A 115,343-nucleotide genomic window follows, 5' to 3' on the forward strand; every position below is an offset into this window, starting at 1 on the left:
TAAAACAAAGCCCAGCGTCGGCATTCAGTGTGCAATTCAGTTTCGCTGTAAGAGACGGCGGGCACTTTCCCCCACACCGGTGCTGGCCAGGCCGCATCCGTGGTGAAACGGCCGATATGATGGAGGTGTAACTGCGGAACCATATTGCCAAGCGCAGCAATATTCAACTTATCCGGGGCATAACATTGTTGCAATAACCGGCTGAGCTTTTGGCTTTCCCGCCACAATAACTGTTGGTCATCATCAGTTAAATCAATGATTTCACGCACATCAGACCTTCTTGGCACCAGAATAAACCAAGGGTAATTTTTATCGTTAATCAGCCGTAACTGACACAAAGGCCAGTCACTGATCCATACCGAATCTTTCGCCAGCTGCGGATGTAGCTCAAATTCGCGGCTTACCGAAGCTGCTGCAGATGTTACCGTCATGCCATCCCCTTATCTGTGATCTGCGACACTGGTTGCCTGCTGCTCAGATGCTGCTGCATCCGGCCTAAAATCAGCTGACATGCCATCAAATCGGTACTTCGGGCCGACATCTCAAGTTCAGCAGCCAGCTGAGTGATCTCCGGAAAGCCCATACTACCGGCACAACCTTTCAGGCTATGCGCTTCATATTGTAGTTTGGCGAGATCTGCAACTTGCTGATAATGTTGCAGTTCACTAATCAATGACGGCAATTTTTCGGCAAAGTCGCGTTTTAACGCAATAATGGTCGGATCTTGTTCTAATCGCAGGGCCAACTCTTCTTCCATCGAGCGTTCCTTGTGAGTGTACTGTTTGATCATGGCGTAAAAGTCCTTTTGCACTATGGGTTTCGCCAGCAAGTCCTGACAACCGGCTAACAAATATCGTTGATGATCTTCACGCATCACATTGGCAGTTAAGGCAATTATAGGCACATCAATACCTGCGTGCCGGATTAATAAGGTCGCTTCTTCCCCCCCCATTTCCGGCATCTGCATATCCATAAACACCAAATCAAATTCAGTGACCAGCAGTTGCTCAACCGCCTGATGACCATTGGCGACCATCACATAATCGACATTCATTTTATTCAGCAATACCGACACCAACAGCTGATTATCGGTGTTGTCCTCTGCCACCAGAATTTTTAATTTACTGGTCTGGAAATTATCCGGCGCAGGCTGCACAGTCGCGGCCTGATGTTCATAAGAATCCACCAGACTTACATGTTGGTTTTCACAATTCATCATAATCTCAAAACAACTACCAATGCCTTTTACACTTTCAACCCGGATATCGCCCTGCATTTGTTGCATCAGCTTTTTCGAAATGACCAATCCAAGCCCGGTTCCGCCAAAATTACGGGTCACCGTAGCATCGGCCTGCACAAAGGGCTGGAACAACTTATTCAGCTCGTCAACGGACATGCCAATGCCGGTATCTTTAATTTTGATGATCAGCTGCTCGTCGCCGGTCAGGTAACTGACATGGATCACCACTTTGCCGCGCTGAGTAAACTTCAAGGCATTGCTGGTCAAATTTAACAACACCTGCCGAAACCGCAGTTCATCGGTCTGTAAAAATTGGGGCAGCGGATAATTCAGTTCCAGCACGCAATTCAGATGCTTCGCTTGCGCCTGACTGCTGGTTTGCTGGTAGATATCGTCAATCATCTGCAGGAAATTAAACGACTGGCTGGATAGCTCCAGTTTTTCGGCTTCAATTTTTGACAGATCTAGAATGTCGTTGATTAAATTCAGTAAATGATCGCCACTACGCAGTACCCGTTGTAAATAATCCGCCAGTTTTTCACGTTCGGTTTCAATCAGCGCTTGTTCGCTAAAGCCAATAATTGCAGTCAGCGGTGTGCGGATTTCATGGCTCATATTCGCCAGAAACACACTTTTCAGCCGGTTTGCCTGCTCGGCGGTTTCCCGTGCCTGAATTAACTCCTGGTTCGCTGCCGCCAGATTGCTGTTGGCTTGTGCCAGATCCTGCGTTCGCTGCAATACCTTGTCTTCCAGTAATTGTTTATAAGCACGCTCCCGATCCCGGTACACCCGCAACTGGCGCACCATCACATTAAAAGCGGCAAACATATCGCCCAGTTCATCCTGCTTTTTGACCACCAGTAACGAGCTTAAATCACCACGGCCAACGGCGGTCTTTGCTTCGGTCAGTACTTTAATCGGCTCAAAAATATAACGAACCAGCACCCAATAGCACAGCAGAGGCAAACCAAGCGCAAAGATTAAACTGCTGCCAAACAAGAATAACGGCAACAAATCCATGCCTTCAAGTAACTCGGATTCATCGACGGCGCTCACCAGCATAAAATCACCGGGTAGTGCCGCAGCCAGCACCAGCATTGGTTTTCCTAGCAGCACCACAGATTTCAACCGTTCGGCGGCCACCGTTTGCTGAATTTGCCGGAAATTGGTGGGTGCAAAGGCACTCCCTACCAAATTGGCTTTGTCAGCGTAAGCAATATTGCCGCTGCCGCTCACCACCAAGGTTTCATGGTGTTCCAGTAGCTTGTCCTGCACCACGGAGTCAAGCTCCCGCATATCGACAGTGGCGACCAGGTAACCCCATAACCGGTTGATATCGGAACTATTTTTAGCCGGTTGATAAACCTTTTGTGCGACGATGACTTTCAGGTCATTTAAATCAGTTTCCCTGGAAATAAAAATTCCGCTGTCATCGACCATACTTTGCAACGACGAGAAATATTCACTCCGAAATTTGTTGACCGCAATATCGGGCAAAGCATTAGCCGGCGCTGATGCAACCAGCTCACCGTTCAGTTTCAGCAATTTAACTTGTTGCACATCATCGTGCTGCTGTTGGTATTGCAAGAGCAGTGGCTGTACGGCGATAGCTGCAGGTGCTGATTCAGCGACAAATTGCTGCAACGTCGTTTGTTTCGCCAGCGTGATTAATGCCTGCTGCTGATAATTAAAGAAGTGTTCGAGTTTTTGCTGGTGGTGACCAAGATGGCGGGCAACTTTGATATAAGCCTGGTGACTGAAAGTGCTACTGCTGTAGTAATAAGACAGGTAGCCGAACAAGACAGTGGGCAGCACTAACAACGGAAACATATAAATAACCAGAGTTTCGCGTAGTCTCATTCGTCTGTTGAACCCAAATCCGTCTGAATCATCATGCTATCCAGCATACCGAGCAAAGGCAGAGGTCACAACCTGTTTGGCGGCTAATATTCGCCGAGTTGGGTAAATAGTCGCTGCGACAGCGCTCGCTGTCGCAGCAGATCAGCGCTTTTTAACCGAAGATCGGGTAAACAGCGCCCTAAACACCAACCAACGCTGGCCATCCTCACTTTTTCGGATGACCGGTTGAGACCTACAGGTCACGATGAAAGATAAGTCGCCACCAGCGCCGTCACCGGCGCGGCCGAAGGTTTACCATGTTGCCAGTCGCCGCCATCGACGCCACTACCGGCAATATCGATGTGCACATAAGGTAATGCTGATTTTGCAACAGCCGACGCCTGATCCAAACCCGCTGCGACCACCAGAAACGCCATCGGGAACTGATGACCGCGGGCAGTAACGGATGAAGGCGCATTGTTACAGCTCAGCACATCGTCGGCACAGCTGCGTGGTTTAATAAAACTGAAATCTTCGCGGCGACTCCGTGATACTTCGCTTGGATCACCCCAAATATCTCCCTGCCGCGCCAATGTCGCCGACAAGCCGAGTTGTAAAGCAGCACCATTTTCCACCAAAGCAGTGTAAGGACCCACAGCTCTGGCGGCGTGACCGGTTAAGGTTGCAACTGAAAACAAAGTGGGATTCACCGCATCCGCGGCATCCTGTTTCAGGTGAGACATCAAATCAGCCAGCACCAGACGTCCTTCGGCATCGGTATTGCCAATCCGGACACGCACGCCAGCATGGCTTTTAATAATTTCATCAGGCACAAACGCATCGGATCCGATGCTGTTCCGAACGGCACCGATTTCGGCAATGACTTTTAAACCGGCTGGTTTTAGCAAGGCGACAGTTTTTAAAAAGCCAGCAACGGCTGCTGCCCCGCCTTTGTCGCGGCTCATCCCGGCCATGCCGCCATTGATTTTGACATCGGCGCCGCCCGTATCGTACACCAAGCCTTTTCCAGCGAACAATAACGTTTGGGTGACTTCACCTTCCGGCACATATTCGAGGCGGATCACCGCCGGCTTGTGCCGTTCTACATGCAATGAACTACGGGCGACCGCCATCATTAATGGGTATTGCTGCTGCAAGGTGTCGACGTCTGTTTGTACCTGTACCGACACCGCGGAATCGGTAAAAGCCTCCACACAATAATCGGCAAAGCGTCGCGGGGTCATCCGTTCCGGTTCGGTGCCACATAAGTCACGTGCTAGTCGCTTGCCAGCTTCAATCGCCGTGAGCCTGATAGCAAGCTGTTCGTCAACGCCGACCAGACCAAGTTGTTGCACTGGTTCCACCACGGCTTCACCCAGCGCTTCACGACCTTCCAGCGGTTGCCATAATGCTTGTGCCATTGCCAGATACACGACTTCTGCCGCCTTGGAAAAAGCAGCGCCCTCTGCATGTTGCACCCATACCAAAGGCCTTACCGCGCCTGAATTTTTGGCCAGAACGATCGCTTGTTTTGCGATGTCGGCAAAACTACGCACGTCGTCATAGTCGCGCCCTAATGACCCGACCGGTGCAACGATACAGCGATGACCCGGAACCAGTGTTGTGTGTAACAAAACCGCTTCTTTACCAACTCGCTGATCAATAGCAGCAATCTGATTGACCTGTTGTTGCAGGTTATTGTCAGGAATTTCGGTTACTTGCGTACAAATCAAAATAAGCGCATCAAATTGTGGATCGGTCAAAGCCGAACTCAGGTCTGATACTGTGATACAAAGAGGTAAGGCCATTGTTTTCATTATCCTTCTTTTGAGATTGGCAGCATTATCGGGCAGTAGCTTTGCCAGCACAAGCTAACCGGAATGAATGCAAAAATAGTCCGCTGTCAGCGGTGGGCTACAGCCAGCACACGGACATCAATCTACTTTTTGTGGTGGCAAAAAACCAATCAAACCATTCATTTACCATTAAGTTGCATTTTAGCATCTTTAATTCCTATGTTAGGATCCGCCCTAAACGTACCAACAGCAAACCCATCTCTGAAAAAGGAATTTAGTTTATGCAAAGACATACGTCAGCAGCCCTGTTACTACTTTGTGCTACAACAACCGGCAATGCCATGGCTGATATGTACCTGACAGTGGGTGGCTACTACAGTAAAGTTGAAAAACCTGTGGACCGCAGCGGGAATGGTGGTCAAATCGGCTTTGGCTATACACTGACCGAACAATGGAGCCTGGAGGTTGGGTATGACCAGTTGATAGACCAATCGCCGAAATGGCCTCATTTTGGTGGCAACAACACTGTAGTATTCGAATCTGGCGTCAAAAATGCTGGTTTAGCACTGAGTGTATTGGGGAAAACCGCTTTAGATGATGACAGCACTTTGTTTTATCGGGTCGGCGCGATCAACAATAAATCTGAATCCTGGGTGTTTCATCATGGAAATAAAACATGCGCCGCCTCTGAATCACCAACACACACCAGTATTGTTAGCGTCAATCAAGTTATCGTTGGTACCATTGGGGGTTGTGCATCATCAAATACCAATATTGGTCTGCTTTATGGCTTAGGAGTAGATCATCAATTTAACCAACAATGGTTTAGCCGGTTCGAGGTCGTGGGACTCTCTGATCCAGATGCTGAATCGCTTTATGCCATCAAGTTGGCTGTGGGTTATCGGTTTTAGTTGAAAAGGCGCATGTTGTCAGGGGCAGCATGCGCTTTTGCGACATCTTCAAATAATTTTATTTTCCTGCCACTCTTTTTCTTTACGCAGCCGCTCCTGACGTTTTTCGCAAGGATTGTCACAATCACAGGCTTTTTCGATCCCTAAGGCACCTAAACCGCCACAGCTACCGGCAATTGTTTTACGTTGCACCATATAACCGATGGCCATCGCAGCGAAAACTATCAGCATCAGAATAAATGTCAGTACAAAAATTTCCATCGTAACCTCAGTCAGAATCGCGGCATTGCTGGCCCGCAGTCAACACCTAGCTTCAAGTGCGCGCATTATAACAATCTTCTTGCGCGCTAAAAAGCACAAAGCCAACCCGGAGGTTGGCTTTGCTTGTAACTCAGTGATTAACCACCGAAATCATCCAACAGGATGTTGTCATCTTCTACGCCTAAGTCTTTCAGCATATTGATGACCGCTTTGTTCATCATCGGTGGACCACACATGTAGAATTCACAATCTTCCGGAGCCTTGTGGTTCTTCAGGTAGTTTTCGAAAATGACGTTGTGGATAAAGCCGGTGTAGCCAGTCCAATTGTCTTCCGGTTGTGGATCAGACAATGCGACGTGCCACTTAAAGTTTTCGTTTTCCGCTTGCAGCATATCGAAATCTTCAACATAGAACATTTCACGCTTGGAACGGGCACCGTACCAGAAGGTGATTTTGCGCTGTGATTTTAACCGGCGCAGCTGGTCAAAAATGTGCGAACGCATTGGCGCCATACCAGCACCACCACCGATAAAGACCATTTCGTTGTCGGAATCTTTGGCGAAGAACTCACCAAATGGACCCGAAATCGTTACTTTATCGCCAGCCTTCAGGCTCCAGATAAACGAAGACATTTTACCGCAAGGCAGCGTCAGGTTATTTGGCGGTGGTGTTGCGATCCGCACGTTTAACATGATGATACCTTCTTCTTCCGGATAGTTCGCCATCGAATAAGCACGGATGGTTTCTTCGTCGACTTTAGATTCTAAAGTGAAGAACTTGAAGCGTTCCCAGTCACCACGATATTCAGCAGGGATATCAAAATCTGCATATTTAATATGGTGTGCCGGGGCTTCGATCTGAATATAACCACCAGCGCGGAATGGCACTGATTCACCATCAGGAATTTGCAGCTTCAGCTCTTTAATGAAGGTTGCTTTGTTATCGTTAGAAATAACCGAACAAGCCCATTTTTTGATGCCGAAGATTTCAGCTTCAACTTCAATTTGCATATCCGTTTTGACGCTGACCTGGCACGCCAGACGACAACCTTCGCGACGCTCGCCTTTGGTCAGATGACCAAATTCGACGGGCAGAACATCACCGCCACCTGAATGAACGTGCACACGACACTGGCCACAAGAGCCACCGCCACCGCAAGCAGACGATAAGAAAATACCTTTATCTGCCAACACGCTTAATAGTTTGCCACCAGCACCGGTTTTAATCGACTTCGTTGGATCACCATTGATACCAATGATAATTTCACCGGAAGATACCAGTTTCGCTTTAGCCGCCAAAATCATGACGACTAATGCAACAACCAGTAAGGTGAACATACCAACACCAAGATAAATCTCAGTATATTGCATTGTGTTTTCCTTCTACTGCTGATGATTACAGGGACACGCCTGAGAAGGACAAGAAGCCCAGACTCATCAGACCAACCATGATAAAACGTGAGCCTAAACCGCGCAAAGCCACAGGCACGTCAGCATATTTCAGTTTTTCACTGACAGCTGCCATCACTGTGATTGCCAGAGTCCAGCCAATACCACCACCTAAACCGAACACGGCACTTTCGGCCAGGGTGTAATCACGTTCAACCATAAACGCCACACCGCCGAAAATTGCACAGTTCACTGTGATCAACGGTAAAAAGATACCTAAGGCGTTGTACAGCGAAGGCACGTATTTATCGAGGAACATTTCCAGGACCTGCACTAAACCAGCGATAACGCCGATGTAAGCGATAAACCCTAAGAAACTCAGGTCGGTATCCGGAAAGCCCAACCAATCCAAAGCACCAGGCGCCAAAAACTGCTTAAACACGATGTTGTTCAGCGGCACTGACAAAGCCAATACCACGGTTACCGCAACACCTAAACTGAAAGCAGTTTTGATTTGCTTGGAAATTGCAATAAAAGTACACATACCGAGGAAAAACGATAACGCTAAGTTATCGATAAACACGGCACGGACAAACAAACTTAAATAATGTTCCATGTCATGGCTCCTTAGTGCTTCTCTTGCTGTTCCGGACGCCAGGTCCGTAACAACCAAATCAATAAACCGATAATGAAGAATGCACTTGGTGGCATCAACAACAGACCGTTCGGCAGATACCAACCACCAGCACTCACCAGCGGCAGAATTTCTACGCCAAGCAGCGTGCCTGAACCCAGTAATTCACGGAATACGGCGACAATAACCAACAGCACGGTGTAACCCAAACCGTTACCGATACCATCCAGGAATGACATCAGGGGTGGGCTCTTCATCGCATAAGCTTCAGCACGTCCCATCACGATACAGTTGGTAATAATCAGACCCACAAATACCGACAGCTCTTTTGCCACGTTATAGGCATAAGCTTTCAGGATTTGGTCAACGACAATAACCAATGACGCAATGATGGTCATCTGCACAATAATCCGCACACTTGATGGAATGTGATTGCGAATCATCGAGATAAACATACTGGAGAACGCGGTAACCAAAGTCAGCGCCACCCCCATAACCAAGGCTTTATCCAGCTTGGTCGTTACAGCCAACGCCGAACAAATACCCAGAACTTGCAATGCAATCGGGTTGTTCGCGAATACAGGTCCGAAGACAAGGGCTTTCATTTCTTTTGCATTAGCCATTGTTTAATGCTCCTTGACGAACTTTAGTCAGGAATGGCGCAAAGCCTTTTGCACCAGACCAGAATGCGAAGGTGTTTTGCACGCCGTTGCTGGTAATAGTTGCACCAGACAAACCATCGACCTGGTGGGCAGATGTCGCATCAGCATTACCAGGCTTCAGGATTTTAATTGCCGGATTGCCAGCATCATCCATCAGCTTTTTGCCAACAAACTGTGCCACCCATTTCGGGTTCTGAATTTCTGCACCTAAACCTGGCGTTTCACCATGTTCATAGTAATTCAGACCTTTGATCGTATTGCCGTCTTTATCCAGCGCCAGAAAACCATGCATGGTTGACCACAAGCCATAACCGTGCACCGGTAACACCAGCGAAGTGACGTTCTTTGAAGCAACACCTTCAGCATAGGCCAGATAAACCGGCGCAATTTTCGCTCTGGTTTTGATTTTCGCCTGGTCATCTTTCTCATCAAGAGAAATACTGCCAGCCGGGTCTTTCATCATTTTGCGGTAATCGTAAGTCAATGGATCCTGGTCAACAAACTCACCAGTGTCTAAATCGACTAAACGGATTTGCACATGTTTTTCAAACTGCGCTTTGACGTCAGCGCCGTCTAACATACCAACTGCAGCCAGAATATTTTTTTGTGCATCAAGCAGTTTGTTTTCGTTCTGCATTGGCCGTAAACCGACCGCTGCTGTGGATACAAAAATCGCACAGATCAGGCACAGACCAATAACGACAAAAAACGTTTTGCCGATACTTTCATTATTACTAGACATTGCGTGCCAGCCTCCGCTTGATATTGCTTTGCGCTACCATAAAATCAAATAATGGCGCGAACAGATTAGCGAACAAGATCGCCAACATCATCCCTTCAGGATATGCCGGGTTCACCACACGGATCATCACGACCATAAAACCAATCAGAATACCGTATGCCCACTTGCCACCGTCGGTGAAAGAAGCAGATACCGGATCTGTTGCCATAAAGAACAAACCAATGGCAAAACCGCCCAACACCACATGCCAATACCATGGCATCGCGAACATCGCATTGGTATCAGAGCCAATCAGATTAAACATGGTAGAAAACACAATAGTACCGATCAACACACCAGACACAATGCGCCATGAAGCGATCCGCAGATAAATCAGCGCTAAACCACCAATCATCAGTGCGAGTGTTGAGGTTTCACCGATTGAACCTGGAATAAAGCCATAAAAAGCATCCCACCATTGCGGGTTGATAGACCAGTCAGACACTTCACCGTTGGCAGCTTTGGATAACCAGGTCGCACCGGCATAACCGTCAGCTACGGTCCACACTTTGTCACCGGAAATTTGTGCCGGATAAGCAAAGAACAAGAAGGCCCGACCGGCTAAGGCTGGGTTTAAGAAGTTACGACCTGTACCACCAAATACTTCTTTGGCGATGACGATACCAAAACTAATACCAAGTGCAGCTTGCCATAACGGAATTGTCGCCGGCAGGATCAGGGCAAATAAAATAGACGAAACGAAAAAGCCTTCGTTGATTTCATGTTTCCGGACCGATGCAAACAGTACTTCCCAGAAACCACCAACCGCAAAAACCACGGCATAAATCGGCAGGAACCAACAAGCACCATAGAGCATTTTGCTGCCCCAACCGGATTCAGTCGTAAGCTCACCACCAAGCAGATGGAACAACGCCACTTGCCAGGTATCAGGTACTGTCACAGTTGCTGACAACACCTGTGCGGCCTGATGACCAATGTTAAACATGCCAAAAAACATCGCAGGGAATAACATCAACCAGACAAAAATCATAATTCGTTTCAAGTCGATACTGTCACGAACATGCGTTGCTGACTTGGTCACTTTACCTGGCGTGTATAAAATAGTGGCAACAGCTTCGTACAAAGCGTACCACTTTTCATGTTTGCCGCCTTTTTCAAATTGCGGCTCAATTTTTTCTAAATAATGCTTTAAACTCATCTTAGCCTTCCTTCTGGATGGTCGTCAGACAGTCACGCAATGCCACGCCGTAGTCATATTTACCTGGGCAGACAAAGGTACATAACGCCAAATCTTCTTCATCCAGTTCCAAACAACCCAGCGAAATAGCACCATCGGAATCACCCACTAACAAATCACGCAACAACAGCGTTGGTAAAATGTCCAGTGGCATCACCCGCTCATAGTTGCCGATTGGCACCATAGCGCGATCAGAACCGTTGGTGGACGTGGTCATGTTGAACAGACGTTTTGGGCTTAAATGCGATAAATAAGCACGGGTCACCGAGAACTTGGTTGCGCCAGGAGAAATCCAGCCCAGGAACTCTTTCTCGTAACCTTCTTCCAGCACAGATAACTGCGAATGGAAACGTCCGAGGTATGCGTGCACACCGGTCGCGATTTTACCTGACAACACTGATCCTGAAATAATACGCTGTTGACCTTCGTTCAGCTCACCGGCTGTCAGCTCTTCAACCGAAGCGCCAAGCACAGTTTTAATTAAACGTGGGTTTTTAACGACAGGACCGGCCAGCGAAATAACGCGGCTGGTGTCCAGCTCGCCCGTAGCAAACAGTTTGCCGATGGCAATCACATCCTGATAATTGATGTGCCAGACAATTTTGCTAAGAGAAACCGGATCTAAGAAATGAATATGGGTACCAGGTAAACCTGCCGGATGAGGACCAGCAAATTCTTCAACCTGAACCTGTGCCGGCGCAGAAACTTGCAAAGCAGGCGCTTTACACAAGTAAACTTTGGCATCAGTTAACCGGGACAGTACCGTCAGACCAAGCTGCAACGAATTGCCAGCTGCCGCGATCACTACCGCAGGATCTGCCGCCAGCGGATTGGTATCCATCGCGGTGACAAAAATTGCTCTTGGTGTGCTGTCAATGGCCGGGACTTGGCTAAATGGACGGGTACGAAACGCAGTCCACAAACCAGAATCTAACAGTTGCTGTTTAACGACGGCACGGTCTAATGTCGCCAGTTGTTCTGCCCCAAAGGCAGTAAACTGGACGGCGTCATTGCTGCCATCGGCCTCAATCACCACAGACTGTAACACCCGCTTGGCACCACGGTTGATGAGTTTAACAGTACCCGCGACCGACGCCGTAAACTTAACGCCAGGATTTTTTTTGTCTTCAAAAAGACCCTGACCTTTTTTTACTTTATCGCCAACTTCAACCAGCATTGTTGGACGCATACCGACATACTCTTCACCCAGTACCGCGACTGATTTCACCGCAGGGCCGTCATGAATCACTTGTTTAGGACTGCCCAAAAGGGGAATGTCCAAGCCTTTTTTGATTTTAATCATACGTACTTGCACTACTTTAACGGGAAGAAACAGGGCCTGGTTTTTCAGCTGCACACCTGGCAGCGCACCCGGCAATTCGTGGCGGAACGACCACCTGAATTCACCGGATACACGTACATAGCGGCGGATTTTAGCATTAAACCCACAGGCCAGCTATGATAAATAACAAAATTCTGTCGCTGACGAAGTGACTGAAGCCAAGTGTAGCCAAGTTTGATTTGTTTGCTTATAAAACCACCAAATCGCTGCCAGTCACTGGTCATTTTCCGACAATTCATCGAAATTCACGGAGATTACTGTTATCTGTCGTCGTACTTTTGCCATGGGTTGCGTCCGGCAATCATGGCCTACCCCGCATCCATGCAGTTAAAACAAAGCCGCCTATGACGGCGGCTCATCTATCTTAAGCTAAATTAGCCAGGGTCACCATCGGTGAAACATCAGCATCATAGTTAACATGGCTGTAGCCAAAGCCAAATAGACGCAGGAATTCCTGATGATAACCTTTATAGTCTGTCAGCTCGTCGATATTGTCAGTCTGAACCTGCTCCCACATGGCGGCAACTTTCGCCTGAATGTGATCAGCCAGTTCTTTGCCATCCATCCGTAACCGGCCAGCATCGTCCAGTTGCCGTTGTGGGTTATAAAGCGCAGTCTGAAACAAGCCGTAAATCTGTTCGATACAACCTTCGTGCGTGCCTTCTTCTTTCATCACCCGGTATAACAATGAAATATACAGCGGCATAATCGGAATTGCCGAACTCGCCTGCGTAACCAGTGCTTTTAACGACGCAACATAAGCATGGCCATGCTGCGCCGATAATTTACCGGTAATAGCACTGGCGGCACGGTCCAAATCTTCTTTGGCGCGACCAATAGTCGCTTTACCATAAATTGGCCAGGTCAGCTCTTTACCGATATAAGTGTAAGCTACGGTCTGTACGTTTTCGGCCAGCACACCGGCGGCATGTAACTGATCCAACCAACGTTCCCAATCTTCTCCACCCATCACTTTAACAGTGTTGAAAATTTCGTCGTCGTTGGCCGGTTCCACTGAAACATCTTCAATTTCACGTTTGCTGGTATTGAGATTTTTTGCGGTGTAAGACTGACCAATTGGCTTTAACACTGAGCTGTAGATTTCGCCACTGACCGGATCTTTACGCCGTGGCGCTGCCAGGCTGTAAACCACCAGATCAATTTTACCCATCTCACTTTGAATAATATCAATGGCTTTAGATTTCATTTCATCCGTGAAAGCGTCACCATTCAGATGTTTGTTCCACAGACCTTCGGCTTCAGCAGCTGCTTCAAAAGCAGCGGTGTTATACCAGCCAGCAGAGCCGGTTTTGCCTTCGGTCGCTTCTTTTTCGAAGAAAATGCCTAAGGTTTTCGCACCTGAACCAAATGCCGCGGTAATGCGTGATGCTAAGCCATAGCCGGTAGATGCACCAATCACCAAAACGTTTTTCGGGCCGTTTGTGACAGCACCGTGTTTTTTTACATAAGAGATTTGTTCTTTGACATGCTCTGCACAGCCGACCGGGTGGGCATTGGTACAGATAAAACCACGGATTTTCGGTTGGATAACCATAAGAAAAGAACCTGTTGTTGGTTAAAATTGCCGTTAGTGTAAAACTTTAACACGACAAACAGGTCTGATCAGCTTTGAATTGCAGCGATCTGTCCGAAAATCCAAACCGCCGACAACATTATGCTCAACAACGTCAGGTAGATGCTTTTTCCCGTTTAGACCCGCCAAAACATTTTGGCGATGCCGGAGGTTTTTCGGCGTAGTACTCGTACCATTCGCCAGGGGTGTAGGTATGCAGTGCTAAAGCATGAATTTTTTCGGCAAGTTCGGTCGCCACAATAGCGTTAACGGCACGGTGGCGTTGTAACAACCGCATGCCATCAAACAGTGGGGTGACAATCACTACTTTGAAGTGAGATTCAGCCCCGGGTGCCACGCTGTGCATGTGGCTTTCATCGATCACGTCCAGGAACACGGGGTCGAAGGCTCGTAACAATTTCTGCTCTATCGAGGTATGGATCAACATAGCTGTCTGTTCCTTCTGTTCGTCTTCAGTCTCTACTCTAGATGCCACGATGGCGCTTGTCAGCAGTTCAATAGCTGCAAAAAAAGATATTTATTTTGACTTGCCAAAGCCAGTTAGACTGGTCTAAAGCGGCTTCTCTATATAACGAAAAGTTAAATTAAGTCTGGCTGAACTGGCCTGCGCTTGCTTGGGCACCCGGTGTAGCCAATATTGTTGACAAGGCCCCTGCATCAACAACAAATCGCCATCCTGTAGCGGTAAACTCAGTTGATATTGTTGATGTTTATGCTTCAAATCAAAACGCCGTGCTTGCCCGAGACTCAACGAAGCAATATCCGGGTTCAGCCCCAATTCGGGTTCATCATCACTGTGCCAGCCCATATGTTCACTGCCATTTTGATATAAATTCAACAACACACAATTAAACCGTTGGTTCAGTTGCTGATTCACCCAGGCCGTCAGCTTTTGCACCAGCGGATGCCAGGGTTCAGGCACAAAGGTAACGCCCGAATAGCGATAACTGCAATGCGCGTCTCCCATCCAGACTTGCTGCCTTGGAATACTGACAACATTACCAAACAACCGAAGCTCTGGCTGCTGCCACTGCAATTGCTGCTGTAACCTTTGCATCACCACGGCAGAGCGCTCTGCGTCCAACCAACGGGGCCACAACCATAGCTCTGCATCCGGCAACACAAATCGCTGACAGCCAACCGCTGACCGGCTTTGGTTGTCGCTATCACTCAGATCTGGCAAAATAGCCCCCTTTTCCCCGACTGCTGTGGACTTATGACCAACCAATGCCAACTTGCCGGCCAGACTTTCACACTTGATCGTTATCCGCCGGAGCAAAAAAACCGCAGTTTACAGGCCTGGGATTCAGCTGACGAGTTATTACTTAGTCATGCGTTACCGATATTGCAGCAAACTGCCACGTCCGTTTTATTATGCAACGATCAATTTGGCGCGCTGGCTTGCGCTTTAGCCGCGTATCAACCGGTACAATTAACCGATTCGTACATCAGCGAACTGGCAACCCGGCACAACTTTAACCAGAATCAGCTGGATTTATCGGTACTAACTCAACTCAACAGCTTAGCGCCGTTACCTGCCGCTGCCCTAGTGTTACTGAAACTGCCAAATAATCACAGCTACCTACGTTACCAGTTACGTCAGTTAAAACAGCAACTTGCGCCAAACAGCACTATCCTGGCCAGCGCCAAAGCAAAAGATATTACGCCAAATCTGTTGGCAATTTTCCAGCAGGAACTGGGACCAACCAGCGCCTCGTTGACGGTGAAAAAATGTCGGCTGATCACTGCGACTATTGATCCAGCGCTACCATCCCCCACCACGCCACAATTTCCGATACGCTGGAAAACCGAGGACGATCAGCAACTGTTGATTAATCACGCGAACGTGTTTTCACGGGAACAGCTGGATCAAGGCGCGCGTTTTTTATTGCAGCACATTCCGGTATGCGCGCCAGAGCAGCGGGTGATTGATTTAGGCTGTGGTAATGGCGTGTTGGGGCTTGCGATGTTAGAGCGCCAACCCCAGATCAACATGGTATTTGCCGATGAATCATATATGGCGGTAGATTCCGCCAGACTGACATTAGCCGCCAACAGACCCGATTTATTAGCGCAAGCCGAATTTTCGGTGGACGATTGCCTGAGCCAACAAGCGGCGGAATCGGCAGACTTTATTATCTGCAACCCGCCCTTTCATCAGCAAAATGCCATTACCGACCATATCGCATGGCAGATGTTTACCGATGCCAGGCGGGTATTAAAAAAACATGGCCGACTACGAATCGTCGCCAATCGTCATTTGGCCTACAGTGAAAAGCTCGCCCGGTTGTTCGGCGGTTGTATTCATGTCGCCAGTAATGCAAAATTTACTATCTTAGAAGCCATTAAAAGGAACTGAAAATGCGTCGTCTGATATTTGTCTCGTTATTGTCATTAGCTGCCTGTAGTAACCCGGTTCCATCTTTTATCGTGGCGCCACAGGTGTTCTGGACTCAATCCAACCAACTGAGTAACGTTGCGATCAGCATTAATGTGCAGGACAACCGTCCAACTGAAGGCACGTTAATTATGCGCGATGGCGACAAGGTCAACTCTTACCCAACCAGCAACAACCTGCCGCAACAGTTACAACAAGTGCTGACCGATGCGCTGACTCAACAAGGTGCGCAGGTATCTGCGGCAGAACCTGTAGTGGTGACAGTGCAAATTAACCAGCTTGAAGCCAACGCTGAACTGAAAACCGTTGAGCATGTGGTGAAAAACAATGTGGAACTGACGGTGTTGATTGAGCGTAATTCAGGTTCATTTAACAAAAGCTACAGCGGCAAAAGCAGTTTTTCTGGCCCGTTTAAGTTAGACACTGCAGTCGCCGAGCGCGAACTGCGGGTGCTGACTGAGCAGGTACTGGCTAATATCCTGCGCGACCCAAGCTGGCAGGATTTTCTGAGGAACTAAGCTATGCGTCAGTTGTTGTTTGTTTTGGCAGTGCTGATTAGTTTTGGCAGTGCCGCCAAAGGCGAATTTCTGCAGAAAGATAACTTGTTTCCGCGGGTGAAGTTTGAGACCAGCGAAGGCCATATTGTGGTGGAACTCGACCGTAGTAAAGCGGCGATTACCGTCAATAACTTTCTGACCTACGTCGACAAAAAACTGTATGACGGCACTTTGTTTCACCGGCTCGAGCCAGAATTTGTGCTGCAAGGCGGTGGTTATGATCGGGAATTAAAACCGGTTAAACAGTTTGCTGAAATTATCAATGAATCTGGCAACGGCCTGAAAAACCGGCTTTATACCATTTCGATGGCAAGAGAACTGGATCCGCATAGTGCAACTAGTCAGTTTTTCTTTAACCTCAACGATAATCCAAGCTTAGATCCAGGTCGCACCTGGGGTTATGCGGTGTTTGGCAATGTGGTCGAAGGCATGGAAGTGTTTGATAAAATTAAAGCAATCGAAACTCAGTTTAACGAAAAACTGGGATGGGATAATTTCCCGAAAAAACCCGTGGTCCTGATCCGGGTGATTTTACTGCCCGCCGTTTAAATCCGACTATACTTGCCCTAACAACCACCGGCTCGCACCCTTTTGGTGCCGGTGGTTGCATTCGCTTTTTAGCAACTGTTTTCGGCCGCAACCTGATTGCACCAAGGTCTGTCATTCATCAGGTGAGGCCAATATTGGCGGGGCATTTGCCATGTTAGATGTGTTTATCGAACAGAAGTCACAACAGCTCATTTACTATGTGTCGCGCTTTCTGCGCGGACAAATTCCGCATCGTGAATTACACCTGTTTATCTGGGATACCCTGGAAGAATGGGCGCAACTAAAAGTCAGTCACCACACCCCGGCAACTTTCCGAGAACAAGTGTTCTGGCATGTACTTTATCAACTGGAATATTGGTCTGAACAAGAATTACAACGTGATAAAATCCTGCGTAAACAGCTGCAAAACTGTTTAGGTTATTTACGCGGCAAAGTTTGTTTACCTTTAGATTGTGTTGGTATCCGCCCCTGAGTCCGACCGTTTTCCAGAATCCCTGAGTGAACCCCAGCTTTTACTTTCTTCAGTCTTTGCACTTTGTTAAGGTGCAGCTTCTTTGATTGATCTCGCCGGAGTATTTCTCTGATGTCCGAAGTTGTGGCCGCACCGGCCAGTTTTCGCCATGCCTTACAGCAATATTATGATCGCAGGTTGTTATTTATCTTTATTCTGGGGTGCTCTTCGGGGTTTCCCTGGGTATTGATTAGTTCAGGCATGAGTGGTTGGCTCAAAGATGCCAACTTATCTCGTGCTGCCATTGGTTATTTTGGTTCGGTCACCGCCGTTTACGCGCTGAATTTTTTATGGGCGCCATTGGTAGACCGAGTGCGATGGCCAGTGCTTTATCCGCGACTTGGGCAACGCCGGAGTTGGGTACTGACGATGCAGACACTGATTGTGCTGCTGACACTTGCTATTGCCTTTACCAATCCGGCACTAAGCCTGATCTGGATCTCATTACTGGCGTTCTTAATTGGCCTGTTTGCCGCAACCATGGACGTGGCAATCGACGGCTATCGCATTGATATTATTGGCCAGGAGCCCGCCAAACTGCCGGCTGCCGCCGCCATGGGTGTGGCCGGTTGGTGGACTGGTTATTCGCTGCCTGGTTATTTTGCTTTTCACTATGCCGATCTCATTGGCTGGCCAAAAGTATATCTGGGACTGGCCATCATGCTGGCGCTGTTGGCAGGCATTACCTTATTGATCAAAGAGCCGACCACCAACCGTGATCTGCTCCAGCAAAAAGCTGCCGAGCGTTACCAGCAATCGTTACAGCATCCGGTGATGTTGTGGCTGCTGGTCACCGTCATTGAACCTTTTGCCGAATTTTTTCGCCGCAACGGCCTGAAGTTGTCGCTTAGCCTGATCGTGTTTATTCTGATTTTTAAACTGGGCGAAGCTTTTCTCGGCCGGATGTCGATCCAGTTTTATCGAGAAGTTGGTTTTAGTAATGAGCAAATTGCAGAATATTCGAAACTAATTGGCTGGGGTGCGACGATGGTGTTTACCCTGCTCGGCAGTTTACTGAATGTGCGGTTTGGCGTGATTAAAGGCTTGATGCTGGGTGGTATTACCATGGCCGGCAGCAATCTGATGTTCGCCTGGATAGCGCAAGTCGGCCCGGATGAGAATTTGTTATTGTGGACCATTTTGCTGGATAATTTTACCACGGCGTTTTCGATCGTGGCTTTTGTAGCGTTTCTGACCAGCTTCACTGGGGTGGCGTTTTCGGCCAGCCAATATGCGTTGCTGGCATCGATTGGCAACTTTGCCCGCACCTCGATGGCGTCTTTTGGTGGTGCATTGGTCGATAAGCTCGATGGCAACTGGACGCTGTTCTTCCTGATCACCTCGCTGATGGTGATCCCGGCCTTGCTGCTGTTATTGCTGATCGTGCGGATGCTGAAACAGCGGCAGCAGGAACAAAGTGCAGAGTGAACGTCCAAACCTACATCAATTGTTAACAAAGTACTGTTCACAATTGTTTGTAAATCCAAACTCTGAAATCCTGAACCTCAGGAACACGAAACTCTGAAACAACAAAGCCGCATTGCTGCGGCTTTGTTGTTTTTGTTACTGAATAAACAGCTTACTGCTACTGCTGACTCAATACCTGTCTTAATCCGTCCGCTGGGTCTACTTCCAGTGCCTGACAATACCGGACAAATTCCACCACATCCAATCTACGTTCCTGGTTTTCTACTTTTCCTATGAAGGAATGTGGGGTGCCCAATACTTCAGATAAACTGCGCATGGTGTGGCCTTTATCCTGCCTTTGCCGCTTTAACCAAACACACAGTCTTTTGTTCTCGTCAGAGATGACGCTTTTAGTACCTTTCATAACGTTTTCTTCTCCCAGCGTTAAACGCCTTTTTTTATGTCAAACACTTCCTGCCAAATAAAAATCCAAACCTCATTGGTGTCCCAATAAGCAATAATAATCAGTTAATTAAACCATAGGATGCGACGAGCGTATAGTTACAGTCGTTAAAATTTGTACGCCAACTGCAAACACTTATATATCTTGCTGATAATTAACAATAAATTAGATGAACTCGATTGTGCGCTTTTTTAAGTGACAATAGCCGCCAACTAAAATGCGCTCAATTAATAATCAACGGTAAAGTTTATGTTATCAATTTTGCAGCATCTTAACTGAGAACCGAAGGTTGAGCTATGGCAGGAGTAACAATTGTGGAGAAAAAACACACAGAACAGACCAGTCAAATGACTGGCCTGGCGGAAAGGGGAACAGAGGAATTACACTGAAAAACTGGAACCGCAACCACAAGTCGTGGTGGCATTTGGATTCTGCACGATAAACCGGCTGCCTTGTAAACCATCGGTATAGTCAACAATGCCGCCCATCAGATATTGCAGGCTCATTGGATCAACCACCATGGTCACGCCGTTTTTATCAATAGTGAAATCGCCTTCATTGACCTTTTCATCAAAGGTGAACCCATACTGGAAACCTGAACAACCACCGCCTGTGACGTATACCCGCAGTTTTAAAGCCGGGTTTTCTTCGTCGGTGACCAATGTCAGCACTTTATTCGCAGCCGCATCCGTAAATTGGATCGGAACCTGAACTTCAGACATAGAATTACCTCAGCGGAAAAATGGATGCAAATTATCTAATAGTTGACTGTTTTATTCAAGTATTTCCCAGTCAACTGAGTTGCGGCCCTAAGCCCTACCCTTTAGATGGAATCAATGATTTCTGCGCTTTCCAGCCAGGGTAAACTCTGACTGACTTTCGCGGCTTTTTGGCCACGACTGGCTGGCACGCTCACCGTGACTTCGACCTGCTCTGCTATAAACGCTGAAGGCAATACAAATTCACCTTCAAAAATCTGAAAATGTTTAAAGCTAAACCGGCGATCGGCTTTACTAAACCCAGCAAGTTTTAACAAATCAACGCTGGTTTTTTTGCCGGCCTTTTTCCCAACCAGGGTTAAAGTGATCTGCCCTTTGGCGAAGTTTTTCTGTTTGTCCTGCTCTATCAACACCAAATTGAACTTATAGCGCCCGACTGCGTTACCCGGCGACAAGGTAAAACTATCAATAATCAAACTGTTGGCTTGCAAGTCCGGGGAGATGATTTTCTGGTAAAACGCCAGTTCTTTACGGGTTTCAAACAGCTTTTGCTGTTCTGCTTTTAAATCCTGCATTTGCAACTGACTGGTATGCCGCTCGACCGCGAGCTCAGCCGTCAGATAATCAACCTGTTTGCGCTGCTCGGCCAGCTGGGTTTCGGAAGCTTCCAGCGAGCTTTGCAGTTGCTGCAATTGCTGGGTTAGCCGTTGCTGTTGTTGATGCAACGACCAATTCCCGACAAAATGCCCGATAATTACACCGATAGCCAGTGCGGCCGTTGTCGACAATACAATGGTTCGATGCTGGTTGAACCATTGTTTACTCTGTTCAAGTTTCATCAGCACACTCAAAGTGTTATGTTAGAAAGTATTCCATCGTTCAGCCGGTACTCCAGCATGAAATCCTGGCGTTTATCGTTGCCACCGCTCAGGCGAAAATTAGCCTTTCCGGTGACATCTTTGCAGCTTTGCCTGCTGGGCCTGATTGGCGGCCTGATAGCTGCCATACTGATCATACTGTTCCGGTTAACCATCATCGGTATTCAATCGTTTTACCTGGCTCACAGCGACGACTTTACCACGTTACTGGCCGGTGAACGCGCGTTACTGCCCTTGATTGCCGCGGTTTTTATCAGCTTGCTCGGCCTACTCATTGGCCTGAAACACTATCGGCTTGGCATCCCGTTTGTGATCCACCGCATCAAACTCAAATACGGCATGATGCCGCTACCCAATACCATTCACCAGTTTTTTGGTGGCATTGCCGCCCTTGCCGCCGGATTTTCGGTAGGCCGGGAAGGTCCTTCGGTGCATTTGGGCGCCTTTGGTGCCAGCAGTCTTGGCAGTTATCTGCGATTACCTTACAACAGCATCAGAATTCTGGCCGGTTGTGGCATCGCAGCAGGCATTTCCGCTTCATTTAACACGCCACTGGCCGCGGTTATTTTTGTGATGGAAGTGGTACTGCGCGAATATCGCATTCACGTGTTTGTGCCTATTATGCTGGCGTCAATGATTGGTGCCGTCGCTACCCGCACCGTTTTTGGTGCCGACAATGAACTGAGCAGTATCGGGATGATTAGCCTGAGCAACTGGCACCTGCCTTATCTCGCACTCTGTGGCGTAGCAATGGGGGTCGTTGCAACCTTTTTCAACAAAAGCCTGATGCGCACCATGCGTACTTTTAAAACCTGGCATCTGGGTTTTCGGCTGTTATTGGCGGCAGCAATCACCGCCGCCATCGGTTATTTAGTGCCACAAGCACTGGGCGCTGAAACCGGCGCCATTCATTATGCGGTGACGGTTCCCGACGAACTGCTGCTGTTATTTATGATCTTTCTGGCAAAAATTGTGCTGACAGTTGCCGCATTGGGCTTGGGGATCCCGGGTGGTATTGTCGGGCCGGTATTTGGCATTGGCATTGTGATGGGCACCTTGCTGGCTTTTGTGCCTTCAATATTCTTAGGCGATCACAGTGTCGCCGGCAGTTATGCAGTGTTGGGGATGGCGGGGATGATGGCGGCTACATTGCACGCGCCGCTCGCAGCACTGGTGGCGGTAACCGAGCTGGCGGCGAACCCGGAGCTGGTGGTTCCGGCCATGCTGGTGATCACCACGTCGTATGTGACCGCAGTGCAGTTTTTCCAGACCAAATCGATTTTCCTGCAACAGCTTGATTTTATGCAGTTACCCTATAAATTATCGCCGGCCGATGATGTGCTGCAAAAAGTGGGCGTGCTCGCGATGTTGCAGCAAGACTATCAAATTTTGGAAAATCCAACGGACGCGCAAATCATTCAGGCACTGGATGCTTTGACACCGCAGCAGCAATTGTTGATTAAACGCAGTTATGCTGTTGATCAGCATTACGAATTAGCTGTGTATGATTTAACCATGTCAATGAGCGACCAAAGCATGCTGAAATTTATCCCGGTGGCATCGGTCAGCCATCAGGCGACCATGGCGGAAGTCTTTGCCGAACTTGGTGAACAACGGGAAGGCGCGGTGCTGATTTACGATGATGAACAGGCCGATCAACCGCTGGGGCTGGTGAGCTGGGAGCAGGTGCGCACCTTGTTGATGCGACAGAATAATTTACTTTAAGCGGAATTTTTAATGACGTTATTACTTGTTTATAAAGCCTTACATATCGGATTTATGGTGGCCTGGTTTGCCGGTATTTTTTATCTGCCACGGTTGTTTGTCTATCACGCGGGCAATACCTCAAGTGACGTTGATGCTGTGTTTAAAATCATGGAACGACGTCTGCTTTACTTTGTAACACCTTTTGCCATTCTGACGCTGATTTTTGGTCTGTTACTCATCCATGGCTACGGCGGTGCCTGGTTTAAGGCAAGTCATTGGCTGCACTATAAATTAGTGCTGGTCTTGTTCCTTTATGCCTACCACGGCTATTGTTTTAAATTACTGGCTGATTTTAAGCACAACCGCAATCAGAAAAGCCCGCGGTTTTTCCGGATCTTTAATGAATTACCAGTGTTGGTGATGTTTGCGATTATTCTGTTGGCGGTACTGAAACCGGCTTGATCTGGTTCGTGTTTAGCAGCTGACTTTGCTATACTGCGCGCCAGTTCAGCGGCCCCGCGCCGCTTTCTGTCACTTCCGGTAAAAGGCATCCAGCATGAGCTTCAAAGGCGAACACATCCTCTCGGTTAAACAATTCGATCGCGACAGTATCCGGCAGATTTTCGAAATTGCCCACAGCATGGAGCCATATGCCTACCGCAAAAAGCGCACCACTGTGCTTGAAGGCGCCATCCTCGGTAATTTATTCTTTGAACCCAGCACCCGGACCCGCGTCAGCTTTGGTTGTGCTTTTAATTTGCTCGGCGGCGAAGTTCGCGAAACCACCGGTATGCAATCCTCGGCTTTGTCCAAAGGTGAATCGTTATTTGATACCGCGCGCGTTATCAGCAGCTACAGCGATGTGATTGCGATGCGTCACCCGCAAGCCGGTTCAGTGGCTGAATTTGCCGAAGGCAGCCGCGTACCGGTTCTTAACGGTGGTGATGGTGCCAACGAACACCCGACCCAGGCACTGCTCGATTTATTCACCATTGAACGTGAACTGGCGGCTTCACAGCAAAGCATCGATGGTATGCACATTGCGATGATTGGCGATTTAAAATTTGGCCGTACCGTGCACTCGTTATCCAAGCTGCTGGCTTTGCATAACAACATCAAATTCACGCTGATTGCGCCGAACGAACTGGCGATGCCGGATGAGATTATCTCAACCATTGAAAATGCCGGCCATCAGGTGACCGTGACCGATCAGCTGGCTGGCAATATCAACGCCGATATTGTGTACCAGACCCGCATCCAGGAAGAACGTTTTCCATCGCAGGAAGAAGCCAATAAATATCGTGGTAAGTTCCGGTTAAACCAGCAGATTTACACCCAGCACTGCAAATCAAATACCGTCATTATGCACCCGCTGCCACGGGATTCACGCCAGGAAGCAAACGAGCTCGATAACGATTTAAACCTGAACCCGAACCTGGCGATTTTCCGCCAGGCCGACAACGGTGTATTGGTGCGGATGGCATTATTTGCGTTGACGCTGGGCGTTGAGAACCTGGTCAGCAAGTACGAAAAAGACGTGCCGTGGTTTTCCAATAAAGGTTAATGCCTGCTAGTTGCCGCTTGCGCAAAGCGGTAACTTCCCAAATTTTGTAATGGATTTTGATCATGACTTTATCTGAACAACTGTTTGAACGTGCCCAACAAACCATCCCTGGTGGTGTCAATTCGCCGGTTCGTGCTTTTAAAAGTGTCGGCGGTACCCCGGTGTTTATCGACCGCGCTGATGGCGCCTACATCTATGATGTTGATGGTAAACAATATATCGATTATATCGGCTCCTGGGGGCCAATGCTGTTAGGGCATAATCATCCGGCTATTCGTGAAGCAGTGATTAAAGCGGCCGAAAAAGGCCTGAGTTTTGGCGCGCCCTGCCCGGCCGAAATTGAGATGGCTGAATTAGTAACAAAATTAGTGCCTTCGATGGAAATGGTACGGATGGTCAGCTCCGGCACCGAAGCGACGATGAGCGCGATTCGCTTAGCGCGTGGTTATACCGGGCGCGATACCATCGTCAAATTTGAAGGTTGTTACCATGGTCACGCCGATTCACTACTGGTCAAAGCCGGTTCAGGCGCCCTGACGCTGGGTGTACCAAATTCGCCAGGCGTACCGGCGGATTTCGCCAAATACACCCTGACCTGCGAATTTAACAATTTACCGCAACTCGCTGAATTATTTGCCGAAAAAGGCGCCGATATCGCTTGTGTGATTGTCGAGCCAGTGGCTGGCAATATGAACTGCATTCCGCCAAACCCAGGTTACCTGCAAGGGTTACGCAGCCTGTGCGACCAATATGGCGCGGTATTGATTTTTGATGAAGTGATGACCGGTTTTCGTGTCGCTTTAGGCGGCGCTCAGGCCTATTACGGCGTGAAACCGGATCTCACCACTTTGGGTAAAATTATCGGTGGTGGCATGCCGGTGGGTGCTTTTGGCGGTAAAAAGGCCATTATGCAGCACATCGCGCCACTCGGCCCGGTGTATCAGGCCGGTACTTTATCCGGTAATCCGATTGCGATGGCGGCGGGTCTGGCAGCACTGACTGAAATCAGCAAGCCAGGTGTGTACGAAAGCCTGACCGCAAAAACCACTCAATTGCTACAAGGCTTAACCGCCGCAGCGGCCAAACATGGCGTACCACTTTGCGTTAATCAGGTTGGCGGGATGTTCGGCTTGTTCTTCACTACGGCCTCAAGTGTGAGCAGTTATGCACAAGCCACCCAGTGTAATATTGAAGCATTTAAGAAGTTCTTTCACCTGATGCTGGCTGATGGCATTTATCTGGCACCTTCCGCTTATGAAGCAGGCTTTTTAAGTCTGGCGCACAGCGAAGCAGATTTGGCAGCAACTATTGCCGCTGCGGATCGGGCATTTGCTCAGTTGTAATCTTGGCGAGACGGCAGTTCAGGGCTTACCCTGTGCTGCCGTTGCCGCTTGTTTTAGCCAGACGACATCCGCAGTACCCGACTTTTCCTGAACATAATACAACTGATCCTGCAGGAAATCGGCATAGAGGCCATCGGGCAAGGTATCGGCAGAAAGTGCAAGCTGTTGTGGCTGCTTGTGGTGCCACGGCAAAAACATCAGTTGCCGAGATTTATCATCACCACTAAGCCAATACAATCCAAGATGGTTGGTCACCCAACGCTCAGCAAATCCGACCCGCCAGTCCACTGCAGCTGGCAAAGGCTTCGAGCTGCCATCGGCTAACGACCACAGCTGCAACTCTGGCTGTTGACTTAACTGCAGCACCAAAAAACCTTCCGGGCCACAACGCACATCGGTCACTTGTTGTTTAAGTTGTGTGGGTTGCTGCTGTTGGTCAAAACTCAACAGACTCCAGCCTTGCTCTGACCATTGCGTCCAAAACAGTTGTTGTTGGCAAACCGTCACTCTGGCCGGACGCTCAATCGGTTGCAATGTCAGCTGGCCATTGAATAAATCTACCTGATACAGCTGTAAATCGATCAGCGCAAACAGGTTGTCGCCGAACCACAACAGCTGGCTAATCTGTCTTTTACCTTCAAAATGGGTGAGTTGCGCTACAGTGTCTGCATGTTGTAGCCAGATCTGCGCCGCGCCGGAGCGCTCTGAGACAAAAGCAATTTGCCTGCTGTTAATCGCCATCGCGTAATCATCTTTATTGCTGGCAAAGGACAAATCTGAGACAAAGGCCGATTGGCTGGTGCTGCCTTGCAGCGTTAACGGATAAACGTCTTTGCCATGGCCAAACGAATTTACCGCGACAATATCTTCACCCAGTCGTGTTGCTAAGCGGAAATAACCATGCGCGGTATTCAACTGGATCACCCGCCCGGATGCCAGCGGATAGACCAGCAATGACTCGGCGGAGCTGATTAACAGGTTTTGACCCGGCCAGGGGGCGATGGAGTGAATGACAAAAGAAAAATCTTTCAGCCGTTCCATCTGCTCACTTTGCAAGTCAAACTCGAACAACGAACTGGAATGGAAGTCTTTTTCCAGCACCAGGTACAACTTCTGCTGCTGCACAACCAGATTGGCCGGACGGCGGAAATTGTTGGAGAACTGAAACAACAAACGGGCACCACTTTGATTGACGGCAAGCCCGGCAAGAGGACGTTGCCATAACTGACTGTTACCGCTGGCAATATCCTGCTCTAACCAATACAGATGCTGAGCATCGCGGGCCAGACTCTGCATAAAAATACGCTGGCAGCTGAACAAAGCTTCAGGTTCACTGGTCGCCAGCGCCGTCGACTGGCGATAGAAATGACACTGCCCCTGGCGGCTGCCCTGAAACAAAAAGTGCTGATGGTCAAGCCAGACGGCCTGACTCATGGCATCAAAACCGGTGTTGGACAGCGTTTTACGATGATTGGATAAATCGTGTTTCAGCCAGCGCCATTGCCGTTGTTGTGGTGCGAGGTAATGATAAAACAGCGACTGCTGCTCAGGATGTAGCAACGGCGCCACTTCATCACCGGCCATCGCACTGACAGTCAGCATCTGACTGTAAACCGGTTGCCGGGTGTGTTTGCCGAGGTTGATTAAAGTGACCGCAAACACCAGCAGCACCAGCACCACCAGGATTGCGCTCAGTAACCAATACCATAACCCTGGTCGCATCTGATCTGGCCGGCCTTGATCTAGATGCATAGTGACCGTCAGCGGTTCCGGATTATTTGGATGCTGTGCCGATGAGACAGAGCCGGCCCCACCCATTTTTGCTTCCGGCCAACATGGATTGGCAGTTTCGCTGGCAGCGACCGATTCAGCCACAAAGTTGCCAACCGACAGTGTCTCCAGCTGCAGCTCGGCCTTCCAGCGATAACCGCGCTTCGACAAAGTTTCAATACAGTCTTGTCCGGCCATCCCAGGCTGCAGCGTCTTGCGAAGACTGGCGACGGCACGCATCACGGCACCATCAGTGCCTTCACCTTCAGGCCAGACGTCGTCCATTAACTGATCTTTGGAAATCACTTGTTGAGGGTGTAGCAGAAAATAATTGAGCAGTTGATGCAAGCGGGGTTCGAGTTTGCACACCGGTGCCGGCTCATCGGCGCGCAATAACCGGCCGGTCGCCCGTTCAAAGCGCCAGTTGGCAAAACAAATCAGAGGTTCGGCATAATGCATGAAGGCCTCCCCGGGCAAATTAGCTCCGGGGAGTATACATGAAAGTAGTTGTTCTTTAAGACTATTAGGATGAACCAAGGGTGTTTAAAATTGCATTTTTACGCAAAGAAAAACAGACCCCATTTCCGGTTAGCCTCGATCTAGGTGTACCTCACAAACTGGGTAACCGTCGTCGCATTCATAACCTCCATCCGGTTCTTCTTGATCGTCGTCTTTAGGTGCTGGCGGTACCTCTTGGCTTAGCTGCAAAATTGTCGGATGCACGGTAATTGCCATCGCCTGCTCGGCGTAAATAACAGCGGCCAAGACGACTGTACCAAATAAATAAAACTTAACATGTTTCATGTGAACTCCTTATTGGCTGTCGGAAAATCTAACGCCAATAAAACAGATTCAATGCCTTTCTAACCTGACGAAAATACGACAAAACACTGATAAATTTTCACTTAAGGTAATTCCGCAATATCTAAATTTCCTAACGTACTAGTTGCTACATAAAAAAACCGCTCATCCAAACTAACAGAAAATCTGCGCATAGAACGGCGAGTCCCACGATCCAGACTTGTCAACTGGCGGCTTGCCAGGTCAAAGCATCGTATATCCAGCGTGCCATCATTCAGAATGGTACTGTAATACAAAGCTTTATTGCGCAATACAAAATGGGGGATTAACACCCCTTTGGAATCGATTGCCAGCTCAATTACTTCACCACTGGCGAGCAAGTGCAATTCATAGCCGGCATCACTGCTCCTTCGTACCACCTGATATTGGCCATCAGGGCTTTCCTGGAAATAATCTAAATCCAGTGCTACCACTGATTGATCAAGAGTCTGAGTATCAGTTTTTAATATTTGCCAGCGTCCTTGTACTGCATTGCTGAAATAAACAAAACGACCATCATGACTCCAGCTGGGGTTGCGGGCGGTCTGGCCTGTTTTGCTTACTAACAATGGAGGTTGTCCAACGGCAAAAATCCAGATTTCAGTGCCGACACTGGCCAATAACCGCTGACCATCTGGTGAAAACACCATCTCACGCAACGTTATCCAGCTTTTAAAATCGCTGACCTGCACTTGCCTGCCATCCGGATAATGAAACCAGAACTGAAATAAACCGTTGCGATTTGACAAAACGGCAGAAGGGGAATCCTCGTCAAAACCGACTTGGATCATCCGTTCACTGCGACTGGATTCAAACACCAGCTCATTAACTGGATTTGGATTGGTCAGCGAGTTGTTTATTTTCATAATGGTGGTGCGGCGAAATTGCCCGATGGATGCCAACAAACGGTTTTGTGCGCTGACGGTCAGTTCAAGCGCATCATTGTCGGTCTGAAATATGGTTTCGACTTTTTTGGTGTTGATGTCAATAGTAGCGATACTATTCGGTGTTGCCGGATAAATAATTTTGCTGTCGTTATCATACCAGTCGACATTGGTAGGGTAGCTATGTTCCAGTTGAATAAGCATTTCAGTGCTGCGATTCTCCAAATCCAATAACCAGATTTGCCCCCCCCCACCACCACCCACATCTCGCATAAATACCAATCGATTACCTTGTTTGGCAAAACGCGCGGCAAAATCACCAACACTGGTCGGCGGCGGGGTAGTTAGCTGCTCGACCTTGCCGCCAAACACTGGGTATAACATCAATACCGAATTCGACATATTCTCCGGGTTACTAGGGAATACAATTGAAGCACCATCCGGCGACCAGCTTATCCGACCTGTCAGACTGTGGGTGCCGCAGTGAGTTAACACTTCATCACTGGCGACCCCACTAAAATCGCCATGAAGGGTCAGCAACCTTAATTCACATTGCTGGCCACGTCTAATCTTTAAATAAGCCAATGCTTTGCCATCCGGTCGCCAGGCGGCATTGGAAATACTGGTGCTATCATCGACCAACACTATCTGATCGTTATTCTGCATATTTTGCAGGATTAACTGCTGGCCTGGTTGTTCATTAAAATGGTTGTACACCAGATGTTGACCATCAGGTGACATCGCCGCATACATTTCCAAACCTTTTAAACTGGTAATTGGCACAAAGCGCTTAAAGGGCACCCCGGCGACTTCGTCAGCAGGCAGATAAAACTGCTGCCAAGCCAAATAAAACAAGCCACAACAGAGGATAGAAACCATCGCAACCCAGCGATACCACCGCACGGGGCGCACCGGTTTGCTGGCAACGACCACTGAGGGCGCTTCCACGACTGCTATTTCTGCAACAGGCGCAGGCGCTTCAACCACAGCGATAACTTCTACCACCGGCGCAATAAAGCGAAAACCACGTTTGGGGATAGTTTCGATATAACGTGGTTCGCGACTGTCATCGCCAAGGGCAACCCGCAATACCCGGATCACCCGGGAAATACGGCCGTCGGACACGTCACGCACGCCCCAGACATCCGCCAGAATTTCATCTCTGGTGATCAGACGACCCGCATTAACGATAAAGTAGTTCATTGCCTTTTGGCATAAATTGTCTAAATCGGCAGTGGCGGTAACTTCGCCTAAAGTATCGACTTTTACCAGTTTGTCTTGCTCTGGTAAGTACCACCAATCACCGACTTTTAGCTGTTGTTCTGGTTTAGATGACATAGCCTGCTCAATTGACCTGTGTTAATAACCTGTGTTCCTGACCTGAACTGTCGATCTGCGTTGTCCTTGCTGACGTCCAGTTATTGTGCAACTCCAGCTTGCTGATGACCCATTTGTTGATTAATCAGCCAATCAATCACAATGTTGCTGCAAAGGCATTTCAACCCATATCACTGGCAATAACAATACGTTAACGCAAGATTCTTCAACAAAACGGCCATTGGTCTTGCTGATAAACTGTTTTTGGACATTTTCAGGGACGGCCCGGAACAACGAATTTACGCCAAGCTGTTGAAAATATGTACTAAAAATTGGTAAAGCACCGCTACCGCCGGTCAAACCAATGGCTTTATTGTCATCTCGCCCCAGCCAGACCGTCAAACTGGTTTCATGATCAAAACCGGTAAACCAGCTGTCGCGATAATCACTGGACGTGCCGGTTTTACCTGCAAATTTTTGTCGTGGAAATTGGGCCGCCAGGCTTTGTGCCGTGCCGCTTTGGGTCGCTTGTTGCAGCGCAAACTGTAATAAATATGCGGCGGACGCATCAACCCGCTGCTGCGGTTTTGATTGGCGCTGATACACCGCAGCGCCGTCATGGGTGGTGATGGCAGCAATCGTCGCAAGCTCTCGATATTGGCCTTTATTGGCAATGGTTTGATACAGTTGCGCCACTTCTAATGGACTCATTTCTACTGCACCTAATAAAGACGAAGGTTGCAGTTTCACTTCCCGTTCCAGACCCAGCTGTTGTAATTCCTGCTGCAATGCCGGTAAACCGAGTTGCAAGCCAAGCCGCACCGTTGGTATGTTTAACGAGTCACTTAACGCAGACATCAGACTGACATTACCGCGGAATTTTTTGTCGTAATTGAGCGGCGACCAATTGCGGCTACCGCTTTTCAGCGTCAGTGGCGTATCTGCCAGTATTGTGCCCAGATGAAAACGTTGCGGCTGCTGCAGTGCCGTCAAATACACCACAGGTTTGATAATACTACCAATTTGCCGCTGCGCCGAAATCGCTCGATTGTAACCGGCGAAAGTTGTGTTACGGCCGCCAATAATGGCTGTTAATGCGCCTTGTTGATAGTCGGTCGCCACCACCGCCGCTTCAATGGCTGGATCCAGTTTCGCCACCCGCTTTAACACCGCTTGCTCGGCAGCTTGCTGCGCCATAGCGTCAAAATAAGTGAACACCCGGATGCCGTTTTGCAGCTGGGTTTTATCTTTCACCAGTTCGCGCAGTTCTTGCCGTACTTTGTCGATATATGCCGGAAACCGGCCTTTCAGATGCTCACCAATCGGGATCACATCCAGCGGTTGGCTGGTTGCGGCAAACCACTGCGTTTGATCGAGCAAACCGTGGTCGCGCATCATGCCCAAAATTAAGTCGCGCCGATCTTCAGCCCGTTTTGGATAACGTCTTGGATCGTAATGCGACGGACCTTTGATAATGGCAATCAACAACGCATATTCATGCGGCCGCAATTCCGCCAAAGGTTTCCCAAAATACAGTTTGCTACCAAGCCCAAGCCCATGCACCGGATTGGCTTTAAATTGCCCCAGCGAAATTTCATTGAGGTAAGCTTCTAAAATTTGATCTTTGCTGTAGCGGTAATCCAGCACCAGCGCAATCAGCGCTTCATTCACTTTACGAAAGTAGGTGCGCTGTTGATTGGTATACATATTTTTGGCCAGTTGCTGGGTCAAAGTCGACCCGCCCTGCACTGTCTTACCGGCTTGTAAATTGGCCCAGAATGCCCGCAACACCGACCAGGCCGAAACGCCATGGTGACTATAAAAGTCGCGGTCTTCTACCAGTAATAAGGTGTCTTTGATGGTCTTTGGCACCTGATCCAACACCAGTAACTCGCGATCTTCCTGCTCTGCGGCCACTAAATGCTGCAACAATTGCGGCTCTAGCTGGGCGTTGGTCAAAGCTTGGCGTTCGCGGCCGGTACTCAGGCTTTGTACAAATTCACCGGCGAACCCGACATGCAACAAAGTTGCGACCTGATGACCGGCCGGGAAATCAAAAGCGCGGCGAAACACGGACACCGTCTGACCACTGACATGGTATTGGCCAGGGCCGCTTAACCTTGGGTCTTCGCGATATTGCAAACGCTGCAGTTCATCCAGCATTTGCACTTGTGATAGATGTTTGCCCGGCGCTAAGGCCAATGACCGGCCGTAGAGCTGCGCCGGAATTTGCCATTTCTGGCCGGAAAATAAGCTGGTGATTTTGCTATCAAGATAAATCAGGTAAATAAATAAGGTCAGCGTCAGCACCAAAGCTGCTTTTAAACAAAACCAACCAATGCTGTGATACAAAGGTTTCAGCGTATTGGCTTTTTTAGTTCTTGGTTTTCTCGGGGTCATTTTAACATCGCTTTTTTGGTTTTATTGGTGGGCATCGCTTGCAGCGGATCATCGGGCCAATAATGTTTAGGGTAACGACCTTTCATTTCTTTTTTCACGTCCTGATAAGCATTTTGCCAGAAACTGGCCAAATCAGCGGTTTTTTGCAGCGGCTGCCGCCCGGGTGACAATAAGGTTACAATCACCGGCACCAAGCCTTTGCCAACAGTTGGCGTGCTGCTTTGGCCAAACATTTCCTGAATGCGGATAGCGAGTTCGACTTGTACCTCTATCTGCGCTTCTTTCTGGCCACCAGCCTGCCCAACCGCATGATAAACAAGCTTAATATCCGTTCCCAGCACTGAACGCCAACTGGCTGGCAGCAAAGAATTCAGCTGCTGCTGTTGTTGGTAATTCAGCTGCTGCCATAAAAGCGGGTACAGATCGAGTTTTTGTAACTGCGCCAGCGAGCTGATAGTTGCGAGAAACGGCTCCAACCAATGATGCATGGTGCTCGCCAGTGTCGGCAATGCCAGATCCGGCCAACCAGCGTCAGGTTGCAGCTTACGCGCTAACGCCAGCCGCTGTTGTAAATTTAACGCTGCATCAGTCCATTCCAGCAGCTGTAAACCCTTTTTATTCAGATAATCAACCCAGGCCGCACTGCGATCGGCAGCGCTCAGACTTTGACTGAGGTTTTTGCGTTTGAGCACCAAAGCGCCCAGTTGCTGTCGCTCTTCCGCCAGAAAACGCCCGGAACTTTCATCAAAAGCAAAATGTTTGATGGTGGTCAGCTGGCTTTGCCATTCCTGCGTTAACTCATCAAGCGTTAAGGTTGCAGCGGCGCTGACCCAGGCGTTATTGCCGACCAGGCGTAAATCAGCCACCACCAGATACGGGCTGTGCGCCAGCGCATCGTCCGGCGGTAATATGGCACCGGTGCCATTGGCCAGTAAATAACCCTGGCCCCGTTGCTGGGCGATACGGTCAGCAAAAGCATGACTGAGCAATAAACCGGTGATTTGCTCCGGCCAGGATGCATGTAACATGTCTGCAGATTGCCGAAGTGCTTGCAATAACTGGCGCACTTGCTGCTGGGCTTGTTGCCGGCTATGCCCTGCACGAAGCTGCGCCAATTGCGCCAACACATCAGTGCCATCAAACCGGCGGTTTTGTTCCAGCAATACTGCCAGCCAAGCCGCTAATGCAACGGCGCCCTGATAACCCTCTTGTTCAAACCGAACCGCGCGCAATAACATCGACGCCAGCCGCGGATCTGTTGGCAACTTCAGCATCGCTTTGCCATGGGCGGTCAGCTGATGTTGTGGATCTAAAGCGCCAAGCCAGCGTAAACATTGCTCCGCCGCCAGCAACTGCGTAGTCGGTGGTGGATCAAGCCAAAACAAATCCGCCACCTGACAGCCCCAACCGGCGATTTCCAGCCGTAGCGCCAATAAATCGGCCTGCAGAATATCCGGCGTGGTAAAGGCTGGCCTTCGCGCCCATTTTTCTGCGGTATCAATCCGATAGCAAAAACCGGCACTGAGCCGCCCCGCCCGACCAGCGCGCTGGGTGGCCGAAGCCTGACTAATTTGCACCGTATCCAGTTTACTGAAACCCAATTTGGGCTGATACACCGCCTGGCGCGCCACTCCGGCATCAATCACCAGACTAATACCGTCGATGGTCAAACTGGTTTCGGCAATGTTGGTCGCCAGCACTATTTTGCGCTGACCGGGTGCTGATGGCGCAATAGCGCGTTGCTGCTCGGCTAACGACAATGAGCCGATTAAGGCAAACACCTGCACATCTGGCGGCAATTGCTGCTCAGTAAGATACTGAGCAGCGCGCTCTATCTCGCGTTGTCCCGGCAAAAATACTAAAAAACTGCCCTGATGTTCACTGAGTAATTGGCGCGCCAGTCTGGCACTTTGCAACCAGACATCTTCTTGCGTTGGCGCCACGTAACGAATGTCGACCGGAAAACTTCGACCATCACTATGTAATAGCGGCGCCGCGAGTTTTTCGCTTAAGTCTGCGCCAGCCAGCGTTGCCGACATAATCAGCAGCTTTAATTTGTCGTTGAGCTGCTGTACTTCCAGCGCTAACGCCAGCGCTAAATCAGCCTGCAGTGACCGTTCATGAAACTCGTCGAAAATCAGTAAATCGGTGGTTTCAAGGGCGGGATCTTGCTGAATTTTTCGGATCAACACGCCTTCGGTCACGATCAACAAACGGGTGCGGGCAGAATATTGCTGCTCAAAGCGAATTTGATAACCGACAGTTTCGCCAACGGCTTCTCCCAGCTGCGCCGCCAGATAACTGGCGATACTTTTCGCCGCTAACCGACGGGGTTCCAGCATGATGATCGATTGACCGGCGAATTGTGGTTGTTGCAGCAAAAACAGCGGCAGATAGGTCGATTTACCCGCGCCGGGTGGCGCAGTCAGCAGTACTTTGTGGTGATTTGCCAGCGCTTGTAACAGCGCCGGACAAATTTCAGCGACAGGTAAGGTCAAAACAGGGTCCAGATGAAGGAGCTGTCACAGCTCCTTTTTTTATGTTTAAAGATCAAGCCGTTTCTGTCAGCAGCGTTTGCGCCACTAACCGAATACCGGTACCGGTAGCGCCAGCGCCCCAGAAACCATTGGCGGTGTTATGAAAAGCTGCCGCCAAATCGATATGTAACCAGCCTTTGCCATCGTTTGGCACAAAGCGGCTTAAAAAACCAGCGGCATTACTGGCGCCACCGGTACCGCCACCTTTAATCGGGCGGCTATTGGCGGTGTCAGCATAAGGTGATGGGCATTGTTGTTGGTGCCAACGTTCCAGCGGCAGTGGCCAGGCAGCTTCCTGTACTTGTTCGGCGTAACCTAACACACGGTTTTGTAAGGATTTATCCAGTGCAAACAAGGCATTATACTCAGTGCCAACTGCCATCATCGCCGCGCCGGTTAAAGTGGCAGCATCAATCAGCAATGGCGCGCCGGTTTGCGCTGCACATAATAAACCATCAGCCAGCACCAGCCGACCTTCGGCATCGGTATTCACCACTTCCACACTGACGCCATTTTTGTAAGTCAGAATGTCGCCAAGCTTGTATGCGCGGCCGTTGATTAGGTTTTCGGCGCAGCACAACACCAGTTGTACCCGCTTCGCCAGACCTTGTAATATCGCCAGCGCCAACGCAGCTGTCACTGTTGCAGCGCCGCCCATATCACATTTCATCGTCAACATGCCTTCAGAGGCTTTAATCGAATAACCACCGCTGTCAAACGTAATACCTTTGCCGACCAAAGCGGCGGCGACCGGCGCATCGGCGTGACCGGTTGGGTTAAAATCCAGCACTAACATCGCCGGTGCACGATCACTACCCCGACCCACCGCATGCAAGCCAATCCAGCCTTCTGCTAATAATTCATCACCGGCAATAGTGCGGGCGGTAATGCTGCCGCGTGGCGCGACCGCTTCCAGAAAAGTAGTGGCTTCGGCGCATAAAGTTTGCGGCGATAAATCTTCCGGGGTTTGGTTAATTTGTTTTTTCGCCCAGGCAAAACATTGTTGCAATTGCACCAGTTGTTGTACTTGCTGCTCAGTACCAGCCCAGCTGACGCCACCGAGCTTTTTCGCGCTGCAAAAACCCTGATAAAACGCCCATTGTTTGTCGACGGTCCAGTCGCTACCCGCCAGCTGCACTTGTTGCACGCCCAAACCATCCAGGCTGCGGCCAGCTTTTTGAATCGCCCGCAATTGCTCTTGCGCTGGCTGATGAATTTGATAACCATCCACTGTTGGTGTTAAGGCCGGGTTTTTACCAAAACGGGTGTCAGCGGCGTTGGTGGTCAGAGAGATTTGCAGCAGTTGCGTCATAGTGGACCTTCATTGATGAACAAATAACAGCGAGTAAAAAAAGAAGAAGCCGGAGTGTAGCACAGCCTTTTTGCAACTTCACCGGCGGACGTTTCCAGTTTCGGCACCTGCTTATACCCTTCATCCTTGAAGATTTGGGGGGTGTTGGCCGCCTTCACTCACCCCAGTCACATAGTAAACTATGCTCCTGGGGCTTCGCTCAGTTGCCGCCTACCCAAATCTCCAATGATTTTGGGTATAAACTTCAACATTAAAAAGCCACATGATGCAACATCTTGGCACTTAAACTGATCAGCAGCAGCGCAAACAGTTTTTTCAGGGTGGCGACCGGCAAGCGATGCGCCAGTTTGACACCCAAAGGCGCGGTAAAAAAGCTGACCACTGAAATCAGCAATACCGCAGGTAAATACACATATCCAAGGCTCCAGGCCGGCATCATTTCCACTGGAGCTACAAGCGCACCACTGATCGCATATCCCAAAGTCCCGCTGATGGCAATTGGCAAACCCAGCGCCGCTGAAGTACCAATCGCCTGCTGCACCTTGACGTTACACCAGGTCAAAAACGGCACCGTCAGCGACCCGCCACCAATGGCGACTAACGCCGAAATAGCGCCAATACCAAAACCAGTCGCCGCCAACGGCAAAGTACCGGGTAAACTACGGCTGGGTTTAGGTTTGATATTCCACAGCATTTGCACTGCGACATAAGCCATAAACAGGCTGAAAAACCAGGCCAGCGCTTTGGTCGGCAGAAAAGCCGCGATCAAAGCTGCTAATAAAGTGCCGACAATAATGCCCGGACTCATCCGCCACACCACCGGCCATAACACCGCCTGATGGGCATGATGGCTGCGGGCACTGGCAAAGGAAGTCACCACAATAGCCGCTAAAGAGGTGGCAAGTGCCATATGCACCGATTCGGCAAACCCCAGACTCAGAAATAAACTGGTCAGCACCGGCACCATAATACCGCCACCACCCACCCCTAGCAGCCCGGCAAAAAAGCCCACTGCCGCCCCTAACAACAAAAACGCCCACCACAATTCCATCACTTCTTCCTTTTGTTTGCGCTTTGTCATCTTTCGCAACACTTGGCCATGATAATTTGATTCACAAGGGCCAAAAACTGGTCTAGATTGTAACGTTCATTTTTGTCGTATGACCAGCCAGTAAATTAAGGTGACGAAGCAGGGCTCAGTCTGTATACTTCGGCGGCTTTTTTCATAGTGATTGCGATGGTGCTTATATTCTGCTATCTATAGCCGCCATCTTTTTGCTTGGCACTGTTTTACAGGAGATTACCATGCCAGAAGGCAAAACTAATAAAGCACTGGGTCTGTTAGCTTTAGCCGGCGTCACCCCTTATCAGGAGGCTCCGGGCGAAGAGTACATGAACCCGAAGCAACGCGAACATTTCCGCAAAATTCTGGACGCCTGGCGTCAGCAACTGCGCGAAGAAGTGGACCGTACCAAAAACCACATGGCTGATGAAGCCGCCAACTTCCCGGATCCGGTTGACCGTGCCGCTCAGGAAGAAGAATTCAGTTTAGAGTTACGTGCGCGGGATCGTGAACGTAAGCTTTTGAAAAAAATTGAAAAAACCTTACAGAAGATCGAAGACGATGACTTTGGCTACTGTGATACCTGCGGTATCGAAATTGGTATCAAAAGGTTAGAAGCCCGCCCGACAGCTGATATGTGTATCGACTGTAAAACTCTGGCGGAGATCAAGGAAAAACAACTCGGCGGTTAATGATGCCCCCTGACGTTGCCCGTTTCCGGGGCCGGTTTGCGCCATCGCCATCCGGCCCTTTGCATTTTGGCTCGCTGGTCGCTGCTGTTGGCAGTTATCTGCAGGCCAAATCGCATGGCGGCGAATGGCTGCTGCGCATCGAAGATATCGACACCACCCGCGTGCAATCTGGTGCAGCCGACCATATTCTGCGCACGCTTGAACAATTTGGCCTGTACTGGGACCAATCCGAAACTTACCAAACGGAGCGTTTGCCGCTCTATCAAGCTGTTTTTGAACAATTACTTAAGCAACAAAAAATCTATGGTTGTGACTGCAGCCGTGCCCGTATTCAGAGTTTGGGCGGCGTCTACGATGGTTTTTGTCAGCAGCGTTTTTTAGGCCGCCAACTTATTGAAAAACCGCTGGCCTGGCGGTTGATCCCAGGTGAAGTGGAGCATTCGTTTACTGATTTAGTTTTTGGCAAGGTCGAAATTCCGCCAGCCATTTGCCAGGAGCACTACAGCATCAAACGCCGTGACGGTTTATTTGCTTACCAGCTGGTGGTCGTTATCGATGATTTACAGCAACAAATTGGTCAGGTGATCCGCGGTGCTGATTTACTCGACATGACCACCCGGCAGCAAGCGCTTTGTGCCTTGCTTGGCCAAGCAGCGCCTGCCTACGGCCATTTACCGTTGGCTGTAACCGCCCCCGGCCAGAAACTGAGTAAACAAAATCACGCCACCGATATCAGCAGCCAACCACTGTCGCAAAGTCTGCAACAGGCGCTGAATTTATTAGGCCAGCAGGTTCCCGGCGAACTGCAAGGTGCCGCCGTCAGCGAATTATTAAGTTGGGCACTGGCTAACTGGCAGCTCAGTAAAGTGCCAAAAACTCTAGAAGTGCTGATTTAATATCAGCAAAGGCTAAAAATTCAACGCAACGCGCAGGCTTTTCATGACATTCGCCCGCGATTTCATTCATTTTTTCACCAGTCTGCGGTAAGATGACGACGTTTTTTTTCAATGGACAGCCTGCTTCTTTTCCGCTGTCGCCCTTGTGTACAGGAGAACCACCATTATTTCCCGAGTTTTAGATTTTTGCCGTCGCAAATTTGGCAAAAAAACCGCCAAAACCATCCAAGCGACTGAACAGGGATCCGAGCTGGACTCCACTGTTGCAACCGGCCAGCAAGGTTCAAACGACGCTGCTCCACGTTATCGCGACAGCGAGCCGCGCCAGCACAGCAAACAATATCATGATGATGCGACCCGCCGTCGGCCACGTCCGGAGCGTGGACCACAAAGCCGCAAAGGGCCGAAGTTAAATCCTCATCATCAATCGGCGGTACTGCCACCATTAACTGTACTGAACCGGGACCAACACGGCGTGTCGCGAAAAGACATCAGCCCGAATGCATTAAAAGTGTTGTACCGCTTAAATGATGCCGGTTATGAAGCCTATCTGGTCGGTGGTTGTATCCGCGATTTATTGCTCGGCCAGCAACCTAAAGATTTTGATGTGGTCACTAACGCCCATCCGGATCAAGTCAAACAAGTGTTTAAAAACTGCCGGTTAATCGGACGGCGCTTCCGGTTAGCACATGTGGTGTTTGGCCGCGAAATTATTGAAGTAGCGACTTTCCGTGGCCACCACAGTGGCGGCGAAGAAGAAGAAAACATTCCAACCGGCGTGCGCAGTGACCACGGTCAAATCTTACGTGACAACGTCTACGGTACTATCGAAGAAGACGCCGAGCGCCGCGATTTCACCATCAATGCGCTGTATTATTCAGTCAACGACTTCGCTATTTACGACTTTGCCAACGGCGTGCAAGCCATCAATGAGCGGAAAATTGAGCTGATTGGCGACCCGGAAACCCGCTACCGCGAAGATCCGGTGCGGATGTTGCGCGCGGTGCGTTTTGCTACCAAGCTGAATATGGATATTGCCCCGGCAACAGCAGCACCTATTGCGGAACTCGCGGTACTTTTGAAAAACATTCCGGCGCCACGGTTGTTTGATGAAAGCCTGAAGCTGTTTATGGCTGGCAAAGCCTTTGACAACTTTGTGCTGATGCACGAAAGCGGCATTCTGAAACAGCTTCTGCCACAACTGCATAAAGTGCTGAAACAAGACAATGAAGGCAAAGCCTTTAATATGATTGCCAGCGCGCTGCAAAATACCGATCAACGCGTTGCCGAAGATAAACCAGTGACGCCAGCCTTTATCTATGCCGCGCTGCTGTGGTATCCGGTGGAACTACGGATGCAGACCTTGTTGGTGGAAAGTGGCCTCAACGATATCGATGCGCTGAATATCGCGATGACCGAAGTGCTGGACGAAGTGCAGCGGGTGATTGCCATTCCAAAACGTTTTACCATGTCGATCCGGGATATCTGGGCTTTGCAAACTCGTTTAGGCAAACGCGCTGGTCGTCGTGCCTTTAAACTGATGGAATTGCCAAAATTCCGCGGTGCTTTTGATTTCCTGCAACAAAGAGCTGCAGCTGAAGGTGGCGCGCTTAGCGAGCTGGCATTCTGGTGGCAACGCTTCCAGGCCGCTGATGAAGCTGGCCGGGAAGAACTGGTCGCCAGCCTTGGCAAAGAAGGCATCGACAGCAAACCAAAACGTCGGCGTAAACCGCCAGTACGGCGTAAACCAGCGCCTGCCGCGGAATAACTTCCGATGCAAACCCCTTTTTCCAACGAAAGATCGGCAGCAACAATGTTGCCGACGCTTTGTTACCTTGGGCTTGGTGCTAATCTGCATCAACCGCTGCAACAGCTGCAACAGGCGGTGGTTGCTTTAGCGGCACTGGAACACTGCCAGCTTCAAAGCGTTTCTTCATTGTATGGCTCCAAGCCAATGGGGCCGCAAGATCAGCCCGATTACGTCAATGCCGTTGCCGCGATCTCGACCACTTTATCTGCCGAACAGCTATTAACTCAGCTGCAAAAAATCGAACTAGAGCAAGGACGGCAGCGCAAAGATGAACGTTGGGGTCCGCGTACGCTGGATTTAGATATCCTGTTGTTTGGCAATCAAAGCATCGATTCCGAACGTCTGACAGTGCCGCATTACGGCATGAAAGTGCGTGAATTTGTACTCTATCCGCTGGCCGAGCTGGCGCCTGAGCTACACTTGCCCGATGGCACAGCATTGGCGCAGCTGTTAAAAGCAGTGCCGCTGAATGGTCTGGTGGTGTTAGCCCCGCCGCCAGCAATCGACCGGTAATTTCAGAGTGAAGTCGCAGATAATATGTTGCGACAAGGCGCCAGATATGTAATCTTGCGCGCGTAAAATTCAATGGTCGGATGAGGATAACATGGCAAAAATTACCACTTCTGCGTTGCTGAAACTGAAGCAACAAGGCGAAAAAATTACTGCGCTGACAGCCTACGATGCCAGCTTTGCCAAACTGTTTGCCGATGCCGGTGTTGAAGTACTGCTTATTGGCGACTCACTCGGCATGGTACTGCAAGGTCATCCCGACACGTTACCGGTCAGCACCGCTGAAATTGCCTACCATACCCGTTGTGTCCGCGCTGGAGCACCACAAGCTTTTGTGATTGCTGACATGCCGTTTATGAGTTACGCCACCATGGAGCAGGCGTTTGCCAACGCCACGCCGCTGATGCAGGCCGGTGCCAATATGGTGAAACTGGAAGGTGGTGAGTTTTTGCTGCCAACCATTAAAGCGTTGACCGAACGTGGAGTGCCGGTCTGTGGCCACATTGGCCTGACGCCGCAGTCAGTCCATGTATTTGGTGGTTTTAAAGTCCAAGGCCGCGACAGTGCCGCCGCCGATCATATCCTGCAACAAGCGATTGAACTGGAGCAAGCCGGTGCGCAGCTGTTGGTGGTGGAATGTATTCCATCGGCACTGGCCAAACGCATCAGCGAAGCATTACGCATTCCGGTGATCGGCATCGGTGCCGGCGTCGACACTGATGGTCAGATTTTAGTGATGCACGATTTACTCGGCATTAGCAGCGGTTATATTCCGAAGTTCTCGAAAAACTTCCTGCAGGAAACCGGCGATATTAAACGCGCGATTAGCCAATATATCAGTGATGTTAAACAAAGTGCTTTTCCAGGCGCTGAACATAGTTTTAACTAACGCTTTGACGCTGTTTTACTCAGTCACCCGCAGGTGCTGAGCTTGTTGCCAGAGGGCTTTATGCACATTATTTCTGAATTGTCTGAACTGCGCGCTACTGTTGCCAACTGGCGCCGTGCTGGTTTAAAAGTAGCTTTTGTACCAACCATGGGTAATCTGCACGCTGGGCATTTTAAGCTGGTCGATGAAGCACGCAAGCTAGCCGATAAAGTCATCGTCAGTATTTTTGTCAATCCAATGCAGTTTGGTCCCTCTGAAGATCTGGCGAAATATCCACGCACCTTACAAGCTGACTGCGACGGTTTAACCGCGCATCAGGCGGATGCGGTGTTTACGCCAGCAGCAGCATTGATCTATCCAAGAGGCCTGGACACCCAAACTGCAGTGGAAGTGCCAAAAGTTGGTGATTTACATTGTGGCGCCAGCCGGCCAGGGCATTTTCGTGGTGTGGCGACTATCGTCACTAAGTTGTTTAATCTGGTGCAACCGGATGTGGCGCTGTTTGGCAAAAAAGACTATCAGCAACTGGCAGTGATCCGCCGCTTTACCGAAGACTTATCGTTTCCGATTGAAATTATTGGTGTGGATACCGAACGTGCTGCTGATGGTCTGGCACTGAGTTCCCGCAACGGCTATTTAACGCCGGAACTACGTGCCACCGCCCCACTGATTTATCAGCAATTGTTATGGCTACAACAACAAATCACCAGCGGTTTTGCCGATTTCCGCGCGCTGGAACAGCAAGTCGCAGCCACTTTACAACAAGCTGGTTTCCGGCCGGATTATGTGCATATCTGCGACCGGCAAAGCCTGGATCTAGCCGACAGTCACAACACGCCGTTGGTGATTTTACTGGCGGCTTATCTGGGAAATACTCGTCTAATTGATAATTTAGAAGTTTAAATCACAAATACTCAAAATCATTGAAGATGCGGGTAGGCAACGGTGGAACCGCGGCAAACTGCTTTTTTTCACAATGACACTTATCTAAGTGCATTATTCTGCTATTGACTGACAAGGAAATAAAAAATGGCGACACAAAGATTTACATTGGATGCTGACGGCAATATTGATTCAGCAGAAAGTTCAATCACAGTCCAAAAAGGAGAAGTGGTTACTTTTGAACTCGAAAATAACAGTGGTTTTCCGGTATTAGACTGGGGTTTATATTTTAATAATCCATTTAGCTATAACCAGAGTATGCGTTATTCCTTTGGCTCTACAGAGCACAATGGCAATCTTTATAGTGCGCAACAAACCGTTTGCACAGATACGGATACTGATAAAGTGGCCATGTATAATGCTTATGCCATTTATGTGTTGGTAGAAACACCTCAAGGCCAGCAACATATTTATCAGAAAGATCCGGAAATTATTGTTGAAGGCGGAGATATTATCATCTAAATACTATGGACTTTTAGGAGCCTGAAGTTGCATTTAGCAAATCAGGTTCCTGTCTTAATAAGACTTCGAACTCAGGCTCTTCTTGTATTGAATGTGTTGAATAACCTGCACTCATTGCTTTTTTGATTAAATCGATTGCTTTAGCTCTTTGCTGACAAATTTCTGCAATTTGCGCAGCCATAATAACGACCGAGTTGTCCGGATAGGCAATAGCGCTGTTTAAAAAACTCACTGCGGACTGACAGTTTGCAGATTTTGCCTGGTACAAAGCTAAGCGACTTTGCAATCTCAGACTTTCAGGCGAAGTTTTCAGACGTTGCTGAATTAAATTGATTGCTTGCTGATAGCTATGAACCGACTTCTCGTGCTGGCCTGCCCAGCGATATCCGTCTGCTAAATTGGCCCAAAATAATAGTTGTTTTGGGTTAAGTGCAACGGCTTGCTCAAAAAATTCGACTGATTCTGCATATTTTTTCTGATAAAAAAGCGCAGTTGCCACGTTTGAATAATTGTTGCCATTTGGCGCCATTTTTAAAGCTTTCTTAAAAGTATCCAGAGCACCTGCAACATCAGCCTGCGCAAACTGTACAGCGCCTAAAGTTTGCAAAATTTGATCATTTTCCGGGCTCAACAGACTGAGTTCTTTAAAAGATTCAATAGCTTTGATTAACTGACCCGTTCGATAATAAAAAGTCGCGAGTGCATTCAAATTAAACCAATTTTTCTGCATATCACGCGCCTTGGCAAAGGCATATTCTGCTTGCTGCAAATCACCAATGGCTTCATAGACTCTTGCTAAACCATGCCACAATAACGAATTGCCTTCTGAAACTTCCAAAGCTTTCAAATACAATGCGATAGCAGCTTTATGATCTGCTTTCTGACTCTGAATTTCCGCCAGCAATTGCAAGACATCAGCGTCTTCACCAAATTTCCTGGCCAAATCATCGCTGGTTTTGACTGCAAGTTCAAACCAGCGTTCGAAATCACGCAAGCGGGCAATTTTTAAATAAGCCCGATTTAATTCCACCCAGGCTGCTTTAAAATCCGGATTTAATTGCACGGCAGTTTGTAATTCCTGCACTGCTTTTTCGAGGTTTTCCTGATAATCAAACCGATACAACAGACTCAAACCCGTTAAATAATGCTGATAAGCCCGATCGTCAGTGGCACTGCCGCGGGATAATTGGCTGGTCAGTTTGTCCGGGAGCTGCCATTGTAATAACCCCAGCACCGCCGTGCGGATCTGCTGCTGAGCCTGATCCCAGCCGTTGAGTGTCAGATCCAGTTCAGTGCTGCGGATCACCCGGTTATTGCTGGCATTGACTAAGGCCAACCTCAGCCGGCGGGTGGCACCTAGATGTTGCATACTGCCTTGTAACACTAAATCAACAGCAAACTGGCGATGTAAATCAGCGACGCTGGGTTGCTGCAATTGACTGATTTCAGCTGCCGGGATCACCCAGTAATCCTGATTTTGTTCACCGAGCAGTGATAAGTCGTGGCTGAGGCTGAGGCTCAGACCTTTAATAAAACCGTCCAGCGCCGGATCTGCACCAATGTTTTCAAAAGGCAATAATGCCAGCGTCTGACCATCCCCCAGCACATCATCCCTGCCAACACTGGATTTCCCCAGATATAAGCTGCCAGCCAGAGTCAGGATCAACAACGGCACCCAAACAGCTTTCCGGGTCAGCGGATACAACCAACCGAGCCTGGCTCTTTGGCTGATGTCACGTTGTAACGGTTGTAATACCTGCAGTACTTGCTGCATTGATGCCGGCCGTGCCGCTGGGACTGCAGCCAGACAATGCCGGATCAGTTTTAATAAGGCTGGTGGTAAGGATGAAGGGGGCAGCTGCACTTCCCGATGGTCGTTGATGGCTTGCAAGGTTTGCGCAGCAGTTGCCTGTAAAAACGGATGTACGCCAAAGCAAAGCTGATACAGCATCACGCCAAAACTGAAGATATCGGATTGCACACTGGCCTGCGCATTCACTTCGGTTAATTCCGGAGCCAGATAAGGTAACGTCCCTTTGAGCGCGCCCTGGGTGGTGTGTTGCGACCAATCTGCGCCAGTGGCCGTTTTTATTGACGATATAGCTGCAGTTGCTGACAACTGTGGCAGCGACTGACGGCTGGCCATGCCAAAATCGAGTAACTTGATTTGCTGGTGCTTGCTCAGCACCATCACATTCGAAGGCTTTAAATCACGGTGGATCACGCCGGCCTGATGGGCACAATCGATGCCTTGCGCCATCTGAATCACCATATCCAGTAAATCCGGCAATGCAGGTTGACCAACGACTAACAATTGCTCCAGCGTCTGCCCTTCCAGCCATTCGGTGACAATATATTGCTGCTCACCGTAACGGGAAATGTCGTAGACCGTGACAATATTCGGATGTTGCAAGGACGACAATAATCGTGCTTCTTCCAGCTGCGTCTGTTGCTGTTGCAGCGCACCTGTGACTCGCAGCACTTTAATCGCCACAAAACGACAGAGACTGGCATCATAAGCGCGGTACACCACCCCCATCCCACCCTCACCGGCTTTTTCCAGTAACTGATAGGGAGCAAAAGGTTTTACAGTGGCAGAAGCAGCCAAATCAATCGCCAACGGCTGGCCACATTGCTGACAGTGGACGTCAAGCGGTGAGTTTTCTGAAAAACACTGGCTGCACTGCATCTTCAGTTAACGTTGTAGACTAAAACGCAGTAAATCCAGCGCAGTGTCCTGCTGCGGACTATGATTTGGCTGATAGACACACACTCGGTTTTTCCCCAGATGTTTAGCCTGATACATCGCCTGATCGGCACATTCAATAAAACGATACGCCAGGTTATGCAGCGGCAGATGGTAACAAGCCACGCCAATACTGGCCGTCACCTTCACGGCGGTGGTACCGGCTTTGAGTTGCAATTTGGCAATATCCTGGCGGATCCGCTCTGCATAAACAGTGGCACCTTCCAGTGCGGTGCCGGTCACCAACAGCACAAATTCTTCACCACCAAGCCGGCCGACCACATCACTGTTCCGTGCGACATCCTGTAACAACCGGCCGATCCGTTTGAGCACTTCATCACCCACCAAATGGCCGTGCTGATCGTTAATCTGTTTAAAATTATCGATATCCAGAAACAACAGACTACAAGGATGGCCATACCGTTTCGCCTGATCCATTGCCAGGGTGATTTGTTCTTCCATCATATTGCGGCTGTAGACACCGGTTAGATCATCAGTCAGCGCCCGACTCAGGCTGATGGCACTTTTCAGCGCCAGCGCCAATTGTTGCTGCAGCGTCTGCAAAAAGGTTTGCTGGACTGTGCTAAAGGCACCATGCTGTGTTTGATGGTCCAGATACAACACCGCCAGCACTTCATCACCATAAATCAGCGGCACCACCAGCAAGCTACAGCAGCCCGCTGGCACCGCCTTGGTTGCTAATCGGAAGGTCGATAATTGTTCGGTCTGATCGATAACCAGCAAGGCGCGTTGTTGATAACTGTGGCGTGCCAGCAACAAACTGAACTCCGTTTGCTCGGTCAGCTCAGGTTTGCTGATGGCTTCATACTGATAAACGGCATAACTTTGAAAACGTTGCTCACGGGGTTCAAACATCAGCACAAAACCGCGTTCTGCCCCCAATACATTGGCGATCAACGGCATCGCTTGTTGCAATAATGCCTGGTGTCCCTGAGTCTGATTCAGCAGCGTATTTAATTGTTGTAATAAGGTATTTTGTGCCGACCAGGTATCAGCCTGCTGCAGCACCTGCTGAAAATGCTGCTGCAATTGTTGTTGGTGTAAGACTAAACTCGTCGGATCCTGACTGACCTGGTGCAAAGCCAGTAAGCTTTGTTGTTGAATGTTCTCAAACTTTTGCTGCAGTTCGTGCAAAGCCCAGATTGCAAATTCCTGTTCCTGCAGATCTTCGTGCTGCAGTTTTAACTGTACTTTTTGCGTGCCAAACTGCAATTCAACGGTTTTGGCTAACAACATCGCTTTGCCTGGGATCAACAACTGTTGATCTAACAAAGTGCCAAAACGCGAACCGGTGTCTTTGATCATCACCCCTTGTGGTGTCAGCACAATCTCAGCATGCTGGCGCGACACACTGGCATCTTCCAACACGAGCTGATTGCCTGGCGCCCGGCCAATCGTTAGTGGCTGCTGATCAAGCTCCAGCCGTACCGACTTTTGCTCACCGGTCTCAGACCAGAATAACTCCAACACCAGGGGTTCGCTCATGTTGCAACTCTCTTCTCAGACATTTGGCCATCATAAATATAGTGCTTTTCACTATGTTCACGGCAACGTTCCGCGACAAAGTGAAAAGATTATCACAGCACCGTGCTTTGGAATAGCTGTGCGCGTGTGGCTGGGTTAGAAACAGACTTTTTGTGTCTGTTCCGGATCCCGGTTTTCAGCTTTGGTCATGTTGATCGTCTGGACGCAACGCTTCAGGCATCGATTTTTTTTGCCGGCCATTTTGTACTAAAGCTGCATGCAACAGATATTCAATCTGACCATTGACGCTGCGAAACTCATCATCGGCCCAGCGCTGAAGTGCCGCTAACATGGCCTCATCAAGTCGCAGCGCAAAGGCTTTTTTTGCCATTTTTCACCCCAGTTTTACCTCAATTCGGCAAACTTAATCATCGGCAGACTTAATAAATAGTGCCGGTATTTACCACCGGCTGCACGCTGTGGTCGCCGCAAAGCACCACCAGTAAATTACTGACCATCGCCGCTTTACGCTCTTCATCTAATTCCACCACACCTTTTTCGGCAAGCCGGTTCAGCGCCATTTCCACCATCCCAACGGCACCTTCAACGATTTGGGTACGAGCCATCACCACGGCGCGCGCTTGTTGGCGTTGTAACATGGCGCTGGCAATTTCCTGAGCATAAGCCAGGTGGCTAATGCGCGCTTCAATCACTTCAACACCGGCTTTTTGCACCCGGTTTTGAATTTCAGTGCGCATGAGGTCGGTAATTTCATCACCTGAACTACGCAAGCTGATTTCATGCTCGTGCTCTGCTTCATACGGGTAGCTGGACGCCAGATAACGCAGCGCGGCTTCACTTTGGATACTGACGAAGTTTTCATAGTCTTCGACTTCAAACACTGCTTCAGCGCTGTCGACCACTTTCCATACCACCACCGCAGCAATATCGACCGGATTACCGGCGTGATCGTTAACTTTAAGCTTGCTGCTTTCAAAGTTGCGGACCCGCAAACTGACTTTTTGCTTGCTGAAAAACGGGTTAGCCCAGCGCAAACCATTAACAAAATCAGTGCCGACATACTGACCAAACAGCTGTAACACTGCCGACTGATTCGGCTGCACCATATAAAAGCCAAACCAGCAGATAAAAGAACCGATGGCCCAGAGCAAGGCAATAATTTTCAGAAAACCAGGCAGCAGCAGTAAAGCTGCAATTGAAGCTAGTTGTGACGCCAGCAGAACCGACAACATGCCAAAACCTGATTTACTGCGGGCTGGCATTTCTTTATGAACGATTACATTACTCATAACTCACCTCAATGTGATATCAACTTGATATCACCTTAGATCAATTATTAAGCAAAGAAAAGAGGGCCGCTTAAAAATATGCATCACAGCAGAAGTTGCACGGTATGGGTATGGCCGACAAAAGACTCTTTATCGGCCATTTTTTGGGTTAGCTAATTTATTTAGCGGATTTTGGCGTACCACTCCAGGACTTACTGACCACTCGCCATTGGCCGTTGATTTTGGTCATGGCCAGATAGTCCACCCCAAGCCATTGCGGGTAATCCAGCATCACTTTCACCACGGCTCCGGTATCGGTGATATCCAAAATCTGGTACTTGCGGTGACGCTGGTCTTCATCCGGCGCCGGTTGAAATCCTTTGGCCCATTCTTCACCGGAAACACTGACAACTTTTTGTTGTTTGCCGGAATAGCCAACCACCACGGTGTCTTTTAGGATCACCTTAAAAGCCGTTGGCGCACTACCTTGTTCAAAGGCCTGCATCATGGTTTGCATGGTGGTGTCGATAGCGGCATATTCGGCGTGTAGCTGCAGCTGTGTGCTGGCCATGGCATAGCCACTCAGGCCCAAACTCAGACTCATGGCAATGCAGGTCTTAGAAACGGTTTTGCTGATGTTTTTAAAATTGGTGTTCATAGTTCAATTTTCCTTTTTGAATAAAATCAACCATTAGTTGTTCGCGGTGGTTGGTTGTTGCTTAAGAATTTGTACTACAGCACTGGCGACCAAAGGTGCTGACGGATAGTTCTGGCCTGTGACTAAACGGCCATCCACTTCGATGTAGGGTTTTTCGGGATCCGGTGCTTTAAACAGGCCACCATTGGCTTCAATGGTCTGACGCATCGGAAAAGGTAAGTGCTGAAAATAAGGCGCGGTTTTGTCTTCATAGTCTTCCGGGTAGCCGGTGACACGTTTACCTGCCAGCAAATACTGGCCGTTGCTGAGTTTGAGACGAACAATACCGGCAGTGCCATGGCAGACCGCCGAAATCACCCCATCGTTTTGCTCATAAATATGCCGCGAGATTTGTTGCAGCCGGACGTCATCCACCACCTGATACATGGCGTTGCTGCCACCAACGTAGTACACAGCGCGGTAACGGTTTGCATCAATCTGATCCGGCGTATGGGTGTTGGTGAGGCCAACCATAATGCGCTGGTCTTGCAGGCGCGCAGTTAAACGTTCGCCCAGCACTGAGGGGTCTATCGGCACGGTACCGCCATCCGGTGACACAAAGTCAACAGCATAACCGGCAGCATGAAAGGTATCCCAGGCATTGACTACTTCGCCAAAACTGATGCTGGCAGACAAGGTGGAATTGCCATGGAATTTGACGTTGGAGAGTACAAACAATACCCGACCGGCGGATGTTGTTTCTACGCCCGTTTTGGTTTCACTGGCTTGTGCTGGTGTAGTGTGTAATAGCCCGCTGAACAGCAGACAAAACAGCAGTTGATAACATTTTTTCCAAATCATCGATAAAAGCTCCATGGGTTAAAGGAGCCTTCAGCCTAAGTGAAAATGTTTGGAATCAATGTCTTGCTAGGGGTTTCCGTACTACGAAAAGCTGTTTTCGCAGTCAAATCACCTGTTCACGGGATAAATGACGCTCGCGAAACAGAGCCGGAGTACAGCCATTGGCTTTTTTAAAGGCGGCATAGAAAGTTGAGAGTGACTGAAAACCGGCGGCCTCGGCAATGGCTTCCAGTGTCTGGCCAGAAGGTTCCAGCAGCAGGCGTTCGGTTTCAGCAACCCGCAACCGGGCGACGTATTGTTTAAATGAGGTGCCATTGTTGTCATTCAGCAATTGCGATAAGCGCGCTTGCGGCAGACCCAACCGACGTGACAGCCGCGCAAGAGTCAGACCTGGATCCAGATAAAGCCGCTCCCGCGTCATTAAATCGGCCAGCGCCTGTAACTCGGTGGCAGCCTCAGCGGCCGGAATACGCCGATCTTGATACGGCTCAACCGGTGCCTGACCTTGCCGCCAGGCCCAGGCGACGGCCCCACATAGATAAAGCACAAAAGAAAACGACAAGGCTCCGACAATATAAGAGGTAAAACCTGAGGTGTAATACGCCAACCAGATCAGCCAAAGTCCGGTAGTGACCGCAAGCAGCAGGCGTCTGGCACTACCTGTCGGCAAACGATGGCGCTGCTGCATCAGCACAGCGGTACTGACGATGAGATAAAGCAACCACAACAAGTTGCCAGTCGTCACAATAGGTCCATGCCAGATCCTGGCGTGGTCAGCATAAGGCCACAGTAGATTCAGCGAAATAGCAATGACGGCCAGCATGCTGCCATGCCACAGCTCAAAACGCCCGAAAGCGGTGGAGTTACTCAGGCTGGTGCGGATAAAAAAATACAAAGATGGACCAATCAGCAAGCAGGCAGTCAATCCGGCTTGCATCACTAAAGCAGGCGTATCGGGCAGAAAAAAAAATGCCACCGATTTACCGGTACGGACACTGACCATCAAAATCAACACCGCCAGCGCACGCTGCGCCAGCGAAGTTTTACCGGAAAACCACAAATACAGTGCCAACGCCAGACCATTAAAAGCGCCCAGCGCCGAGAAGAAAAATAACAGGTGATCGCTTAACATATGTTGGCTTAGCATAGTTTCAACATCGGTAGTCCACTCCCAGGGACAAAAAATCGCTGCCGAATCATCCGGTTATTCGTGTTGATCTGTAAAGTGTTTTATCAACGTAGTTACAGATCAACATCACCTAAACCAACGTCACCTTAGCAAACTTGCGTTTGCCAACCTGGAAAATGGTGCTGGAACCTTTGGCGAATTCTAGTTTGCTGTCTTCCACTTTGGTGTCACCGTTGAGTTTCACTGCGCCTTGTTTAATCATCCGCAGCGCTTCTGAGGTGCTTTCGACCAGACCCGCTTCTTTTAAGAGCTGTGGTATGGCGATGGCGGCAGCTTCAATCGTCACTGTCACTTCCGGAATATCATCCGGCAAAGCGTTTTTGGAAAAACGTTGGGTGAAATCGGCGTGGGCAGCTTCGGCGGCGGCTTCATCATGGAAACGGGCAATAATTTCTTTTGCCAGTTCAATTTTGATATCACGCGGATTGCGACCTTCGGCGGCCTGTTGTTTCAGCATGGCGATGGCTTCCAGCGGCCGGAAGCTTAGTAAATCGTAATAACGCCACATTAAATCGTCGCTGACCGACATCATTTTGCCAAACATTTCGGTTGGGCTATCGGTAATGCCGATGTAGTTGCCCAGCGATTTTGACATTTTCTGCACGCCGTCGAGGCCTTCCAGCAACGGCACCATAATAATGGTCTGTGGCCGCTGGCCTTCGTCTTTTTGCAGTTCTCGGCCCATCAGCAGGTTAAAACGCTGATCAGTACCACCCATTTCGATATCGGCTTGCAGCGCAACTGAATCCCAGCCTTGCACTAATGGGTATAAAAATTCATGAATCGCGATCGATTGGTTATTGGCATAACGCTTTTTGAAATCGTCGCGCTCTAACATTCGGGCGACGGTTTGCCGGGCAGCGAGTTTGATCATGCCAGCAGCGCCTAACTTTTCCATCCACTCGGAGTTAAAAGCAATCCGGGTTTTTGCCGGATCCAGGATCTTAAATACCTGATCCTGGTACGTTTGGGCATTGGCTAACACGTCTTCGCGGGTTAATGGTTTGCGGGTGACATTTTTGCCGGTTGGATCACCAATCATGCCGGTGAAATCGCCAATCAAGAAAATAACTTCATGGCCGAGCTGCTGAAAAGTGCGTAATTTGTTGATTAAAACTGTGTGACCAAGGTGCAAATCCGGAGCTGTTGGATCAAAGCCAGCTTTAACTTTTAACGGTTTGCCTTCCTTTAATTTAGCAATCAGTTCTTCTTCTAATAACACCTCTTCACAACCACGCTTGATCTCGGCTAAGGCCTGTTGCCACTGCGTCATGCGTTACTCCTTCGGATAATTTTTCGCCTGAATTTATAAGCCCGCATTCTACTGCAACATTCCTTGCGATTAAACGCACAAAACTCTTGGATCTTGCAAAAAATCGTTATATGCTCATTTTTTACGTGGTTTCCCCCATAATAATAAGAGATGCGCCTTCTATGTTTTCATCTTTGCCCACTAAACATCGCTTAGTCATCGTTGGCTTAGCCTCATTATTGTCTGTACTGCTGTTGATCCCCTCAGATCCTGCCGAAGCTTCGAAAGACTCGGAAAAGAGCAGTTTAGAAATTGGTAAACGTTATAGTCTTGCAGTCCCCGTTGTTACCGACTCCTTAGTTCAAAACGCCGACAGCACCCTGCCACAAGAAGACAACTCATTAGAGTGGGTTTCGGTCGAAGTGAAAAAGGGTGATGTGTTAGGTGCAGTGTTCCGTAAAGCGAAAATTGATGCCGTGACCATGCAGGCTATTTTAGATTCTGGTAAAGACGCTAAAACCCTGACCCGCTTATTTCCAGGTGAACAACTCGAATTTGGCTTAGCGGCCGACGGTTCACTGCAAGAATTACGTTACACCATCAGCAACTTAAAGACTCTGCGGGTACAACGCACCGGCGACAACACTTTTGAATCACGTCAGTTGCAAAAAGAAATTGAAGTCCGTACCGAAGTGGTTGCAGGCGTCATCAGCGGCAGCTTCTGGAATTCGGCGATACGCGCTGGTTTATCTGAAGCGCAAATCCTTGATTTAGCAAACGTTTTTGGTTACGACATCGACTTCGCGTTAGACATTCATTCCGGTGATACCTTTAGTGTGATGTTTGAACGTAACTACGCTGAAGGTCAGTATATTGGTAACGGCGCTATTATTGCCGCCCAGTTCCAGAACCAGGGCCAGGTTTATCAGGCTGTTCGTCACACTGATGGCAACTTCTACAAGCCAGACGGTGGTGGCATGCGACAGGCCTTCTTACGTGCCCCGGTTAGCTTCCAGTATGTCAGCTCTAATTTTAATCCTCGTCGTTTACATCCGGTCCTTGGTAAAATCCGCGCCCACAACGGTGTTGATTATGTTGCCCCTGTTGGCACGCCAATCATGGCGGCTGGTGATGGTAAAGTGATTGATTCTGCGAAAAAAGGCGCCAACGGTAACTACGTGTTTATTCAGCATGCTAACAATATCGTGACCAAATACCTGCACTTATCCAAACGTGAAGTAAAACGTGGTGATAAAGTGAAACAAGGTGACATCATTGGCCGTTTAGGTGCAACCGGCCGTGTCACCGGCGCCCACTTGCATTATGAATTTGTGGTTGGCGGTGTGCACCGTAACCCAAGAACGGTAAAACTGCCGCAAGCCCATCCGTTGGAAGGCGTGGCGAAAGTAAAATTTGCCAGCAATGCCAAGCAGTTGATTGCTCAGCTGAAATCTCATGAACGTGTAGTACTGGCCTCAAACCAGTAAGCTTCCAATCTGATGAACAACGACCAGCTTTATATCGGGATCATGTCAGGCACCAGCCTAGATGGGATTGATGTGGTGCTGGTCGATTTTGCTGATAGCGCTCCCAAACTTTTAAACGCCCTATTACTGCCCTACCCTGCAACCTTACGCGCCGAACTTGCGACCATCAGCCAGCCTGGTGCCAATGAAATCGAACGGCTAGGTATCATCGAAGCCGATTTAGCCGATTGTTACGCCGCTGCCGTATCGCAGTTGCTGCAACAAAGCGGTGTTCAGGCAAGCCAGATTGAAGCCATTGGTTGTCACGGCCAGACCATCCGCCATCGTCCTAACGCCCGCCAGCCTTTTAGTTACCAAATTGGTGATATGCACCGGCTTGCTGCATTAACCGGTATTCGGGTGATTGGTGATTTTCGACGAAAAGACATTGCCTTTGGTGGCCAGGGTGCGCCGTTAGTACCGGCTTTTCATCAGGCGATCTTTGCTGATCCTGGTAAAGGCCGCTGTATTTTGAATATCGGCGGTATCGCCAACTTAACGTTATTGCTGCCGCATCAACCGCTGCTTGGTTTTGATACCGGCCCCGGTAACTGCTTGCTCGATAACTGGGTGGAATTACACCGGCAACAACCTTATGACGCGGCTGGCGCTTTTGCTGCCAGTGGCCAGTTGTTACCGGATTTATTGCTGCAGTTGTTGTCTGATCCTTATTTTGCCCAAACCGGCCCCAAAAGTACCGGCCGCGAATACTTTCAACTGAATTGGCTCAACCAGCATTTGGCGGGTCGCAATGACGCAGCAGCCGATGTGCAGCGCACCTTAAGCCGGTTTAGCGCTGGGACTATGGCGTTGGCAATTAGTCAGTATCCGGTTGCTGATATTTTTGTCTGCGGCGGCGGCGCTTTTAACCCGGTACTGCTGGCAGATTTACAGTCGTTATTGCCGCAGTGTTATATCGGCACCACGGCCGAGCTGGGTGTGGCACCTGATTGGGTCGAAGCGATGGCATTTGCCTGGCTGGCTTATGCCTATGATATGCGCATTCCGGGCAATGTACCGGCAGTGACCGGCGCCCGGAAGGCGGTGGTATTGGGGCTGGAATTTTTGCCCTGCTAATTGTTGCACTGCTTGATGTTGCTGGTTTGAACTAAAACCAGCAACGCAGCACAAATTTACTCGCCAGCTTTCACCTTCAACACATCCGGCTTAAACAGCAGACTGATCTCAGCCACCACTTGTTGCCAGCCTTCTCCCAAAGTCGCCACCATCGCCGGATAGCCATCTTCCGGTTGGGCTAACTCCAGTGCAAACCGTTGTTGGATGGTGTGTTCGCCATTGACCAGACTGTACTTGCCGCTGACCAGCACCCGGCCTTGTTCAGTGCCATGAAACTGTTCCACTTGCACCAACAACCGTTGTTGTGGTCCTTGTGGCGCGCGGTCGGTGACGCGATGACCCGGCAGTGCCGCCGCTAGCTGCTGTTGCAATAATCGCGTCAGCTGTTGATCTAAAGCTTCTGCCCATTGATGCTGACTGGTTTTCACCAGTTGCACGTCGGAGGTTTGTAAAATCAGCGCATTAGTGTTGAGGTAATTCGCCACCATCACCGGCTCGACCACAATCACCGCTGCGTCCATCGAGGCGGACGCTGCGGTATTCGCCTGTTGTGGCAACTGATAAAAATTCAGCTCCTGCACCGAGCTACAACCGCTTGATACCGCAAGCCCCACCGCCATCATCAGGCTAGCAACAGTCCGCTTCATGGTTTCACTCCTTGTTTTGGCTCTGGATCGGTTTTTGGATCAGCGCCTAAAATGAGCGCGTTACTTTGCTGATTCAGCGTCTGCACCACAGGTTGCAAATCGCGCAGTACTTTGTCCATCGCTTGTAAGTTGCTGTTAATACGCTCATACACCGGCGAACCAGCGCTAAAGCCATTTAAAGTTTTACGCATTTCCAGCAAACTTTGTTGCACCTCTGCTGGCAGCGCCTGGGTGGAATCTTTGCCGACCAGCGCATCTAAGCTTTTCACCAATTGCTGACTTTCCAGCATCAGTTGCCTGGTTTCATTTAACGTGGCCGAACTGTCCGCCAGCACTTGCTCGACTGGCAGATTGTTGATTTTATCCAGCGCCTGCAGCACTTTTTGCTCGATATGACCCAGACCAGAGCGCGCGGTTGGCAGAATTTTATAACCGGCGAACTGGTCCAATTCCGGTATAGCCAGCGGTGTTGCCTGCACATTGTCCACAGCAGCGACAGCTACTTTATCAGGTACTGCATCAGGTACTGCATCAAGCACGGCTGTAGTATCGGCTGCGGCTGCGACAGCCACTTCAACCGTCTCCAACGGCGGCGCATCTTCAATAATATTCAGATCGATATACAAACCACCGGTCAGCAAATTGCCGGTTTTCAAGACCGCGCGCAGACCTTGTTGTACCGCCTGATCCAGCTCAGTTTGCAGTTGCGGTAAAGTCAGATTGTCGTATAGCCGACCGGCTTCGATCCGGATCAACACCGGAATGCCGCGGTTAAAGGCAATTTGCAGCGGGTTTTTCATATTAAAAAAGTACGGCACTGTCATCACGGTACCAATGCGCACGCCACGGTATTCCACCGGCGCACCGGACGTCAGGCCACGCACGGATTCGTCGAAAAACAGCAGATATTCCAGGTATTCGTTGTACAGACCATCCTGAATGCTCTTTTTGTTTTGAAACAGCTGAAACTTGCTGTTATTGGCTGCCGGCGCGCCGAGTGGCCAGCCATCAAGCACGTCAAAAGTCACGCCGCCGCTTAATAGCGTGGCAATCGAACCCATTTCAATCCGTACCCCTTCGGCCGACATATCCAGCGCCATACCGCTGCTTTGCCAGAACCGGACATTTTCGGTCACCAGCGCATCATAAGGCGCGCGGATAAACAGCTGATAGCGCATGGAGCGACCGGCGGTATCAAATTCACCCAGTTCCACCGTCCCCACGTCGTAACCCCGGTACAACACCGGATCACCGACTGACAATGACGTCGCATCGCCACTGGTTAAAAACACCCGCACGCCCGGTGCATCCGGCGGCGCGATTGGCGGACTGTCTAAAAGTTCGTAGTAAAATTTATCGGTACTGCCTTTGCCTGGTTGCAGTTCAATATAAGCACCTGATAACAATGTATTTAATCCGGTCACGCCACCGCGACCAACGCTTGGTTTGACCACCCATAACTGCGATTCATCGTTTAACAATGCATCACTGCCCGGATTCATCCGCGCTTTGATCACCACTTGTTTTAAATCCTGCGACAACTCCACCGAAAACACTTTGCCGACATCCACACTGCGGCTTTTGATGGCGGTTTTGCCGGGAATAATACCTTCAGCGTTACTGGCTAATAAGGTCAGCGTTGGTCCTTGATTTTTATAGGTATACACCAGCATCCAGGCGCCAATCAGCACCGCCACCACCGGCACTATCCAGATGGGTGACCACTGGGTTATTTTCCGTACCCTGGCTTTTACCGCTTGTTCAGTCACTGCCTTGTCTCCAGTTGTTCAGTCGGACTTGGATCCCACAATAAGCGGGGATCAAAACTCATCGCCGCCAGCATGGTGATAATCACCACACAAGCAAATACAAAGGTACCCATGCCGGGATAAACCCCCACCAGCGCATCAAACCGCACCAAGGCGGCTAAAATCGCCACCACCAGCACGTCGACCATTGACCAGCGGCCAATCCAGTCGACCACCGGATATACCCAGGTGCCATGCTGGCTACGCTCACTCTGCGGTAAAGTGGTTAAATAACAAAGCCAAAACATCACAGCGATTTTCAGCACCGGGATCACCACGCTGGCCAATAACACCACAATCGCCACCGGATAAGCGCCGTCTTGCCACATCAAAATAATGCCACTGATAATGGTCGATTCGATGCTATCGCCGAGCGACACCGTTTCCATCATCGGCAAAAAATTGGCCGGGATATACAAAATGGTGGCGGTAAACAATAACGCCAGCGTTTTTTGGATACTGTCGGGAATACGTTGCCGCACCTTAGTGCCGCAGCGCGAGCAAGTTGGCTGCTCCAGCGGCACCAACGCAGTACAGCAGTTACACACCTTCAGATGCTGGCTTAAACCGGTCTCACCGGCGATTTTCCCTTGCACCGGCTGCGGCGCTGGGGCGATGCGCGACCATAATTCATGCCGATCCACCACCTGAAAAGTACGCAGGTGCAACAAACAAAAAATACAAAAGGCCCAGAAACTCATGCCAAGCGAGATTTCAAAATGGGTGAGTAACTTCACAAAACTGACAATCAGGCCAATCAGGAAAATATCGACCATGCTCCAGGGTTTTAACGCATACAACAATCGGGCGGTCTGCACCAACGCTGGCAAACGGATGTACATGCCAAGCTTTAAGTAAACGATGGCAATCATACAAAAGGCCGGAATGGCCTGAATAAACAACCACACCAGAATGGCGAGCCAAGGATAATTTTCGCTGAGCAGCACCGCCGAGGTATCGAGGAAATCCATATCGCGATGGCTGCCGGCAGCATCCATCCCAACAAAGGGGAATAAGTTGGTCAGCACCAACATAAATAACGCGCTGATGGCATACAAAATTGGCCGAATCGCTGATTCGCGCTGCCGTGCATCCAGCTCGTGACCACAACGCTGGCAATCCGCTTCTTCGCCATCTTGTAGCGCAGGCAGTTGTTGCAGCAAATCGCAATAACGGCACAACACCAGCTCGCTGGCTGGTGTTGGTATTGTTGCCAGTGGAGGCTGGTCTAAGGACGTCTGAGTCGACATCACTTAAGCTCAGATAGGCTCAGATAGGCTCAGATCGCCTCTTCGTCTTCTTCGCCGGTACGAATGCGGATCACGCGCTCGACGTCAAAGACAAAAATTTTGCCATCGCCAATGCGGCCGGTCTGCGCAGTTTTCATGATGGCTTCCACACAACGATCCACCTGATCGTCGGAAACCACGATATCCAGCTTCACTTTGGGCAGGAAATCGACCATATACTCGGCGCCCCGGTACAGTTCGGTATGACCTTTTTGCCGGCCAAAACCTTTGACTTCAGTGACCGTCATGCCGGTGACATTGATATCAGCCAGTGCTTCGCGCACATCGTCGAGTTTAAAAGGTTTGATAATAGCTTCGATCTTTTTCATAAGCTGCTCTACCGCTGTTTGCGCATGGCCGAGGTGATCGGGTAGCGTCTGTCTTTACCAAAGTTACGGCTGGTGATTTTTGGTCCCACCGCCGACTGACGTCGTTTATATTCATTTAAATCAATCAGGTTTAATACCCGGCGCACTGTTGCTTCAGCATAGCCCATCGCGACTATCTCAGACAGCGATTTATCCTGCCCGACATAAGCTTCAATCATCGCATCTAAATCGTCATAAGGCGGTAAATTGTCCTGATCGGTCTGACCTGGCGCTAATTCTGCTGAAGGCGGCCGGTCAATCACTCGCTGTGGGATTACCGGAGAAATGGTATTGCGATAGGCTGCCAGCCGGAATACCAGTGTTTTCGGCACATCCTTAATCACCGCAAAACCACCACACATGTCTCCATATAAGGTGCAATAACCAACTGCAACTTCGCTTTTATTACCGGTAGTCAGTAACATGCGGCCGGTTTTATTCGACAGTGCCATCAATAACACACCACGCAAGCGGGCCTGCAGGTTTTCTTCGGTGGTATCGACCGGCTTACCAGCAAAAATCGGCGCCAGCTGCTGCATAAAGCTGTCATACATCGGCTCAATCGACACCACGTCAAATTCGATGCCCATGGTTTTCGCTTGTTCGGTGGCATCTTCCACGCTCATCGAGGAGGTATAGCGAAATGGCAACATCAACGCCTGTACTTTATCTGCGCCAATCGCATCAGCCGCAATCGCCAGCGTTAAGGCAGAATCGATACCGCCGGATAATCCAAGCACTGCGCCCGGAAAGCCGTTTTGTTGAATATAATCACGGGTTGCCATCACCAGAGCCTGATAAACTTCGGCTTCAAAACTTAAAGTTTCCGGCAACTGTAACTGATGGCTGGCACTGCAGATGCCATGTTGTTGGTGCAACTCGGCGCGATATATTTCGCGCGTGAACGACGGCGCTTGCAGCACAATCTTCCCGCTCGGGTCGACCAGCATTGAACTGCCGTCAAACACCAGTTCGTCCTGACCTTGCGCCTGATTCACATAGACAAAACCAAGGGTCAACCGCTCTGCCAGAGTCGTTAATAAATGCTGGCGCTGGGCAATTTTAGCGGTGTCGTATGGGGATGCATTCAGTACCAGCGCCCAGTCGGCGCCAGCAGCTTTGGCCGATGCTGCCGGATGGCCTTGCCAAACGTCTTCACAAATCAACACCGCAAAGCTTTGTTGTTTAAATTCAAAGCTAAAGGTTTCGGTGCCGGCAGTGAAATAACGTTGCTCGTCAAACACGCCGTAATTGGGTAACGATTGTTTAAAATAGCGGCCTAGTAACTTGCCGTTGGCGATCACACTGGCGGCATTATACAGCGCGCCATCTTGACGCCACGGGTGACCCACCACTATCACACCCGGGTAACTGGCGTCGAGGATCGTCGCCAGACCTTGTTCAACCAACTGCATAAAATCATCGCGTAGCAACAAGTCCTCTGGCGGATAACCGGTTAAGGTCAATTCCGGGAAAATCACCAGATCAGTGGCTGCCTGCCCGGCTAATTCAATCACCCGCTGACTGTTTTGCTTTACAGCGCCAACCGGAAATTGTTGTTGCACCAAACTGACAGAAATGGACTGCGACATAAAGCTGCGCTCTTTAAGAAAAATTCCGCGCTATGGTAGCGATTTTCAGCACTATTCTCAAATTGAGTTGTTTTGCGATGCGCGTTTTCTGCAAGCGACTGTGGCCGATGTACAGAGCCGTTTTGCCTGATTAGCGAGTCGTGTAAATTGCACTTAACAAATTTGCTACCTTGAAAATTCCCCACTATGGTTAAAGAGTCACGCTAAATCAGCCACGGCTTTTTGATAGCGACGACTTAAACCAAATCAAGCGCTACAAGGAATGCAGCGTAACAGACAAGGATTTCATCATGCTCTCTTCCTTTGACCATAATACCTTAACCATAAATCAGACATGTCCGCACGACACTGTGTTTGAGAGCGACATTGCGCTGTCTCAACAGCGGCAGGCTGGATTTAGCCTGTTGGAAATATTAATAGTTATTAATTTATTGGGATTGATGCTGGCCATTGGTTGGCCCTCATTACAGGAAATGCTGGCACGGCAACAGGCACAAAGTTATATCCGGCAGTTTCAACAACATCTAAATTTTGCCCGGATTATGGCCATCAGTTCCGGCCGAGTGGTGACATTCTGCCCCTGGCATAATGGAGAGTGTCTGAATCAATGGTGGCAAATTCCAATCCAAATCAATCAGCAACAGCAGCAGAAAAACACCGAACTGAAATTATTGCGGCTGCTGGACCGGCCAACAGATGCACATTGGCTTTATTACAACCGCGAGCAAATTCAGTTCCGACAAGACGGCAGCCTGCAAGCACTACAAAACGGTACTTTTATTTATTGTGCCAAACAATACAGCTGGCATTACACGTTGACGTTAAGTCAGGCGGGCCGTAGTCAAAGTGAATTTGTGCCAACACCTTGTCCGCATTGATGCATGAGGGCAAAGAGCAAACCGCTGATGACTGGCATACCTTCATCAGCGATCTCCCCTTAATACTTCAGCTCACATTACTACAGCCAATATTACTGCTGCCAGCAATCAGGCACTGGCGAACTTTCCTTGGTGCCGTACTGATCAAGTTTAAACTGCGCGCAATCCGTGTCAGCCAGCTGTGGTCCCGCCGCGTCAGCAATCAGCCGGTAACCGTCTGCTGTCAGTTCCGCTGAAATGACAAAACGTCCGGATTCGATCAAATAACTGGCGGTCGGGTAACCAAGCTCAGTCAGATCAGCGGTATAACGCGCCTGTTCCGCGAACAACAGTTGTTGCAGGCTGGCAAGTTTGAGCAGCTCAGCACTTGCTTCCAGCCGGTAGCTGTTCAGCACATATTGTTGATAACCAGGCAGGACAATCGATAGCAGCAGTCCGATGATTGCAATCACCACCATGATTTCAATCAATACAAAACCTGCGCCACGCATCAATACACCTCGGTTTCATGCTGATAAATCGCCATCCGCTGCCACCTTGGGTACTGACTTTCATGCAAAGCTTCGGTACAAAAGCGGCAATCAGCCCGGATGCCGCGGATCTGTGGCAATAACAGGGTTCCTTGCTGCCGATCCTGGAGTGCTAATTCACCGCTGCTACGCCTTAAAACACCCGGCGTGCCAAAAGGCGTTGGTATCGCGGCCAGTTGTTCAGCTGAATAGACTTGCGTTCCCTGAAATAAGTGTCTGGCAATCAGCTGTGTCGCTTGCCTGGCACCGGTACAGGTTTCACTGCTGGCTGCAACCGGCAAATAAAGCACTCCGGCAAACACCTGCGGTAGCGACACCGGCGCTGCCGGTAAGTTGCCATACCAGCCTGCGGTGATGGCCGGTGTTGCAGTGACCACAGTTGACACGCCAGAGTCAGCAAACTGCAAATCACGCTGCGTTAAATGATGCGGCTGGATGGTAAAAGCCGGTGAGTCCGGAATAGTCAGCACCCAAAGCTGTGATTCCTCTTTTTTGGTGGAGAGCAGCATCACCACATCCGCAGGTTTACCTGACGGGCCAGCAGCCTGGTCGATACCGGCTATTTGCTCATCGCTCGCAGCTGGCACCACATCATCGTCAGCCAGTTGCTGATCATCGGGTAATAGGGCACGACTTGCGACCAACTGCACCTTAAATTCTGCCGCGGTATCCGATAAATCAGCCACCACCCGGCTCTGGAACTGCAACTGCGGATTGACATCGACCTGCACCAAACGGCCCTGGCGGTCGACCAGATACATCCGATCGATATAACCATCTGTATTGCGATCCAACACCGCTGGCGCAGCCATTAAATCCTGCAACACAAAGGGAAGTTCAACAGTTTTAACGGCGCGCTGATACTGCTGCGTCGCAAGCTGGGCACCGGAAGCGGCATCAACCAGCCAAAATGCCGGTTGCACTGCATCGGCACCGGACACCATTAATACCGCAGAAGTTGAGCCGGTTGCCGTTTTCAATAGCGCCGCAACCGGCGTTTGCACCGAACCTGCGACCGGCGCTTGCCACTGCCACAACGCTTTCGGCTCGGCCGGGTTGGTTAAATCAACGGCCGAATAGCGTTGCAACGAAGGTTCCGGCCACACCAGCGTCAGCTTTTTTGGTGCGGCAGGCACTGAAGGTGCTGTAATCACCGCCAGCTGATCCGATAGCTGCTCTGAAGCTGTGGCAACTACCTCACCATCCGACCAAATCAGCTGGGGGGAGGTCGTAGCGGACCACCAACGCAGCACCCCAGCTTCGTTACTAAACCGCAATGATTGGGGTGCAGCACTGCCATCTGCCCAAGCCACCACAGGGCCATCGGGACGCGGATGTTGGCAAAATGCCGCTTTTTCACCAAGCAATATAGCCAGCTCGTCGACCGGCAACTGTTGGTACTGCCCCGCAACATTCAGACGCCAGGCAGTTGCCGACGCTACAACACTGGCTGGTGCTGCCGCAGCAGGTTCCGCGACCGCTTCGCCAGTGTTGAAGCAGATGAAGGTCACCAAACAAATTTTCAGCCATCGACCTCGTAGCAGTAAACAAAGATACCGGTTCATAACGCCTCCTGTGGTAGCTGCAGCTCGGTGGTCAGTACCAGGCTGCTCCAGGCTGTCAGCTGTTCGTGTTGGTTGCTTTGCTCCACCCAGCGACAACGGGTGGCGGGCTCAGACCAGACGGCAAGTTCAGCCGGACACATGACCAGCTCACCAGATCCGGTGATCTGCGGATAGGCACTGGTCTGCTGCAGATGCAGAGCTTTTGCGAGTTTCAGCTGTTGCAACTGTTGCTGCCCGGCGATCCCGATTTTTTGACTGAGAAGCCCAATCAATAACGCGCTGAGCGCCATTGAACTGACCATTGCGATAAAACACAAACACAGGATCAGGACAAATCCATCTGATTTCATCACTCACTCCTTTGAGTTAAAGGTTGTTAAAAGTGACAGCACTGGACACCAACAACCGGCGATAGTGATCGCCTGGAGCCTTGTACCGTCGTTGTCCCAACTGATACTGCTGAACATTGGTATAGGTTAGATCTGCGGTAAGACTGCGTAGCAGTACATAAAACCGCAGCTGGATGACTTTGCCACTTTGGCCAAGCCAGACAGTATCCGGGATCTGTGCCGCCGGTTTGCTGTAGTCCATCTGGCCATCAAAGTTACTGTCGACACCCAATTCAAAATGTAACATTTCCACGCCATCAATCACGGCGCTGGTATCCATCGCCAACTGCCCGGATAACTGCCGTACCAGCCGTTTGCGCATCAGCACCGGGATGTTCTTACCTTCGTGTTTTTGCAGTGCGACATACCAGAGTTGATGCACATAAGGCCAATAGGTTGCCGCCGCATAAAGCTCTGGGCTATGCACGGCGACAAAGCTTGCATATCTCTGATATTGCTGTAAATAAATCCGGTTGGTTTTCAGCTCAGCTTTGCGTGCCGGTGCTCCGGCCAGGCGCTTTAATTGCAGAAAATCCGACCCTTTGCGGGCAACGGTCAGGCATCCGGGTGTACTGCTATCACCCACAGTCCCGCTGTAAATGCCGACAAAACCGTGCTGCAATTTTGGAAAACTACCGCTATCAATCGGGCCTGCGCAGTCGGCAGTTGGGGTTGCTAAAGAAGTTGGTGGTAATTGGCTAAGCTGGAAGCCAGCCCAGAAGTTCTGATTCACCAGCTCCTGCTGCATAAAACTCAGCACAAACTGGGCACTTTGCTGCAATTCACTGAGTTGGGTGGTCTGGATAAAAGCCCGGTAATTCCATTGCCAGCCAGCTATCAACATTAAGGTACAAAGCAGACCCAACGCCATGCTGATCATTGCTTCAATCAAGGTCCAGCCGTTGCGGCCAACGCGGACTGCGCGGCGAGTCTCAACAGTGCAGCAAGTCTCAACAGTGCAAATAGTGCGGGCATAGATCGGTTGCATATCAGACGCCCCCGCCTGCACGTAATGCGACATGGGAAAAACCGGCAGGGAGTGGACACAAGGTTGATTTAGCCGGGAATTTACTAGCCGTTACCCCGCGCCAGCTTAATTGAATTTCTGGCTGGTCGGCGCCTGCCACAATACAAAGCTGTGCCGAAGGTAAGCTGGATGCAGAATCAGACAGTAACACTGACAGTTGTTGCTGAACTTGGGCTTGCAACAACTGCTGAGCATCACATTGCGCGACGTCCTGGCACAATGCCACGCCCACAGGTGCCTGATCAAAGCGGCCATGAAAAGACGAAGCTGCAGCCGGCACCGACTGCAACGAAGCAGCGACATCCATCACCATCGCCGTCGCCAGCAAGCGTTGGGTTGCCAGAAGCACTTGCTGCCTTGCATACACCTGGCTGGCCAGTGCGCCAAGCATGCCCACGCCAAGTAACAACAGGCACAGCAACACTTCAATCAGGGTAAATCCTTTGCTCATTGGTGTATCCTTGCACCAATCAATAGATTATTAAATTTAATTATTAATTTACATTTATCAAACAAATAATGATAAATATTTTAATTTGATGAGAAAACATCAGCTTAGTACGGAGCTGTGTATCGCAGATGTTTGAACTGGCGCTCAAAAAAAATGCCAGTCACTTTGAATGACTGGCATTGCATTACGAATTTATCAACAGAATATCACTGGATGCAATCCGTGTATTCGTCAGCTGATTTTACCAGCACTCCCGTACTTTCGCCGCTGTACCAGACCCCGCAGCAGTGCGGGCTCCAGCGTGATCCAAGGTTAAAATACCACAGCTGGTGTCCTTCGCCTGTACGCCAATCGGCGTCGCAGTCAAAGTAAAGGTTTGCGCCGTTGCAACCAGACTTAAGGTATAAAAATCCGCTAAATCATTGCGGCAGCTACTTGGTGGCAACACAGTCGCTACCCCGGCATTTTTGCTGTAATCCATGCTGGTGGTGTAAACCCGCTCCATAAACTGCGCCAGTTCAACTACACAGGATGTCGCTGTTGTACGCCTGGTATTTAACATATGGCTGTTATACGACGGCAGCGCCACGGCAACAATAATCCCTATAATCGTCACGGCGACCATCAGCTCCATCAGACTAAAACCACGTTGTTGTCGCATCTGAAACTCCATTAGTTACTGATCTCGTGCCAGGATTGCAGGCCAGTGTTCTTTTTAACGTTAGCCGGCTCTTCACAGACGTTCGCATTTTCACAGTTGACTAAGGCCATCACCTTGTCACCTTTTTTGGTGAAGGTCACCACGCTGTTCATACTACCGACTTTAATCCCACTGACATGGACCTTTTCAGGACCAAATGTGACTTTATCCTTCTCAGTAAACTCATTGTCATCATCCGGGTCGAAAAAAGGTACATCACCAATATTATGAATTCGTCCACCCACATAAGGCGACACCGCCATCACATAACCAGAACCGGTTGGGTTACAGACGTTGGTATCAGGGATCATAGTGTTCATCACCAAATCACCACCAATCACCACTGGTAAATCCACAATTCGTTCCCGGGCGTCAATTAAATCCATATACCAGCCTTTTTTCGCTGGATCCAAGGTATTGGCAGCCGTCACCACCCGGTCGTCCCCCACTTTCGTCATGGTACGTTGCACCAATTCCGAACGAGAGCTCACCGTTGGTCCATCAATAATGCCATACCAGGTTTGAGTTTGGGTGTTGCTTGGGTCGTCCTGGTTTAAGTACTGACCAGTGCCAAAAAATACCCAGCTTTTGCCGGTTTTCGGGTCGATACTGCTCATCACACCACCAGTAATTTTCTGGCGGTTACCGCTGGAATCCTTGGCCTGAAATAACGGTTGACTTGAATTGGCAATAGTCCAGCTACTGCTCGAAGCCGCTGACAAATCAAATTTCCAGATATTGCCGTGTAAATCACCGCCGTACACCCAATCCACGCTACCGTCTGAATCGATATCCAGTACGTTGACTTCAGCAATACCATTCGGGTCTACGGCAGTACCGGCTGAGGTTGGTAGTTTTTTCAGGATATTGCCGGTTTTAACATCGATCACCAGCAATCCTGAGACGTGGGTACTATTGTTGAGGCCATAACCCACCAGAATCGCCCAGTCACCGGATTCCATCCGGTGAATCTGTGGTTTACCTAAATAAACCCCCATCTCGGCAAAAGATTTGTCCCACAATACTTTACTGCTATCGATTGCGGTTGGTTTGGTAACATCAGTCACATCAATCGCAAACAAGCTATTGCCACCTCGCCCCATACTGCCGATCAAAATACTTTTCCAGCTGCCATCAATATGCACATCCGCCACAGCCGGTGAGCCATCCACTGAAAAACGATGGTTATAGGTGGGTTCTGAATACTTTTTCAATAAGTTGTGAGGTCCACCGCTGACTGGTGCCAGTAAGCTTGATGGAATATAAGCAAACTCTTCAACACCGGTTTCTGAATTAAACCCATGCAGCATACCGTCATTACCACCGACATAAATCATTGGCGCTCTTGCCTTAGCTGGACCATCAAGGAAAGCCCGATAACTAGAAGCTCCTGGCCAACTGTAACGATGGTAACTCATATCTATAGGTGCACCGACCAGCTCAGGAGATGAATTGACCAAATCTCCGATTGGCGAAACGCGGTCACGATAGACACCACCTTTAGTCTGCTCCTTAGAAATATCGCCACGCAGGTAATCAATAATCTCCGATTTATTGTCAAACGTTGCTTGCTCCGCAGCAGTTAAAGAAGCCCAGGTAAAATTACGCGCACTGCCTGAACTACTGCCTACAAAAATCTTCCGACTGCCCGGGCTTGGCAGTTGTTCACTGGCTTTCCAAACTGGCGTATTGATATCAGTAACAGCATAAGACCATAAATCACCACCCCATTTCCCTGCTACATAACGAGCCTGATACAAATTTGATTCAGTCTGTAGTGAGTTAATGGCGGTTGCCGCAATATTCGAAGCCGAACCAACACGCTCCTGAATAGTATTTAAGGTATCGGCAAGACCTTCAGCAAATACTGTAGGGTCATCTGCACTAAAAAAGCCGCCACGGCTATTCACACCAGCATGCAACAGATCGTTAATTTTATTTTCATCACTGGTGCCACTCCACCAATTAATAGCCGTCTTTTTGCCAATCGCTTCAAACGCCGTTTTACTATCAATATTTCCTGTAACCCCAAGACCTACACCAAAAGTCACCATATGCTGCCAAAACGCAGGATTTCCATCTTCCGAAGAAGGCACTGTGTTATCTAAATCCGACCTCAAGTCAGTTTTCCAGTATTTCATCGCCACATCAGCCAAAGTACTGCCCTTGCCATCTTTAAACGGGTTGGCAGCGATATAAGTAAAAGATGCGCCTTTGGGGCCGGTAATTAAAGTTCCATTAGTTCCGTCTTGATCGCCAACAGACGACGTATCACCGTAGTAGCCATCGGTCATCAGAATGGTGAAATTTTGCCGACATTCAAGCAGCGCTGATGCAGAAGATGACGGATCCGTTCGCCACGGTACATCTGTTGTAAAATAAGTGCCTGCTTGGTTCAAAGCACCAAGCAATGGCGTACTACCACTACCACCTTTGCCATGCAGCCAACTGAAAAATCCGGTCTTATGTGATGCGTTAAAAGCAGCAACGCCCGATTTTACAACCGGCGACAAGTTAATCGCGCCATAACCAAGCCGAATTGAATCAGTCTGGGAATTAAATGCCCGTGCTATACCAGCCTTAGAGGCCATAAGACGTGTTCGGTAAAACGAAAACCAGATTGCGAAATTCACTTGTTGAAACGAACTTTGGGTCGACATCGGTACCAGGTCATAACAACTATCATCGTAAGCTGTACAGCTGCTGCCGTTGTTAAATTTAAAATAAAACGCATCACCAGCGCTGTAACTTGCACTACTGTTGCTAATTGCATAATGCTTGTCTCCTGGTTCAAAATATCTAAATAAAGCTCGGTAACCTGTACTCAAGTCTATTGTCGCCGCACTAGCACTTGTATTATATCCGTTAATTTTCACCGACTTGTAAGTAGGTGTCGGATACGTGCCAGTTGGAGCAGGTGGAACCAAATAAGTAGTTGCGGGATTATAATAAACTTTATTCAGTTTGCTCGAAGCCATAAACCTGACACCGGTAGGGAGACACTTTATAAAGGTTAACTCGTCATAGACAACAGTCGTGGGGCTAGGACTTTTGCATGTTCCCGGAACCTTATACAATCCATCGGGCATGGTATTTAAGTTCATTGATCCAGAGTCATCCAGAACAAACATAATATTCGGCGGAACCGCGGTTCCGGTCTCCAGCGGCACGGTTGAAATATCAATCGCCGCTTCGGCGGTACAAGCACCAAAGGCCATGCTGAGTAACAACCAACTAGATGAGCGGGTTTTGTTCGTTTTCTGAAGCGACATATTCATTCTCCTGCAAACTGTTACTTACATCCGCCAGATGGCTTGTAAGATCACACTGGCGCGGCCAGCGGTTGGGGTGGTTCGGGCAGTAATGCGATAAGTCTGACTTTCGCACAGCGGATCATCTTTCACTTTGCAGTTCGGCGTCCGCGGATTCACCCAAAATCCCATGTTTTCAACTAAAAATTGACCGGTAAAATTTTGCCCACCAATCACGACAGGAACCGCTCTGGCATTAGCCCACGCCGCCGGAGTTTGCCAGGCATCAGGCGTACCTGCTGTTGGTGCTGGTAAAGTGGCGGTGTACCAGGCAGAGCCTGGCGGTGGCGGAAATAACGTAGCTGCCTCACGAATGGTGCTTTCAACCACTTGTTTAGCGAGTTCCCGATCGTTTAAGTTTGAGGCCATTCGTTCCTGCATGGTGGTGCTGCGCATCGTACTGACTGCCAGTAAGGTAATAGCGACCAGCAACAGCAAACTGATCACCAACGCCATGCCTTGTTGTGGTTTCAGTGAATGTTTTAGTTGTTTACCCATCATTACACCTTCCTATTGCGCAGGTTAATGACCTGACTGATTTGGCGGATCCCAAGCGCCACCGGCATCGTTGGGTTATCGGCCAAAATTAAAGTGGCGCGGATGGACATCACCATGCCCCAATCCACCACTAAGTTAGCATCAACATAGTTATTGGCTCCTTGCACCAGATATTGCAGCTGCAAATCCTGAACGTTTTGGACCACTTCCTCAATTTGCACCGCGCCGGACACCAACGCCACCCGATACAAAGAGCTAATACCACCTTGCGTGCCAACAAACCAACCGACAGATTCGAGCGGCATCACCGACCCGGCATCGTTGGACAAATTCCGCTGAAAGCGACTGCCATCCGGCGCAATACCGAAGTTCAAATTGCTATTGGCAGGTGCGGCACCGCCCAAACCGTGTGTAATATTATTCCCGGCAACCGCTGTGGCTCTGAAAATAACCGCCATCTTTGAATCACAGCCCAGCAAAATATCATTCGGGACTATCGCCCCGAGGTTTTGATTGATCACCATTGAAGGGACCGCGACCGCGTTGTGCGCGACCACAGAAGAACTGACACCCCGGCCATACATCAAATGTAAACCATCGGTATTGGCCAGCGGTGGAATAGCTCCGGCGGTAAAATTGGGGATAGTCGCATTTTCATAGCCTTGTACCCCACCCACCCAGTTCGACCACCAGGGTAATGGATTCAGAACATTCACTACCTGTGTCGCCACAATATTGCCACAGCCGGAATACCCGGCATGCTGTACGTCACGGCTTAATAACTGAAAGCTGACCTGACTGGCTTGTTGCATCTGGCCCATTTGTTCATTGACCAGATTGGTACGGCTGTTTGCGATATAAACACCAATCACCCCCCCAATCAAAAAGGTCCCCAACAACAAACTGACCATCAGTTCAATCAGGGTAAAACCAGCTGCGGTTTGCTTATGTTGTAACTGCATCGTCATATTCTCACCACATGGGTAATGTTCATATTGGCCAGACCGCCAATCGCTCTGGAGTCATCCCAAAATACGTTGACGGTGTAAGTCCGCGTAGCTACCACATAAGTGACTTCACCACAGCTGGTATCGGCCGTGCCTAAACTGGTCCTGATTTCAGTCATCCAGTTGGCATGTTCCACACTTTGAATACTGCCCCCAGCGGACAACGCTTTGCAATTTTTTGTCAGCGCAAAAGCACCTGCTGCAGCTGCGACCGGATTGGCGCGGATCCGCTCGGCCATACTAGCGGCCAGTAATACCGCCACCGTCCGCTGATGCGCGCTTTGGGTATTACGCAAATTCGCCGTTTGCAAACCGGCAATACCCAACAAACCAACCGATAACACCAGCACCGCAATCAGGACTTCCAGCAGCGACACGCCGGTCTGACGCTGCAAACCCCGGCCAGCATGACATGTAGAATTTACTCGTTTATTCAACATCATTCCTCCCAGTCAGTCTGAAAATTAAGGACAGGTGCCGGCATTGTCAGTTGCCACAACCCGGCTACGTCCGCCGGAGCTAAATTGAATCTCGCGGGTATTCGGATTTACCGATTCCTGAGTAATGCACACCCGGATCAGATCCGACAATGGAATATTATTGGCAAAGCCACGCGCTAACCCTTGTGGTGTAAAACGAATGGCATGTGTCGCGGCCGTAAGATTAGGGCCGGAGGAAATCCGCATTGGTGCTGCCGGGATAACGCCTGTGCGGGATACCGGCAGCACTGGCGCTGCCAAAGCGGCACCGGCAGCGCTGACCAGCCAGCCTTCCCAGCCTGTGGCAGCAGGCACTGTGCAGTTGGTGCCGTTATTCGAATGGCAAAACACCACACTTCGATTTAACCGGATAGCTTCAGTGCGGGCAAAGGTTAATGCACTCTGGATTTCACCAGCCTGACTGCGTAATTTACTTTCGCCAATCACGCCGCTAAACGAAGGGACGGCGATGGCCAGCGTAATCGCCAACACCGCGATCGTGACCATTAATTCCATCAGACTGAAACCGCGGTCGGCTCTGATCCTGCTTATTCTCACAATAAAGTCTCCTGTGGCGTTTTCTGACCAACCCAGCCAACGCAGGTGATAAGTGCGAGTTTAATATAAAAGAGTAAATTTGGTTCAGGCGAGGGTTTTCTGACAAACGGCAAAAGCTGCCGACAAACGGTAGGCTGCAGTTGTTATTTCCGGTATTCATGATCTGGCCCATCAAATACTGGCTCACTTCATTAAAAATACCGAGTACAAAAATCAGGAAATAGCGGGCAACAACAACTGCCTAATCCGGCTTAATTCACGTCGACTAATTTCAAGTAAATCATCACTTTGCCATAGCTCCAGCACATGACGACCGTCGGGCAGACTATGTAAAGCTTTTAAACGACGCTTCAGTACCAGCGTATGACGATGAATGCGTAGTAACTGCTGTGGATACAAATCTTCAAACTGCTTTAAGCTGAGTTCGGTCAGTGCTTCGCCACCAACAAACACCATCCGCACATACTTTTCATCGGCCTGCAGGTAAAACAGCTGTTGCAGTTCGATGCGCCGTAATGTGCTGCCGCTTTTGTAGCTCAGCCACTGCTGTTCCTGCTGTTTTTCAAGGTGGGCTTTGGTGGCAAGACCAATGCGTTGCAAGCTGGTGGCCAGTCGTTCGGCCGAAATAGGTTTGAGCAGATAGTCGGCTGGCGCCACCTGATAAGCCGCTAATGCATGCTGTGGATGTGCTGTGACAAACACCACCGCTGGCGGCGGTTGCAGCTGCAGCAGTTCAGCCGCGACGCTTAAGCCATTGCGATCCGGCATCTCGATATCTAAAAACACTAAATCCGGTTGTAATTCTGCCGCCAGCTGTAAGCCGGAACCGCCATCGGCCGCCTCACCCACCACCTGATAAGCCGGATGTGCCAGCAATAACCGTTGCAACCTGGCCCGCGCTAAGGGTTCGTCATCGACGATCAGCACTTTCATCTGTTCACCTTGGACGGGGTGAGCGGGATCACCAGTTTTACCCGATATTCGCCCGCAGTTGCAGTGGTGCTAAGTCTGGCCTCGTCGCCAAACTGTAGCTCCAGCCGACGCCGGATATTCTGTAGCGCCATGCCATTGCCATCTTCGGCCGGTGGTAATTCTCCGGCCGGATTAGTCAGTAACATGGTTAAATAGCGCGTCGATACATTGACTTCAAAATGAATAAGCCCAGGTTTGCTGCAGCGTTCAATGCCATGACGCACCGCATTTTCCAGAAGCGGCTGCAATGTTAAACAAGGCAATAGGGTATGGGGCAAATCGTCCGGCACCTGCCATTCCAGCTGCAAGCGCGAGCCTAACCGCCATTGCTCCAACGCCAGATATTGTTTCGCGAGCGCAAGCTCTTCCTGCAACTCGACTTGTACCCCGGCATTTAACGCCGCGCGAAATAAACTGGCTAAATCAAGTAAGGCTTGCTCGGCGGCGGCAGGGTCTTGCTGGGTGAGTTCCGCCACAGTATTCAGGCTATTAAACAAAAAATGCGGTCGAATGCGTGCTTGCAAAGCATCGAGTTCAGAGCGTGATTGTGCGGTCAGCCGCCAGCTATGTTCAACATAAAGCGCAAACAGTTGAATGCCCATCACCCCGACTAATAAAGCGATCAGCAAAGTTTGTAGCAGGAAATGATAAAAATCAGTGGGTTGCTGCCAGCCACTGGCATGCAGCATCGAATAGGCCGCAGTACTGACGGCCAAAGTCACCAGCAATAACAATAATAACGCCAGTGCGGCCAATGGTTGCGGCGGTACTTTATATAACCGGCGCTGAAACCGGCACAATAACGCCACTGTTAACAACGCCACCCAATGCACGAACAAAGAAGTGAGGCCTAAGCGCGACCAGAAATTACTGCTGATATCCGGCGCCAGCGCCAACAAAATCGCCAACGCCTGGGCCAGCACCATCACCCGGATCACAATCCGCCCGCGACAAAACGCTGGCAGCAACTGCTCAAACTGCACCTTATTCGCCGATGATGGGCCAGAATGTGCAGTTGGAGCGCTCATCGCCAGGCCTTAACGCAGTTCGACCGGAACAGCAAACACCACGTTTTCTTCACGTCCCGGGTGTTCAATCACTTGTTTGCCACCCCAGGCCGTCAGTTGTTGCACCACTTGCTGCACCAGCACTTCCGGCGCTGAAGCACCTGCAGTCACACCAACGGCTTTGACATCGCTTAGCCATTGCTGCTGAATATCCGCGGCGGTGTCGATCAGAAAGGCAGTGCACCCCATTTTTTCAGCGAGTTCACGTAAGCGGTTGGAGTTACTACTGTTTTTAGCCCCGACCACCAGCAACAAATTCACTTTGGCGGCGAGTTCGCGTACCGCGTCCTGCCGGTTTTGGGTGGCGTAACAAATATCGTCTTTGCGCGGGCCTTCAATCTCTGGGTATTTTGCTCTTAAGGCGTCAATCACATCGGCAGTATCGTCCACCGACAAGGTGGTTTGGCTGGAAAAACAGAGTTGTTCCGGGTTTTTAACTTCCAGCTTGGCCACATCTTCGACTGATTCCACCAGATAAATACCACCGGCCGGATTGTCGTACTGCCCCATAGTGCCTTCAACTTCCGGATGACCAGCGTGGCCAATCAGAATACATTCAATACCTTTGCGACTGGCGCGGGTCACTTCCATATGCACTTTGGTCACCAACGGACAAGTGGCGTCAAATACTTTTAAACCACGTTGTTTGGCATTTTCCCGCACTGCCTGCGACACGCCATGCGCCGAGAAAATCACGATATTGCCATCCGGCACTTCGTCCAGTTCGTCGACAAACACCGCGCCACTACGACGCAGGCCATCCACCACAAACTTGTTATGCACCACTTCGTGACGCACATAAATGGGCGGCTCGTATAGCTCTAAGGCACGGGAAACGATGCTGATCGCCCGATCAACACCAGCACAAAAACCACGCGGATTGGCCAGAAAAATATCCATGCTTAGTTACTCACCTGCACAATTTCAACATTAAAAGTTAACGTCTGGCCAGCCAATGGATGGTTAAAATCCACCGTCACTGAATCGCCAACCACTTCACGGATAAGTCCCGGTAATTCAGAACCGTCCGGCATGGCAAAACCAACAATCATCCCAACCTGCGCCGGTGCATCCAGCGAAAACTTGCTGCGATCCACATAATAAATATTGTCAGGATTCGGCAAACCATAAGCGTCTTCCGGCGCCAGCGTAAAAGCTTTTTTGTCACCGGCCTGTAAACCCGCTAACTCGGCCTCAAAAGCCGGCGACAAACTACCATCGCCCATTTGCAGTTTCGCCGGTTTATTATGCACGCGGGTACTTTCGGCGGCGCTGCCGTCGGTTAACTTGATATCAAAGTGAAAAATTACCGTGCTGCCCGCACCGATTACGGCGCCCTTTTCCACTTGATTGGCCGCTTCTGTTGCCGCTTCATTTAGCGCTTCAATCGACATCACACACTCACTTTTGATTAGATTCTTCCGGAAGGTCCGGCGAAAAGCTGTCCCAAATCAGCAAGGCTGCACCAATGGTGATGGCGCAATCGGCGATATTAAATACCGGATAATGCCACTGCTGATAATAAACATGTAAAAAATCAACGACATAACCATAAAGGCTACGATCAATTAAATTACCAATCGCGCCAGCAACAATCAGCACCAACGCCAGCGATAATTTCCACTGTTGTCGCTTAAGTTTGGTCAGCCAAACACTCAGCGCAATCGAAACCGCCACGGCGATGCCGGTAAATAACCAACGTTGCCAGCCGCCGGCATCACCTAAAAACGAAAAGGCAGCGCCGTAATTGCGGGCATAAGTAAAGTTAAACACCGGCAACAGCTGAATAGATTCGCCAAATTCGAAGTTTTGGAGCACCCACACTTTGGTCAGCTGATCTGCAACCAGTACTAAAATGGCCAACCACCAGAACCGCCAGCCAGACTCAGTAAATATAGCGACTTTATTGCTCTCGATTTGACTGCCAGCCATCATGCAAACACCCGTGGTTCGCCCGCACCTTCAACGTTATCGACACAGCGCAAACAAATTTCCGGATGGGCAGCGTTGGCCCCCACATCGTGGCGATGGTGCCAGCAACGTTCGCACTTGGCGGCACTTGATGCAGCAACCAGTACTGATAAACCCGCGATATCAGTGGCGACCGCTTCGGCCGGAGCCGCCGCAGCCGACACATCGGCAGTTGACGTAATCAGCACAAACCGCAGCTCGGTTGCGACTTTTTGTAGCGCAGCAGCTAAATCACCAGTTGCGAACAACGTCACTTCAGCCTGCAGCGAAGCACCAACTTTGCCTTCTTTACGCGCGCCTTCAATCACTTTATTCACTTCATCGCGCACCAACAGCAGTTGTTGCCAGAAGGCGTCATCCAATTGACCGGCCGGCACTTGATCTAACCCTTGATACCAGACTTCGGTAAACACAAAAGTAGCAGGCCGCGCTGGCAGAATTTCCCAGATTTCCTGCGCGGTGAAACTCATCACCGGCGCCATCCAGCGCACCATGGCTTCAATGATATGATAAAGCGCCGTCTGACAAGAACGACGGGCGTGACCATCAGTTTTGGCGGTGTACTGACGGTCTTTAATCACGTCCAGATAAAAACTGCCCAGCTCAACGGTACAGAAATTCATTAGCTTCTGACTGACCACATGGAACTGATAATCATCATAAGCAGCGATAATTTCTTGTTGCAGCGCCGCGGCGCGTTGCACCATCCACAGGTCCAGCTCAACCAGCTCGTTCAGTGGTACTAAATCGGTGGCCGGATTAAAACCGTGCAAATTCGCCAGCAGGAAACGCGCGGTATTACGAATACGGCGGTATTTATCCGCTGCGCGGTCCAGAATCTCATCGGACACCGTCATTTCTGAGGTGTAGTCGGTCGTTGCCACCCACAAACGTAAAATGTCGGCGCCCAATTTGTTCATCACGTCTTGCGGCGACACCACATTGCCCAATGACTTGGACATTTTGCGGCCTTCACCATCGACGGTAAAACCATGAGTCAACACTTGTTTGTACGGCGCGTGGTTTTTGATGGATACGCCGGTCATCAACGACGACATAAACCAGCCACGGTGCTGATCTGAACCTTCTAAATACAAATCAGCTTGGGTAGCGCCGCCAAATTCCGGTCTTGGGTCGATGACACAAGCGTGTGTCACACCTGAGTCAAACCAGACGTCCAGCGTGTCAGACACTTTGACGTACTGCACAGCTTCTTCGCCCAGCAAAGTCGCGGCTTCTAAATCAAACCAGGCCTGAATGCCTTGTTGCTCAACCAGTTTCGCCACTTGCTCCATCAGATCTTTGGTATTTGGGTGCAAAGCGCCGGTGTCTTTATCGACAAACAGCGCGATCGGCACACCCCAAGTCCGCTGACGGGAAATACACCAGTCTGGCCGACCGGCGACCATTTTTTCAATCCGCAGCTGACCCCAATCCGGGATCCAACGGGTTTGTTCGATTTCTGCCAGTGATTTGCTGCGAAGACCGGCTTGCTCCATGCTGATAAACCACTGCGGCGTAGCGCGGAAGATAATCGGCGTTTTATGGCGCCAGCAATGTGGATAGCTGTGGGTGTAAGATTTATGCAACAACAACGCGCCAGCTTCCTGCAGCGCAGCAACCACAGTGTCATTGGCTTTAAACACATGTTGACCGGCAAACATTGGAGTATCTGGCAGATAAACGCCATTAGCACCAACCGGGTTTGCCACTTCCAGACCATATTTCAGGCCGACCACAAAGTCTTCCTGACCGTGGCCAGGTGCAGTGTGTACAGCGCCGGTACCAGAATCGGTGGTGACGTGATCACCAAGCACCACTGGCACTTCGAAGTCGTACAATGGATGTTTTAATTTCGCCAGTTCCAGTGCCGAGCCTTTGCAAAAGCCCAGCGCATGGTATTTTTCGATATTGGCGCGCGCCATCACGTCTTTGACTAAATCGGTGGCGATCACCAAACGTTCAGCACCATTTGGACCTGCTTCAACCTGCACCAGGCTGTAGTTTAACTCGGCATTTAACGCCACAGCGCGGTTGGCTGGAATGGTCCATGGCGTGGTGGTCCAGATCACGACTGAAATCGGACCCTGACCACGATGATTCTCCGGATGATCAAATTTATCAGCCACGGTTTCATCGACAAAACGGAACCGCACGTCAATGGCAGGTGATACTTTGTCCTGATATTCCACTTCTGCTTCGGCTAAAGCTGAACCGCAGTCAGTACACCAATGCACTGGCTTAAAGCCTTGTTGTAAATGGCCATTGTCGATAATGCGCGACAAAGAACGGATGATGTTGGCTTCAAAGGCAAAATCCATGGTGCGGTATGGGTTGTCCCAATCGCCCAGCACGCCTAACCGGATAAAGTCAGTTTTTTGTGCTTCGATTTGGGTCAGCGCATAGTCGCGGCATTTTTGCCGAAATTCTGCTGCCGATAATTTCACGCCGGGCTTGCCGTATTTTTTCTCGACCACCAGCTCGATGGGCAGGCCGTGACAATCCCAACCCGGTACATAAGGCGCGTCAAAATCGTCCAGCGTTTTAGCTTTAACAATGATGTCTTTTAGAATTTTATTAACAGCGTGACCGATATGAATGTTGCCGTTGGCGTAAGGAGGGCCATCGTGCAGGATAAAAGTTTTTTTGCCTTTTTTGGCGGCGCGGATTTGGCCATACAAGTCGGCTTGGGTCCAGTTCGCCAGCATTTGTGGCTCACGCTGCGCCAGATTGGCGCGCATGGCAAATGCCGTATCCGGCAAATTTAACGTATGTTTGTAATCACTCATCCCATCTATCCCGTGTTAGCTCTGTCATTGACATGCCAGGCATGCCTGATCATTTTAATTTGAAATACTGAAATAAGACCGCGCAGCGGCGGCATCCAGTTGAATTTGTTGCTGAAGTTCAGGCAAGGACGCAAATTTGCGCTCGGCGCGGATTTTATGGCGCAAAATGACTTCGATTTGCTGGCCATATAAATCACCCTGAAAATCAAAAAAATGCGCTTCCAGTTGTTCTTTTTTACCTTGCAGCGTCGGTCTGGCGCCAATGTTGGCCACACCATGAAAATGCCCCTGCCCGGTGAATGCTTCGATGGCGTACACCCCGCGCACCGGCAATTTATTGCGATATAACCACACGTTAGCGGTTGGAAAACCAAGTTGCCGTCCGACTTTTTCACCGTGGCGCACCCGCCCCATCAGTGAAAACGGCCGACCCAGCATCGCTTCGGCCAGTGCCAGCTCGTCGCGCTCCAGCGCTTGCCGGATCAAGGTGCTGGAAACCCGGACATCGTCTTGTTTTAAGCTGGCGGTGTTGGTCAGACCAAAACCATGTTGCTGTGCCGCTTGTTGTAACAAGGCAAAATTACCGCTGCGGTTTTTACCAAAACAAAAGTCATCACCAACAATCAAATGCTGCACATTGAGTTTTTCCAGCAGCAAACCGGTAATAAACTGCTCCGGATCCTGCGCCGCAAATTCGCGGTTAAAACTGGCGCAAAGCAAGCGGTCCAGCCCCTGCACTTTTAACCAATGATACTTTTCGCGAAAACGCGTTAAGCGGGCTGGCGCTGCCGCCGGATTAAACAATTCCAGCGGTTGCGGCTCAAATACCATCACCACTGCCGGTAATGATCTGGCTTTGGCAATTTGCTGCACCTGGCTGAGCACCGCCTGGTGCCCCAGATGCACACCGTCAAAATTACCGATGGTTAACACGCAACCCCGATGATTTGGCTTAATATTTTGCAGGCCGCGAATTAACTCCATGCCGCTATAACTACTCTGATTTGCTGTGTAAACGGCCGATTATAACTGCATCAGCTTTTAGTTTCAGCAATTGTCTGCCGTTTCAGCTGGTTTATCCTGACGCCGAATAGCCAAAGCAACGCAAAATAGGCCGGCGCTGCGATCACCACCAATAAAGTGAGCTGTTTCGCTTTAGCCGAAAAAGCCATTTGTTGCCACTGACCAATCTCCGGCGAAGCCCACCACAGTACTGCAGCCATCAGACCTGCAGCCAGCACCGCTTTAGCTAGCAACCATAACGTCGCGGTTGCGCACTGATAAATATCGCGTTTGACTAAACCATGGTAAAGCAACCAGGCGTTTAATCCGCCCGACATCGCCGTCGCCAAAGCGAGGCCGACATAACTGATAAATGGCGCCAACATCAGGTTAAACACCATATTCGCCACCATCGCGATAATACCAATCCGTACCGGTGTTTTAATGTCCTGCCGCGCATAAAAGGCCGGTGCCAGCACTTTAATCAGCATCAGCGGCACCAAACCTGAGGCATACGCCATCAAACTCAAACTGCTTTGGCTGGCATCAAAAGCGGTAAATTTACCGTGCGCAAATACCGTTAATAAAATCGGTTCCGCCAGTACAATTAAACCCGCCATCGATGGCAAGCCGAGCAGACAAATAATGCTGATTGACCAGTCTAAAGTGCGTTTAAATTCCTGATGGTTGTCGGTGGCAAACTGCCGGGATAAGCTCGGTAAAATCACCGTGGCAATCGCAATACCAAACATGCCAAGCGGAAACTCCAATAATCGGTCTGAGTAATACAACCATGCGACGGAGCCGGTCATTAAAAATGACGCAATAATGGCATCCAGCAATAAGTTAATTTGACTCACCGATACCCCAAACAACGCCGGTAACATCAGTTTGCGGATACGGGTGACATGTTCATCTTGCCAGGCCCAGCGGGGTCTCACTAATAAACCGGCTTTGGCTAAAAACGGCAGTTGAAACAAAAACTGCAACAAACCACCTAAAAACACCCCCCAGGCTAATGCGGCAGAAGCGTCATCAAAATAAGGCGTCAGATAAATAGCGGCACCGATCATCGCAATATTCAAAAAGACCGGACTAAAAGCGGCCACCGCAAATTTATTGTAGGTATTGAGGATAGCGCCGGATAAAGCGACAAAAGTGATAAACCACAGATAAGGAAAGGTGATTTTTAACAGAAAACTGGCCTGCAGGTATTTTTCACCCGCAGGCTCGTCATTGAGATAAGCTTCAAACCAGCCCATGCCAAACAAGGCCATTAATACCGGCGAACCAATCATCCCCAGCAAAGTGACCCCGGTGACAATCAAACCCAGGGTGCCAGAGGCTTTAGCCATCAGTTCACGCACCGCATCGTCGCCGTGTTTAGCTTTGACTTCCGACAACACCGGCACAAAAGCCTGCGAAAAAGCGCCTTCAGCAAATAACCGACGCAGAAAATTAGGAATGCGGTTGACCATTAAAAACACGTCAGCCATGGCGCCAGCGCCCAATACGTTCGCGGTGACCACGTCCCGGACCAGCCCTAACACCCTGGAAATCAACGTCATGACACTGACAATCATGCCTGATTTGAATAACTTAGCGGACACGCCACACTCCTTCTGTCATAATGGCGCTATTGTCACCTGAGACCTTCGGGAAAGCCAGCAGCAGCGGGATTTAATTCTGCTTTTCGCCGGTAAAATCATTTGACAAGGGCCTACAAAATAGGCATATTATGCGGCCTTTAAAGAGTCCCGGTTTAGTTTTTAGGAGTGTTACCTTGGCTAACATTAAGTCTGCTAAGAAACGCGCTATTCAATCTGAAAAGCGTCGTCAGCAAAACGCAAGTCAGCGCTCAATGATGCGTACTTTCATCAAGAAAACCTACGCAGCAGTGTTAACTTCTGATGCAGTAGCTGCGCAAGAAGCGTTCAAGAAAATGGTTCCAGTGATTGACCGTATGGCAGACAAAGGTCTGATCCATAAGAACAAAGCTGCACGTCATAAGTCACGTTTAAATGCCCACGTTAAGGCATTGGTAACAGCCGCTTAATTGACACCAACAAAAGAACGCCGAAAGGCGTTTTTTTGTACCTGTTAAAAAGGGGTCAGAGCTCATTATTGATATCGATTAATAATGAGCTCTGGTCCCTTTTTTTATACCAAAAAAAATCCCACCAATTGGCAGGATTTGTTTTCATATTTTTAACGTCGTTCAGCTATCACAGCTTCGGACAGTACAGATTGTGCATCAGGCCAATGACCGCTTCCGCTTCGCTGCTGTTCATACTGTAAAACACTGTTTGCGCTTCTTTTCGAGTTTTGACCAGCTTATTGCGCCGCAATAATGCCAAGTGCTGTGACAAAGCCGATTGACTCAACCCCAGTTTATCGTTCATTTCACCAACCGATAATTCGCCAGCGAGTAGATGGCACAGGATTAACAACCGACGTTCATTCGATACAGCTTTCAGCAATTTTACTGCTTTAGCCGAGTTATTCACCATATCTTGTAAGTTCATTTCAGTTTCACCGTGCATGTCTAGACGTCTCATTATCTATCAGCTGCCTTGCTGTATACAATAGATTAAAGTGAAATAAGTAACTTTTTTACGTAAAAAGTGAACTGGTAAGACCATAATTATTACATATATTACATTTTTGATAACGAAATTCAATCTATACAACTCGCTTGAAATGAAGCTGGCCATGTTTATCGGCAAACTTTCGGCACATTATAACGCGCTAATTCAGCTAAATCATACCAACCTTTTGTTAACGTTTGTATCTGAATGCGTGAACATTAGGCTGTTCCTGCTAACGAGCTAAATGAGGCAAATTCCGCAGTACAAAGGTTCGTTGCAGGATGCGATAGCCTGGCCCGCGTGCTACAGTGACTGCTGATTTTTCCAACCCCCAACATAATCGAATTGAGCCATGACTAAATCAATGCTGACCCTAACTGCCGCTTTGTTATGCATGGCGACCTTGCCTGCGCCTGCCGACGAACAATTGGCCTATAAACTGACTGAGGAATTAACGGTCGAAGTCGGGCCGCGTCTGGCCGGCAGCCCGGCAGATGCCAAAGCAGTTGCTTGGGCCACCCACAAGCTCCAGCAGCTGGGATACGATAAAGTCTGGACTGAACAGTTCAGCACGCCATTCTGGCAACGCGGCAATGCCCGACTGGAAATTATCAGCCCATTCCCACAATCGCTGGTACTCACCGCATTAGGCGGTTCGGTTGGCACCGGTGCTGAGGGGATCTCAGCCAGCATCGTGATGTTTAACAGCCTGGAAGACTTAATGCTGGCGAAACCAGAACAGGTGACGGGAAAAATCGTTTTTATTAATAAAGCTATGACCAAAGACAAGATTGGCTCGCAATACGGCAAAGTCGTTGGCGCCCGCTCTAAAGGCGCCGTCGAAGCAGCCCGTTTAGGTGCAAAAGCGATTATCATTCGTTCGGTTGGCACCAGTAACAACCGTTTTGCCCACACCGGTAAAATGAGTTATGAAGAAGGCGTGCCGAAAATCCCGGCAGTCGCTATTTCCGTGCCGGACGCCATGCAGTTAAGTAAAATCATTAGCAAAGCGCCGGAAGCCAAATTACGACTGAATATGGAAAACCATACTCAGGATGCCGTGAGTCACAATGTGATTGCAGAAATTACCGGTTCAGAACGTCCGGACGAGATTGTACTGATTAGTGCGCATTTGGATTCATGGGATCAAGGGACCGGCGCCTTAGATGACGGTGCAGGGGTTGGGCTTGTGATGGCAACCGGCGCGCTGATTAAAAAGTTGGGACAGCCGAAAAGAACCATCAGAGTTGTATTATTTGGCAACGAAGAAGGGGGTTTAGTCGGTGCCAGAGCTTATGCCGCAAAACACGCCGCCGAATTATCGAAGCATGTTGTCGCCACAGAATCCGATTTTGGTGCTGGCCGAATTTGGCAATTTGACAGTAAATTTGGTCCACAATCTTTAAGTTTCGCCAAAGAAATTCAGCAGTTACTCAGTGGCCACGGTATTTCACTTGGCAATAACAAAGCTTTTGGTGGCCCGGATGTATCGGTGATTGCAGCACTTGGCGTGCCGGTGGTATCGCTGGAACAAGATGGCACTGACTATTTCGATTATCACCATACCCCGAATGATACTTTTGATAAAATCGACCCGGCCGCACTGGCGCAGAGTCAGCAGGCCTGGATGATCATGACCACCGCACTGGCAAATTCAACCATTGATTTTCGAAAATAATTTCGAGGCCATGAGCTGCATTGTTCGCAGGCAATGCAGCCCTGATCGAAAATATTCTAAAGTAATAGGTCAAACGTCAGATCGAAGCTCTGTTTTTATCGGGAGCCTGATGTTTACGCTGACTGTTTCGCATCAACCAGATTTGCAGTCCAACCACAATAAGCACCAACGCTGACGGGTACAGATATTTATTGCTACTCAGTTGCCACAACAACAACCCGCCCGTGGCGTATACAAAAGGTTGCAGTTCATATAGCCAGAACGGCAATGAGCCGCTGCGCGATGTGCTGTGTTTTAAATCGCCTCGCCGGTGGTCCGAGCGCAAGATCCAGACTAAAGCACCGGCAACGATCAGGATTAACCCCGATACAACGGCCACTAAATGACCCAACAACGACATCGCGACTGCGCCGGTGCCGATATAGACGTAAGGTAGTACTTCATACACGCGGTTGGGCAACATTTTGAACTCCATGTTGGGCAGAACTGCACCGTTTTCCAATTGTAGTGTGAAACTGCCATCCTGTCGTTTTTACACCAATGGTCTGCATCCGCTGCATGCGACAAACCATACAAGCCAATTACGCCATGCTGTATTTTGTTTGTCGACCCGCTCCCGCTATAATCCACGCTCAAGTGGATCTGGGGACAAATAATGGCTGAAGACGACTTTACGCTCTTTCTGCAAGAAATGGCAGATGTTAAACGGTTGAAAACCGACGTTTTAACCGATGAGAACGGTGAACACCAGCCAACACTGGCGCAACTGGCCCGTCGTAAAGCAGCTGAGCTCGAACCTGAGTACGATGCCAACTATCTGCGGCTGGAATATGTTGATTTAGTGGCGCCGGATGAAGTGCTGGCCTACAAAAAAGATGGCGTGCAAGAAGGCGTGTATAAAAATCTACGGCTGGGTAAATATCAAATCGACGCGACTTTGATGTTGTTAGGAAAAAACCTGACCGACGCGCGCCGCGCCTTGTTTGAATTTGTGGCAGATTGCCATCAGCGTGGGATCCGAACGCTGTTAGTCCACCATGGCATGGGCCGCGACAGTAAACCGCAACCGGCGATTTTGAAAAGTTACACTTATCAATGGCTGAAACAAATTCCAGCGGTGCTGGCCTGTCATACAGCACAGAAAACTCACGGCAGTTATGCCGCCACTTATGTGTTATTGCAGAAAAATACTGAACAAAAACGTGAAAACCGGGACCGGCATCAGAAAAGTTAACGATCGGTCATTGCAAGGTATATCGATCGCGTAAGACAGATATAAAAATACCCTCAACAGAGGGTATTTTTATCAGCTGCTATCCATAGCAATTGCAACAGCATCTCGATGCTATTGTCAGGTCTGTATTAAAACAAACAACAGGCCTCGGCTGTGGTTAAAACTGCCGATAACGCCATCAAAATCACCACGACAGCGATTGCGGTAAAGCCAAAACCACGACTGGACGCTTTACTCATAAACCAACCTCAGATTATTTTTGTTATTTTGTGTCCGTAATCGCGCTCATAGAGCAGCCGCTACAGTACGTCAAGCAGTGTAGTCAGTTTTGACAGTGGATACAACATACAAACTGAAGCTAAGTACTTATCATTGCATATATTTTCGGCAGTATTTATTTTTTAACGGCAAAATACGCAATCCTGGAATGCACAAAATTTGCGGCTAGCGCAGCTGTCGGATAATCGCTGGGCATTTCCTCTTCCTGCTGCTCAGTCTGAGTGATCACAAAACCGGCTTGTTGGTAAGTTTTTAATGCGCTGGGGTGATCTTCGCTACAGGTATGGACCCAGACTCTGCTCGCTTGCCATTGCTGTGCCAGAGCGATGGCGGCTTGCGCTAATCGTGCACCAAGACCACGGCCAATAAAGGCCGGTAACAAACCAAAAAACTTCAGTTCGACACTGTCCTCTTCATGTTGGCGCAGCTCGACAAAACCAGCCGGCGTTCCTTGCTGATACAACACCCAGGTGCGAACGTTACCAGCAGTTAGATACTCCAGCCACTGCTGATAGGTCCAGCTGAGGCGGCTGAACCAATGCCAGTGTGTGCCAACGGCGCAAAATAAAAACTGACTGAGATCGGGACTCGCAATTTCCGCTTCAACCAGCGCGACGCCCTCTGGCCATTCCGGCAATACTACTGCAGTACCCTGATAATCCAGATACCAGGTGGTGACGTTTACAAATGCCATAATGCTTTGATCTTCCTTAAAATTTCAATTACCGCGAACACCGTGATGCGCTGAGCAAACCCATGCGACACTTTACCGGTTACAAAACCCAACGTTAATCTTTGCGTTTAATTTGTGCCAGTCTGGCAGCTATATGCTGTTGCGCCGCATCTTGCTGCAAGCTCTGGAATTGTTGCCGAAATTCAAAAGCGACTGCGTCGTCCTGACGATAACAACTGCGTAGCGCCAGCATTGAAAGTTTGGTTTGACGCACTAACTCAGTTGGCAAACCTGCCAGTCCAGCGGTTAGCTGTTTCGCCCGGGTCAGCAATTGCTCTTCCGGCCATAACTCTTTCACAAAACCAGCTGCCAGCGCTTGTTGCGCCGATAAACGTTCGCCACAGAAAATCATCGCGGCGGCCTGCTGCCAACCGACCAATTGCGGCAGTAACCAGCTATGACCACCACCCGGATGAATGGCGAGCTGGAAAAACCTGCTTTCAAACCAGGCTTGCTCACTGGCCAGCCGAATATCACAGGCCATCGCCAGATTCATCCCGGCACCGAGTGCCGGACCGTTCAACAAGGCGATAGTCAGCAGCGGACTATGGGCGACTGAGGTAAAAGCCGAATAAATTTGTTGTAGCTCTTCGCCATCGCCCAGCGCCGCTTGCTGCAGTGACGCTAAATCGGCGCCGGAGCAAAAAGAGTCATCACGGCCGGTGACCGCCAGCGCTTTAATATGTGGGTCGTGCGGTAATTGTTGCACCGCCTCGGCAATCGCCAGGGCGCTATGTGGGGTTAACAGGTTTCTTTTTTCGGCACTATTGAGCGTCAGTACGGCTAAATGGCCGTGTTTTTCTAGTTGAAATGCTGACATTAATAACCTCGTTGTTGGCAGACCAGATTCAGCAGCGGCAAACCAGCCAGGCTGCGACGGTAATTTTCAGCAATTTGCGCCACTGCCGTATCGGCATTGGTCACCGCTGAAATATGTGGCGTCAGCAGAATAGCAGGATGTTGCCAGAACGGATGTTCAGTCGGCAAAGGTTCGGTGCGGAACACATCCAGACATGCGGCAGCGATATGACCGCTGTCTAAATTCTGTAATAACGCCAGGTCATCTACTATAGCGCCTCTGGCCACGTTGACCAGAATTACCCCAGGTTTTAACAATGTCAGCCTTTGTTGATCCAGCAAATTTTCGGTCTGTGCTGTGAGCGGTAGCAGGCAAATCACCAGATCAGCTTCGTTCACCGCAGCGCTAAATGCCGCGTCCCCGGCAAAACAGTGTACGCCGGCAAGCGTTTTTGGCGATGCCGACCAACCACTGACCGTAAAACCCAAACCGGCAAAATGGCTGGCCGCCGCCTGCCCTAATTCGCCGAGTCCTAACACACAAATATGCTTTAGTTGGCGCGGGCTTCTGGCTTTCCAGATTTGCTTACGCTGCTGTGCTCCGAATTCATCGAGTCGCAACTGATAATGCTGCACCACGCCTTGTAGATATTGCAGCATCGAGTGGGTCAGCATGGGGTCAACAATTCGCGCCAGCGGTAAATCCGGTAAGGTGGTGTCGACCAGAACATTGTCGACCCCGGCGCCAAAGGATTGTAATGCCTGAAGATTTGACATCTCTGCCAAGCATCCCGGTGGCTGGCGCCATAATACGGCCATTCGTACGGCGGTGGGATCAGTGATTTGCGGCCAGATTTCGATTGTGACATCAGGCAGCTGTTGTTGAAGTTTTTGTTGTAGCTGATCAAGTTTACGATCAGGGATCACCAGCGCTATTGACATGTCCACTCCGAAAAACTGCTGTTAACGCATTCTAACAAAGCGCGCTATTGCGTCCAGCAGATTATCGAATGCCATGTGCTGCAGTACCGCTTGCCTTGCCCTGATGAACACTGCTCGAAATTTCCACAAATTGTCATAAATCTGTGACCAGACAGTCATACCTCAGGCTTAGCCTTGCCCTGACCGCAGCTTGGAATAAGAACAGCGCAGGAGGCTTTATGATCAGCGTAGAAAAAATGGTGCAACAACATTTGCCACAACTGCAGCAACAACCCTGGCTGGAAAAACCAGTCACCGGGGCGCTGAAACATTTGCTGCATGAACAGGACTTTATTGCCTTTTCTGAACAGTACCCGCATCTACAGGGCATTGAATTTATTGAGCAAGTTCTCGATTATTTCAAATTCAGTTACACAGTGCGCGACAACGAACTGGAACGTATTCCAACCTCTGGCCGGGTGGTGATTATTGCCAATCATCCGATTGGATCCTTGGATGGACTCGCGCTGGTGAAGCTTATTCACGACATTCGCCCTGATGTAAAAGTCATTGCGAATCAATTATTAAGTGCAGTGACGCCGCTCCACGCCATGTTACTGCCAGTCAATAATATGCAAGGTGGCACCGAGCGGCGCTGCATCGATCATATTCATCAGCATCTGGCGCAGGAAGGTGCAGTGATTGTGTTTCCGGCCGGCGAAGTATCCAGACTCAAACCGAACGGCGTGCGCGACGGCAAATGGCATGCTGGCTTTTTAAGGTTTGCCCGTTCCAGCAAAGCGCCAATCCTGCCGGTATACATTGATGCGCGCAACTCGGCATTGTTCTACGGCGCCTCGATGCTGTACAAACCGCTGGCGACCATGTTGCTGGTACAGGAAATGTTCCGGCAAAAACATAAAAGCATCAGCATGCGGATTGGCGAGCTGATCCCTTATGACAGTTTTGCACAGTTGCCAATGGAAACGCCGGCCATTGTGAAGCTGTTTAAAAAGCACTTATACCGGCTGGCAAAAGACAAAAAGCCATTGCTGCGTACCCAAACCGCTATCGCCCATCCAGAAGACCGCCGTGAGCTGCGTAAAGCGATTGAAGCATGTCAGCTGTTGGGGCAAACCGCTGATGGTAAACAGATTTATCTGTATCAATCGGCGAAAAGCTCACCGATCATGCGCGAAATTGGCAGGTTACGTGAAGTGTCGTTCCGGGCGGTTGGTGAAGGCAGTGGTGCGCGGCGGGATATCGACCGCTTCGACAGTTATTACGAGCAATTGATTTTATGGGACAAAGACGATTTGGAGATTGTCGGCGCTTACCGTTTTGCCGACACCCAAAAAATCATCGCTGCACAGGGCTTGCAGGGGCTTTATACCGCATCGTTATTTACTTTTAACCAGCAAATGCAGCCCTTTTTGGCGCAGGGGCTAGAGCTTGGCCGTAGTTTTGTGCAGCCGAAATATTGGGGCAAACGCAGTCTGGATTATCTGTGGTACGGCATTGGCGCTTATTTACAGCAAAACCCGCACATCCGTTATTTATTTGGCGGCGTCAGCTTATCGAACAGTTACCCCAAAGCGGCGCGTGATTTATTGGTGTACTTCTATACGCTGTACTTCAGCGAAGAAAACGACACTGCGATCCCTAATATTCCATACCAGCTACCGTTTGAAACCTTGGCGCAGCTGCAACAACACTTTTCCGGTACTGATTACAGCGCCGACTTTACCCAGCTCAAACACCTGCTGGCGCATATGGGGCTGAATATTCCGACTTTATATAAACAATACAGTGAAATCGCCGAACCCGGTGGCGTGCAATTTCTGGCTTTTGGCATTGATCCGGACTTCGCCGATTGTGTGGATGGACTGGTGCTGGTGGATTTAACCAAGCTGAAACCAGCGAAAAAGCAGCGGTATTTGGGCGACTAAATCTTAAAAAAGCATAAAAACAGGGCGGAGCTAATTGTTTATTTATCAAACAATTAGCGCCGCCCCCTTTTTGTCTGGTGCTTACTTAGGCACTGAGCCTTTTAAACCGTAAAAACAAATATAGGCGTAACAAAACACAGGTAGGATAAACGACAATTGCAGGCCAATAGTATCTGCCAGCACGCCTTGCAATAACGGCACTATCGCACCACCCACAATCGCCAGACACAATACGCCGCTCCCTTGGCTGGTGTATTTACCAAGACCGGTCACTGCCAGACTAAAAATGGTGGGGAACATAATGGAGTTAAATAAACCGACCGCCAGAATAGCCCACATCGCCACCGCGCCAGACGTGGTCATCGCCACAATCACCAGCACCGAAGCTGCCACAGCATTAAAGGCCAGCACTTTACCGGCTGCAATTTTTTGCATCACCGCAGCACCAATAAACCGACCAACCATCGCGCCGCCCCAGTAATAGCTGATATATGCAGCGGCTGTGGCTTCAGGTAAGCCGGCAATATGTGGCTCACCTAAAAAATTCACCAGAAAACTGCCAATGGCCACTTCACCACCGACATACACAAAAATTCCTAATGCGCCCAACATCAAATGGCTATATTGCCAGGCAGAACCACTGTCGGCATCTGCGATATCACTTTGATGATGTTCAGCAACTGTCGGTAGTTTCAACAGCGCAAAGATTGCCGCCAGCACCAGTAAAGCAGCCGCCAGCATCAGATAAGGTACCTGCACCGCCGCAGCTTCCTGCGCTTTAAATTCAGCAGTACCAACTTCAGCAGTCGCCGCCGCCAGAATTAACAGTCCACCAAACCAAGGCGCGATTGTGGTGCCGAAAGAGTTAAAAGCCTGGGTCAAGGTTAACCGGCTGGACGCCGTTGCGGCTTTACCAAGCGCCGTCACGTAGGGGTTAGCGGCCACCTGTAAGATGGTGATGCCAGACGCCAACACAAATAATGCTAACAGAAACAGTGGATAGGTTTGCACCGATGCTGCCGGATAAAACAGCAAACAACCGCCAGCTGCAATCAGTAAACCTATGACAATACCGCGCTGATAGCCGGCCTTTTTCACCAGATAACCGGCCGGAATGGACACCAGAAAATAAGCGCCAAAAAAGCAAAACTGGATCAGCATGGCCTGGGTGTAATTCAGATCAAACACATTTTTTAAATGTGGGATCAGAATATCGTTCAGACAGGTAATAAAACCCCAGATAAAAAACAAAAAGGTCAGGCTGGTTAAAGCAAAATTATAATTCTGCCCGCTATCCGTCTGACCCACGCTCGCGCTGGTGGGTGTTGTTATTGACATACAATTTCTCTTGTTATGATTTGTCTATCCTGTGTGTACTTAGGCTGCGACTGCTGCAGTTCTCTCCCCTGCCATGCTGTAACGCCAAGGCCTGCGCCGCAAATAAGCTTTTTGTACTATACCTGCGCCCTTGCTGATTGCAAAGTATCCGCCACAACATACGTATGTAATTTTTCAACAAATTAGCTTGTGCAGAGCAGAACAGGATTGTTGCCACAGCATAGCTGTTTTGCCCACGTTGAGACGAAGCATTGACGTGCAGATTGACCCGCTGGTGGTGATGGCAGGCTTACGTTGGGGTATGTAATTTTAAGGCTAAAAAGGGCGGAGCTCATGCATTAGCTCCGCCCCCTTTTTACGCTAATTTAACTCAATCACCCGATCAACCGAAGCAATCGTCTCAGGGCGATGGGCAATAATCACCCTGGTGATCGACAGTTGTTGCATGGCCTGGCTGACAAAAGATTCAGTTTTGGTATCGAGATGACTGGTGGCTTCGTCCATAAACAAAATCCGTGGCTTGCGGTATAACGCCCGCGCCAACAAAATTCGTTGCTTCTGGCCGCCGGATAACGCAGAACCCATATCGCCAATTAAACTGTTGTAACCCATTGGCATTTTGGCGATATCGTCGGCAATCGACGCCATTTGCGCACTGGCGATAATGCGTTCCATGTCAAAGCTATCATCAAAAAACGCGATATTGTCGCGAATAGAGCCGGATAGCAGCTGATCATCCTGCATCACGGCGGCAATTTGCCCGCGATACTGCGCCAAACCTAACTGCGCCAGCGGGATACCATCGATCAACACCTGGCCCTGTTTTGGTTGCAATAACCCCAGCATCAGTTTCATCAGGGTGGTTTTGCCACAACCGGACGGGCCGATTAACGCCACTGATTCACCGGCTTGAATGCTCAGACTGAGATCAGCCAACACCGGATCCGTGACATCGCTGTAGGCAAAACTCAAACCGCGAATTTCCAGATTGCCCTGAATTTGATGGGGTCGGTCTTGCTCCGGATAAACTTGTTCTTTTTTGGTCAATGCAACATCGCCCAGCCGCTCAAAATGCAAATTTAGCATCCGGAACTGAAATGCCTTTTCGATGAGCCGCGCCATCCGTTCCATAAACTGGCTTTTATAGGCCATAAAAGCAAACAACATCCCGGTACTAAAACCACCTGCCAGCACTAGTTTCGCGCCTAAATACACCACCAGAATGTTCTCCAGCCCAAACAACAAGCGGTTGCAGGTCTGAAAACTAATGTTAAACACGCCAAGCTGCATATCTTTGTTGGTCGCTTCGACATTCAGATTCTGCCAGCCGCCTTCGCGTTTCACTTCAGCGCCAAACAGTTTGATGGTCTGAATAGCCCGCACCGTTTCAATAAAATTCGACTGCTCTTTTGAGTCCGCCAGAATTTGTTGCTCGGTGATCTGCCGGACTTTTTGGTACACCGCAATTCGAAACAACGCGTAAAGGAGCACTGCAGCAAGCACCACCATCGAGAGTTGCGGACTATAGATAAAAATCACCACCAGAATCGCCAGCGCCATCACCCCGTCAATCAGGGTTTCAATCAGCCCGGTGGTCAGCAGTTCACGTACCTGATTGAGCGATCCAAAGCGCGATAACACATCACCGATATGGCGTTTTTCAAAATAACCGAGCGGTAAGCGGATCAGATGGTGAAACAGATTGGATGCCATCTGAATATTCAGCGAATTGCCAAAATGCAGCAGTACAAAACTTCGCACCGTACTGGTGGTCACTTCAAACAGCAGCACCAAAGAAAAACCAACAGCCAGAATAATCAACAAGTTATCGTCGGAAGTCAGCAAGACATCGTCCACCACCAACTGCATGTAATAAGGCGCAATCAGGGTAAATACTTGCAATAATAACGACAGTGACAACAGCAAAAACAATGAACGTTTAAAGCCGGTGATTTTTGACCAAAAATCCGATAACCCCAGTTTACTGACGTTCTCTTTACAACTGAAATCAGTGGTTGGCAGCAGCTCCAGCGCAATGCCAGTGAAGTGTTTTGACACTTCCGCCAGCGGTATATTGCGCTCGCCGTAGGCCGGATCAAGTATCACGCAACGATCCGCTTTGACCTCTTTGAGCACCACAAAGTGATTCATATCCCAATGCAAAATACAGGGCGTGCTGAGCGCGGCCAAATCATCCAGTTCAATCCGCAGTGGCCGACTGGTCAGTTCCAGCCGTTCGGCGAATTTCATCAAATCCAGTAAGGTACAACCTTCAATCGATAACTCGAACTTTTGCCGCAGTTCGTTTAAATCAGTGTGATAACCATGATAGCCGCTGACCATTGCCAGACATGCCAGACCACACTCAGCCGCTTCGGTTTGCAGCACTAAGGGTAACCGCTGCCCACTTCGCCAGGTGAGGCGCGCTGCCGGATTATTCATTACAACCGTCCCTGAATACTGTAAATTGGGTCAAACAACCACTGCAATAAACTACGTCGTTCGGTGACGATATCGGCTTCAAGCGACATACCGGCTTTGAGCGGCAACTCGCGATTGTAAGCACTGATCTGCTGCGCACTGAGCTTCAGCCGCAGCCGGTAACTGGGTTCCGTCAGTGTCATATCGGTCACTTCATTAGGTAACAACACAGTACTGCTGACTTCAATAATTTCGGCCTGATGGACACCAAAACGTTGATATGGAAAAGCATGGTAGCGAATGCGTGCTTGCTGACCAACGTCGACAAAAGCGATGGCACTGGTTGGCAAGTATAAAATAGCCTCCAGTTGATGGTGGGCTGGTAACAAACTGAGCGCTGGCACGCCCTGATTCAGCTGCTGACCGGCTTTGACCAGCACCGCACTGACCACACCTGCCACCGGCGCGGTGATCAGGCTGCTTTGTTCATGCTGCAAGCGGGCCAGCTGGTTTTTATGTTCGGAGATTTGCTGCTCCAGCTGCGTGAGTTCTTGCTGATATTGCAGCGGCAGTTGTTGTAACAAGTTTTGTTGCTGGGAAAGTTGTTCAGAAAGTGCCAGTTGCTGACCATTCAGCACCTTGTCCTGTTGCTGCAAAGACAACAATAAATCGCGTTGCCGATTTAACTCGATTTCCGAAATATAGCCGGTGCCGTTGAGTTTCTGCAGTTGTTGTACTTGTTGTTGGTTAAGTTGCAGCCGTTCGCCAAAGGTGCTGATCTGTTGATTTAATTCAATCAGTTGCAGCTCTAAACTGCTGATTTTCTGTTTGGTTTCAGTAAGCTGCAGCTGGTGTTTCTGCTGATTTTGCTGCTTTTGCGCCAGCAATGCGTCCATCATCGCCTGCCGTTCCTGTAAGAGCGTGGCATTCAGTTCCGGCTGGCCTTCGGCATAGAGGCGGGATGTTAACTGCAGCAATGGCTGGCCTTGTGTGACTAGCTCGCCTTCTTTGACCAGCACCGCACTCACCACCCCGGCACTGCTGGTTTGTAACCGGACCACACCTTGTTCCGGTTGCAATAAACCGACAGCGGTTTGTTTACGTTGATAGTCGCCGCTCAATAAAAATATAAGACTGATCAACGCGATAACGCCAATTAACCAGGTTAACCACACCAAAGCAGGTGGCCGGGTTAAGCTGACTTCTCCTTGTAACCGTTGTTGCTGTCGGGCAACCGCTTCAGGGCGAAATAATGAATTCATTCACTCTCTTATTATTTTGATTTTGGTCTCTATAGTCCGAACCTTTCAAAACCAGCATATCGACTCCGGCTAAGCGCGGCAATCGAATTCAGTACCCTGACAATTCATTCAGCCCCTATTCGATTAAAAAGCAAACGACTGAGCCAACTTACAAATTTACTGGCGCAGCCGTCTACAGAACTGGTACGGCATCAGCGCCAGCACTGGCTTTTCTGCCATCGTCAATTCTGAACTATCGGACCAGACCTCTTGGAAGACTGAATCTATGCGCATCGTCAAACTTTTTCATGACGCTGTTTCGATTGGCATGCCAAATAATAGCGACGTAAAAAATCGTACACGACAAACTCCTGTTCACGGCCATAGGCTTTAAACATGCGGTTATTAAACATATGCAGCAGTGAATGTAATAAGGTGTCCAAAGTACAACTGAGTTTTTGTTGTTGCTGTAGCGCGACAATCTGCTGCACCACAGGCCTGAGCTGTTGTATCAACTGCTGCCGTAGTACCAACATCTGGTGTCGCGGTTGCTCATCGGTGCCTGACAGCAACGCCTGGAAGTCCTGCTGTAGCTGCCCCTGATAATCACGGTATTTTTTGCCTAATTGCGTGCGCAAATAGGCATGCTCCTGGAATTCCTGGCCAAAACGCTGCCGCAATTCGCTGATTAAATTCAGCTTTTGCGCTGCATCATAGTCAAAGACATCCAATAAAGCGTCCGCTCCCAGCAAAGCCATGCGCCAACGCACTGATTCACCATGCTCGGTGATCAAGGCCAGACCGGCCAACACAAATTCGCTGTCCGCCTGAAACAGCTGTTCTGCCAGGATCACCGCCTCATCACCGCCATAGCGCTCTACTTCGCGCTGATAGGTAAAGAGTTCAATTTTACGCACCCGCTGACTCACCAACCAGCTTGCTAATTGCTGATGTAATAACGGTAGTACCTGACCATACAAAACGGACGGCTCGCCAAATAAGCGCAAACGCACATGCCAGTCCGGATCGCCATAACGAATAAAGAACCATTGCTGCACCCATCCTTGTCGCTGACATTGCTGGAGTAACGGCGCGATGCTCTGTGTCAGTACCTGCTCGGCGGTACTTTGTGCGGCATAGATTTTCAGACTCAGCCATTCAGAGCCTGGCGCAAAATCCCGTTGAATAGTTGGGTCCAATTGCTTGGCGGGATGTTGTTGCAACGTCACAAAAGGTTTCGCCTGCGGATTTAGCATAGGCACAATGATTTCGTGCGCAAAAGCGCCTTCATCATTAAATACCACGCTTTGGTACTGCATGATCAGTGACTCTTTTAACAGGATTTGTTGCTGTCCGGTGGTCTCGGCCAGCAACATGGCAATCATTACCGGGTGATGCAGATCAACCGTCAGCACATTATCACTCACCGCATAACAGACATATCTGGGCAACTGGTAGCGTAGTTCCAGCGCCTGAAAAGCCTCGGCCTGCCAGTTGTCATTCACAAGTAATGCTTCCAGTAAACTACGCTCCACCTGCCACTGCGCCTCTTGCAAAATGACATGTTCAAGCATCACCCGCGGTTGTCGTTCCAACGGCAACAAAGCAGCAGGGGTGCTATAACGTGGCAGCTGGGCTTGCTGATGTTGCAGCATGCATAAAAAGCGATAGATGCCTAAACTGCGGGAGGAATAATTGTGGGCAGAGGTTAACCGGGGTATCACTTGTTTGTTCAATCGCTTTGACCACAATTTGACCTGACCCGCTTCGACAAACACATACAGATCGCGCACCGGGATCTGCCGCTCTGCTGGCAGTTCGGTGTCAGCCAAAAACACAATCTCATACTGCCGCAATGCCGGCCGCGCAATCACATTACCGGGACGCCCGTCTGGCATATGGACCACTTCGGCAAAAACAACATCTGGCGATAAGGCTTCTTCTGCAGCCAAGTAGGCACTAACCTGCTGTTGAAGCTGCTGATCCAAGTGACAAAATCGTCCTAACAAATTTGCCCCGGAAGGCCCTGAATAACCATGATAATGCAATAACAATTGTCCATCGTGATCCTGATAACAACTGACGTTCGCGGCAAAAGCAGCTGGCAACTGCTGCCACAACAGCGCTTGATCAACATTTTTTAACAGGTCGTCACTGCTTAGCTGGATCGCTGCCGTATTCGCTTGCTGCTGCATGGCTTTGAACATTTGTAGTTCGAGCGCACTTTGCGACGGCTTTTTTCCGGGACGATTGCGATTGGCGATATTGATCCCGGCCAATAAAGGTGTTTCGTAGCCGGTGTCGGCAGAAAACGTAATTCCAGTCTCATCATCCAGCAGCTGCAACAGCCGTACAAACCGGCCTTCAAAACGTTGCTGAAACTGATTGATGAACTCCTGCAACGGATTGTCTGCAGTTGTTGTTTGGGCTTTTAACGTCAGTAAGGTTCGCTCCAGCGCCATCTGCAAACTGCTGTCAAGCTTTGAAGCTGTCATCGACCGTCGAACATCGGTCTGAAACAATTTATTCTCAGACACCTTGTAGGGGAGCTGTTGCAACTGCTGCACTACTGCCTGATAGTCCTGCGGCGTGGCAGCTTGTTGCTGATCAAAAGTAGCCAATTGTGTTAATGCCACTTGCAGCCGCTCACCCTCGTGCTGGTTCCCGGCCTGCAATAACGACTGCACAAAGGATTTATCCGGCTGACCACTGGTTAATGGCAGCTTTAAATCGGCGATCAAGACCTGTTCCTGGATCAACTGCTGTAGATAGTGTCCGACGTCCTGTTGATCAGCTTCAGGATGGCGTGCACAAAACAACTGAATGAACTCACTTTGTAATTTTGGTTCAGCCGCGACATCCAGCATGCTTTCCAACGCTTCGTCCAGTTCAACCGAGCTTAAACGGTATTGGCGCTGCGAAGCAGATTGATAAGGTTCGATATAATGAAGGTGCGAGCCCATGCGATATAACGTGCTGTTGGGAGCATAACGCAGAAGCTGCTGCCCCTCCGGGCTTTGTGCCCATTCCTGCTGAATAGTTGCCAGATAAAACATATCCAGCCGGGTTTTGCGTCCATCCAATTGCAGATGACCAGGCCGCAAAGCCGTGGTATCGGCGAAAAAACCGGTGGCCACTCCCGAAAACAACCCGAAGGGCGTTGGTCTGCTACTCATCCGGATCAGATATTTTAATAATGCCACCGTCACCTTGCGGCCAGATTTACTCTGCGGTTTGTCGCGCCATAATTCCAACCTTTCCAACAATGAAGGACTGGCTAAATAAATGGCCTCCAACACCCCCGGCGACGCTAACCAACTGCTGAGGTAATCCAAAAGCCCGGTTTCTGTCACCGGCAAATCGCAGATTTTATTTACACTTAACCTGGGCAAACGAACGACAAAAAAGTCTGCCTTACATTCAGTTTTACGGCTCATAGCACACCTTGTTCTTATTCTCAGGCTAACAACAGTGCATCAACCCAATCTGGTTCCTGACCATCGGCGATCAGTAAGCAAAGCCCAACACCGGCATATCCGCTCAGGAAGGAGCTATCCTCTTCAAAATGCCTGTTATCGGGGCCATCTTTCAGCTTGTGGAAGCCAGCCAGTCCTTGCTGCTCAAAGCGTTGTAAGACAAAGTCTCGCCAGAAAGACACGACCGCATCAATTTTTGGATGCGGATAATATTGCCTTAACAAAATAAAGATTAAGACGAGGCCAGCCGCGCCATGACAAAAACCGGCATCATGAATCATCGCTTCATTCGGACTCCGACTGCTGGCATGCAAACTAATTTTACATGCCACATCGGTAAAGCGCTGTTCCGACAATAACAAGCCGGCACGGAACAGGGTTAATGCAATCGTGGCATCGCCATAACACCACCCCAATCTGGATTTAGCCGGATAACCAACAAGATTGGCAAAATAGCTACCGTATAATTCAGGATCTTGCTGTGCTTTTAATAACCAATTGCAACCAGCACGCAAGGTATTCATCGCGTTTTGTCGTTTACTTTTGTCGGTTATCGAAGGGATTAGCGCCACCAGTGCAGCCAACGTACCCGGCACTCCATGAGCCAACCCCAAGTTAAATTCTTGTTCAGTCGATGCCTTAATCAAACAATAAGTAGAGGACTTGTGCGTGGGCCAGGCGCACTCCTGCTCATTAAAGAATTGTGCGCGTCCAACTATTTTATCGACCAGCTTTTCAACCAGTTCAACCCCCTGGCCGTGTCGTGCACGCCGGGCAGCATAAGCAGCAATCCCATTCAAGCCGAGCACATATTCGTATTCATCGCTCGCAGTCACTGACATCACATAATCACCAAGTGCCATGTCGGTGTTCGCATTAAAATCTGCCTGATACTCTGTGTCATTGAGGATGAATTCATAAAGCCAGGCGATACCTGATAAACCATATCCAAAGCTCATTGGATAAGGCGTGTGCAGGTTGGGAGATAAATCGTCAAGCAAGGCTTCTAACTGAAGGTTTGAAACCGATGCAGGTACCGAACGTGCTGCGCACCATAAAAATAAAAGTTGGCCAGCCCGGCCCGCTAAAAAACCAGGCTCTTCCACAGGACTCAGGTTTTTGACAATATGTTCAGTAAGCAAATTTACAATGTTTCTAATACTGGCTTGCGCAACGGCCAAGGTATACTCCTACACTCAATTGATCTTCCTGACAAAAAGCAAGAGGAAACCCTCTTGCTTTCACAACGTCATTCAGCAGCTATTATGGGATCATGCAGCAAATGTTGGTCCAGCCGAACGGATCAGACGGACAACCCTGTTCATTTGCAGTCACAAGACCACCACCACCGCCGCCGCCACAACCTGCAGCAGGTGTACTTGGTGTGCAACAGCCACAAGTACAGTTACCACCAGCAATTTGTGGGGTCAGATCATTAGGCAGCGCTTGGTTATCCAGAGACAGATTTACGAGTTGTGATTTTTTTAAGTTCAGTTTCATTATTTTTTTCCTGTTGTTCTCACCTGACAAACTCAGGTAAGCAACAGATATCAGCAACAAATTCCACATTCAATAAAGTTGATTATTTATCACAACATTATCAAGAAAATATCAAATTACGCAACAACACCCTTTAGATAAATATTAATTAAGTTGTTATTTAACAATTACTTGCAGAAATATCAGCCTAATGGACATTTAACATGTTGCAAAGCCATGCACCAGCAAATCAGTCCGATCCGGATACCGCACTTTGCGACAGCTACGCTGCTGCCCGAAAAAATTGCCAGAGCGCCCCGCTCGCACCACACAGACACATCGTTCATACAATCAACAGAAATACCGTTATCGATATCCCGTAATCCGCAGGCAGGTGATGCGATAAATGTTGAAGAGGGTGTTCAACCTAAAGATACAGATAAAGTCACAAACCAGAATTTCACCGACAAAAAAGCCTGCACAAGGCAGGCTTTTTCCGAAATTCTTAGAATTAACCTAAGAAAATCCGACCGTTGCGGAACATCCGCATCCACGGGCTATCTTCTTGCCACTCGTCCGGATGCCAGCTGTTGCTGACTGCACGGAATACCCGCTCCGGGTGCGGCATCATAATCGTCACACGACCATCGGTGGTGGTCAGTGCAGTAATACCGTTTGGCGAACCGTTCGGGTTGTTTGGATATTGCTGCGTCACCTGACCGTGGTTATCAACAAAGCGCAGTGCGATGGTGCCGCTTTGCTCAGCTGCCGCTAAAGCTGCCGCATTGGCAAATTCAGCATGACCTTCACCGTGCGAAACCGCGATTGGCATTTGTGAACCAGCCATGCCAGCCATCAGTACCGACGGGCTTTGCTGCACTTGCACCAGGCTAAACCGTGCTTCAAAACGGTCTGACTTATTGCGCACAAACCGTGGCCATAACTCCGCACCCGGGATCAGCGACTTCAGGTTCGATACCATCTGACAACCGTTACAAACGCCCAGCGTGAATGTGCTGTCGCGTTCAAAGAACCGGGCAAATTCGCTACGCGCTTTGTCGTTAAACAAAATCGACTTGGCCCAACCTTCACCGGCGCCTAATACGTCACCGTAAGAGAAACCGCCACAAGCGACTAAGCCGTTAAATTCTTCCAGGCCACGACGACCGGACAGAATATCTGACATATGCACGTCAACCGCGGTAAAACCAGCGCGGTTAAAGGCAGCTGCCATCTCGACATGCGAGTTGACGCCTTGTTCACGCAGCACGGCAATCCGTGGTTTGACGCCTTTGAGGATATAAGGCGCTGCTACATCTTCATTTAAATCAAAGCTTAACTTAACGTTGAGGCCTGGATCGGTTTTATCCGACTTAGCTTCAAACTCTTGCTTGGCGCAATCCGGGTTATCCCGCAGCGCCTGCATTTGATAAGTGGTTTCAGCCCAAATACTACGCAGACGCGTGCGTGAATCGCTGAAGATCACCTTGCCTGCACGGCGTACTGTCAGCTCGTCGCTGTTGTTTACCGCGCCTAACAGATGGCTGTTGGCTGCCAGGTTAAAATCAGCAAGCACTTGTTGCACATAACCAAGTTCTGAATCTGCCACCTGAATGACGGCACCCAGCTCTTCACTGAACAGCACGGTTAAGTCGTCTTGTGAAGCGTTGCCTAAAGCAGACACATCTACAGTCCAGCCCGCTTTACCAGCAAAAGCCATTTCCGCTAATGTCAGCAGCACACCACCGTCTGAGCGGTCATGGTAAGCCAGCAGTTTTTGCTCGTTGGTTAATGTCTGAATTGCATTAAAGAAGTTGATCAAAAGTTCTGGCGAGGCCAAATCCGGAGCTGACTGTCCAAGCTGTTTGTACACCTGCGCTAAACAAGAGGCACCTAAGCGGTTTTCACCCAGGCCCAAATCAATCAGTAATAACGACGAAGCGCCTTTATCGGTGCGAAGTTGTGGCGTGACGGTTTTACGCACATCTTCAACCCGGGCAAAAGCCGTGATCACTAACGACAATGGCGACGTCACCGCTTTTTCTTGACCGTTTTGCTGCCATTTGGTTTTCATCGACATCGAGTCTTTACCCACCGGAATCGTCACTTCCAAGGCTGGACATAACTCTTCACCAATGGCTTTGACCGCAGCGTATAAACCGGCGTCTTCACCCGGGTGACCGGCTGCTGACATCCAGTTGGCTGACAATTTAATCCGTTTTAATTCACCAATATCAGTGGCGGCGATGTTGGTGATGGCTTCCGCCACCGCCAAACGCGCTGAAGCAGCAAAGTCTAACAACGCAACCGGCGTACGTTCGCCCAATGACATGGCTTCGCCATGATAAGTATCAAGTGCAGCGGTGGTGACCGCACAGTTGGCCACCGGCACCTGCCATGGGCCGACCATTTGGTCGCGCGCTACCATACCGGTGACAGAACGGTCACCGATGCTGATTAAAAAGGTTTTTTCAGCGATAGTCGGTAAACGTAATAACCGTTCAGTCGCTTCAGTAACGCTAACACCGGCAAAATCTAACGCCTTACCAGCCGTTTGTTTCGACGCTACATCGCGGTGCATTTTTGGCGCTTTGCCAAGAAGGACCGACAACGGCAAGTCGATTGGCGTATTGCCAAAATGCTTATCCGACAGCGTTAAATGTTTCTCAGCAGTTGCTTCACCCACCACCGCATAAGGGGCACGTTCGCGTTTACAGATTTGCTCAAACACCGGCATTTTGTCAGCCGGAATCGCCATCACATAACGCTCTTGCGATTCGTTACACCAAATTTCCAGCGGCGACATGCCTGGCTCGTCGTTAGGGACGTTACGCAGTTCAAAGTTACCGCCCACACCACCGTCGTTCACCAGCTCAGGGAAGGCGTTGGATAAACCACCGGCACCGACGTCGTGAATAAACACGATTGGGTTGTCCGCGCCTAACTGCCAGCAGCGGTCAATCACTTCCTGACAACGGCGTTCAATTTCCGGATTTTCCCGTTGCACTGACGCAAAATCCAAGTCTTCCGCCGACTGGCCTGACGCCATTGACGAAGCTGCACCACCGCCCAAACCGATATTCATCGCCGGGCCGCCGAGCACCACTAATTTAGCGCCAACCGGTAAATCGCCTTTTTGCACATGTTCAGCGCGAATATTACCGAGGCCACCGGCCAGCATAATTGGCTTGTGGTAACCACGCACTTCGTCGCCGTTATGGCTTGGCACTTTTTCTTCATAGGTGCGGAAATAACCTAAGATATTCGGCCGGCCAAATTCATTGTTAAACGCCGCGCCGCCGAGTGGGCCGTCGATCATAATATCGAGCGCTGTCACAATCCGGTCTGGTTTACCAAAATCGGTTTCCCACGGCTGTTCAAAACCCGGAATGCGTAAGTTTGATACCGAGAAACCAACCAAACCCGCTTTTGGCTTAGAACCAACACCGGTGGCGCCTTCGTCACGAATTTCGCCGCCAGAGCCAGTCGCAGCGCCTGGGAATGGCGAAATCGCCGTTGGGTGGTTGTGAGTTTCCACTTTCATCAGCACATGAATATCTTCATGGTGATATTGGTATTCTTGAGTGTCTGGTTTTGGGAAAAACCGGCCGGCTTTGGAGCCTTCCATTACCGCAGCGTTGTCTTTGTAGGCTGACAACACATAATCCGGCGTGACTGCCATGGTGTTTTTAATCATTTTAAACAGCGATTTAGGCTGCTCTACGCCGTCGATGGTCCAATCGGCGTTAAAAATTTTGTGACGGCAATGCTCAGAGTTAGCCTGCGCGAACATATAAAGTTCGATGTCGTTTGGATTACGGCCTAAGGTGTTGAAATTGCTGACCAGATAGTCGATTTCATCATCGGCCAGCGCCAAACCTAAACGGATATTGGCTTCGACTAATGCTTCGCGGCCACCGGCTAAGATATCCACCGATGCTAACATCGCAGGTTCAGCTTTGCGGAATAAGGCCTGGGCTTGCGTGAGTTCAGTAAACACCGACTCCATCATCCGGTCATGCAACAGCGCCGCCACTTGTTGCTGCTCAGCTGCCGTTAATGCCCGGCTGGTATCAACGTAATAAGCTAAACCACGCTCTAAGCGTTTTACCTGAGTTAAACCGCAATTATGCGCAATATCAGTGGCTTTGGATGACCATGGCGAAATGGTGCCTGGGCGTGGCGTAACCAACAGCAAAGTACCGCTGGGTTGATGACTGGTGATGGTGGGTCCGTAGGTCAGCAATTTATCGAGCACGTTTTGCTGCTCTGCGCTTAAGTCAGCGGTCAGATCGGCAAAATGGACAAACTCGGCATACAAACTGGTGACAGGCAACGCCGCTTTGGCGCATTGATCAATGAACTTTTGAATTCTGAACTCGGACAGTGCTGGTGCACCACGCAGGATCAACATAGGCTTTTTTTCCCGTGGGTTGAACGTCGATGGAACCTCAAATCAGGCGCCGCATTATATAGAAGATCGCGTCTAAAGGGTATGAGTAAAAACTGACTGCTGCCCGGAATTTTGGTATAACAGGCGCCTGAAATTTAGGAAGAGTGTAGGTTGATGCGGTTTTTGATGTTGATTTTAATGCTGACTTCAGTGCTGGTGGCTTGTACACCGGCGCCTGAACCTATGCATTTACATCAAATCTATCAACGGGATAGCATTCGTGTTGGTATCCTCAACGGCCCCACCAGTTACTACGTTGCCGCCGACGGCCCCACCGGTTATGAGTACGAATTAGCGGTCGCTTTAGCCGACCGACTGGGGGTGAAATTAGATCTGGTACCGAGTTTTCACCTCGAAGAATTGTTACAAAAACTCAATTCCGGCCAGGTCGACGTGATCGCAGCCGGTTCCACTGTATCGCAAAGTCTGCGTCAGCAATATCGGCTGGCACCGGCTTATCAACTCAGCGACGAAGTGTTGGTGTTTAAACAAAGCAGCAAAAAGCCAAAAAGTCTGGCCGAACTGACCGAACCGGTGGTGGTGATCCAGGGATCGAGCCAAGCCGAAACGTTACTGGCGAAAAAAGCAGAATTTCCGGATCTGACGATCAGTCTGAACAGCACCGATGATGCGACCGAACTGCTGCAACAGGTGGCCGAAGGCAAAATCAGTTACACCGTGGCCGATTCCCACGTACTGGCGATTAATCAGCGGTTTTACCCGGACCTTGGGGTGGCGTTGGTGCTGAAAAGCAAACAACCAGTCGCCTGGTTATTGCCGAAAAATAATGACGATTCTTTGTTTAGCGTGATGGTTGAGTTTTTTGGGCGCAGTTATGAAGGCGCCGAATTGCTGACGCTGGAAGACAAATATTTTGGCCATGTCCGCAAATTTAACTACGCCGACACGCTGGATTATATCGAAGCGATTGACCGGCAACTACCGCGCTATCGGGCGCTGTTCGAACAACATGCCGGTAGCCACGACTGGCGGTTTTTAGCGGCTATCGCCTATCAGGAATCACGGTGGGATCCCAAAGCCCGCAGCCCCCAAGGCGTGGTTGGGATGATGATGTTAACGGTGCCAACGGCGACTTTAATGAAAGTCACCAGCCGGGTTGATGCGGCACAAAGTATTCGTGGTGGGAGCCGGTATTTACAAAGATTGCTGGACCGTATTCCAGAGCGGGTCAACATGCCGGACCGGCTGTGGTTTGCGCTCGCGGCCTACAACATCGGCTACAACCATGTCGACAGCGCGCGACGGCTGACGGAAAAAGATGGCGCCGATCCGGACAAATGGGCAGAAGTAAAACAGCGCTTGCCGTTACTGAAACAACGCAAATACTACAGCCAGACTCGCACCGGTTATGCCCGCGGCGACCATGCGGTGTACTATGTGGAAAACATTCGCCGTTATTACGATACGTTGCTGTGGGTTGATGAGAAAAAGCAATCAGAGCTGAAAATTCAGCAACAGAAACAGAAACTTGCGGAAGAGTATGCGGATTCGCCTGTCAATCCGGCTGCTGCGAAGCAATTACCTGCCAAAACGCCGGTCAAAGTATCGGGCAAAACACAGGTAAAAAAAATCAGCAGCCGATGCCAAAACCAATCAGCTGCAGGCACCTGCAAAAACCAGTAACAACCAGTAACAACAAGCAGCCGTCAAGCCATCTTGAGTATGCCAACATAGCTGGTTATAGTGAAAATAATTGCTGCAGCTCGGTCAAGAGTTGCAATTAGCGAACACAGGACAACACTCATGCTTAGACGGAAAAAACCAAAGATGCTGCGCAAGCGTCGAATTATGGATGTCAGCGCCGTGCGGCGCCGGGTCAAACGTAGCCTGGCGGTGATGAAATTACATCGTCGGCAACGGAATTATCAGACCATCACCCAACATCAACACCAGTCAGAAATGCTGACCTGATCCGTCATCGTCGGCATCAGTCTGACGATGGACGAACCTTATTTACCTGCTGTTTGCGATTTCAACAACGCCGCTTGTTCCTTCTGCTGCTTATGCTGTTGCCGGCGCTTGCGGAAAAATTCTGATAGTTTTGCGCCACACTCATCCGCCAGCACACCAGCGGTCACTTGCAACTGGTGATTAAGCACCGGATGTTGCACCAGATCCATCACCGAACCGACAGCCCCGGTTTTAGCGTCATAAGCCCCAAATACCAAGCGTCTAATCCGACTATGCACCAGCAAACCGGCACACATCGCACAAGGCTCCAGGGTCACGTACAAGGTGGTATCGAGTAAGCGGTAATTCTGTAGCTGCTTGGCGCCTTGTCGCACTGCCAGCATTTCAGCATGCGCCGATGGGTCATGCTGACAAATCGACATATTCCAGCCTTCGCCAATAACCTGATCATCTTTGACCAACACTGCGCCGACCGGAATTTCTCCTGCTTGCTCGGCTTTATCGGCCAACATCAGCGCGTGGCGCATCCAGCGTTCGTCGGAATGTTGCTGACTGTCAGTGTCGCTCTTAGCAGCGCCCCCGATGTCATTGACAGTTGGCGGTCTAATTTCATCCATCTCATGGTGCTCAACAGCGAAGTAATGAGGGAATTTTACCATTGTCGACTGGTAAAATTGACTACTATCTGGTGCAACAGAAAATACCTTGCAACATAAAATATGTAAGCCACTGTTTTTATATAACTATTACTTTGGTATAACAATTGCTGTCGTCAGTTATCAATCAGAGAAGAAGGAAATAATCATGGGTGTTTTTGATGTAGGATTTGTCGCTGTGGTATTGGCTTTTGCATATGCTTTTTACGAGCAACATACCAAAACCAAAGTGAAGTTACATAGCGGCAGCGCAGCCAACGATACGTTACAACAAGAAATTACCGAGCTGAAAAAGCGGGTTGCCACTTTAGAAGCCATTGTCACCGACAAGTCTTATACCCTGAAGCAACAGATTGACCAGTTATAAATTGCTCTCGATGCGCTTTTAGAAGTGACTACAATATCGAAGATGTTCAGAGATAAAAAAGGCGCCGCAGCGCCTTTTTTGTTATTGATTAAATGGCTATTCCCACTCAATCGTCGCTGGTGGTTTGCCGGAAACGTCATACACCACGCGTGAAATACCGTTCACTTCGTTGATGATGCGATTCGACACATGGCCCAGCAGCTCGTACGGCAGGTGCGCCCAATGTGCGGTCATAAAGTCGACGGTTTGTACCGCACGCAGCGACACCACCCAGTCGTATTTGCGGCCATCACCCATCACGCCAACTGATTTTACCGGCAGGAATACGGTGAAAGCCTGACTGACTTGCTCGTACCAGCCGGATTTATGCAGCTCTTCAATAAAGATGGCATCGGCTTTGCGCAGTAAATCGCAGTATTCTTTTTTCACTTCGCCCAGTACCCGCACGCCTAAACCAGGGCCTGGGAACGGGTGACGGTACAGCATGTCGTACGGCAGACCGAGTGCCAGACCGACTTTGCGCACTTCGTCTTTAAACAGTTCACGCAGCGGTTCAACCAGACCCATTTTCATTTCTGCCGGCAAGCCGCCAACATTATGGTGCGACTTAATTACATGGGCTTTACCGGTTTTCGAAGCAGCAGATTCAATCACGTCCGGATAAATAGTGCCTTGCGCTAACCATTTGGCGTTGCTGAGTTTTTTCGCTTCTTCATCAAACACTTCCACAAAGACCCGGCCAATGATTTTACGTTTGGCTTCTGGTTCAGCTTCGGTCGCTAGCGCATTCAGGAAACGATCTTCAGCTTTGACATGAATAATGTTCAGACCAAAATGGTCACCAAACATATCCATCACTTGCTGGCCTTCGTTTAAGCGTAATAAACCGTTATCGACAAACACGCAGGTCAGATTTTTGCCGATAGCGCGATGCAGCAGCATCGCCACGACTGACGAATCAACACCACCGGACAGACCTAAAATCACCTGATCGTCGCCAACCTGGCGTTTGATATTGGCAATTGACTCTTCAATGATGGTGGCTGGCGTCCACAGTTTTTCACAACCGCAGATATCAACAATAAATTGTTCCAGCATCCGCAGGCCCTGACGGGTATGCGTCACTTCCGGGTGGAACTGCACGCCGTAAAATTGCTTGGCTTCGTTCGCCATCGCGGCATGTGGGCACGTTGGCGTTTGCGCTGTCGTGACAAAACCAGCCGGAATTTCTACCACTTTATCGCCGTGGCTCATCCAGACATCCAGTAAACCGTGGCCTTTGTCATTCAGATGATCTTCAATACCGGCAAACATCGGGTTGTTGGCGATAATTTCGACCTGCGCATAACCAAATTCACGTTTGTCCGAAGAAGCAACTTTACCGCCCAGCTGTTCAGCCATGGTCTGCATACCGTAGCAGACGCCTAACACCGGCACGTTGGCTTCAAATACATATTGCGGCGCACGTGGCGAACCAGCTTCAGTCACACTTTCCGGGCCACCGGATAAAATAATACCGGTTGGGTTAAATTCAGCGATTTGCTCGGCAGTGACATCCCAGGCCCAGAGTTCACAATAAACGCCGATTTCGCGGACACGACGCGCGATTAACTGGGTATATTGCGAACCGAAGTCGAGGATCAGAATACGGTGGAAATGGATATTTTTGCTCATATCAACCTTGTGTCGGTAGCGGGTCGGCAAGCGCCGACCGGAAAAACAACGCCGGCATGGCTGCCGGCGCTTTTAACTTAGCCAATACGGTAGTTTGGCGCTTCTTTGGTGATCTGGACGTCGTGGACGTGGGACTCGCCCATACCCGCTGACGTCACTTTGACAAACACTGGCTTGGTGCGCAGGATGTCAATGGTCTCACAACCGGTCAGACCCATCGATGAGCGTAAACCGCCCATTTGCTGGTGAATGATGTTTTCAATCGGGCCTTTGTACGCAACCCGGCCTTCAATGCCTTCCGGTACCAGTTTTTCCGCGTTGTTGCTGCCCTGGAAATAACGGTCTGATGAGCCGTTACGCTGCGCCATGGCGCCTAACGAACCCATACCGCGGTAAGATTTGTAATAACGGCCCTGATACAGTTCGACTTCACCCGGCGCTTCTTCAGTACCGGCGAACATTGAACCGACCATCACGCAATGTGCGCCGGCGACTAAGGCTTTGGACACATCGCCTGAGAAGCGGATGCCGCCATCGGCGATAATACAAACGTCGGTGCCTTTGATACCTTCAACCGCATCCGCGATCGCAGTGATTTGTGGCACACCACAACCGGTGACAATCCGCGTGGTACAGATAGAACCTGGACCAATACCAACTTTCACTGCGTTGGCACCCGCATCCGCCAGCGCTTTAGCGCCTTCGGCAGTTGCAACGTTACCAGCAACAATTTGTAAATCTGGGTACATAACACGGGTTTGTTTCACCCGGTCGATTACGCCTTGCGAGTGACCATGTGACGTATCAATCAGCAGGATATCAACACCGGCTTCAACTAACGCCGCAATCCGCTCGTCAGTGCCAGGACCTACCCCAACCGCAGCGCCTACACGTAACCGACCAAATTCGTCTTTACAGGCATTTGGTTTGCTGGCGGCTTTGTAATAATCGCGAACGGTAATTAAACCTTTCAGTTTAAAGTCGTTATCCACCACTAAGGCTTTTTCGATGCGGTGTTTATGCATCAGGTTTAATGCGTCCTGGCGTGGTGAATCTTCATGCACAGTGACTAAACGCTCGCGCGGCGTCATCACCGAAGAAATCGCTGCTTGTGGGTTGGTTTCAACGTTTAAGTCACGACCAGTGACGATACCAACTAAGTTGTTGTCAGCGTCGACCACCGGGAAACCGGAGAAACCATGTTGGGCAGACAGTTGTTGTACGTCGCGAACTGTTTGTTCCGGACGCACTGTGACCGGATCACGCACCACACCACTTTCGTATTTTTTCACTTTACGAACGTTGGCAGCTTGTTCTTCGATGGTCATGTTTTTGTGGATAAAACCCAGACCGCCTTCTTGTGCTAAGGCAATAGCAAGGCGTGCTTCGGTCACTGTATCCATCGAGGCTGACACCATCGGGATATTCAGAGTGATTTTGCTGGTCAGTTGAGTCCGCAGATCTGCGGTGTGGGGTAACACTGTGGAGTGCGCTGGGACAAGTAACACGTCGTCAAATGTGAGCGCTTCTTTCACGATCCTGAGCATTGCAACAATCTCGCTGTGTGGATTAAAAATCTGGGAATGTTGCGGCGCTATTTTAGGCGCTTTTGCCGTCCGTCACAACGCATTTTTTAGTTTTGTGGTAGATTAGCCACAGGATCACCTATTCACACACCGCAAAACTGACCTTATGCAACAAGCCGATATCTATACCGTTTCCCGTTTAAACTCTGAAGTTCGTCTGACCTTAGAGCTACAATTCCGCCAGTTATGGCTGGTCGGTGAGGTATCGAATTTTGTCGCGGCCAGTTCGGGCCACTGGTATTTTTCTTTGAAAGATCAAGCGGCTCAGGTCAAAGTGGCGATGTTTAAAACCAGCAATCGCAACGCAGTTTTTACCCCGCGCAATGGCCAGCAAGTGATGGTACGGGCGCGCATTAGCGTGTACGAACCGCGGGGTGAATATCAGTTATTAGCCGATTTTATTGAACCAGCCGGTGATGGTTTATTGCGCCAGCAATATGAGCAACTCAAAGCAAAATTGGCCGCTGAAGGCTTGTTTGCGCCGGAGCGGAAAAAGCCGTTGCCGCTGAATCCGCGGAAAATTGGTGTGATCACGTCTCCCACCGGTGCTGCCATCCGCGATATTTTAACCGTATTGCAACGCCGGGCGCCGGGCATCGAAGTCATTATTTACCCATCTTTGGTGCAAGGCGTGCCGGCCGCCAGCGATTTAACCGCAGCGTTGCAGTTGGCGATCCGTCGCAATGAATGTGATGTGTTGATTATCGGTCGTGGTGGTGGTTCATTAGAAGACATGTGGTGCTTTAACGATGAAACCCTGGCGCGCACTATCGCGTTTTGCCCGATCCCAATTGTCAGCGCGGTCGGCCATGAAATTGACTTTTCGATTAGCGATTTTGTCGCCGATGTGCGTGCAGCCACGCCTTCTGCTGCAGCCGAATTAGTATCGCCGGATCAACAACATCAATTAGCGCAGCTACTACAACTGAAACAACGCCTGGCGCAAAGCATGCGCCAACGCTTAGGTTTTGCCGCGCAGCAGTTTTTACATCAGCACAGCAAATTACAGTTATTGCATCCGGCCAGAAGGTTACAGCAACAACAGCAACGACTGGATGAGCTGCAAATCCGGCTGACTCAGGCGATGCAACAAGGGTTAGCGCGCAAAACGCAGCAGCTGCAACTCCAGCAAAAATCGTTGGCGCTGGTATCCCCACAACAACGCTTACAACGCCAGCAACTGCAATTGCAGCAGTTACAACACAAACTGCAACAGGCGATGGCAGGCCAGCAACAAAGGCAGTTGCAGCGGTGGCAGCGGTTATCCGGCCAGCTGCATATCGTCAGTCCGCTCGCGACCTTACAACGGGGTTACAGTATTGTGTTTGCTGAAGATGGCGCGGTGATTAAAGATCAGCAGCAAGTTGCTGCCGGTCGCAAGGTGCAGGTTCGTCTTGCCAATGGTGGTTTTATTGCCACTGTGACTCAGCTTAAAAGCCCGGATTAGCCGGCGAATGTAACTGACCATAGCCAGCCGCGGCAGCTTGTATACAGTTGCCGCGAACATCCTTACAGACACTTACAGATCCGGTTCAAACTCACAACAGTCCGCCTGCTTACCTTTGGTTAACCTTTACCTCACTTAAAAGGAGGTTAATCATGCGAAATATCAATACCCCAAAACCATACAAGCTTGCGCTCGCTGCCGGACTCATCAGCGCTGTTTTACTCAGTGGCTGTGGTGATGACAAAAAAACCGAAACAAAGGATTTAACCGGCGTCTGGCAAAAAGCCGGCTATGGCGAAGTCTGGCAGATTAGCCCGACCAACATCGTCAGTTATTATCACAACAAAATGGGTTGTGTAAAAAATACCGAGTATCCAACCCAAAGCAGCCAAAAACTGCTGACGTTATTAAAACTCGATGCAACTGGCGACCAGTTCAGCATGCCAGAGGATGGTGGTTATATTGGTCGCTGGAGCCGGATCAAACAGTTGTCGGAAGCGTGCCAGAAACCGCTGAATGGTGAACAAAGCGCCAGCATTAATTTTGAGTTTTTCTGGCAGGACGTGCAGCAATATTATGCATTTTTACCAGAGCGCAAACTCGATTGGCAGCAGATCTATCAACACTATCAGCCGTTGTTTGCCACGGCGACACCGATCCAGGAACAACAATATTACCGGCAGATCATCCGCCAATTTAACGATGCCCATGTCGATTTATCAATCGGTGAGGATTTTTACGTCTCCGGCGTCGCGACTAAAGGTTTCCTGGTCGACATTGCGGCGCAAACTGAAGATCCAGAGCAAGCCGCTGAGCTGGAAACACAAATTCAGCAAAGCATTGAACAGCAAATCGACAGTCAGTTACTTGAACCAGGGTTACAACAACCACTGCAGACTGAACATATCAGCTATGGCCTGCTGCCGGGCAATATCGGTTATGTGCGGTTTAATCAGGTGAGTCTGCTGTCCGGGACCTCAGTTGACAACAATCTTGATTATTTGTTGCGTTTCAAGGCAGAGCTGAAATTGGCGGATACCGCCATGCAGGAAATAAAACAGAAATTAGCGGGCACCCAAGCGATGGTGCTCGACCTGCGTTTTAACTACGGCGGTGATGATCAGCTGGCTTTTGCACTGGTCAGTCATTTTAACCAGCAAAGCCGGGTCATTGGCAGCAAAGGCTTGCGTACGGGCACTTTAGAGTCGCTGACGCTGCCAGCAGCAGCCAATCCTTATCTGCAACCTTTGCTGGTCCTTACCGGCGGCATGACCGTCAGCGCAGGCGAAGTGATGGCGCTGGCGCTGCAAAGTTTGCCGCAAGCGACCTTGATCGGAGAGCCAACCCAAGGCTCCTTTTCCAATGCACTGGAACGTTCTTTGCCCAATGGCGGTCGCTATCGGCTGAGCAATGAACTCTATCTGGGCCCACAAAAGAAACTGCTGGAAGTGCAAGGTATTCTGCCAGACGTCAGCGCTGCCGCTTATGTCAGCCTCGATCAGCCGCTGGGCAGCGTGACCGCATTAGATGTGGCCTTGCAACAGATCAATGCCGCACCATTGCAAAGCCCCGACCAAGCCAGCGTGCAACAGAGCATCCGGCATTTCCGCCAGCAATTTAATCAGCCAGGCCTCGCTGCAGCGCTCGTTCGCAATGGCAAAGTGGTACACAGTTTCGCTGCTGGCATGGCCAATGTTGAGCAGCAGATACCGATGACAGCTGATACCCCGATCCTCACGGCATCGATCAGTAAAACCATGCTTGGCACTGCAATGGGTCTGCTGAATATTGATCCAGCAAAGCCGGTTGCTACTTTACCAATGCGCATCGACTGGCCGGTCGCCCGCGCTAAACCGCTGTCGTGGCGCGAATTGGCGCAGCATCAGTCCGGTATTCTGGACCATTCCCAAACGCTGATTTGTGCCATTTACCTGCAAGCTGACGGCAGCAGCCTGTTTAACTTATTGGCTTCTGATCAGCCACCTTGCACCACACCGCAACGTGATCACCAGTTATTCCTGACCGATTATTTGCAGCAATCCGGCGCGCTTTATCAGCCGGAAAACT

At 49.7% G+C, this 115,343-nt stretch carries 99 protein-coding genes (2 of these 99 running past the window's edge); 29 read left to right on the forward strand and 70 right to left on the reverse strand.

Annotation, left to right across the window (positions count from 1 at the left end; translation table 11 throughout):
* The 3 genes from EOE67_RS00480 to EOE67_RS00490 form a co-directional block, all read right to left on the reverse strand.
* A protein-coding gene (locus EOE67_RS00480; RefSeq protein WP_127697107.1) for an HIT domain-containing protein crosses the window boundary here: on the reverse strand, window positions 1–431 show its 5' portion. The gene continues 1 nt to the left of window position 1, outside the view; 431 of the gene's 432 nt are visible here — the first part of the coding sequence; the start codon lies at window positions 429–431; its stop codon straddles the left edge of the window (only 2 of its three bases are visible, at window positions 1–2).
* Window positions 428–3,070 (reverse strand): ATP-binding protein, encoded by a 2,643-nt coding sequence (locus tag EOE67_RS00485; RefSeq protein ID WP_240652653.1) that lies wholly within the window; start codon window positions 3,068–3,070, stop codon window positions 428–430. Before EOE67_RS00485 ends, EOE67_RS00480 begins: the two co-directional genes overlap by 4 nt.
* A gap of 269 nt (window positions 3,071–3,339) precedes the next feature.
* A complete protein-coding gene (locus EOE67_RS00490) occupies window positions 3,340–4,896 on the reverse strand; it encodes a M17 family metallopeptidase (protein WP_240652654.1) in 1,557 nt (518 codons plus the stop codon).
* A gap of 260 nt (window positions 4,897–5,156) precedes the next feature.
* Here EOE67_RS00490 and EOE67_RS00495 point away from each other — a divergent pair, with 260 nt between their 5' ends.
* The gene (locus EOE67_RS00495; protein WP_127697109.1) at window positions 5,157–5,786 is read left to right on the forward strand and encodes an outer membrane beta-barrel protein; all 630 of its coding nucleotides are present in this window, start codon (window positions 5,157–5,159) and stop codon (window positions 5,784–5,786) included.
* A gap of 48 nt (window positions 5,787–5,834) precedes the next feature.
* Here the strand turns inward: EOE67_RS00495 and nqrM are convergent, their stop codons facing one another.
* The 10 genes from nqrM to EOE67_RS00545 form a co-directional block, all read right to left on the reverse strand.
* On the reverse strand, window positions 5,835–6,047 hold the full coding sequence (gene nqrM / locus EOE67_RS00500; RefSeq protein ID WP_068068113.1) for a (Na+)-NQR maturation NqrM: 213 nt from the start codon (window positions 6,045–6,047) through the stop codon (window positions 5,835–5,837).
* Between the two features lie 137 nt (window positions 6,048–6,184).
* Complete coding sequence (nqrF, locus tag EOE67_RS00505) at window positions 6,185–7,417, reverse strand: NADH:ubiquinone reductase (Na(+)-transporting) subunit F (protein ID WP_127697110.1); 1,233 nt, start codon at window positions 7,415–7,417, stop codon at window positions 6,185–6,187.
* A 25-nt stretch (window positions 7,418–7,442) separates the two neighbouring features.
* On the reverse strand, window positions 7,443–8,051 hold the full coding sequence (nqrE, locus tag EOE67_RS00510; protein ID WP_127697111.1) for an NADH:ubiquinone reductase (Na(+)-transporting) subunit E: 609 nt from the start codon (window positions 8,049–8,051) through the stop codon (window positions 7,443–7,445).
* Window positions 8,052–8,062: 11 nt separating this feature from the next.
* Window positions 8,063–8,692 carry an NADH:ubiquinone reductase (Na(+)-transporting) subunit D gene (locus tag EOE67_RS00515; RefSeq protein WP_127697112.1) on the reverse strand — a complete coding sequence of 210 codons (630 nt, stop codon included), beginning with the start codon at window positions 8,690–8,692 and terminating at the stop codon, window positions 8,063–8,065.
* A complete protein-coding gene (locus tag EOE67_RS00520; protein ID WP_127697113.1) occupies window positions 8,685–9,473 on the reverse strand; it encodes a Na(+)-translocating NADH-quinone reductase subunit C in 789 nt (262 codons plus the stop codon). Before EOE67_RS00520 ends, EOE67_RS00515 begins: the two co-directional genes overlap by 8 nt.
* A complete protein-coding gene (locus EOE67_RS00525) occupies window positions 9,466–10,671 on the reverse strand; it encodes an NADH:ubiquinone reductase (Na(+)-transporting) subunit B (RefSeq protein ID WP_127697114.1) in 1,206 nt (401 codons plus the stop codon). The genes EOE67_RS00520 and EOE67_RS00525 overlap by 8 nt, the downstream gene beginning before the upstream one ends.
* 1 nt (window position 10,672) lies before the next feature.
* Complete coding sequence (locus EOE67_RS00530) at window positions 10,673–12,013, reverse strand: Na(+)-translocating NADH-quinone reductase subunit A (RefSeq protein ID WP_127697115.1); 1,341 nt, start codon at window positions 12,011–12,013, stop codon at window positions 10,673–10,675.
* A gap of 403 nt (window positions 12,014–12,416) precedes the next feature.
* Window positions 12,417–13,607 carry an enoyl-ACP reductase FabV gene (fabV, locus tag EOE67_RS00535; RefSeq protein WP_127697116.1) on the reverse strand — a complete coding sequence of 397 codons (1,191 nt, stop codon included), beginning with the start codon at window positions 13,605–13,607 and terminating at the stop codon, window positions 12,417–12,419.
* Window positions 13,608–13,740: 133 nt separating this feature from the next.
* The gene (locus EOE67_RS00540; protein ID WP_127697117.1) at window positions 13,741–14,073 is read right to left on the reverse strand and encodes a BolA family protein; all 333 of its coding nucleotides are present in this window, start codon (window positions 14,071–14,073) and stop codon (window positions 13,741–13,743) included.
* Between the two features lie 123 nt (window positions 14,074–14,196).
* Window positions 14,197–14,829, reverse strand: a complete 633-nt coding sequence (locus EOE67_RS00545; RefSeq protein WP_127697118.1) for an alpha-ketoglutarate-dependent dioxygenase AlkB family protein — start codon at window positions 14,827–14,829, stop codon at window positions 14,197–14,199.
* A 33-nt stretch (window positions 14,830–14,862) separates the two neighbouring features.
* Between EOE67_RS00545 and EOE67_RS00550 the strand changes: the two genes are divergently transcribed.
* The 5 genes from EOE67_RS00550 to EOE67_RS00570 all read left to right on the forward strand — a co-directional run bounded on the left by EOE67_RS00550 (window position 14,863) and on the right by EOE67_RS00570 (window position 19,089).
* The gene (locus tag EOE67_RS00550; protein ID WP_127697119.1) at window positions 14,863–16,005 is read left to right on the forward strand and encodes a methyltransferase; all 1,143 of its coding nucleotides are present in this window, start codon (window positions 14,863–14,865) and stop codon (window positions 16,003–16,005) included.
* Window positions 16,006–16,007: 2 nt separating this feature from the next.
* The gene (locus EOE67_RS00555; RefSeq protein WP_127697120.1) at window positions 16,008–16,562 is read left to right on the forward strand and encodes a YajG family lipoprotein; all 555 of its coding nucleotides are present in this window, start codon (window positions 16,008–16,010) and stop codon (window positions 16,560–16,562) included.
* A 3-nt stretch (window positions 16,563–16,565) separates the two neighbouring features.
* Entirely contained in the window at window positions 16,566–17,150 is a 585-nt protein-coding gene (locus EOE67_RS00560; protein WP_127697121.1) for a peptidylprolyl isomerase, read from the forward strand.
* 151 nt (window positions 17,151–17,301) lie between these two features.
* Complete coding sequence (locus tag EOE67_RS00565; RefSeq protein ID WP_127697122.1) at window positions 17,302–17,622, forward strand: hypothetical protein; 321 nt, start codon at window positions 17,302–17,304, stop codon at window positions 17,620–17,622.
* Window positions 17,623–17,733: 111 nt separating this feature from the next.
* Complete coding sequence (locus EOE67_RS00570) at window positions 17,734–19,089, forward strand: AmpG family muropeptide MFS transporter (RefSeq protein WP_127697123.1); 1,356 nt, start codon at window positions 17,734–17,736, stop codon at window positions 19,087–19,089.
* Between the two features lie 157 nt (window positions 19,090–19,246).
* On the opposite strand, the gene EOE67_RS20935 is transcribed toward EOE67_RS00570, so the two are convergent.
* The 3 genes from EOE67_RS20935 to EOE67_RS00585 form a co-directional block, all read right to left on the reverse strand.
* Window positions 19,247–19,492, reverse strand: coding sequence for a helix-turn-helix domain-containing protein (locus EOE67_RS20935; protein WP_068067251.1), 246 nt, complete (start codon window positions 19,490–19,492; stop codon window positions 19,247–19,249).
* 419 nt (window positions 19,493–19,911) lie between these two features.
* Window positions 19,912–20,253 carry an iron-sulfur cluster insertion protein ErpA gene (gene erpA / locus EOE67_RS00580; protein ID WP_127697124.1) on the reverse strand — a complete coding sequence of 114 codons (342 nt, stop codon included), beginning with the start codon at window positions 20,251–20,253 and terminating at the stop codon, window positions 19,912–19,914.
* 101 nt (window positions 20,254–20,354) lie between these two features.
* Entirely contained in the window at window positions 20,355–21,089 is a 735-nt protein-coding gene (locus EOE67_RS00585) for a DUF6776 family protein (protein ID WP_127697125.1), read from the reverse strand.
* Window positions 21,090–21,146: 57 nt separating this feature from the next.
* Between EOE67_RS00585 and EOE67_RS00590 the strand changes: the two genes are divergently transcribed.
* From EOE67_RS00590 to hemL, 4 genes are all read left to right on the forward strand, one after another.
* Window positions 21,147–22,853 (forward strand): chloride channel protein, encoded by a 1,707-nt coding sequence (locus EOE67_RS00590; RefSeq protein ID WP_127697126.1) that lies wholly within the window; start codon window positions 21,147–21,149, stop codon window positions 22,851–22,853.
* Between the two features lie 12 nt (window positions 22,854–22,865).
* Complete coding sequence (locus EOE67_RS00595) at window positions 22,866–23,297, forward strand: CopD family protein (RefSeq protein WP_127697127.1); 432 nt, start codon at window positions 22,866–22,868, stop codon at window positions 23,295–23,297.
* Between the two features lie 94 nt (window positions 23,298–23,391).
* Window positions 23,392–24,399 (forward strand): aspartate carbamoyltransferase, encoded by a 1,008-nt coding sequence (locus EOE67_RS00600; RefSeq protein WP_127697128.1) that lies wholly within the window; start codon window positions 23,392–23,394, stop codon window positions 24,397–24,399.
* A gap of 62 nt (window positions 24,400–24,461) precedes the next feature.
* Entirely contained in the window at window positions 24,462–25,742 is a 1,281-nt protein-coding gene (gene hemL / locus EOE67_RS00605) for a glutamate-1-semialdehyde 2,1-aminomutase (RefSeq protein ID WP_127697129.1), read from the forward strand.
* An 18-nt stretch (window positions 25,743–25,760) separates the two neighbouring features.
* On the opposite strand, the gene EOE67_RS00610 is transcribed toward hemL, so the two are convergent.
* The 7 genes from EOE67_RS00610 to EOE67_RS00640 form a co-directional block, all read right to left on the reverse strand.
* Window positions 25,761–27,971: a winged helix-turn-helix domain-containing protein gene (locus EOE67_RS00610; protein WP_127697130.1), complete on the reverse strand. Its 2,211-nt coding sequence runs from the start codon at window positions 27,969–27,971 to the stop codon at window positions 25,761–25,763.
* A gap of 129 nt (window positions 27,972–28,100) precedes the next feature.
* Window positions 28,101–28,316 (reverse strand): hypothetical protein, encoded by a 216-nt coding sequence (locus tag EOE67_RS00615; protein ID WP_127697131.1) that lies wholly within the window; start codon window positions 28,314–28,316, stop codon window positions 28,101–28,103.
* A gap of 101 nt (window positions 28,317–28,417) precedes the next feature.
* Window positions 28,418–30,574: a winged helix-turn-helix domain-containing protein gene (locus EOE67_RS00620; protein ID WP_127697132.1), complete on the reverse strand. Its 2,157-nt coding sequence runs from the start codon at window positions 30,572–30,574 to the stop codon at window positions 28,418–28,420.
* A gap of 132 nt (window positions 30,575–30,706) precedes the next feature.
* Window positions 30,707–32,953, reverse strand: coding sequence for a penicillin-binding protein 1B (gene mrcB, locus EOE67_RS00625; protein WP_127697133.1), 2,247 nt, complete (start codon window positions 32,951–32,953; stop codon window positions 30,707–30,709).
* A complete protein-coding gene (gene hrpB, locus EOE67_RS00630; protein ID WP_127697134.1) occupies window positions 32,950–35,451 on the reverse strand; it encodes an ATP-dependent helicase HrpB in 2,502 nt (833 codons plus the stop codon). The genes mrcB and hrpB overlap by 4 nt, the downstream gene beginning before the upstream one ends.
* A 52-nt stretch (window positions 35,452–35,503) precedes the next feature.
* Window positions 35,504–36,802, reverse strand: coding sequence for an aminopeptidase PepB (gene pepB / locus EOE67_RS00635; RefSeq protein WP_127697135.1), 1,299 nt, complete (start codon window positions 36,800–36,802; stop codon window positions 35,504–35,506).
* Window positions 36,803–37,052: 250 nt separating this feature from the next.
* Window positions 37,053–37,883: a sulfite exporter TauE/SafE family protein gene (locus EOE67_RS00640; RefSeq protein WP_240652656.1), complete on the reverse strand. Its 831-nt coding sequence runs from the start codon at window positions 37,881–37,883 to the stop codon at window positions 37,053–37,055.
* A 224-nt stretch (window positions 37,884–38,107) separates the two neighbouring features.
* On the opposite strand from EOE67_RS00640, the gene dksA reads away from it, so the two are divergent.
* From dksA to EOE67_RS00675, 7 genes are all read left to right on the forward strand, one after another.
* Window positions 38,108–38,557, forward strand: a complete 450-nt coding sequence (gene dksA / locus EOE67_RS00645) for an RNA polymerase-binding protein DksA (protein ID WP_068067292.1) — start codon at window positions 38,108–38,110, stop codon at window positions 38,555–38,557.
* Between the two features lie 2 nt (window positions 38,558–38,559).
* Entirely contained in the window at window positions 38,560–39,453 is an 894-nt protein-coding gene (gene gluQRS, locus EOE67_RS00650) for a tRNA glutamyl-Q(34) synthetase GluQRS (protein WP_240652657.1), read from the forward strand.
* A 145-nt stretch (window positions 39,454–39,598) separates the two neighbouring features.
* The gene (pcnB, locus tag EOE67_RS00655) at window positions 39,599–41,221 is read left to right on the forward strand and encodes a polynucleotide adenylyltransferase PcnB (RefSeq protein WP_240652658.1); all 1,623 of its coding nucleotides are present in this window, start codon (window positions 39,599–39,601) and stop codon (window positions 41,219–41,221) included.
* 6 nt (window positions 41,222–41,227) lie between these two features.
* Window positions 41,228–41,776, forward strand: a complete 549-nt coding sequence (gene folK / locus EOE67_RS00660; RefSeq protein ID WP_240652659.1) for a 2-amino-4-hydroxy-6-hydroxymethyldihydropteridine diphosphokinase — start codon at window positions 41,228–41,230, stop codon at window positions 41,774–41,776.
* Between the two features lie 91 nt (window positions 41,777–41,867).
* The gene (panB, locus tag EOE67_RS00665) at window positions 41,868–42,662 is read left to right on the forward strand and encodes a 3-methyl-2-oxobutanoate hydroxymethyltransferase (RefSeq protein WP_127697137.1); all 795 of its coding nucleotides are present in this window, start codon (window positions 41,868–41,870) and stop codon (window positions 42,660–42,662) included.
* 60 nt (window positions 42,663–42,722) lie between these two features.
* Complete coding sequence (gene panC, locus EOE67_RS00670) at window positions 42,723–43,565, forward strand: pantoate--beta-alanine ligase (protein ID WP_127697138.1); 843 nt, start codon at window positions 42,723–42,725, stop codon at window positions 43,563–43,565.
* Window positions 43,566–43,691: 126 nt separating this feature from the next.
* Entirely contained in the window at window positions 43,692–44,066 is a 375-nt protein-coding gene (locus EOE67_RS00675; protein ID WP_068067310.1) for a hypothetical protein, read from the forward strand.
* Between the two features lie 13 nt (window positions 44,067–44,079).
* Here EOE67_RS00675 and EOE67_RS00680 read toward each other — a convergent pair whose 3' ends face one another.
* The 8 genes from EOE67_RS00680 to tyrS all read right to left on the reverse strand — a co-directional run bounded on the left by EOE67_RS00680 (window position 44,080) and on the right by tyrS (window position 53,546).
* On the reverse strand, window positions 44,080–46,686 hold the full coding sequence (locus EOE67_RS00680; protein WP_164852174.1) for a serine/threonine-protein kinase: 2,607 nt from the start codon (window positions 46,684–46,686) through the stop codon (window positions 44,080–44,082).
* 75 nt (window positions 46,687–46,761) lie between these two features.
* Entirely contained in the window at window positions 46,762–48,318 is a 1,557-nt protein-coding gene (locus EOE67_RS00685; RefSeq protein ID WP_127697140.1) for a diguanylate cyclase, read from the reverse strand.
* Window positions 48,319–48,493: 175 nt separating this feature from the next.
* Window positions 48,494–48,688 carry a type II toxin-antitoxin system antitoxin gene (locus EOE67_RS00690; RefSeq protein ID WP_127697141.1) on the reverse strand — a complete coding sequence of 65 codons (195 nt, stop codon included), beginning with the start codon at window positions 48,686–48,688 and terminating at the stop codon, window positions 48,494–48,496.
* A 49-nt stretch (window positions 48,689–48,737) separates the two neighbouring features.
* The gene (locus EOE67_RS00695) at window positions 48,738–49,607 is read right to left on the reverse strand and encodes an SPFH domain-containing protein (RefSeq protein WP_164852175.1); all 870 of its coding nucleotides are present in this window, start codon (window positions 49,605–49,607) and stop codon (window positions 48,738–48,740) included.
* A gap of 157 nt (window positions 49,608–49,764) precedes the next feature.
* Entirely contained in the window at window positions 49,765–50,244 is a 480-nt protein-coding gene (locus EOE67_RS00700; RefSeq protein ID WP_127697142.1) for a nuclear transport factor 2 family protein, read from the reverse strand.
* A 33-nt stretch (window positions 50,245–50,277) separates the two neighbouring features.
* On the reverse strand, window positions 50,278–51,084 hold the full coding sequence (locus EOE67_RS00705) for a type 1 glutamine amidotransferase domain-containing protein (protein ID WP_164852176.1): 807 nt from the start codon (window positions 51,082–51,084) through the stop codon (window positions 50,278–50,280).
* A gap of 103 nt (window positions 51,085–51,187) precedes the next feature.
* Window positions 51,188–52,231 carry an AraC family transcriptional regulator gene (locus EOE67_RS00710; protein WP_127697144.1) on the reverse strand — a complete coding sequence of 348 codons (1,044 nt, stop codon included), beginning with the start codon at window positions 52,229–52,231 and terminating at the stop codon, window positions 51,188–51,190.
* Window positions 52,232–52,343: 112 nt separating this feature from the next.
* On the reverse strand, window positions 52,344–53,546 hold the full coding sequence (gene tyrS / locus EOE67_RS00715; protein ID WP_127697145.1) for a tyrosine--tRNA ligase: 1,203 nt from the start codon (window positions 53,544–53,546) through the stop codon (window positions 52,344–52,346).
* Between the two features lie 161 nt (window positions 53,547–53,707).
* Here tyrS and EOE67_RS00720 point away from each other — a divergent pair, with 161 nt between their 5' ends.
* Both EOE67_RS00720 and EOE67_RS00725 read left to right on the forward strand, forming a co-directional pair.
* A complete protein-coding gene (locus EOE67_RS00720) occupies window positions 53,708–55,012 on the forward strand; it encodes a peptidoglycan DD-metalloendopeptidase family protein (protein ID WP_127697146.1) in 1,305 nt (434 codons plus the stop codon).
* 12 nt (window positions 55,013–55,024) lie between these two features.
* Complete coding sequence (locus EOE67_RS00725; RefSeq protein ID WP_127697147.1) at window positions 55,025–56,128, forward strand: anhydro-N-acetylmuramic acid kinase; 1,104 nt, start codon at window positions 55,025–55,027, stop codon at window positions 56,126–56,128.
* 56 nt (window positions 56,129–56,184) lie between these two features.
* On the opposite strand, the gene EOE67_RS00730 is transcribed toward EOE67_RS00725, so the two are convergent.
* Genes EOE67_RS00730 through EOE67_RS00750 form a run of 5 tightly spaced genes read right to left on the reverse strand, consistent with a single transcriptional unit; the run spans window position 56,185 to window position 61,832 of the window.
* The gene (locus EOE67_RS00730; RefSeq protein ID WP_127697148.1) at window positions 56,185–56,775 is read right to left on the reverse strand and encodes a PqiC family protein; all 591 of its coding nucleotides are present in this window, start codon (window positions 56,773–56,775) and stop codon (window positions 56,185–56,187) included.
* Window positions 56,772–58,544: an intermembrane transport protein PqiB gene (gene pqiB / locus EOE67_RS00735; protein WP_127697149.1), complete on the reverse strand. Its 1,773-nt coding sequence runs from the start codon at window positions 58,542–58,544 to the stop codon at window positions 56,772–56,774. Before pqiB ends, EOE67_RS00730 begins: the two co-directional genes overlap by 4 nt.
* Window positions 58,541–59,833 carry a PqiA/YebS family transporter subunit gene (locus EOE67_RS00740; protein WP_127697150.1) on the reverse strand — a complete coding sequence of 431 codons (1,293 nt, stop codon included), beginning with the start codon at window positions 59,831–59,833 and terminating at the stop codon, window positions 58,541–58,543. Before EOE67_RS00740 ends, pqiB begins: the two co-directional genes overlap by 4 nt.
* 29 nt (window positions 59,834–59,862) lie before the next feature.
* Window positions 59,863–60,201, reverse strand: a complete 339-nt coding sequence (gene glnB / locus EOE67_RS00745) for a nitrogen regulatory protein P-II (RefSeq protein WP_068067355.1) — start codon at window positions 60,199–60,201, stop codon at window positions 59,863–59,865.
* Between the two features lie 8 nt (window positions 60,202–60,209).
* Window positions 60,210–61,832 carry an NAD+ synthase gene (locus EOE67_RS00750; protein ID WP_127697151.1) on the reverse strand — a complete coding sequence of 541 codons (1,623 nt, stop codon included), beginning with the start codon at window positions 61,830–61,832 and terminating at the stop codon, window positions 60,210–60,212.
* A 290-nt stretch (window positions 61,833–62,122) separates the two neighbouring features.
* Here EOE67_RS00750 and EOE67_RS00755 point away from each other — a divergent pair, with 290 nt between their 5' ends.
* On the forward strand, window positions 62,123–62,710 hold the full coding sequence (locus EOE67_RS00755; protein ID WP_127697152.1) for a GspH/FimT family pseudopilin: 588 nt from the start codon (window positions 62,123–62,125) through the stop codon (window positions 62,708–62,710).
* Between the two features lie 92 nt (window positions 62,711–62,802).
* Here EOE67_RS00755 and EOE67_RS00760 read toward each other — a convergent pair whose 3' ends face one another.
* The 19 genes from EOE67_RS00760 to murJ all read right to left on the reverse strand — a co-directional run bounded on the left by EOE67_RS00760 (window position 62,803) and on the right by murJ (window position 82,609).
* Window positions 62,803–63,201 (reverse strand): type IV pilin protein, encoded by a 399-nt coding sequence (locus tag EOE67_RS00760; RefSeq protein ID WP_127697153.1) that lies wholly within the window; start codon window positions 63,199–63,201, stop codon window positions 62,803–62,805.
* Complete coding sequence (locus tag EOE67_RS00765; RefSeq protein WP_127697154.1) at window positions 63,201–64,805, reverse strand: hypothetical protein; 1,605 nt, start codon at window positions 64,803–64,805, stop codon at window positions 63,201–63,203. Before EOE67_RS00765 ends, EOE67_RS00760 begins: the two co-directional genes overlap by 1 nt.
* Window positions 64,802–65,155, reverse strand: coding sequence for a hypothetical protein (locus EOE67_RS00770; RefSeq protein ID WP_127697155.1), 354 nt, complete (start codon window positions 65,153–65,155; stop codon window positions 64,802–64,804). The genes EOE67_RS00765 and EOE67_RS00770 overlap by 4 nt, the downstream gene beginning before the upstream one ends.
* A 16-nt stretch (window positions 65,156–65,171) precedes the next feature.
* Window positions 65,172–66,215, reverse strand: coding sequence for a PilW family protein (locus EOE67_RS00775; protein ID WP_127697156.1), 1,044 nt, complete (start codon window positions 66,213–66,215; stop codon window positions 65,172–65,174).
* Window positions 66,184–66,672: a prepilin-type N-terminal cleavage/methylation domain-containing protein gene (locus EOE67_RS00780; RefSeq protein ID WP_127697157.1), complete on the reverse strand. Its 489-nt coding sequence runs from the start codon at window positions 66,670–66,672 to the stop codon at window positions 66,184–66,186. Before EOE67_RS00780 ends, EOE67_RS00775 begins: the two co-directional genes overlap by 32 nt.
* Before the next feature lie 241 nt (window positions 66,673–66,913).
* Window positions 66,914–67,333 carry a type IV pilin protein gene (locus tag EOE67_RS00785; protein WP_127697158.1) on the reverse strand — a complete coding sequence of 140 codons (420 nt, stop codon included), beginning with the start codon at window positions 67,331–67,333 and terminating at the stop codon, window positions 66,914–66,916.
* An 11-nt stretch (window positions 67,334–67,344) separates the two neighbouring features.
* Window positions 67,345–70,644 carry a pilus assembly protein gene (locus EOE67_RS00790; protein ID WP_164852178.1) on the reverse strand — a complete coding sequence of 1,100 codons (3,300 nt, stop codon included), beginning with the start codon at window positions 70,642–70,644 and terminating at the stop codon, window positions 67,345–67,347.
* A 24-nt stretch (window positions 70,645–70,668) separates the two neighbouring features.
* Window positions 70,669–71,181 (reverse strand): pilus assembly PilX family protein, encoded by a 513-nt coding sequence (locus EOE67_RS00795; protein WP_240652660.1) that lies wholly within the window; start codon window positions 71,179–71,181, stop codon window positions 70,669–70,671.
* Between the two features lie 2 nt (window positions 71,182–71,183).
* The gene (locus EOE67_RS00800) at window positions 71,184–72,149 is read right to left on the reverse strand and encodes a PilW family protein (RefSeq protein ID WP_127697161.1); all 966 of its coding nucleotides are present in this window, start codon (window positions 72,147–72,149) and stop codon (window positions 71,184–71,186) included.
* Entirely contained in the window at window positions 72,146–72,628 is a 483-nt protein-coding gene (pilV, locus tag EOE67_RS20940; RefSeq protein WP_164852179.1) for a type IV pilus modification protein PilV, read from the reverse strand. Before pilV ends, EOE67_RS00800 begins: the two co-directional genes overlap by 4 nt.
* A gap of 24 nt (window positions 72,629–72,652) precedes the next feature.
* Window positions 72,653–73,225 (reverse strand): GspH/FimT family pseudopilin, encoded by a 573-nt coding sequence (locus EOE67_RS00810; protein ID WP_127697163.1) that lies wholly within the window; start codon window positions 73,223–73,225, stop codon window positions 72,653–72,655.
* 213 nt (window positions 73,226–73,438) lie between these two features.
* The gene (locus EOE67_RS00815; RefSeq protein WP_127697164.1) at window positions 73,439–74,158 is read right to left on the reverse strand and encodes a LytR/AlgR family response regulator transcription factor; all 720 of its coding nucleotides are present in this window, start codon (window positions 74,156–74,158) and stop codon (window positions 73,439–73,441) included.
* The gene (locus EOE67_RS00820) at window positions 74,155–75,225 is read right to left on the reverse strand and encodes a sensor histidine kinase (RefSeq protein ID WP_127697165.1); all 1,071 of its coding nucleotides are present in this window, start codon (window positions 75,223–75,225) and stop codon (window positions 74,155–74,157) included. The genes EOE67_RS00815 and EOE67_RS00820 overlap by 4 nt, the downstream gene beginning before the upstream one ends.
* Window positions 75,226–75,234: 9 nt before the next feature.
* On the reverse strand, window positions 75,235–76,164 hold the full coding sequence (gene ispH / locus EOE67_RS00825) for a 4-hydroxy-3-methylbut-2-enyl diphosphate reductase (protein ID WP_127697166.1): 930 nt from the start codon (window positions 76,162–76,164) through the stop codon (window positions 75,235–75,237).
* 2 nt (window positions 76,165–76,166) lie between these two features.
* Window positions 76,167–76,658 carry an FKBP-type peptidyl-prolyl cis-trans isomerase gene (fkpB, locus tag EOE67_RS00830; RefSeq protein ID WP_240652661.1) on the reverse strand — a complete coding sequence of 164 codons (492 nt, stop codon included), beginning with the start codon at window positions 76,656–76,658 and terminating at the stop codon, window positions 76,167–76,169.
* A 7-nt stretch (window positions 76,659–76,665) separates the two neighbouring features.
* On the reverse strand, window positions 76,666–77,196 hold the full coding sequence (gene lspA / locus EOE67_RS00835) for a signal peptidase II (RefSeq protein ID WP_127697447.1): 531 nt from the start codon (window positions 77,194–77,196) through the stop codon (window positions 76,666–76,668).
* Complete coding sequence (ileS, locus tag EOE67_RS00840) at window positions 77,196–80,024, reverse strand: isoleucine--tRNA ligase (RefSeq protein WP_127697167.1); 2,829 nt, start codon at window positions 80,022–80,024, stop codon at window positions 77,196–77,198. Before ileS ends, lspA begins: the two co-directional genes overlap by 1 nt.
* 54 nt (window positions 80,025–80,078) lie before the next feature.
* Window positions 80,079–81,008: a bifunctional riboflavin kinase/FAD synthetase gene (gene ribF / locus EOE67_RS00845; RefSeq protein WP_127697168.1), complete on the reverse strand. Its 930-nt coding sequence runs from the start codon at window positions 81,006–81,008 to the stop codon at window positions 80,079–80,081.
* A gap of 50 nt (window positions 81,009–81,058) precedes the next feature.
* Window positions 81,059–82,609 carry a murein biosynthesis integral membrane protein MurJ gene (gene murJ, locus EOE67_RS00850; protein ID WP_127697448.1) on the reverse strand — a complete coding sequence of 517 codons (1,551 nt, stop codon included), beginning with the start codon at window positions 82,607–82,609 and terminating at the stop codon, window positions 81,059–81,061.
* Between the two features lie 200 nt (window positions 82,610–82,809).
* Between murJ and rpsT the strand changes: the two genes are divergently transcribed.
* Entirely contained in the window at window positions 82,810–83,082 is a 273-nt protein-coding gene (gene rpsT / locus EOE67_RS00855) for a 30S ribosomal protein S20 (protein ID WP_068067404.1), read from the forward strand.
* A 169-nt stretch (window positions 83,083–83,251) separates the two neighbouring features.
* On the opposite strand, the gene EOE67_RS00860 is transcribed toward rpsT, so the two are convergent.
* Window positions 83,252–83,551, reverse strand: a complete 300-nt coding sequence (locus EOE67_RS00860; protein ID WP_127697169.1) for an ArsR/SmtB family transcription factor — start codon at window positions 83,549–83,551, stop codon at window positions 83,252–83,254.
* 415 nt (window positions 83,552–83,966) lie between these two features.
* On the opposite strand from EOE67_RS00860, the gene EOE67_RS00865 reads away from it, so the two are divergent.
* Complete coding sequence (locus tag EOE67_RS00865) at window positions 83,967–85,292, forward strand: M28 family peptidase (protein WP_127697170.1); 1,326 nt, start codon at window positions 83,967–83,969, stop codon at window positions 85,290–85,292.
* Between the two features lie 76 nt (window positions 85,293–85,368).
* Here the strand turns inward: EOE67_RS00865 and EOE67_RS00870 are convergent, their stop codons facing one another.
* Window positions 85,369–85,755, reverse strand: coding sequence for a hypothetical protein (locus EOE67_RS00870; RefSeq protein ID WP_127697171.1), 387 nt, complete (start codon window positions 85,753–85,755; stop codon window positions 85,369–85,371).
* A 192-nt stretch (window positions 85,756–85,947) separates the two neighbouring features.
* Here EOE67_RS00870 and smrA point away from each other — a divergent pair, with 192 nt between their 5' ends.
* Window positions 85,948–86,526, forward strand: coding sequence for a DNA endonuclease SmrA (gene smrA / locus EOE67_RS00875; protein WP_127697172.1), 579 nt, complete (start codon window positions 85,948–85,950; stop codon window positions 86,524–86,526).
* 394 nt (window positions 86,527–86,920) lie between these two features.
* Here smrA and EOE67_RS00880 read toward each other — a convergent pair whose 3' ends face one another.
* The 3 genes from EOE67_RS00880 to EOE67_RS00890 form a co-directional block, all read right to left on the reverse strand.
* Entirely contained in the window at window positions 86,921–87,499 is a 579-nt protein-coding gene (locus EOE67_RS00880; RefSeq protein WP_127697173.1) for a GNAT family N-acetyltransferase, read from the reverse strand.
* Between the two features lie 94 nt (window positions 87,500–87,593).
* A complete protein-coding gene (locus EOE67_RS00885; RefSeq protein ID WP_127697174.1) occupies window positions 87,594–88,358 on the reverse strand; it encodes an enoyl-CoA hydratase-related protein in 765 nt (254 codons plus the stop codon).
* Complete coding sequence (locus EOE67_RS00890) at window positions 88,358–89,278, reverse strand: 2-hydroxyacid dehydrogenase (protein WP_127697175.1); 921 nt, start codon at window positions 89,276–89,278, stop codon at window positions 88,358–88,360. Before EOE67_RS00890 ends, EOE67_RS00885 begins: the two co-directional genes overlap by 1 nt.
* 218 nt (window positions 89,279–89,496) lie before the next feature.
* Between EOE67_RS00890 and olsF the strand changes: the two genes are divergently transcribed.
* Complete coding sequence (olsF, locus tag EOE67_RS00895) at window positions 89,497–91,206, forward strand: bifunctional ornithine lipid synthase OlsF (RefSeq protein WP_127697176.1); 1,710 nt, start codon at window positions 89,497–89,499, stop codon at window positions 91,204–91,206.
* A gap of 81 nt (window positions 91,207–91,287) precedes the next feature.
* On the opposite strand, the gene EOE67_RS00900 is transcribed toward olsF, so the two are convergent.
* From EOE67_RS00900 to purL, 7 genes are all read right to left on the reverse strand, one after another.
* Window positions 91,288–92,544, reverse strand: coding sequence for a sugar MFS transporter (locus EOE67_RS00900; RefSeq protein WP_127697177.1), 1,257 nt, complete (start codon window positions 92,542–92,544; stop codon window positions 91,288–91,290).
* Window positions 92,545–92,904: 360 nt separating this feature from the next.
* Window positions 92,905–94,986: a peptidase domain-containing ABC transporter gene (locus EOE67_RS00905; RefSeq protein ID WP_127697178.1), complete on the reverse strand. Its 2,082-nt coding sequence runs from the start codon at window positions 94,984–94,986 to the stop codon at window positions 92,905–92,907.
* On the reverse strand, window positions 94,986–96,227 hold the full coding sequence (locus EOE67_RS00910; protein ID WP_127697179.1) for a beta-barrel domain-containing protein: 1,242 nt from the start codon (window positions 96,225–96,227) through the stop codon (window positions 94,986–94,988). Before EOE67_RS00910 ends, EOE67_RS00905 begins: the two co-directional genes overlap by 1 nt.
* A gap of 275 nt (window positions 96,228–96,502) precedes the next feature.
* Entirely contained in the window at window positions 96,503–99,643 is a 3,141-nt protein-coding gene (locus tag EOE67_RS00915) for a lantibiotic dehydratase (RefSeq protein ID WP_127697180.1), read from the reverse strand.
* A gap of 20 nt (window positions 99,644–99,663) precedes the next feature.
* On the reverse strand, window positions 99,664–100,863 hold the full coding sequence (locus tag EOE67_RS00920) for a lanthionine synthetase LanC family protein (RefSeq protein WP_127697181.1): 1,200 nt from the start codon (window positions 100,861–100,863) through the stop codon (window positions 99,664–99,666).
* 82 nt (window positions 100,864–100,945) lie between these two features.
* Window positions 100,946–101,182 (reverse strand): hypothetical protein, encoded by a 237-nt coding sequence (locus EOE67_RS00925; protein ID WP_164852181.1) that lies wholly within the window; start codon window positions 101,180–101,182, stop codon window positions 100,946–100,948.
* Window positions 101,183–101,672: 490 nt separating this feature from the next.
* On the reverse strand, window positions 101,673–105,575 hold the full coding sequence (gene purL, locus EOE67_RS00930) for a phosphoribosylformylglycinamidine synthase (protein WP_127697183.1): 3,903 nt from the start codon (window positions 105,573–105,575) through the stop codon (window positions 101,673–101,675).
* 165 nt (window positions 105,576–105,740) lie between these two features.
* Between purL and mltF the strand changes: the two genes are divergently transcribed.
* Together mltF and EOE67_RS20485 are read left to right on the forward strand one after the other, a co-directional pair.
* Window positions 105,741–107,258 (forward strand): membrane-bound lytic murein transglycosylase MltF, encoded by a 1,518-nt coding sequence (gene mltF / locus EOE67_RS00935; RefSeq protein WP_240652662.1) that lies wholly within the window; start codon window positions 105,741–105,743, stop codon window positions 107,256–107,258.
* A 120-nt stretch (window positions 107,259–107,378) separates the two neighbouring features.
* Window positions 107,379–107,546 carry a hypothetical protein gene (locus EOE67_RS20485; RefSeq protein ID WP_164852182.1) on the forward strand — a complete coding sequence of 56 codons (168 nt, stop codon included), beginning with the start codon at window positions 107,379–107,381 and terminating at the stop codon, window positions 107,544–107,546.
* A gap of 38 nt (window positions 107,547–107,584) precedes the next feature.
* Here EOE67_RS20485 and tadA read toward each other — a convergent pair whose 3' ends face one another.
* Window positions 107,585–108,163, reverse strand: coding sequence for a tRNA adenosine(34) deaminase TadA (gene tadA, locus EOE67_RS00940; protein WP_127697185.1), 579 nt, complete (start codon window positions 108,161–108,163; stop codon window positions 107,585–107,587).
* Window positions 108,164–108,350: 187 nt separating this feature from the next.
* On the opposite strand from tadA, the gene EOE67_RS00945 reads away from it, so the two are divergent.
* On the forward strand, window positions 108,351–108,569 hold the full coding sequence (locus EOE67_RS00945; RefSeq protein WP_068067446.1) for a coiled-coil domain-containing protein: 219 nt from the start codon (window positions 108,351–108,353) through the stop codon (window positions 108,567–108,569).
* A 96-nt stretch (window positions 108,570–108,665) separates the two neighbouring features.
* On the opposite strand, the gene guaA is transcribed toward EOE67_RS00945, so the two are convergent.
* A complete protein-coding gene (gene guaA / locus EOE67_RS00950; protein WP_127697186.1) occupies window positions 108,666–110,243 on the reverse strand; it encodes a glutamine-hydrolyzing GMP synthase in 1,578 nt (525 codons plus the stop codon).
* 77 nt (window positions 110,244–110,320) lie between these two features.
* Window positions 110,321–111,790 carry an IMP dehydrogenase gene (gene guaB / locus EOE67_RS00955; protein WP_127697187.1) on the reverse strand — a complete coding sequence of 490 codons (1,470 nt, stop codon included), beginning with the start codon at window positions 111,788–111,790 and terminating at the stop codon, window positions 110,321–110,323.
* Between the two features lie 145 nt (window positions 111,791–111,935).
* On the opposite strand from guaB, the gene xseA reads away from it, so the two are divergent.
* Together xseA and EOE67_RS00965 are read left to right on the forward strand one after the other, a co-directional pair.
* Window positions 111,936–113,276 carry an exodeoxyribonuclease VII large subunit gene (gene xseA / locus EOE67_RS00960; RefSeq protein ID WP_127697188.1) on the forward strand — a complete coding sequence of 447 codons (1,341 nt, stop codon included), beginning with the start codon at window positions 111,936–111,938 and terminating at the stop codon, window positions 113,274–113,276.
* A 152-nt stretch (window positions 113,277–113,428) separates the two neighbouring features.
* Window positions 113,429–115,343: the 5' portion of a serine hydrolase gene (locus tag EOE67_RS00965; protein WP_127697189.1), read on the forward strand. Its footprint extends 641 nt past the window's final position; 1,915 of the gene's 2,556 nt are visible here — the first part of the coding sequence; its start codon is at window positions 113,429–113,431; the stop codon falls past the right edge of the window.

Origin of the sequence: Rheinheimera riviphila (assembly GCF_004005945.1) — a bacterium.
Classification (GTDB): Bacteria; Pseudomonadota; Gammaproteobacteria; order Enterobacterales; family Alteromonadaceae; genus Pararheinheimera; species Pararheinheimera riviphila.

Bases quoted from the DNA above. Each gene is read 5' to 3' on its own strand.
- smrA (WP_127697172.1), top strand. From the start codon at position 85,948: ATGGCTGAAGACGACTTTACGCTCTTTCTGCAAGAAATGGCAGATGTT.
- EOE67_RS00490 (WP_240652654.1), bottom strand. From the start codon at position 4,896: ATGAAAACAATGGCCTTACCTCTTTGTATCACAGTATCAGACCTGAGT.
- ribF (WP_127697168.1), bottom strand. From the start codon at position 81,008: ATGGAGTTAATTCGCGGCCTGCAAAATATTAAGCCAAATCATCGGGGT.
- fabV (WP_127697116.1), bottom strand. From the start codon at position 13,607: ATGGTTATCCAACCGAAAATCCGTGGTTTTATCTGTACCAATGCCCAC.
- EOE67_RS00540 (WP_127697117.1), bottom strand. From the start codon at position 14,073: ATGTTGATCCATACCTCGATAGAGCAGAAATTGTTACGAGCCTTCGAC.
- EOE67_RS00740 (WP_127697150.1), bottom strand. From the start codon at position 59,833: ATGTCGACTCAGACGTCCTTAGACCAGCCTCCACTGGCAACAATACCA.
- EOE67_RS00880 (WP_127697173.1), bottom strand. From the start codon at position 87,499: ATGGCATTTGTAAACGTCACCACCTGGTATCTGGATTATCAGGGTACT.
- EOE67_RS00565 (WP_127697122.1), top strand. From the start codon at position 17,302: ATGTTAGATGTGTTTATCGAACAGAAGTCACAACAGCTCATTTACTAT.
- erpA (WP_127697124.1), bottom strand. From the start codon at position 20,253: ATGTCTGAAGTTCAGGTTCCGATCCAATTTACGGATGCGGCTGCGAAT.
- EOE67_RS00515 (WP_127697112.1), bottom strand. From the start codon at position 8,692: ATGGCTAATGCAAAAGAAATGAAAGCCCTTGTCTTCGGACCTGTATTC.
- EOE67_RS00765 (WP_127697154.1), bottom strand. From the start codon at position 64,805: ATGAACCGGTATCTTTGTTTACTGCTACGAGGTCGATGGCTGAAAATT.
- guaA (WP_127697186.1), bottom strand. From the start codon at position 110,243: ATGAGCAAAAATATCCATTTCCACCGTATTCTGATCCTCGACTTCGGT.
- EOE67_RS00520 (WP_127697113.1), bottom strand. From the start codon at position 9,473: ATGTCTAGTAATAATGAAAGTATCGGCAAAACGTTTTTTGTCGTTATT.
- EOE67_RS00760 (WP_127697153.1), bottom strand. From the start codon at position 63,201: ATGCGTGGCGCAGGTTTTGTATTGATTGAAATCATGGTGGTGATTGCA.
- EOE67_RS00770 (WP_127697155.1), bottom strand. From the start codon at position 65,155: ATGAAATCAGATGGATTTGTCCTGATCCTGTGTTTGTGTTTTATCGCA.
- EOE67_RS00925 (WP_164852181.1), bottom strand. From the start codon at position 101,182: ATGAAACTGAACTTAAAAAAATCACAACTCGTAAATCTGTCTCTGGAT.
- EOE67_RS00530 (WP_127697115.1), bottom strand. From the start codon at position 12,013: ATGATTAAAATCAAAAAAGGCTTGGACATTCCCCTTTTGGGCAGTCCT.
- tyrS (WP_127697145.1), bottom strand. From the start codon at position 53,546: ATGACGCAGTGGCAACAGGCCTTAGCCGAGATCAAGCGTGGTTGTGAA.
- EOE67_RS00900 (WP_127697177.1), bottom strand. From the start codon at position 92,544: ATGTCAATAACAACACCCACCAGCGCGAGCGTGGGTCAGACGGATAGC.
- EOE67_RS00585 (WP_127697125.1), bottom strand. From the start codon at position 21,089: ATGAAACTTGAACAGAGTAAACAATGGTTCAACCAGCATCGAACCATT.
- folK (WP_240652659.1), top strand. From the start codon at position 41,228: ATGCAAACCCCTTTTTCCAACGAAAGATCGGCAGCAACAATGTTGCCG.
- tadA (WP_127697185.1), bottom strand. From the start codon at position 108,163: ATGGATGAAATTAGACCGCCAACTGTCAATGACATCGGGGGCGCTGCT.
- EOE67_RS00865 (WP_127697170.1), top strand. From the start codon at position 83,967: ATGACTAAATCAATGCTGACCCTAACTGCCGCTTTGTTATGCATGGCG.
- EOE67_RS00730 (WP_127697148.1), bottom strand. From the start codon at position 56,775: ATGAAGCGGACTGTTGCTAGCCTGATGATGGCGGTGGGGCTTGCGGTA.
- EOE67_RS20935 (WP_068067251.1), bottom strand. From the start codon at position 19,492: ATGAAAGGTACTAAAAGCGTCATCTCTGACGAGAACAAAAGACTGTGT.
- lspA (WP_127697447.1), bottom strand. From the start codon at position 77,196: ATGGCTGGCAGTCAAATCGAGAGCAATAAAGTCGCTATATTTACTGAG.
- EOE67_RS00675 (WP_068067310.1), top strand. From the start codon at position 43,692: ATGGCGACACAAAGATTTACATTGGATGCTGACGGCAATATTGATTCA.
- gluQRS (WP_240652657.1), top strand. From the start codon at position 38,560: ATGCCCCCTGACGTTGCCCGTTTCCGGGGCCGGTTTGCGCCATCGCCA.
- EOE67_RS00600 (WP_127697128.1), top strand. From the start codon at position 23,392: ATGAGCTTCAAAGGCGAACACATCCTCTCGGTTAAACAATTCGATCGC.
- EOE67_RS00860 (WP_127697169.1), bottom strand. From the start codon at position 83,551: ATGAACTTACAAGATATGGTGAATAACTCGGCTAAAGCAGTAAAATTG.
- EOE67_RS00755 (WP_127697152.1), top strand. From the start codon at position 62,123: ATGCTCTCTTCCTTTGACCATAATACCTTAACCATAAATCAGACATGT.
- hemL (WP_127697129.1), top strand. From the start codon at position 24,462: ATGACTTTATCTGAACAACTGTTTGAACGTGCCCAACAAACCATCCCT.
- EOE67_RS00560 (WP_127697121.1), top strand. From the start codon at position 16,566: ATGCGTCAGTTGTTGTTTGTTTTGGCAGTGCTGATTAGTTTTGGCAGT.
- nqrF (WP_127697110.1), bottom strand. From the start codon at position 7,417: ATGCAATATACTGAGATTTATCTTGGTGTTGGTATGTTCACCTTACTG.
- nqrM (WP_068068113.1), bottom strand. From the start codon at position 6,047: ATGGAAATTTTTGTACTGACATTTATTCTGATGCTGATAGTTTTCGCT.
- EOE67_RS00775 (WP_127697156.1), bottom strand. From the start codon at position 66,215: ATGTCGCATTACGTGCAGGCGGGGGCGTCTGATATGCAACCGATCTAT.
- EOE67_RS20485 (WP_164852182.1), top strand. From the start codon at position 107,379: ATGCTTAGACGGAAAAAACCAAAGATGCTGCGCAAGCGTCGAATTATG.
- guaB (WP_127697187.1), bottom strand. From the start codon at position 111,790: ATGCTCAGGATCGTGAAAGAAGCGCTCACATTTGACGACGTGTTACTT.
- fkpB (WP_240652661.1), bottom strand. From the start codon at position 76,658: ATGTCGATTGAAGCGCTAAATGAAGCGGCAACAGAAGCGGCCAATCAA.
- EOE67_RS00640 (WP_240652656.1), bottom strand. From the start codon at position 37,883: ATGACAAAGCGCAAACAAAAGGAAGAAGTGATGGAATTGTGGTGGGCG.
- ispH (WP_127697166.1), bottom strand. From the start codon at position 76,164: ATGGATATTTTTCTGGCCAATCCGCGTGGTTTTTGTGCTGGTGTTGAT.
- EOE67_RS00800 (WP_127697161.1), bottom strand. From the start codon at position 72,149: ATGACGATGCAGTTACAACATAAGCAAACCGCAGCTGGTTTTACCCTG.
- EOE67_RS00780 (WP_127697157.1), bottom strand. From the start codon at position 66,672: ATGAGCAAAGGATTTACCCTGATTGAAGTGTTGCTGTGCCTGTTGTTA.
- EOE67_RS00595 (WP_127697127.1), top strand. From the start codon at position 22,866: ATGACGTTATTACTTGTTTATAAAGCCTTACATATCGGATTTATGGTG.
- EOE67_RS00790 (WP_164852178.1), bottom strand. From the start codon at position 70,644: ATGTCGCTTCAGAAAACGAACAAAACCCGCTCATCTAGTTGGTTGTTA.
- EOE67_RS00870 (WP_127697171.1), bottom strand. From the start codon at position 85,755: ATGTTGCCCAACCGCGTGTATGAAGTACTACCTTACGTCTATATCGGC.
- EOE67_RS00485 (WP_240652653.1), bottom strand. From the start codon at position 3,070: ATGTTTCCGTTGTTAGTGCTGCCCACTGTCTTGTTCGGCTACCTGTCT.
- EOE67_RS00750 (WP_127697151.1), bottom strand. From the start codon at position 61,832: ATGTCGCAGTCCATTTCTGTCAGTTTGGTGCAACAACAATTTCCGGTT.
- panC (WP_127697138.1), top strand. From the start codon at position 42,723: ATGCACATTATTTCTGAATTGTCTGAACTGCGCGCTACTGTTGCCAAC.
- EOE67_RS00820 (WP_127697165.1), bottom strand. From the start codon at position 75,225: ATGAGCGCTCCAACTGCACATTCTGGCCCATCATCGGCGAATAAGGTG.
- EOE67_RS00695 (WP_164852175.1), bottom strand. From the start codon at position 49,607: ATGAGTAATGTAATCGTTCATAAAGAAATGCCAGCCCGCAGTAAATCA.
- pilV (WP_164852179.1), bottom strand. From the start codon at position 72,628: ATGTTGAATAAACGAGTAAATTCTACATGTCATGCTGGCCGGGGTTTG.
- EOE67_RS00610 (WP_127697130.1), bottom strand. From the start codon at position 27,971: ATGCATTATGCCGAACCTCTGATTTGTTTTGCCAACTGGCGCTTTGAA.
- EOE67_RS00615 (WP_127697131.1), bottom strand. From the start codon at position 28,316: ATGAAACATGTTAAGTTTTATTTATTTGGTACAGTCGTCTTGGCCGCT.
- EOE67_RS00815 (WP_127697164.1), bottom strand. From the start codon at position 74,158: ATGAAAGTGCTGATCGTCGATGACGAACCCTTAGCGCGGGCCAGGTTG.
- EOE67_RS00570 (WP_127697123.1), top strand. From the start codon at position 17,734: ATGTCCGAAGTTGTGGCCGCACCGGCCAGTTTTCGCCATGCCTTACAG.
- EOE67_RS00910 (WP_127697179.1), bottom strand. From the start codon at position 96,227: ATGAATTCATTATTTCGCCCTGAAGCGGTTGCCCGACAGCAACAACGG.
- nqrE (WP_127697111.1), bottom strand. From the start codon at position 8,051: ATGGAACATTATTTAAGTTTGTTTGTCCGTGCCGTGTTTATCGATAAC.
- mrcB (WP_127697133.1), bottom strand. From the start codon at position 32,953: ATGACCCCGAGAAAACCAAGAACTAAAAAAGCCAATACGCTGAAACCT.
- EOE67_RS00915 (WP_127697180.1), bottom strand. From the start codon at position 99,643: ATGAGCCGTAAAACTGAATGTAAGGCAGACTTTTTTGTCGTTCGTTTG.
- EOE67_RS00785 (WP_127697158.1), bottom strand. From the start codon at position 67,333: ATGCGACAACAACGTGGTTTTAGTCTGATGGAGCTGATGGTCGCCGTG.
- EOE67_RS00550 (WP_127697119.1), top strand. From the start codon at position 14,863: ATGACCAACCAATGCCAACTTGCCGGCCAGACTTTCACACTTGATCGT.
- EOE67_RS00710 (WP_127697144.1), bottom strand. From the start codon at position 52,231: ATGCTAAGCCAACATATGTTAAGCGATCACCTGTTATTTTTCTTCTCG.
- EOE67_RS00700 (WP_127697142.1), bottom strand. From the start codon at position 50,244: ATGAACACCAATTTTAAAAACATCAGCAAAACCGTTTCTAAGACCTGC.
- EOE67_RS00690 (WP_127697141.1), bottom strand. From the start codon at position 48,688: ATGGCAAAAAAAGCCTTTGCGCTGCGACTTGATGAGGCCATGTTAGCG.
- EOE67_RS00495 (WP_127697109.1), top strand. From the start codon at position 5,157: ATGCAAAGACATACGTCAGCAGCCCTGTTACTACTTTGTGCTACAACA.
- EOE67_RS00685 (WP_127697140.1), bottom strand. From the start codon at position 48,318: ATGAGCGAACCCCTGGTGTTGGAGTTATTCTGGTCTGAGACCGGTGAG.
- panB (WP_127697137.1), top strand. From the start codon at position 41,868: ATGGCAAAAATTACCACTTCTGCGTTGCTGAAACTGAAGCAACAAGGC.
- EOE67_RS00795 (WP_240652660.1), bottom strand. From the start codon at position 71,181: ATGGGTAAACAACTAAAACATTCACTGAAACCACAACAAGGCATGGCG.
- EOE67_RS00905 (WP_127697178.1), bottom strand. From the start codon at position 94,986: ATGAATAATCCGGCAGCGCGCCTCACCTGGCGAAGTGGGCAGCGGTTA.
- ileS (WP_127697167.1), bottom strand. From the start codon at position 80,024: ATGAGTGATTACAAACATACGTTAAATTTGCCGGATACGGCATTTGCC.
- EOE67_RS00555 (WP_127697120.1), top strand. From the start codon at position 16,008: ATGCGTCGTCTGATATTTGTCTCGTTATTGTCATTAGCTGCCTGTAGT.
- xseA (WP_127697188.1), top strand. From the start codon at position 111,936: ATGCAACAAGCCGATATCTATACCGTTTCCCGTTTAAACTCTGAAGTT.
- EOE67_RS00525 (WP_127697114.1), bottom strand. From the start codon at position 10,671: ATGAGTTTAAAGCATTATTTAGAAAAAATTGAGCCGCAATTTGAAAAA.
- purL (WP_127697183.1), bottom strand. From the start codon at position 105,575: ATGTTGATCCTGCGTGGTGCACCAGCACTGTCCGAGTTCAGAATTCAA.
- EOE67_RS00945 (WP_068067446.1), top strand. From the start codon at position 108,351: ATGGGTGTTTTTGATGTAGGATTTGTCGCTGTGGTATTGGCTTTTGCA.
- EOE67_RS00720 (WP_127697146.1), top strand. From the start codon at position 53,708: ATGTTTTCATCTTTGCCCACTAAACATCGCTTAGTCATCGTTGGCTTA.
- olsF (WP_127697176.1), top strand. From the start codon at position 89,497: ATGATCAGCGTAGAAAAAATGGTGCAACAACATTTGCCACAACTGCAG.
- murJ (WP_127697448.1), bottom strand. From the start codon at position 82,609: ATGATTGTCAGTGTCATGACGTTGATTTCCAGGGTGTTAGGGCTGGTC.
- dksA (WP_068067292.1), top strand. From the start codon at position 38,108: ATGCCAGAAGGCAAAACTAATAAAGCACTGGGTCTGTTAGCTTTAGCC.
- EOE67_RS00590 (WP_127697126.1), top strand. From the start codon at position 21,147: ATGAAATCCTGGCGTTTATCGTTGCCACCGCTCAGGCGAAAATTAGCC.
- EOE67_RS00885 (WP_127697174.1), bottom strand. From the start codon at position 88,358: ATGTCAGCATTTCAACTAGAAAAACACGGCCATTTAGCCGTACTGACG.
- EOE67_RS00725 (WP_127697147.1), top strand. From the start codon at position 55,025: ATGAACAACGACCAGCTTTATATCGGGATCATGTCAGGCACCAGCCTA.
- EOE67_RS00620 (WP_127697132.1), bottom strand. From the start codon at position 30,574: ATGTCATCTAAACCAGAACAACAGCTAAAAGTCGGTGATTGGTGGTAC.
- pepB (WP_127697135.1), bottom strand. From the start codon at position 36,802: ATGACGCAACTGCTGCAAATCTCTCTGACCACCAACGCCGCTGACACC.
- mltF (WP_240652662.1), top strand. From the start codon at position 105,741: ATGTTGATTTTAATGCTGACTTCAGTGCTGGTGGCTTGTACACCGGCG.
- EOE67_RS00890 (WP_127697175.1), bottom strand. From the start codon at position 89,278: ATGTCAATAGCGCTGGTGATCCCTGATCGTAAACTTGATCAGCTACAA.
- EOE67_RS00705 (WP_164852176.1), bottom strand. From the start codon at position 51,084: ATGATTTGGAAAAAATGTTATCAACTGCTGTTTTGTCTGCTGTTCAGC.
- glnB (WP_068067355.1), bottom strand. From the start codon at position 60,201: ATGAAAAAGATCGAAGCTATTATCAAACCTTTTAAACTCGACGATGTG.